Genomic DNA, 112,222 nt, shown 5'->3' on the forward strand with positions numbered 1-112,222 from the left:
GGCCCTCCCCCGAGGAGGGCCCGCGCCGCGGCGACCCCGGGCGCACACCGCCTTCCGCGGCCGCTTCCGCGGCTACGCCACCTCCACCGGGACGCCCATCACCTCCCGGGCGTGGCGGTTCGGCACCATGCCCAGATCCCAGGCCTGCCAGCCGGCGTCCAGCTGGACGCCCCGCTCCAGGACGAGGGCGTACGCCTCCGCGCAGTCCTCGACCTTGCCGTCCCGCGTCGGATGGCGGTCCCGGCGCAGCAGCGCCAGCTCCTCCTGCGCCACCGCCGTACCCACCTCCACGCCGCCCGGTGAGGCGTACGGGAGCAGCGTGCAGCGCAGGAAGCGGGCCCAGTCGGCGCCCCTGCGGTCGCCGTACGACAGGAAGAGCCGTTCCGACTCCCCGCACAGCTCCAGGGCCTGCGCCGCCTTGCCGTTCCCCGCGTCCACGATCGCCAGCTCCAGGCAGGTCCAGGCCTCGCCGTGAGCCACGCCGACGCGGTGGAAGTCCGCCCGGGCGTCCACCAGGAGCTGCCGGGCGAAGCCGGAGTTGCGCAGGTTGCCGGTCTGCGCCGCCCGCTGGTCGCGGGTGACCCGCCCCGAGTGGTGCCGGGCGCAGGCGAGCCCGTACACGTCCCGCATCCGGGAGAACATCGTGCGGGCCCGCTCCAGCTCCCGCACCGCCTTGTCCAGGTCCCCTCGCTCCTCGAGCGCGTGCCCCAGGTAGTACAGCGTCCAGGCCTCGCCCCGCGCGTCCTCCTGGTCGCGGTGGCGGGCGAGCGCCTGCCGCAGGCCCTCGACCGCCGGCGCCACCTCGCCCTCGACGAGCCGGGCGCGGGCCAGCTGGGTCAGCGCCCACGCCTCGCCGCGCCCGTCGCGGGTCCGCCCGTACAGGTCGAGCGCGCGCAGCAGCTCGGCGTCGGCCCGCTCCACGTCGCCCATGCGCAGGCACACCTGGCCCAGCTGGAAGTGCGCCCAGGCCTCGCCGTGCACCGACTCGTGCTCCCGGTGCAGCTCCAGGGCCCCGTGCAGCAGGGTCAGCGCCTCGGCCAGGTTCGCCCGGTCCCGCTCGACCGCCGCGAGGGCGTGCAGGGTCCAGCCCCGGTCGGCCGCGAGCGACTCCGGCTCCTGGAGCGCCAGGGCCTCCCGCAGCTTCGCCGACGCCTCCGTCAGATTGCCCTGGTGGTGCAGCGTGATCCCGAGCGAGCAGAGCGCGAGCGCGGCCCCGGCGTCCTGGTGCGCCTCCTGGTAGAGGGAGACCACCGAGGTCAGCGTGGTGCGCGCCTTGTCGAGCTCGCCGAGCTGCCGGGCCGCGATACCGGTCCGCCACTGCACCGACCGGGACAGCAGCCCCTGCCCGACGGCGTCGGTCAGCTCGTTGATCTCCCCGAGCCGGTAGAGGTCGCCGCGCAGCAGGCAGTAGTCGCAGAGCGCGCCGAGCAGGTTCAGCACGGCCTGCTGGTCGACGCCCTCCGCGAGCCGCAGGGCCGCCGTGATGAAGCTCGACTCGTCGTCCAGCCAGCGCAGCGCGGCCTCCAGCGAGCTGAAGCCGTGCCCGTCGAACCGGTCCGCGCGCGTCGACATCTTGCCGTCGACCATGCGGATCACCGCGTCCGCGAGCTCCGCGTAGTTCTGGATCAGCCGCTCCTGCGCCGCCGCGATCGACGCCGCGTCCTCCTCGTCCGTGAGCCGGGCCGCCGCGAAACCGCGCACCGCGTCGTGCAGCCGGTACCGCTCTCCCCGGACATGGTCCAGAAGACCGGCCCGGGCCAGTTCCGCGAGGAGCCGGGCCCCGTCCTGCCCGCTGCCGCCGAACAGCGCCCCCGCCGCGGCCGCGCCCAGCGAGGCCCTCCCGGCCAGTGCGAGCCGCCGCAGCAGCCGCCGTCCGTCCTCGTCGAGATCGGTGAAGTACCGCACGGAAAGCGCCCGTTCGAGCGGTTCCGGGCCCCATCCGGGGCGGGCGAGCAGGTGCGCCAGATCGCTCATCGAGCGGCGGCCCAGCGAGGAACCGGCGACCCGCAGCGCCAGCGGCAGCCCGCCGCACAGCTCCCGGATCTCCTCGAACGCCTCGGAGTCGTACGGCCCCGGGTCCGGCGCCCAGGCCGCCTCCCGCAGCAGCTCCTCCGCCCCCGCCGCGTCCAGCGCCGCCACCGGCAGCGCGTGCACCGACGCCGGAACGTCCCCGCCCAGGTCCAGCGGTTCCCGGCAGGTCACCAGGACCAGGCTGTCCGAGCGCTCGGGCAGCAGCGTGCGGACCTGCTCCGCCTCCACCGCGTCGTCCAGTATCACCGTCACCGCGAGCCCGGTCAGATGCTGGTGGTACAACTCGGCCAGCCTGCGCACCTGTTGCTCCGCCGAGGAGCGCTCACGGAACAGCAGCTGCTCGCGCGGCGCGCCCAGCCGGTTCAGCAGGTGCAGCAGCGCCTCCCGGGTCGTCAGCGGCTTCTCGCCGCGTGTCCCGCCCCGCAGGTCCACCACGCACGCCCCGCGGAACTGGTCCCGCAGCGCGTGCGCCGCCCGTAAGGCGAGCGTCGTCCGGCCCGCTCCCTGCTCCCCGTGGAGCATCACCACCGTCGGCCGGGTGATGGTCGACGCCCGCCCGGCCTGCACCCACTGGGTGATCTGGGCCAGCTCGGTCCGCCGGCCCGCGAACGGCCCTCCCGGGTCGGGCAGATGGCCGAAGGACTGCTCCAGAACGGTCCGCCGGCGGGCCGCCGCGCTGCGGTCGGCGCCGCGCAGCTGGGACACGACCTTCTGCGCGGGCGGCTGCGTGGTGGCGATCAGCACGCGCTGCTGATCGATGAACGGCCGTACGCCCCGGACGTCGAGCGCCGTCAGCCACTGCAGCCGCAGCTGCTCGGGGCCGCCCGGCTGGCCCAGGGCGCCCACCCGGCGGTGCGCGGCGGGCCAGTGCCCCGCCGTCACCTTCAGAACGGTCGCCGCCGCGCCCGTCACCGCCACCACGGCCCCGGCGGCCAGCGCCGTCCCGGCCGCCGTGCCGAGCGCCAGGTCCGCGCCGAAGGCGGCGACCGCCGCGACGGCGGTGACCAGCGAGGGCGTTCCCACCGCGGCTCTGCTGAATCGATCCCCCAGCGACCGGTGGGCCGCCTCCGTCTCCTCCAGGGCCCGCAGATAGGCCGTGTACTCCTCGCCCGCACTCGCCGCCATGGTGTCCAGCGCGGTCCGGCCGCGTGCCAGCAGAGCCGTGGCGTCGAGGCGGCCGCCGGAGCGCCGCACCTCCTCCTCCACGGCGCGTGCCAACAGCCGTTCGGCTTCGGCCCGGTGGCTGTCCCGCATGTACGTCCCCCTCCGAGAGCTTCCGCTTCCGGCCCCAAGTGTCCTGCGGGACGCGCGTCGGCGCGAGGGAGCGGGGATGATCGGCGTCCCGAACGCCTGCCCCTCGACACGGCGTCCGATGGCGTTCATCTGCCGAATACCGCGTCCGGGTGACGCCCCGGAACCAATCCTCCGGAGGGCAGTTGATCAGCGTGCTTCGGCTAACGGAGCATTTCAGGGCCCTCGAGCTCAAGAAGGAAGACTCGTGATCAAGAAGGTTCTTGCTACGGCGGCGGTTGCGGCTTCGGTCGTCGGTGTGACGGCGACCGCTGCGTCGGCGGCCGGCAACGACGGCGGCAGCGCCAACATCATCGGCAACACGTCGAAGCAGTCGATCGGCAGCAACTCCACCGGTGGCTACATGAGCCCGAACTTCGGTCTCGTCAACGGTGGCGTCCTGCACTGCTTCGACATCCAGAAGATCCAGGCGCAGGTCCCGGTCGGCGTCATCGCCGTCCCGGTCGCCGTCCAGGACGTCCTCGGCAACCCGATGTCGAACCAGACCTGCACCCAGAACTCCGTGCAGCAGAAGGGCGACGACGCCCTGTCGCACATCCTGGGCGAGGTTCTGTCCCAGAACGGGAACGTCGGCGGCTGAGTCCGACCGCACCGCTGAAAACGGCCCCGTTCCCCGCATTCGACCTGCGGGGAACGGGGCCGCTTTCCGTATCACTATCACTGCCCCGTTCGCGCGCCGCCACCCGTGGCGTACGACCGGGGTCTTGTCGTGTGCGCGAGGATGGAGACATGCCGAACAGACTGGCCCATGAAACGTCCCCCTATCTCCTGCAGCACGCCGACAACCCGGTCGACTGGTGGCCGTGGTCGGCCGAGGCGTTCGAGGAGGCGCGGCGCCGTGACGTTCCCGTGCTGCTCAGCGTCGGCTACAGCAGTTGTCACTGGTGCCATGTGATGGCCCACGAGTCCTTCGAGGACGAGGCCACCGCCGCCCAGGTCAACGAGCACTTCGTCGCCGTCAAGGTCGACCGCGAGGAGCGCCCCGACGTCGACGCGGTCTACATGGAGGCCGTGCAGGCGGCCACCGGCCAGGGCGGCTGGCCGATGACCGTCTTCCTCACGCCCGACGCGGAGCCCTTCTACTTCGGTACGTACTTCCCGCCCGAGTCCCGGCACGGCATGCCCTCCTTCGGTGACGTCCTCGACGGCGTCACCCGCGCCTGGACCGACCGCCGCGAGGAGGTCGGCGAGGTCGCGGCGAAGATCGTCGAGGACCTGTCCGCCCGCTCGCTCGCCTTCGGCGGCGACGGTGTGCCGGGCGAGCAGGAGCTCTCGCAGGCGCTGCTCGGCCTGACGCGTGAGTACGACAGCCGCAGCGGCGGTTTCGGCGGGGCGCCGAAGTTCCCGCCGTCGATGGCGCTGGAGTTCCTGCTGCGCCACCACGCCCGTACGGGAGCCGAGGGCGCCCTGCAGATGGCCGCCGACACCTGCGAGGCGATGGCGCGGGGCGGGATCTACGACCAGCTCGGCGGCGGCTTCGCCCGCTACTCCGTGGACCGCGAGTGGGTCGTCCCGCACTTCGAGAAGATGCTCTACGACAACGCCCTGCTGTGCCGGGTGTACGCGCATCTGTGGCGGACCACCGGCAGCGACCTGGCCCGCCGGGTCGCCCTGGAGACCGCCGACTTCCTGGTCCGCGAACTGCGCACCCCCGAGGGCGGTTTCGCCTCCGCGCTCGACGCGGACAGCGCCGACGCCACGGGCAGGCACGTCGAGGGCGCCTACTACGTGTGGACCCCGGCCCAGCTCGCCGAGGTGCTCGGCGAGGAGGACGCCGACTTCGCCGCGCGGTACTTCGGCGTCACCGACGAGGGCACCTTCGAGGAGGGCGCCTCCGTCCTGCAGCTTCCCCAGGACGCCGGTGTCGCCGACGCGGACCGCGTCTCCTCCGTCCGGGAGCGGCTGCTCGCCGCCCGTGACCTGCGCGAACGTCCCGGCCGCGACGACAAGATCGTCGCCGCCTGGAACGGCCTCGCGATCGCGGCCCTCGCCGAGACCGGCGCCTTCTTCGACCGGCCCGATCTGGTCGAGCGTGCCACGGACGCCGCCGACCTGCTCGTACGGCTCCACATGAGCGAGGGCGCGCGGCTCTTCCGTACCTCCAAGGACGGCAAGGCCGGCGCCAACGCCGGGGTCCTGGAGGACTACGCCGATGTCGCCGAGGGCTTCCTCGCGCTCGCCGGGGTGACCGGCGAGGGCGTCTGGCTGGAGTTCGCGGGCTTCCTGCTCGACATCGTCCTCGACCAGTTCGTCGCCGAGGGCGGGGCGATGTACGACACGGCCCACGACGCCGAGGCGCTGATCCGCCGACCCCAGGACCCCACCGACAACGCGACGCCCTCCGGCTGGACGGCCGCCGCCGGCGCGCTCCTCTCGTACGCCGCCCACACCGGCTCCGAGGCGCACCGTTCCGCCGCCGAGCGCGCGCTCGGCGTGGTCAAGGCGCTGGGCCCGCGCGCGCCGCGGTTCATCGGCTGGGGCCTGGCCACGGCGGAGGCCCTGCTCGACGGCCCCCGCGAGATCGCGGTGGTCGGCCCCGACGGCGACGACGCCCTGACCCGGGCCCTGCACCGCACCGCGCTGCTGGGTTCGGCGCCGGGAGCCGTGGTCGCCGTCGGAGCCCCGGACAGTGAGGAGTTCCCCCTGCTCAAGGACCGTCCGCTGGTGGTCGGCGGAGCCGCCGCGTACGTCTGCCGCCACTTCACCTGCGACGCGCCGACGACGGACCCCGCCGACCTGGCCCACGCGCTCTCCCGCTGAGGACAGCCGTCACGGACAGACGAGGGAGGCGCCTCCGGCCGGCCGGTAGTCGCCCAGACCCCGCGGGATCTCGCTCGTGGAGTCGGGGCGGGCCTTCGGCAGCGGCCGGTCGGAGCGCAGCGCCTCGAACACCTCCTCGGCGTGCTCCTCGTCCACCGCGACGGAGGACCCGACGCCCGCGATGAGGGGGTTGAAGCGGCGGATCGGCACCATCGCGAACTCCATACGGTCCGGGGTGAGGTTCCGCAGCCGCGATCCGAGGACGAGCATCTCGGTGACGGTCAGGGAGCGTTCGACCGGAGCCGTGCCCCGCAGGGTGGCGGCGAGCAGCCGCAGCCGGGTGGGGGCGGCCAGGTCCGCCCGGATCGTCTTCAGCGTGTTGGCGACGAACCTCTGCTGCTTCTGGATCCGGCCGAAGTCCATCTTCCCGTCGGCGCGCCGCGACCGCACGTACTGGAGCGCCTCGCCGCCGCCGACGCGACGGGTGGTGCCCGCCGCCAGGTCGAGCCCTGTGACGTGGTCCTTGAGCGGTGTGTCGGTGCAGATCGGCACCCCGCCCTCGACGCGGTTCACACCGTCGACGAAGCGCCGGAAGTCGATCTCCAGATAGCGGTGGACGGGCGTGCCCGTCATTCGCTCGACGGCCTCGATCGTGAACGCGGGCCCGCCCTCCGTATGGGCCGCGTTGATCTTCGCCGGGTGTGGCTTGTGCGTCTTGCCCGTCCGCCGGTCGACGTGGTCCCGGGCGAACTCGGTGAGCGAGTCGCGGGGCAGACTCACCACGCTCACCCGGTCGTTCGCGGCCGAGATGTGCACCAGCATCATCACGTCGGTGCAGTCGCAGCCCTTGCCACCGGCGTGATAGCGCTTCAGCTCCGCGGCCGTGAGGCCCTCCCGGCTGTCCACCCCGGCCACCAGGACGGTGAGCCCGTGCCGGGGGGCCGGCAGGGTCGGCAGGGTCGGCAGGGCCGGGGCGCCGGCGATCGCCCCCGACGCGAGGGTGACGAGCGCCGCGGAGGCGAACACGAGCCGGCCGGGGCGGCGGAATTTCCTGACGGTCACGGGGGCACACCACCTGACTCCGAGAAATGAGATGAGCGCACGATAGGCCTATATGCCTCGCACACAGGTTCCCGACGCGACATGGTGCGGACGGAATCACTCGGCTGCGGGCGGTGTGTAATGATGCGAGAACCGCAGTGGATGGGAGGGAAGATGGCACCCGATCCCGGGAAATGGGAACGGATGGCCTTCATTCCGAAGAGCCGTTATGTGGCGGACCCGCCACCCGCCGACAGGGGACCCTTCCCCGTCTATTCCTCGCTGGTCCAGCAGTGGGCCCTGGCCGGCCGCACGGTACCGGGGATGCCCGACCGCGAATGGGAACGGCTGGTCTCGACGCCGGTCTGGCCGCGATGACGCGCCCGCGAGAGGCCTCGGCTCAATGGAGTGAATACCGGCCGGTCAGCGATAAGCCGGTTTCCTTTTCGGGGCATGGTCGTTGTGATGTGTGCGGCGGAGGCCGGGAGACTTCTTGGTCCACCGGCGATTCGCGAAATCCGTGAGAAATTCCGTCCGCCGCGGAAGGGACGTAAGAGAAATGAAGTGCAAGAAGGCCGCGGTCGTCGTCGCCGGACTGTTCATGGCCCTGGGTGCCGCCGCCCCCGCGATGGCGGACGCCGACGCGTACGGCGCGGCCATCGGTTCGCCGGGCGTTCTGTCCGGGAACGTCGTCCAGGTTCCGATCCACGCTCCCGTCAACGTCTGCGGCAACTCCGTGAACGTGATCGGGGTCCTGAACCCGGCCGCCTTCAACACCTGCATCAACGCCTGACGCACGCTCAGGGCCGGTCCCCGGAGAGTCTTTCGACACCCGGGGACCGGCCCTTCGTCATGTCCGCGGCCGGCGTCCGCGCCGGGAACGACACGGCTTTCCTTCCTTTGCGTGCCCCAACCGGGCGATGAAATACACCAATGGACTACTGATCAGGTCGGTGCCGCGTTCACGGTCGGCTCATTAGGAATACTTTCCGAGTATCGGACTGACGGTGCATCAAGCGGCGCGGATCGTGAAGGAGTGGCCATGACCAACAGGAAGCGGAAAGCATCGAGAATGTGGCTGGGGGTGTTCACCGCAGGTCTCCTCGCCTCAGGTTCCGTCGTGCTGTCCTCTCCCGTCCACGCCGCCGAATCCGTAACGACACGGGACCCCGAACCGACTGTGTCCACCGCACTGGGCGCGTTCCTCGAATCGGGGCCGCCCGGCGTCGGCCGGATCGGCCAGCTCGAGCGATGGCTCGGCGGGCGGGAACTCCGCGTCGGCCACACCTACCTCCCGGGCGACCTCTGGTCGAACATCGAGAGCCCGCCCGGCTTCCTGGACGCCTGGGCGGACTGGCGCAACGAGCGGGCCGACCGGATGTTCGTCCTGAACGTCCCGATGCTGGAGCGGAACGAGGCCGGGGTCTCCGACCACGAGGTCCGCCGCCAGCTCCAGCTCGGCGCGGCGGGCTACTACGACCACCACTTCAAGAAGCTGGCCGAGCGGCTCGTCGGCCTGAAGGCCAAGGACACCGTCATCGTCCTCGGCTGGGAGATGAACGGCACGACGTACACCCACCGGTGTGCGCCCGATCCCACGTCGTGGAAGAAGTACTGGACGCGGATCGTCACCGCCATGCGGTCCGTTCCCGGCCAGGAGTTCCGCTTCGACTTCAACCCGAGCCGGGGTACGGACGCCATTCCGTGGACGGAGTGCTATCCGGGTGACGACGTGGTCGACATCATCGGCATGGATTCGTACGACCAGCCGGCCGGATCGGACTTCGACCGGCACATCGACGAGCCGTACGGGCTGCAGAAGCAGGTGGATTTCGCGGCCGAGCACGGCAAGGAGATCTCCTATCCGGAATGGGGTCTCTTCCGGAACGGCGACAATCCCGAGTACATGCGGCGGATGCTCGAATGGATCGACGAGCACCAGCCGCTGTACCACACGATCACGGACTACTGCCCGCACGGCGTCTGGCAGTGCGCCAACAACCCGAAGTCCTCGCAGGTGTTCCGGCAGATGCTGATGGGCACCGAGCCGGAGGTCCCGGAGGTGCCGGAGGTCCCGACGGAGCCCGAGGTTCCCGAGGTACCTGAGGTTCCCGAGGTGCCGGAGATCCCGGCCGAGCCCGAGCTGCCGGAGCTTCCGGCCGAACCGGGGTACCCGGAGATCCCGGAGGTCCCGGAGTATCCGGAGATCCCCGAACTCCCGGAGATCCCGGCCGAGCCCGAACTCCCGGAGATCCCGGCCGAGCCCGAGATCCCGGAGCTGCCGGCGCAGCCCGGGGAGCCGACGGTCCCCGAGCCGAAGCCGCAGGTCCCGCCGAAGCCCGAGCCGAAGCCGGAACCGAAGCCGGAACCGAAGCCCGAGCCGAAGCCCGAGCCCAAGCCGGAACCGAAGCCGGAACCGAAGCCCGAGCCGAAGCCCGAGCCCAAGCCCGAGCCGAAGCCCGAGCCCAAGCCGGAACCCAAGCCGGAACCGAAGCCCGAGCCCAAGCCGGAGCCCAAGCCCGAGCCGAAGCCGGAACCGAAGCCGGAGCCAAAGCCCGAGCCGACGCCGGGCTGCTGGAACGTGGGGCTCGGGTCGTGGGTCGAGAACTGGCTCGGCGGGCCCGTCTGCGTCCCCGAGGAGAGCTGGAAGGACGAGGGCGCCCTGGGCCTCGGCGACAGCGACGACTGGGAGGGACTACTCAACGGCGTCTGGCCCTTCTGACGCCGTCCCGCGCGGCGGCGGGGGAGATCATCCTCCGCCGCCGCGCGGCCGTCCCGGCAGCCGTTCGACCGCCCGCCGCACCCAGGCCCGTTCCCGGGCCTGCCGTGCCGCCCAGCGCCTGCCGTCCGCCGCGCCCGCGCGCAGCCACAGCAGCGGAGCCGTACCCCGGCCGGTCAGCATCAGCCGCTGGTTGGGTACGGTCTCCGGCCGCCAGTGGCGCTTGTACGGTTCGTTCCCCCGCAGCAGGCTCAGCACCGCCCGCCCGCTCTCACCGGCCTCCCGGGCCCCGTGCCGCAGCAGCATCGTCGCCACGTCGACCTTCCGGGCGCGCAGCTCGGGATCGGCACCGTAGAGGTAGCCGCCCGCGAGGCGGGGCGACATCAGGGTCAGGTCGGCCGCGACGACGTCTCCGCCCAGCCGGAACTCCGTCACCCGCGCGTCCCCGCCCTCGACCATCGGCCGCACGGCCCGCGCGAGATGCTGCGCGAACCGGTCGCTGGTGTGCTCGGCGGTCACGTTCCGCCCCTGCCACTGAAGCCGGTGCAGCCGCAGCAGCCGGTCGAGCGCGGCCGGCACCTCGTCCCCGGGCACGATCCGCTCGTCGATCCCGAGCGCGTCCAGCTTGCGCAGCTTCGCCCGCACCCGCTGCTGGGCCTTGCCCGTGGGGATCCGTGCGAGGAGGGCGTCCATCGGCTGGGCGGGGAGCTCCAGACAGAGCGAGTCCCGGAGCCGTCGGCGCGGCCCCCGCCAGCGCGCGAACACCTGCTCGGCCGACGCCCCGGGGCGGACCTCGCGCAGATCGATCACCGCGCCGCGCGCCACCCCGGCCAGCGCATCGGCCAGCGCGGCAGCGGCCCCGGGGCACGCGTCGTCGAGCAGGACGTCCGTGAAGTCGGTGATCGCGCCGCCCAGCTGGGTGAGGACCGGGAGCGGGCCCCGGGCGCGCATCAGGGGCGCCGCCGCTACCAGTTCGCCGTCCTCCCGCCGTACGAGCACGACCCGCAGGGCGCCCGGCCTGCCGTACGACACCCACCAGGAGTGCAGCCAGGAGTGGGACTGGAAGGGAGTGGCCGTGGAGCAGCGGGCGTACAGCGACGCCCACCGCTCGCCGAGCCGGCCGAACTCCGCGCCGTCCCGGCAGACCTCGGTTCTCCAGCCGTCCCCCGACCCGCCGTCCCCCTGCACACGATCCCCCGTCACACCGTCTCCGACGCCGGTTCGGGCTGGGTCCTGCCCGCCGCCGGGCCGGGAACGGAGGCCGCGGCCGGCCGGGAGTGCCGGGCTTCCGCGCGTGCCGCGCGCCGGGGGCGTACGAGCAGCGCCAGACCGCCGAGCAGTCCGCCCCCGCAGCCGCCGACGAGCGCCGAGAGGGAGGCGGACGGCGAGACGGGCGCCACCGGCTTGGTCGCCCGGGCGAACTGCACGACCTTCACGCCCGTGCTCCCCGAGACCTGCGTGCTGTCGAGGATCAGGGCGCGAGCGACGCCGTCCGCCATGGCGACGGCCTTGCCCGGGGTGGTGGACCGCGCCGTGAGGGAGATCATCGGCGCGTCGGGGGAGGTCTCGGCCTGCACGCTCTCGCGCAGGGTCGCGGCGGAGACCCCCGACCACACCTGGGCGTCGCCGGTCACCGCGATGTCGGTGGCGACCCTGCCGTACGCCTGGGCGAAGCCGAGCGCGGCGGCCGGGTCGGACTTCTCGCCGGGGACCACGATGACGTAGCTCGTGGCCGCGTACTGCGGGGTCTTCACGGCCCCGTAGCCGCCGCCGAGCACCGCGCCGATCAGCACGGTCGAGGGCAGCACCCACCAGCGGGGGGTGCGCAGGGCCGTCGAGAGACGGGAGCGTTGGGGACTCAGGGAGCTCATCGGTGACTCACTTCGCAAGGAGAGGGGTGCCGTGGACGGCCTGTTCGTAGAGGGACATCAACTGCCGGGCGCTGTGCGCGATGTCGTAGCGGCGGGCCGCGGCGGGCTGCGGCAGCCGGGCGAGCCGGGCCTCGCGGATGCCGCGCAGCGCCGAGATCAGCTCGGGTACGGACTCGCCGACCCGCCGGGCCCCGGGGGCCTCGTCCGGCGGCAGGTCGTCGATCGCCGGGCAGGCCACGTACAGCGCCGGCAGCCCCGCGGCCAGCGCCTCGACGACCGCGAGCCCGAAGGCCTCGTCGGGCGAGGTGGAGACGAAGACGTCCATCGCCGCGAGCAGCGACGGAAGACCGGGGCCGGGCGAGAACGCGGACGGCGGGTCCTCGCAGGCGCCCGGCAGGAGCATCCGGTCGGCGGCCCCGCACTCACGGGCGACGGCGAGGAGCCGTGCGCGCTCCTCCCCCTCGCCGACGAGCAGCAGCCGCGCCTCGGGCACCGATGCCACCGCCCGTACGAGCCGGTCGAAGCGCTTGCCCGGGGCGAGCCGTCCCACGCCGCCGACGACGAACGCGTCCTCCGGCAGGTCGAGCAGCTTCCTGGCCGTCCGGCGCGCGTCCTCGTCGTAGCCGAAGCGGGCCCGCTCGATGCCGTTGGGGACGACCTGGACGCGGGAGGGCGCCACCCCCCACGCCTCCAGACGGCGGGCGACGCTGGGCGAGACGGCGACCGTCGCCGAGCCCAGCCGCTCCGTGGCCCGGTAGAGCGCACGGGTGCCGGACGACAGCGGCCGGCCCTCGATCTGGGTCTCCCCGAGGGAGTGCTCGGTCGCGACGACGGCACGGACGCCGCCGAGGCGGGCGGCGATCCTGCCGTAGACGCACGCCCGGTAGAGATGGGTGTGGACGAGGTCGTACCCGCCCCGGCGGACCAGCCCCGTGAGGCGGGGGAGCGCGCGGAGGTCGCGGTTGCCGGTCATGCCGAGATGTGTGACCGGGACCCCGTCGGACTCCAGGCCGCGGGCGACCGGGCCCGGGTTGGTGAGCGTGACGACCTCGCTGCGGACCGGAAGGTGACGCAGCATCAGCCGGAGCTGCTGCTCGGCGCCACCGATCCCGAGGCCGGTGATGACGTGGAGGACCTTCATGACCCCTCCCGTACGGCGTCGCGACCGCCGTCGCGACCGGACGTCGCCGCGAGACCGGTGCCGAGGCCGTCGCCGTCGTCGAGGTCGCGGACGTGGCGGCGGCGCAGGGGGTGCAGGAGGCGCTTGGCGGCGAGGCGCAAGGGTGTGTCCTGCTCGTCGATGTGCACCCGGGGCAGCGCGTGCGCGCAGGTCAGCGGGCCGGGATCGACGGCGCAGCCGTACCGGTAACCCGCCTCGCGTACAGCCCGCACCGCGCGCGCGTCGATGTGCCCGTACGGGTAGCAGAAGCCGTGCACCGGGCCGCCCGTGATCTCCTCCAGGAGCTCGCGGCTGCGGCGGGTCTCCTCGGCGAGCGTCGCGGCGTCGACCGTGGGCAGCGAGACGTGCCGCATCCCGTGCGAGCCGATCTCCATGCCGGCCTCGGCGACGGCCACGATGCCGTCCTCCGTCAGCAGCGGTTTGCGCGGGCCGTTGTCGTCCCAGGCGTTCTCGCCGCCGATCCGGCCGGGCAGGACGTAGACGGTGGCGGTGAAGCCGTGGCGGCGCAGGAGCGGCAGGGCCGAGTCGGCGAAGTCGGCGTACCCGTCGTCGAAGGTGAGGCCGACGAGTCCCTTCGCGCGGCCCGCCGCCCTCGCGTCGAGCAGCTCGCGCACGGAGACACCGCGCAGCCCCCGGTCGCTGAGCCAGTGCAGCTGCCGGGCGAAGCGCACGGGGGAGACGGTCACCCGGTACGGGTCATCCGTGGTGTCGGCGATCGAGTGGTACATCACCACCCACGGAGGTGGTTGTGGCAGCAGTCGACGGATCGCGGCGGCGCGTGGCGCCGTGGCATCGGGCATGGGCGAGCCTTCGGGACGCGGTGCGGGTGAGGGGAGGGATGTCCGGCGCATGCGCGGAGCAGGCGAGGAGGAGCAGGAAGACGGCGGCGCAGACCGCGCCCGCGACGGCGAGGGAGAGGAGCGCGGGCTCGATCAGGACCGAGCAGAGCCAGCCGGCGGCGGTGGCCCAGGCGGCGGCGGTGGCGAGCCGCAGGAGTCCCGCGCCCAGGTAGCGGATCCGGACCGGGATGGCCTGGCGGCGGGCGCCGAGCAGCATCATCGCGGCGGTGAGCGTGATCCCGAGGGCGTTGGCGGCGGCGATGCCGACGGCGCCCCAGAGGCCGGCGCCGACGACACCGGCGACGGCGGTCGTGGCGAGACCGGCGGCCATGGCGGCGGCCGGGTACCAGAGCGGGCGGGAGGCGGAGAAGTAGCAGCGGACGAGCGTGCCGACCGTCGTCTGACCCAGCAGCCCGAGGGCGTAGACGCGCATCACGGCCGCGGTCGCGGCCGTGTCGGAATGGTCGAACGCGCCGCGCTGGAAGAGGAGTTCGACGATCTGGGGGGCTGCTGCGATGACGGTCGAGGCGCCCATGAGGACGACCACCGCGGCGAGCAGCAGGTCCCGCTCGACACGGCGGCGCGCGCCGTCCGTGTCGCCCGCCGCCATGGCGCGGGCGACGACGGGGAAGCTGACCGTGCACAGCATCAGCGAGAGGATCATCGGCATCTGCGCGACCTTCTGCGCGTAGTTCAGATGCGAGATCGCGCCGGAGGGCAGGGGTGAGGCGAGGAAGCGCTCGATGAGGATCTGGGACTGGCGGGAGACCGTGAAGGCGATGACGGGGGCGATGAGCCCGAGGACGAGCAGCCGTCCGTCGGTGGCCTGCGCGCCGCGCGGCACCTGCCGCCTGCGCCGCAACTCCCGTACGAGGTACGGCGCCTGGACCGCCACCATCAGTACGCCGCCGACGGCGACCCCCGCGGCCGCCGCCCGGACGCCGAAGGGCTCGCGCAGCGCCACGATCGTGCCGATGATGCCGACGTTGTACGCGACGTAGATGGCGGCCGGCGGGAGGAAGGAGCCGTGCGCGCGGAGCGCGGCCGAGCAGTAGCCGGCGAGCGCGAACGTCAGGACGCAGGTCGCGGTCAGCCGGGTGCAGTCGACGGCGAGCCGCGGGTCGGGGAGGCCGGGCGCGAGGGCGGCGACGAGGAGCGGCGCGGCGAGGACGAGGAGGCCGGCGAGGGCGGACATGACGAGCGCGAGCCGGGGCAGCGTGGAGCGTACGAGCGCGCGGACCGCGCCGCGGCGGGTCAGGGCGCGGCTGAACGCGGGCACGAGGATGAGGGCCATCGCGTCCTCGATGAGCAGTGTCGACGCGAACTCGGGAACGGTCCAGGCGACGAGGAACGCGTCGGTCTCCGCCCCGGCACCGAAGTAGCGCGCGAGGCTCTGGTCCCGTACGAGACCGAGTACGGCCCCCGCCGCGGTGAGACCGGCCGTCACGGCCGCGGCCCGCGCGAGGAACCCGCGGGAGCGGGCGGGCTTCGGCGCCCTGTGCCGGGCGCGTCCCCGTGCCGGAGCGCCCGCGTCGCGCGGAGGGCGGGGCCGCCAGTCGCCGGGGTACTCCACGGCCCGGTCCGTGCGGTGGACGAGCGGCTGGACCGCGGTCGCAGCGACACCGGCCCGGGCGCCCGCCGGGCCTGCGCCCGCACCGGGGCGCCGGCCCGGACGCACCGGCGCCGGGCCCGCGGCCTCGGACCACGGGCCGGCCTGCGGCCCGGCCCCGGCGGCTACCCGACCGGGGCCCGGCCGGCCCGTCGCAACCCCCGGGCGCGGACCCGGACCCGGACCCGGACGCGGACCCGGACCCGGACCGGGACGAGGACCCGGACCCCTGCCCTGGCCCACCGAGCCCTGGCCCGCCGGGACTTCGGGGTGCCGGACCGGCTGGGAATCCGGGACCGGGGAGGCCGTACCCGCCCAGCGACGGCCGCCCACCGGGAGATCGGGCATGGGCCACGGGTCCGCCCAGACGGGCGGACCAGCGGCCCCCGGTCCCTCCGGAGCGGGCACCCGGTCCGTGGACTCGGGCTCCCCGCCCCATGGGTCACGCACGCTTCACCTCCGCCAGCGACCACCAGGCCGCGAGCCCGAGGACCACCGACATCAGGACCGTCGAAGGCCCCCCGATGTCCGCGTAGAAGAAGTCGATGAACTGCCACGACAGCACGCCGATGGCGACGAGCCCTGCCCGCCGCACCGCCCCCACCAGCAGCGCGGCCCAGCTGCCCACGAGGGCGAGCAGTCCCAGCAGCCCCTGCTCGCTGAGCACCAGCAGGTACATGTTGTGCGGGGAGAGCAGCGGCTGACGGTGGAACGCGGCGCCCGCGCCCGCCGTGTCGCTGCCCGACGACAGCGCCAGCGAGGCGTGCGAGTCGCGGTACGCGGGGAAGCCCTTGAGCCCCACCCCGGTCAGCGGATCCGACCGCCACATCTCCCCGGCCGCCGCCCACATCGTGTACCGGTCGGTCACCGACTGGTCCGGCGCGCCCGCCACCTGCGTGATGCTGGCGACCCGCTCCTTCACCATGGCCGAACCGACCCCGAACCCGCCCACCAGGACCACCGCCAGCGCACCCGCCGCGAGCGCCACCCGCGCCGCCCGCCGCAGCCCCGACAGCACCAGCTGGATCGCGACCGTCAGCACCGTCGCGATCCACGCGCCCCGGCTGAAGGAGAGCACCAGGGGGACGAACAGCAGCCCGGCGCAGACCAGCGCCGCGGTCCGGGCCCGGCCCCGTCCGCTCCCCAGCGCGATCCCGGTGACGATGACCAGGCCGTACGAGACGACCGTCGCCATCCCCATCACATCCGTCGGGCCGAACGTCCCGACCGCCCGGATGTCCTCGCCCTGGTACGACGCGCCCGTCCCGGTCAGGTACTGCGTGACCCCGACCGCGCCCTGGAGCAGCGCCAGTCCGACCAGTGCCCACGCGACCACCGCGAAGTCCCGCCGGTCGCGGATCATCAGCAGGACGGCGGCCGGGACGAGGACGAAGACCTGCACGTACCGGGCGACCCCCGGCAGGCTCGCCGCCGGGTCGTTCGAGGTGATCGCCGCCAGGCAGATGCCAAGCACCGGCAGCCCGATCACGACCGCGGCCGCGCGGCTCAACGGCCGCGCCCCGCTGCGGACCACCCGCACCAGACAGATCAGCACGAGCAGCCCCGAGGCCGCGTCCGCGATCGTCCCCGTACCGCCGGTGCCGCCCTCCGCGCCGCCACCGGCCGGGACGAGCAGCAGCGCGATCACCGCCAGGACCGGTGACAGCGCCCAGGCCCGGCGCGCCCAGTCCCGTACGCCGGTCCCGGCCGCCCCGGCCGCCCCAGCCGCCCCGGGCAGCGCCCAGGCCCCCGTCGCCATCATCAGCTCCCCGCCGGCCGGACCAGGCCCGCCGCGGTGCGCAGCAGGATCCGGACGTCCTGCCAGAGCGACCAGTGGTCGATGTAGTGGTTGTCGAAGCGGCAGCGGTCCTCGATCGACGTGTCGCCGCGCAGCCCGTTCACCTGAGCCAGGCCCGTCAGCCCGACGGGCATCCGGTGCCGGTCCGCGTAACCGGTGTGCAGACGGCTGAACTGCGTGACGAAGTACGGACGTTCGGGGCGCGGACCGACCAGGCTCATGTCCCCGCGCAGCACGTTCCACAGCTGCGGCAGCTCGTCGAGCGAGGACTTCCGCAGGAAGCCGCCGACCGCGCTCATCCGCCGGTCCGCGGCGACGCTCCACCGGGTCGCCGACTCGGTCTCGTCGGCCGGCCGGATCGTACGGAACTTCAGCAGCGTGAACAGCCGCCCGTGCTGCCCCACCCGCTCCTGCCGGAAGAGCACCCCGGGCCCGTCGGAGAGCCGTACCGCCACCGCGCACAGGAGTAGTACGGGCAGGGCCAGCACGAGCGCGGGACCGGCCAGGACCACGTCCAGCGCGCGCTTCGCACCCTGCCCGGGCCGCTCGTCCAGCGGGACCAGACGACGGCAGGCGTATCCCCACAGGTGGTCGCCCATCGGCCCGTCGTGGTCCCGGCCGCCCACCCGCCAGGTGGTGCAGCCGTAGTGCTGGAAGAGTGTCACCAGGCTGCTGTCGTCGGTCAGGAAGACGGCGTCGCGGACCGTGTTCTGGATGACCGCCCGGTGGATCTCCTCGGACGACGTGAGCACCGGAAGCCCGGGCTCCCCGTCCGGGCGCGACCCGACGATCCCGACCGGCCTGATGCCGTACTCCGGGTGCTGGGCGAGCGCGGCCGCGAGCCTGCGCGCGGCGGCGGGACTGCCGACGACCAGCGCGGAGCGCGGATTCGTCCGGGCCCTGCGCCGGCCGGCGGCGTGCACCGCGGCACGGGCCAGGGCGACGGCAGCGAGCTGTGTCGCGTACGCGGAGCACAGTGCGCCCGGACCGATGGCCAGGGCAGGGGCGAACGCGGCGACGGCCGCCGCGGCCACGCACCAGGCCACACCGGCGCGCGCGGCGAGCGCGGGCAGTTCGTCCAGTACGGAGGCGGTGGCGCCGGACGGCCGGTGCAGGCCCGCGTGGGCGTTGACGGCGAGCACGCACACGGCGACCAGCAGGAACAGCCGGAGCCCGCGCTGCGGTTCGGGCAGCAGCGCGGCCGCGATCAGCACGGCGAGACCGTCGGCCGCGACCAGCGGTACGGCGGTCAGCCGTGGCGGCGCGGGCCGGCGCGGCGGCAGCGGGAGCCGGTCCGGCCTGCCGCGCTGCGGTGCGAGGGAGGCGCGTCCGGGGCCGGGGCCCCGGCCCGCCGAGGGCCAGGGGCCCGGTGAAGGAGGAACGCTGGTGCTTTCCGTAGTCACGGCGAAATCGGCTCTCTGTGCTCGGTGCACCGCACTCCGGCCAGCTCGCGGTACACGTCCGCGACGGCCGCGCCGGTGCGCCGCACATCGAATCTGCTGAGTACGTGTTCGTGGGCCTCGCGGCCCAGGGTCCGTCGCTGCTCCGGCCCGCCGAGCAGGCGGCCGACGGCGGCGGCGAGGGCGGCCGGGTCCTCGGGCGGGACCAGGCACAGGGGTTCGTGGCCGGGCGGCAGGCTCTCGCGCGCCCCGTCCACGTCACTGACCACGACCGGGCGTCCGCTCGCCATCGCCTCCAGGGGTGCGAGCGCCATGCCCTCCCAACGGGACGGCAGCACGACGAGATCGGCCGCCCGGTACCAGGGCGCGGTGTCGTCGACGTTGCCGGTGAACCGCACCGACGGCGGAGCCGCGGCCCTCAGCCGCTCCGCGTCGGGCCCGTCGCCGACCAGGACGAGCCGGGCCGTGGGCACCTGCTCCAGGACGGCGGGCCAGGCGGCGAGCAGGACGTCCTGCCCCTTCTGCCGGCAGAGCCGCCCGACGCAGACGACGGTGAGCCCGTCGTCGGAGCCGTCGGAGCGGATGTCCGCCGCGGTGGCCCCGGACGTTCCGAACCGCTCGACGTCCACACCGTTGTGGATGACCGACCAGGGGGCGCGGACGCCGGCGGCCTCGCCGGTACGGCGTTCCGCCTCGCTGACGCAGACGATCCGGTGCGTCCAGCGCGCCGCCCATCCCTCCCAGCGGCGGGCCACCGCGGCGACGGCGCCGTCGACCGCCTCGAAGGACCAGGCGTGCGGCTGGTACACCGTCGGGACACGGCCGCGCACGACCAGCCGGGCGCAGAGCCCGGCCTTGGCACTGTGCGCGTGGACCAGGGCGGGACGGACCGTACGGATCACCCGCGCGAGCTCGCGGGTCTCGCCGACCAGACGAGGACCCGGGTCGCGCCCGGCCCGCCAGTCGTACGGCTCCGCGCCCTCGGCGCGGACGGCCGAGGCCAGCGCGGTGCCGGGCGGGCACGCGACGGACACCCGCAGCCCCGCCCGGAGCTGGGCGCGCACAAGGTCGACGACGACCCGCGCGACCCCGCCGTCACCGGGCTGGACCGCGTGGAGAACGGAGAAGGAACGCATGTCAGCGCCCGACGTCCGCCTGGAGGAAGAGCGCTCCGGGCCGGACGGCGTCCTGCCCGGCGACGAAGCGGACGTGGAATCGGTCGGCTCCATGGCGCGGCGCACCCCCCAGATCGAAGACGTTCATCACCGCGTCCGTGGAATTGGCGGAATCAGAGAACAGGGGGCTCTCCGATCCGCTCGTCTCCACCGCCGGGTAATCCCCCTTCGGTGGGAGCGCGGTGGCGGAGGCGGCCGGCAGCGCGGCGGACAGGGCCGCACACGACAGACCGCGGCGCACAGCACGAACCGCTGAATTCCGCATAGAAGTTCTCCGCTTTGATGAGAGAAGCAAGGGAACACCCGTGTAGACCGGGGGAGAAGAAGATGTCGACCGCGCGAAAATGATGTTCGCGCGGCTGGACCGCAGGCGACGCTCGGGAACGTTATAGACCCGACGTCGGGCGATAGTAAGCATTAGATGCTCGCCAACGCTAACTCCCGCATCTGCTCGGCAGTTTCCTCGTTGTGCGTGTTGCGCCATTCTTCGGTCAGTAGCTCGAACGACCCTCTTATGGCCCAAAGATCGGTTGAACGTCACCCGTTCGGGAGAGCAACCGATGAATTGCGGAAGCGTTGTTGAAGGAGTCGGGCGGAACCGTCCGTGCCGTATCGCCAGTTCGTCAACAATCGAGGAGCGCTTCTCCATGTCCCGTATCGCGAAGGCTGTAGTCCTGTCCGTGGGTGTCGCCGCGTCCGTCGCGGGGGCCACCGGTGTCGCCGCTGCCGACTCCCTGGCCGAGGGCGCGGCCGTGAAGTCCCCGGGCGTCCTGTCCGGCAACCTCGTCCAGGTCCCGGTGCACGTGCCGGTCAACCTCTGCGGCAACACGGTCAGCGTCATCGGCGCCCTGAACCCGACCTTCGGCAACTCCTGCGCCAACCTCTGATCTCGCACGCCGGATCGTGGTCCTTCCGAGGCCGGCGCGCCGCCCCGTACCGGGGTGGCGCGCCGGCCTTCTGCATCATTCGGACGCACCCTCGTGCGCCGCCCGGTGCAACGGCGCACGCCCCTCGGAGGAGCAGGTCAGACCGGCGGATTCACCCGAACGGAGGGGGTGGCGCTCCGTAGTTCTCCTGTTGCGGAGCGCTATATGTGCAGCGCACGGTGGCCGAGATGTTGTCCGACGCATAAGGAAAAGGAACACATATGCGTCCCCTCGCTTGCAGCCGCCTCACCGTCCTGGCGATAACCGCCACCCTCACCCTCGGCGCGGCCGGAACCGCCGTCGCCGCCGACGAACACCACCCGTCCCGCGTCCCGGCCATGACAGCCGAGGCGCCCCACTCCGAGATCGAGGCGCTCAAGGCGAAGGTCACGACGGCGGTCGACGCCGCCAAGGGCATCACGCCGGCCTCGCGCCCCGGTACCCCGGTCGCCTTCGACGGGGCGACGTCCGCGAAAGCGGCGGCCGCCGACCCCGTCTCCGACGCCCTCGCGGCCGTCCAGAAGGTGATCGCCGATCTCCTCGCAACGGTCACCGGCGGTGTCAGCGGTCTCGTGCCCCAGGTCACCGCGACCGTCACCTCGCTGATCAACTCGGTTCTCTCCGGGGTGCTCGGCGGACTGCCGGCGCTGCCGGAGCTCCCCGTCGAGGTACCCACGCTTCCGGTCGAGCTGCCGGCGGTGGAGGTGCCGGCGGTGGAGCTTCCCGCGACGGAGCTTCCCGAGGTCGAACCGCCCGAGCTGGACCTGCCCGAGCTGGACCTGCCGGTCCGCTGGTAGTTCCGCCTCGCCACCCGACGCCGTGCCGCCCGGTCTCCCCGGACGGCACGGCGTCCGGGTATCCGATGCGCAAATAGCACCGGGTCCAGTCATTCGAGTGCAGTGGAGAGAAATCCCTCCTCTCGGAGTTTCCGTGGAGCGCACCTCTCGTTACAGAAGGCAGAACGACGTACAGGAATCGTCCAAGAGGCCTGTACAGCAAGCGACTTGCTTGCACAGTGACGCCAAGAGGAAGGATTCGATTCATGAAGCCCACCAAGGTTGCCGCGGTCGTCGCCGGTTCTGTGATGGCTCTGGGTGCCGCCGCGCCCGCCATGGCCGCCGAGGCGATGATGCCCACCAGCCTGAACGGTGGTCTCGGGACGCTCGCCAGCGAGGGTCTGAAGACGGACGCGCTGAGCAGCACCACCGACGGCTCCGTCGTGAAGACCGTGGGGGACACCGCCAACCAGCTCAACAAGACGACCCAGAGCGCCCCGCTGCTCGGTGGCCTCCCGGTCGGCGGCTGACCGTCCCTCCCCGCAGGACCGCCTGACCCGCGCCGCCTCCCGGCGCGGCGGACCGCGCACGCGGTCCCGACCCTCCTGGATCGACCCCTCGCTCCGCCTGGCCCCCGGGCGGACGCTTTCGCCGAGCGTATGCCGCCACCCACTGTGATCGGCTGATCGAATGATTTTCAGATCGGCTGCCGTGTGGTCGCGGCTCCCGCGGTGTGCCGCTCCCTAGGCTCTCGCCGACCCCTCACGGAAGGTCGGCCCATGGAGAGACCGAGGGCGGCAGCGCTCGACATCGCGCCGCTGTCCGCGGCGCCGCTGCCCGGTGTCCCTGAGCCTGACGTTCCGTAACCAATGCGTCAGTCGACCGACGCATTGAGTGCGCGGACAGGCCGGCCGGAGCGAGGGGGGTCCCGCCGGTCTCTCCCTTCTCCAGAGGAAGATCGGTATGCGATCCAACATCAGCCGGAAGCTGATCACCGCTGCGGCGACGACGGGCATCCTGTCGCTGACGGGTGGTCTCGCCCTGGCGGCGAACTCCCTGGGCGACGACGGTCGTTCGCCCGACCCCGACGCGGGTCACCACGTCCAGGTCCCCGTCCCCCCGGATCTCTGTGGCGACCACGCGCCGTTCGCCCATGTCCCGCCCTCCGTGGTCGCCGAACTCTGCGGCCCGTCGGGCGAGGAAGAGCCCGGGGGCTACGGGGACGACGAGACCACGCCCCCGACGAAGCCTCCGACGAAGCCGCCGACGACTCCGCCCACGAAGCCGCCGACCAAGCCTCCGACGAAGCCTCCGACGAAGCCGCCGACGAAGCCGCCCACGAAGCCGCCCACGAAGCCTCCGACGAAGCCGCCGACGAAGCCTCCGACGAAGCCTCCGACGACTCCGCCCACGAAGCCTCCGACGAAGCCTCCGACGAAGCCGCCCACGAAGCCTCCGACGAAGCCTCCGACCAAGCCTCCGACGAAGCCTCCGACGAAGCCGCCGACGAAGCCGCCCACGAAGCCGCCGACGTCGTCGCCGAGTCACCCCGGCGGGCCCGGTGGGCCGGGGGAGTCGCACGGTCCCGGCAAGCCCCACCTCCCCGAGACGGGCAGTGACTCGGTGACGATGGGCGCGGCAGCGGTCAGCGCGGCCCTGATCATCGGCGGTACCGTCGTCTACCTCCGTGCCGGGCGCATCGTCGGTGCCGGACGGCGTGAGCGCCGACACTGACGTTCCGCACTGACGGCGCGTCAACGAAGACCCCCACCGTCACCGGTGGGGGTCTTTCACGTTGCTGCAGACAGGGGAATTTCGCGACGTTCCCTCCGACGGGCTCGTTCTCAGGGCGCAGTACCTCAGTAACGTCGACACTTGCTCTGAAGGGCCTACGCAGTCATGAATCTGCGCTCTCACGCCGGCATGGGAATCCTCATGACCGCTCTCGCCTCGGCGGCCATGGCCTCCCCCGCCGTCGCCGCCGACGCGCCGGTCGTCGTTCCGCTCCAGGGACTGGAGCCGGTGATCCCGATGGATGCCCCCACGGTCGCCAGCGGGGTCCCGCTTCCCGTGCCGGGAGGCCCCACCGGCTTCCAGGAGGGGCAGGCCGGCCTGCTTCCGGACGTGGCCCTGCCTCGGGTGCCGTTCACGAGCACGCTGCCGGAGACCGTCCTCGCCGCACAGCTCCCCGAGGTCATCGAGGGCAGCGAGCCGGGCAAGGCCCTCTTCACCACCCCGAGCTCGGAGATGGCGGCCGCCACCCCCGGTGCCACGGTCGGCAACCCGGTCGTCGCACCGCGCGGCGACCGGCTCGGGCTGCCGGATGTCGCGGTGCCGGAGGTCGGTGTCGTCGCTCCGATGCTGCGCGGAGCGCTGGACTCCCAGCTGGGTCTGGCGCAGCCGACGGCCTGACGGCGTTCGTTTGTACGACCAATGGCCCGGCGGGTGAAGGCACGATTCTTCCCCGCCACCCGAGGGGTCGTTGCTCGTTACAACGGAAGGCTGGTCGCATGGCCGTGGCCCGCAGATCCCGGGCCCGTTCCGTCGTATCCGACGGCGGGCGGACCCACCGGTTCTGCGGGCCTTCCCTCGCATTCGGTCCCGTCCGGCGTAATGCCCGTGACCCATGTGCCATTTCGGCGTTGAACGGGAATGTCGGCCGTGGTACTCGCGGTCGCCTTTCCACGTCCAAGGAGTTCTTGATGTCTCGCATCGCGAAGGCTGCCGCTGTTCTCGCCGGCACGGGTGCCGTTGCCCTCAGCGGAGCCGGCATGGCCGTCGCCGACTCGGGTGCCCACGGTGTCGCCGCCCACTCGCCCGGCGTCGGCTCGGGCAACGCCATCCAGGTCCCGGTCCACGTGCCGGTCAACCTGTGCGGCAACACCGTCACGGTCATCGGGCTGATCAACCCGGCGTTCGGCAACCAGTGCGCGAACGTCGACGGGAACGGCGACGGCGGCTACGGCGGCTGACGCTCCGCCCTCGTCATCGACGTCCCCCCGGCCGGTCGGCCGGGGGGACGTTCTGTCATGCGTACCGGTAGATCGCGCTGTGGTCGAGCATCGCGCCCGGGGTGACCCCCCAGGGGCCCATCTTCTCGTCGCGGGCCGCGATCCGCCGGTACTGGGACTCGCCCAGTTGCGGCGGGTGCGTCGGGAGGTACCCCGCCCGTGGGTTGCGCTGCTGCCAGCGGGACCACAGGAGGTCCACGAAGGAGTGGTGGAGCCAGAAGACCGGGTCGTTGACGGAGGCGCCGCCGAGCATCAGGCCGCCGACCCAGCGGTGCACACGGTTGTGGATGCGGAACCGTTCGTTGCCCCGGCCCGGGGCCCAGCCCTCCAGGGTGTTCCGGAACCCCGAGCGGCTCGTGGAGTTCCACGGCTCGACGTCGTACACGGTCTCCCGCATCACCGCGTCCAGCTGTGCCTTCGTGGGCAGCGTGACCGGGTCCTGGGGGCGGCCGAAGTCCCTGGTCAGGAAGCGGCCTTCGGTCATGCCGTGCTTCACCGCCCACCGTCCGCCCGCGTAGGCGAAGGGGCCGGTCATCACCTGGAGATCCGCGCGGCGCCCGTTGCCGCCCATGAAGTCCTCGCTCCAGAGCGAGGCGGCCGGGGTGTTGTCCCGGGTCCAGTCCCAGTACGGCACGGTGACGGTCGGGTCGATCCGGCGCAGCGCCCGCTCGAACTCCAGCAGGAACTTGCGGTGCCAGGGCAGGAAGCTGGGGGTCATGTGGGCCACGCGGAGGCGGTTGTCCCCGTCGGCGACGTAGTAGTCGATGTGCGTACGGACGAAGTCGTCGTACTTTCCGGACCGCTTCAGCTCCAGGACGGCGGCGACGAACTTCTTCCGCTCGGCGCTCGTCAGATCGCGCTGGTTCTTACGTGTGTAGGCCACGCGGGCTCCCTCCCTGGTGGACGCCGTGGGCGGCGGCGTAGCGGGTCAGCGGGGCGGATCCCAGCTCGTCCACGGCCGCGCGGGTGGCCGCCAGCGGAGTCGCATGGGACTCGTAGTGGTCGATGGGGGTGAGATAGCCGCCGTCGGCGCGGCGCATCAGATGGAGCGGCCGGCCGTCGACGAGGACCAGGGGCTCGCCCGGGGGGCCCGCCAGGCTCCGGATGCGGCGCCCGCGGTACATCTCGTCGAAGACTTCCCCGCGCTCCCCGGTCGGCTTCCCGGCGGTGTCGCCCGAGGCGCGGGGCGAGCCCTCGCGTGGTGTGGCGGCGATGCGGGCCAGGGCGCCGCCGGTGAAGGCGGCGACGGCCAGGGTGAAGAGGGACCGCAGAGCGACGCGGCGCGAGACGATCATGAGTGATCTCCAAACGGTCGGAGAATGCCCTCAGGGCACAACGATGGAAACCCGACTTCGTTGCGAGGGAAATGCCAGCGGGTGGAATGTCGGCCGATCGAGTGAATTCAGCGCGGGAAGGCGGCCGTTCGACCACTAGCATCCGGGTCCATGACTTCTCCCTCCGCCGTTTCCGCGGCGCGCAGTGACAATCCGCTGGGCACGCTCACCGTCGTTCCGTGGACCATCGGTCCGACCGACGACACCCCCGTCACTCCTTTCCTGATGGTGTATTCCCTCGGGGACGGCCGTGACGGTCCCGAGGCCGGCGAGGAGGCCATGCGGGCCGCCCTCGAAGGCATGGGCCTGCCGCTGGGGGACCGCGTCGTCGACGCCTCGGTGGAGCGTGCGACCGGCGCCCATCTGCTCGTCGAGGCCCAGCGGGCGGTGCTCACGCTGCCGTTCATGAAGGCGCAGTGCCCGGTGCCCGCCGAGTGGGAGGCGGCCGCCAAGGAGAACGGGCACGTCTACCTCATCTGTTCGGTGCGTCCCTGGCCCGACGCGGTGCCCGGCGAGGCGGTCACCGAGGAGCGGCTGAAGGGCTTCGTCACCGACGACCAGGTGGTCGCCGCCGCCGGACACCTCCTGCTGCCGGTCCGGCGCCTGCAGGGCTGAGCGGAGAGCGGCGGAGAGGGGGTGGCGGCATGGCGACGGTGAACGTACGCGGCGGGGTCCCGGGACAGCGGCAGGAGGAGTCCCCGACGGAGAGCGCCGGGACGATCGGCGCGAGCCGGGCCCTCGGGCTGCTGCTTGTGATCACCGGGGCGGCCGGGGTGCTGGCCGGCTGGGTCATCACGATCGACAAGTTCAAGCTCCTGGAGGACCCGAACTTCCAGCCGGGCTGCAGCCTCAACCCGGTCGTGTCCTGCGGCAACATCATGAAGAGCGAGCAGGCGGCGGTGTTCGGCTTCCCGAACCCGATGCTCGGTCTCGTGACGTACGGGATGGTCGTCGCGATCGGCGCCGGTCTGCTCGCCGGGGCCCGCTACCGGGGCTGGTTCTGGCTCGGCCTGAACGCCGGGATGCTGTTCGGCGTCGGGTTCTGCACCTGGCTGATGCAGCAGTCGCTGTACGAGATCAACGCGCTCTGCCTGTGGTGCTGCCTGGCCTGGACCGCGACGCTCGTCATGTTCTGGTACGTGACCTCGCACAACGTCCGTACGGGCGTGCTGCCGGCGCCCGCCGCCGTGAAGGGCTTCTTCGAGGAGTTCACCTTCGCTCTGCCGGTGCTGCACATCGGAATCATCGGGATGCTGATCCTGACCCGGTGGTGGGACTTCTGGACCAGCTGACGTGACCCTCCCCTCCTGGCCGCGGGCCGCACTGACCGTGCTGCTCGCGGCCGTTCTCGCGTTCGTCCTGCTGCCGGCCGGCCGGCTCGCGCCGGGGGTCCGCGTGCCCGCTCCCGTACCGGGGCGGCCGGACGTGCCGTCCGGGTTCTTCACCGGCTCCGACGCGACCGGGGTGCGGCGGATCGCCGAGGTGCAGCGCTGGCTCGGCGGCGCGGACCTGACCGTCGGGCACACCTACCTGCCGGGCGACCGCTGGTCCAACATCGAGGGGCACCCCGCGCTCTTCGAGCCCTGGGCGCGCTGGAAGGAGGAGGGGCCGGGCCGGCTCTTCGTCCTGAACGTGCCGCTGCTCGACCGCAGCGAGGAGGGGCTGCCGGACGGGGAGGTCCGTCAGGGACTGCGCAGCGGGGCGGCGGGCGCGTACGACGGGCACTTCCGGACCCTGGGGGAGCGGCTGGTGGCGCACCGGCTCTCCGACGCCGTCCTCGTCCTCGGCTGGGAGATGAACGGCACCACCTACAGCCATCGCTGCGGGCCGGACCCCGAGGCCTGGAAGGCCTACTGGAAGCGGGTGGTGGGCGTGCTGCGGGACGTGCCGGGGCAGCGGTTCCGCTTCGACTTCACCGCGAGCCGGGGGCGGGACGCCGTCGAGTGGCCGCGGTGCTACCCGGGCGACGCGTACGTCGACATCATCGGGCTCGACGCGTACGACCAGCCCGAGGGGGTCGGCTTCGAGGAGCAGGTGACCGAGGAGTTCGGCCTCGCGCACCATGTGCGGTTCGCGGCGGCGCACGGCAAGCCCGTCTCGTACCCGGAGTGGGGGCTCTTCCGCAACGGGGACAATCCGGTCTACGTGCGGGGGATGCTCGACTGGTTCGCGCGGTACCGGCCCGTCTACCAGACCTTCACGGACTACTGCCCGCACGGGGTGTACGGGTGCGCGGACAATCCGGCGTCGGGCGAGGTGGTCAGGGGCGCGCTGGGCGCGCCCTGAGGTTCACGCGTTGTAGGCGACCAGGGAGATGCCGACGTAGTGGACGATGAAGGCCGCGAGGGTGAAGGAGTGGAAGACCTCGTGGAAGCCGAACCAGCGCGGGGACGGGTTCGGGCGCTTCATGCCGTAGACGACCCCGCCCGCGCTGTAGAGCACGCCGCCGACGATCACCAGGACGAGGACGGCGATGCCGCCGGTCCGCATGAAGTCGGGCAGGAAGAAGACGGCGGCCCAGCCCATCGCGATGTAGCAGGGCGTGTACAGCCAGCGAGGGGCGCCGACCCAGAAGACCCGGAAGGCGATGCCCGCGACGGCGGCGACCCAGACCGCCCACATGAGCGGCCGGCCGGTGGAGTCGGGGAGCAGGAGCAGGGTCAGCGGGGTGTAGGTGCCCGCGATGATCAGGAAGATGTTGGCGTGGTCCAGGCGCCGCAGGACGGCCTCGCCGCGCGGACCCCAGTTGCCTCGGTGGTAGAGCGCGCTGATGCCGAAGAGCAGGCAGGCGGTGAGGACGTAGATCCCGCAGGCGATCCGCGCGCGCGGCGAGTCGGAGAACGCGACGAGGGTGAGGCCCGCGATGACGACCGCGGGGAACATGCCCGCGTGCAGCCAGCCCCTGAGCCGTGGCTTCAGTGCGTGCGACAGGTGGGACGAGGTGGGCTCTGTCCGGGTCACGTCCGGCACGGCAGAAGTCATGAGCCGAATGCTACCTACGCACCCGTAGGTCCCGGAAAGGAGTGGCGATGCTCACGTGTGCGGCCCTCTGGACATATGGGCGCATGCATCGGATGATCAAATGAGTGTGGTCGGCACCGGATGAGCAGCTACGACGCATCCGGGTCGCAGCCCCCACGGGGCAGACATCTTCAAAACCCCTCATCAAGGAGCAATCGTGGCGCGCGACAACGCGGCTCCCACCACCGCCGTCCCCACCCAGCACCAGGAACTGGTCGCCTGGGTGAACGAGATCGCCGAGATCACGCAGCCGGACAGCATCGTCTGGTGCGACGGATCCGAGGCCGAGTACGAGCGCCTGTGCGAGGAGCTCGTCGCCAAGGGCACGTTCAAGAAGCTCGACCCCACGCTGCGCCCGAACTCCTACTACGCCGCCTCCGACCCGTCCGACGTCGCGCGTGTCGAGGACCGGACCTTCATCTGCTCCGAGAAGGAGGAGGACGCGGGCCCGACCAACCACTGGAAGGCCCCGGCGGAGATGAAGGAGATCTTCGCGGGCGAGAAGGGGATCTTCCGCGGCTCGATGAAGGGCCGCACCCTGTACGTCGTGCCCTTCTGCATGGGCCCGGTCGGCTCCCCGCTCTCCGCCATCGGCGTCGAGATCACCGACTCCGCGTACGTCGCCGCCTCCATGCGCACCATGACCCGCATGGGGCAGGCCGTCCTCGACGAGCTCGGCACCGACGGCTTCTTCGTCAAGGCCGTCCACACCCTCGGCGCCCCGCTCGCGGAGGGCGAGGAGGACGTGCCGTGGCCGTGCAACTCCACCAAGTACATCTCGCACTTCCCCGAGACCCGTGAGATCTGGTCGTACGGCTCCGGCTACGGCGGCAACGCCCTCCTCGGCAAGAAGTGCTACGCGCTGCGTATCGCCTCCGTCATGGCGCGTGACGAGGGCTGGCTGGCCGAGCACATGCTCGTCCTGAAGCTCACCCCGCCGCAGGGCGAGTCGAAGTACGTCGCCGCCGCGTTCCCGTCCGCCTGCGGCAAGACCAACCTCGCCATGCTGGAGCCCACGATCTCCGGCTGGACGGTCGAGACCATCGGCGACGACATCGCCTGGATGCGCTTCGGCGAGGACGGCCGCCTCTACGCGATCAACCCCGAGGCCGGCTTCTTCGGCGTCGCGCCCGGCACCGGCGAGCACACCAACGCCAACGCCATGAAGACCCTGTGGGGCAACTCCGTCTTCACCAACGTCGCGCTCACCGACGACGGCGACGTCTGGTGGGAGGGCATGACCGAGAAGGCGCCCGCCCACCTCACCGACTGGAAGGGCAACGACTGGACGCCGGAGTCCGAGACCCCGGCCGCCCACCCGAACGCCCGCTTCACCGTCCCCGCCGGGCAGTGCCCGACCATCGCCCCGGAGTGGGAGGACCCGAAGGGCGTGCCGATCTCGGCGATCCTCTTCGGTGGCCGCCGCGCCTCCGCCGTCCCGCTGGTCACCGAGTCCTTCACCTGGCAGCACGGTGTCTTCCTCGGCGCGAACGTCGCCTCCGAGAAGACCGCCGCCGCCGAGGGCAAGGTCGGCGAGCTGCGCCGCGACCCGTTCGCCATGCTGCCGTTCTGCGGCTACAACATGGGCGACTACATGGCGCACTGGATCAAGGTCGGCGCGAACGCGGACCAGTCCAAGCTGCCGAAGATCTACTACGTGAACTGGTTCCGCAAGAACGAGGCCGGCAAGTTCGTCTGGCCCGGCTTCGGCGAGAACAGCCGCGTCCTGAAGTGGATCGTGGAGCGTCTGGAGGGCAGGGCCGAGGGCGTCGAGACCCCGATCGGCATCCTCCCGACCGCCGACGCGCTCGACACCGAGGGCCTGGACCTGCCCGCGGAGGACCTGGAGTTCCTGCTCAAGGTCGACCGCGACGTGTGGCGCGAGGAGGCCTCCCTGGTCCCCGAGCACCTCAACACCTTCGGCGACCACACGCCGAAGGAGCTGTGGGACGAGTACCGCGCGCTGGTCGAGCGCCTGGGCTGATCCCCGTACCCCCGAGGTACCACCGAAAGACTCGTGGCGAGTCGCCCCGAACACCGCCCTGACCAGTGGGGTCACGAACGGCTCGCTGCGACGCACACCGGCCCCCGGAGCCCCCTCACGGCTCCGGGGGCCGGTGCATTCCCGCCTCGGCGCAGCGGCCGGCCGGACCGGCCCGCCGCGGAGACGTGCCGGGTCAGGACTTTCCGCGCTCCTCCAGATAGCGCGTGTGCGTCTGCTGCCGGATCGCCTCCGCGTCCTGGAGGGCCGCCGCGATCGCCGCCGCCTCCTCGTGGAGCGCGGCCAGCTGGCGTTCGAGATGGCGCTCGGGCGGCTCGGAGCCCGGCACGACCCGGTCCCACCACCGGGTCCGTACGAAGGTGTCCACGGCCTCCGGGATGTCCTGGCGCACCGCCCTGGCCAGTACGTGCAGCTGCTCGGGGTCGCTGACCCAGCCCGGCGCGAGGAGCGCTTCGACCAGCTCGTCCAGCTCGGTGAGGCGGCCTGCCGCCGCGGGAGGCACCTCCACCTCGCTCAGGTACTCCCGCAGCCTCGCGAAGTCCGTCCGCAGGGCGTCGAGCTGTTCGGCCGCGTTCGGGAACGCCGGTGCGGGCGGCCGCTCGGGCGGCGCGATCAGCGCGCCGGCGGCGTACAGGCCCACGACGACCAGCGGCCACAGCGAGCCGGCCGCGCCGGTGAACGCGAGGGCGAGTCCCACGATGCCGCAGGCGCTGCCGGTGAGGTTCTTGCGGGACTCCAGGAACCGCAGGACCGGATTACTGGTAGCCACGGATCTCCTCGAAGGCTCCGTCCAGCGAGCCCTTCGTCGCGTCGAAGAGCCGGCCGCCGGTGAGGGTCGCGATGTGGTCGAGCTCGGCGCGGTCGGAGTCCCCGAAGGCGATCGGGAAGACCGGCGTCCGCTGCCGGGCGGGCGACTGGTTCCGGTAGAAGGCGTCGAACGCGCCGGCCGGGTCGCCGTCGGTGTTCTCGCCGTCCGTCATCAGCACGATCGATGTGAAGGCGTCGCCGTCGGCGGAGCTGCCGAGCCGTGAGTACGCCTCCTCCAGGCTGGAGTAGACCGCCGTGCCGCCCGAGGCGGTGAGCCCGTTCGCCTGCGCGCGCATGGCCTCGATGGCCCGGTCCGGGGAGGCCGGGTCGACCGTGTACGTACGGACCTCGTTCTGCTTCACCGACGAGCCGAAGGGCATCAGGGTGACCGTCTCGCGGTCCCGGAAGTCCCCGGTCAGTTCGGCCAGCGCCGACCTCAGGCGGGTGAGCCGGTCGCCCGCCATCGATCCGGAGGTGTCGAGGACGTAGACCGTGCGGGAAGGACGGCGGAGCTTGTTCTCGTACGCGTCGAGCAGCCCGTCGGCGACGGCGCGGCTGCCGGGGAAGGGCAGCTCGCGCCGCTGGTCGGAGGTGAGCGGCCCGGCGAGCTCCACCCCGGGGACGACCGGGCGGCGCAGGGTCCGGTCGGTGATCATCCGCTGGGCGGCCGGGGTGCGCAGATGTGCGGTCAGGCTCGCGGCCGCCTGCTTCGCGTCGGCGCTCGCGGAGGTGAGGAGGGTGAAGGGGTAGTCGGCGGTGACGACCCCGTCGGCGGGCCGGACGACCGTCAGTTTCTCGGGCGAATTGAGCAGCACCGACTCGTAGTTGATCAGCGCGTCGACGTCCGTGCGGCGGGACCAGGCGGTCGCCAGCCAGCCGGAGGAGCCCGAGGTCAGCTTCTGGCCGCCGAAGAACTCCTTCAGCTTCGGCGTGGCCGCGGCCACGTCCTTCCCGGTGAGTGCGGACTGGGCGCCGGAGAGACCGGAGGCGATGGAGATCAGGGCGGAGAAGCCCGAGTTGGACCGGGCCGGGTCCGTCATGCCGTAACCGAGCTTCTTGTCGGCGACGGCCTGGTGGATCTGCGACCAGGTCACCGCGGCGGGGTCCCAGCCGAGGCGGCTCACGGCGGCCGGACGGATGCCGAGCGCGACCGGAGAGGTCATGATCGGCGTCTCGCCGGTGATCTTCTTCGCGGTGTCCGGGCGTAGCCGCAGGTAGTCGTTGGAGGAGAGCCAGACCGCGTCGTACGACTTCTCCGCGTCACCGGACGCGATCCGCTCGACGGCGTCGAGCGTGCCCGCGTACGTGGGCCTGACCGTCACTCCGGTCGCCTTCCGGGCCTCTTCGAGGACCGGCTCCATGTCGGCCAGCTCGGAGGAGGCGAGGACGCGCAGCGTACGGGGAGAGGCGGCGCCGTCGTCCCCCGTACCGCCCGCGTCCGTGCCGTCGGCGGTGCAGGCGGCCACGGTCAGGGTGGCCAGAAGAGCGAGGGCGGCCGAGGCGCGGCGGCGTAGGGATCTCATTCGAGGCCGCCTTCCAGGGCGCTCGTGCGGCGGGTACGGGCCAGATGGGAACCGGCCGACTGCAGTTCGGCGGTCAGGGACTCGACCGTCGCCGCCATCGACTCGGTCGCCTGCACCTTGTACGTGTCGATCGCGTCGAGCGTCCGGTAGATCTGCTGGAACGCCGAGCGCAGCGTCTCCGCGCCCACCGCCGGGTCCGCCGCGATGCGCTGGATCTCGCCGCTCTGGGTGGACAGCATCTCCGCGTTCCCGCGGATCAGGTCCTCGGTCGTCGAGCGGAGCACATCGACCTGCTCGGCCACCTTGCGCTGGTTCTCCAGCGCGGAGGAGAGCATCACCGCGATCCGCAGCGCCGAGACCGTGGTCGTCGCCGCCCGCTCGACGCCCTTGATCAGCTCGTCGTTGTTCCGCCGGACCACGTCCATCGCCAGGTACCCCTGGGCGCAGACGGCGAGCTGGGTCAGCAGGTCCTGGTGCTTCTGGCGGACGGGGAAGAGCACGTCCGAGCGGAGGGCGTCCGCCGCGGCCGGGTCCGGGGTCAGGGCGATCCGCTCCTCGACGGCCCCGTCGAGGGCCTCGGTGAGCACCGCGTACTCCTGGAGCTTGCCCATGGTCTCCCAGAGCCGCGCCCGTTCGGTCTGCAACGCCGCGTTGTCGCGGCGCAGCTCGTCCTGGCCGCCGCGCAGCGCGCCCACGATCCTGGTCAACGTCCCCTGCGAGGAGGCGTACCGGGCGACGTGGTCGCGCAGCCTGTTGCCGCCCGGCAGCTTGGAGAGGAACCGGCGCGCCCCCTTGCCGGGCGTGTCACGCGGGTCGAGGTCCTCCACCGTGCGGCGCAGCTCGACGAGCGAGGTGCCGACCCGGGCCTGGGCGTCGCCGCCGCCCTCACCGAGCGACCGGACCGTCCGGTCGAGCATCCGGTTCGACTGGGCGGCCGCGCTGCGCATCTCGCCCGCACCGAGCGCGGCGATCTCCCCGATACGGCCCGCGAACTCGGGCGAGCGGGCGTCGAGCCCGGCGAGCGAGTCGACGTACTCGACCGCGCGCCGGCTCATCTCCGTGCGGACGGACTCGTCCAGCGGGACCAGGCCCGAGGCCTGCTCGGTACGGACCGGGGGCACCGGCTCCGGCGGGGTGAGGATCAGTTGCGCGGTGGCAGGGTCGTTGGGCGTGGTCATGCGGAGTCCCCCTGGTTGCGGGCCCGCCGCGCCATCTCGTGCAGCACCTCGCTGGTGGGCACGGGCGCCTGGCGGACCCCGGTCAGTGTCTGGTTGAGGCGGTCCCCGAGGCCGGCCGTGGCGGCCGTGAACTCGGCGGCGGCGCCCTGCGGGCGGAAGCCGTGACGTACGGCGAGCTTGCGCAACTCCGGATCGGAGGTGAGGAGTTCACCGAGCGCCCGGCCGTTCTCGGAGAGCGGTACGACCGTGTGGTCGCTGATCACCGTGGTGTCCGGGTAGAGCACCACGAGATCGCCCATCTGCTGCTTCGCCATGAGCGGGGCGGCCACCTGGGACTCGTACACGAGCACCAGCGGGTTGCCGACGCCGCTGACGAAGTCCCGGAAGGGCGCGTCGGAGCTCGACTGCTGGGCGCCCTGGACACCGATCAGCTTCCGCAGCAGCGGTGCCGTACGGTCCACGGCCGCCTTGTCGCCGGCGACCTTGCCCCCGTCGGCGACGTAGCCGGCCGCGGCGAGGTAGAGGGCGCCGGAGCTGGAGGCGACGGGGTCGGTCGAGGTGACGAAGACCGTGCCGCTCAGCTCCGGGTGCGCGCTCGCGCCCTTGAGCTGCTGCCAGGTCCTGTCCGCCTGCGCGGCCTTCAGATAGGGGTCCATGAGCAGGGTGCCCGTCTGGCCCCCGGAGCCCAGCTGTGCCAGACCGTTGTCGGCGAGGACCTCGGCGGCGGCGCGATGGGCGACGACGACCAGCGGCGAGTAGAAGGGCCGCAGTGCGGCACCCTTCACGCCCGCCTTGGAACGCAGCTCGTCGGCGGGCGCCTTGGAGGACGGGAACGCGAAGTCGTAGCCCGTGAGGGGCAGCTCCTCCATGTCCCAGGACCCCGAGGTCTCCGTACGTACCGTGAAGCCCTTGTCGGCCAGGGCCTTCACGACCTCGGAGTCGGCGAAGAACTCCGCCTTCTCCGACCCGATCACTCCTCGCACGGTCTTCGTTGCCGTGCCCTTGTCCTTGTCGCCGCCCGCCACGAGGACGACGGCCACGCCGCCCAGGAGCAGGACGGCCAGGACGATTCCCAGGATGCGTCTCACGAGGGCAGGCTGCTCACGGAAGCCCACATTCCAGGGGGAGTTGGGTGGACGGGGGGTGAAGTGGTGATCCCGGTACAGAACCGGAGCACGAGGACCCGCCGTGTACGGTGATCGCCTCCGGGGAGGGGGTGGCGGCATGCCGCGATGGGTGATCGTGCTGCTGGTGGTCGTGGGGGCGTCGGTCGTGCTGGCGCCGGTCGGTCTGCTGGTCGGGTTCATGTACGTCTACGGGGAGAACCACGCGGACATGCGGGACCCCGTGGAAGACGTGTCGGTGGCGCGGTGCGCGGTGGACCCGGTGACGCGGCGGCCGGTCGCCGAGCTGACGGTCACCAGCCAGGCGGCCCGCGCGGGCACGTACCACCTGATGATCGACTTCCAGGATCGGGACGGCCGGTTCGTCGAGACGGTCAGGCCGGCCGTCGAGGATCTGGCGCCGGGGGCGACGGGGCGGGCCGCCGCCGTGGGCAGATGGCCGTACGGGGGCGGCGAGCTGCGGTGCGTGGTGATGGAGGCGCGGTTCGCGTCGACAGAGCCCGTGGGGACCGCCTCGCCGTAGCGGGCCCTGTCAGGGGGTGTGTGGCACCCGGGCCGTGCGCCTCCCCGGCACGCGGCCCGGGGCCGTCAGGGGGTGCTGACCAGCTCGGACGCGGTCAGCGCCGCGGTGTGCGCGTCCATGCGCTCGGCGGCGAGGATCGCGGCGGCCGTGTCGGCCCTGGAGGCGGCGACGACGAGGGCACGGCCGGCGAGGGCGTGGGCGCGCCGGTGCAGCGACGGGGCGTCCGAACCGCTCAGTCCCGCGTGCCGGGCCGGCGGCGCGCCGCGCAGCCGCGCCACCTGCCGGGCGATGAGGTCACCGGCCGCCGTGTCGCCCAGCTCGTCCGTGACGGCGAGGAGGGCGGCGAGGTGACCGGCGAGCTGGATGTCCAGCTCCTCCTCGCGGGAGCGGTGCGGGTACGCGTCCTGGTCGTCGTCGGCCATCCGGTGGACCGACTTCGTGCGGATCGGTTCGTACATGGGACGGCCTCCTGAGGTATCTCTGGATCCATCCTAGCTTGGATTCAATCTAAAGTTGAGCGTGGTCCGGGTTCAGTGCTGGCTGTAGCCGTCCAGGAAGGTGCCGATCCGGGTCACCGCGTCCGCCAGGTCCTTGGCGTTCGGCAGCGTCACGATCCGGAAGTGGTCCGGCTCGTGCCAGTTGAAGCCCGTCCCGTGGACCACCATGATCTTCTCGGCCCGCAGCAGGTCGAGGACCATCCGCCGGTCGTCCTTGACCTTGTAGACGCTCGGGTCGAGCCGCGGGAAGAGGTACAGGGCGCCCTTCGGCTTCACACAGGTCACGCCCGGGATCTGCGTCAGCAGGTCGTACGCCACGTCGCGCTGCTCCAGGAGCCGCCCGCCCGGCAGCACCAGGTCCTCGATCGACTGCCGGCCCTGCAGGGCGGCGGCCACCGCGTGCTGCGCCGGCATGTTGGCGCACAGCCGCATGTTGGCGAGGATCGTGAGGCCCTCGATGTACGAGGTGGCATGGGCCTTGGGGCCGCAGACCGCGAGCCAGCCGGACCGGAAACCGGCCACCCGGTAGTTCTTGCTCATCCCGTTGAACGTCAGGACGAGGAGGTCCGGGGCGATGGCGGCGGTCGGGGTGTGCGTGGTGCCGTCGTAGAGGATCTTGTCGTAGATCTCGTCCGAACAGACGACCAGGTTGTGGCGCCGGGCGATCTCCGTGAGCGAGCGGAGCATCTCGTCGTCGTAGACGGCGCCCGTCGGGTTGTTCGGGTTGATGATCACGATCGCCTTGGTGCGGTCGGTGATCTTCCGCTCGATGTCGGCGAGGTCCGGCATCCAGTCCGACTGCTCGTCGCACCGGTAGTGCACGGCCGTACCGCCGGCCAGCGACACCGAGGCGGTCCACAGCGGATAGTCCGGGGCGGGGACGAGGACCTCGTCGCCGTCGTCGAGCAGCGCCTGCATCGACATCTGGATCAGCTCGGAGACGCCGTTGCCGAGATAGATGTCCTCGACGGAGAGCGGGATGCCCTTGGTCTCGTAGTGGCTCATCACCGCGCGGCGGGCGGCGAGCAGGCCCTTGGCGTCGCCGTAGCCGTGCGCGTCGGCGAGGTTGCGCAGCACGTCCTCGAGGATCGCCGGCGGGCACTCGAAGCCGAAGGCGGCCGGGTTTCCGGTGTTGAGCTTGAGGATGCGATGACCCGCGGCCTCAAGCCGCATCGCCTCTTCGAGCACCGGACCCCGGATTTCGTAACAGACGTTGGCGAGCTTCGTGGACTGGATCACCTGCATGTCGAGAGCTTACGGGGGTGTGGCGCGGGACGCCTCGTGTTTTGGGACACGTCGGGCAGAACGGAGCACGGCCCGCGGGCGGGGAGGCGCGCTTTGGGGCCGTGCTCCCCGGCGGTGTCAGGGCGGGTGTCCGGGCGGTTGCGCGGGCGGGTGTCCGGGCGGGTGCCCGGGAGGCGACCTGGGGCCGTTCCGCCCGCTGCGCGCTCCGTAGAATGCGCGCCCATGAGCCACCAGCGCGACCGAGCCGCAGATGCCCCAGGCCGACGCCGTCATGCCACGAAGCGGCGGACCCCCGGCCCGCGCCGACTGCTGGCGGGCGCCGGTGTCGTCGGCGTCGGGCTGCTGGTCGCGGTCGTCTCCGGGGCGTTCCGGTCGGGCCAGCAGACCGGCGGTGCGCCCACGGGCGACGACGGCCGGCCGGGGATGCCGTCGCTGATCCAGGCCGATCCGTCCGGCGACGGCGAGGCGGACGGGACCGGTACGCAGGCGCCGTCCTCGTCCGATGCGCCCCGGTCCGCGTCCGCGTCCGCGTCACCGTCGGCGTCCTCGACGGCGGCGGCTTCGGCGTCCGTGCGGGCGAGCACCTCCGCCACGGCGGCGGCTTCGCCCACCGCGACCGGGGGTTCCGGGAGCGACGGTCCCGGGAAGTCGGGCTCGGCCCCCGGGCAGACGAAGCGCCCCAGGTGAGGCCGGCGGCCGTGGCGTGGTGGAGCCGCGCCGGGAGCCGTGGGACGAGCGGTCCGTGGAGCCGTGGGTCGAGCGGTCCGTGGAGCCGTCTGTGGAGCGCCGCCGGGTGCCGGTGGCTGGGGGCGCTCGGCGCGCTGGCCGTCACCGTGGGCGGCTACGCCGCAGGGACGCTCCCGGCACGTGAGCCGTGGGGGGTGTGGGCCCCGCGGGGGTCCGCGCCGACCCTGGCCGGCGCCCTCCTCGCGTACCTCGGCCTGACCCTGCTCGTCGTGGCGTGGTGGCGGTACGGGGTACTCCTGGCCCGTGGCGTACGGGACGCGCGGGAGCGGGTCCTCGGCACGCTCGCGTGGTGGACCGCGCCGCTGGTGCTCGCGCCTCCGCTGTACAGCGCCGACGTCTACAGCTACATCGCGCAGGGCGCCATGGTCCTGGAGGGATACGACGTGTACGGGGCGGGGCCGTCGGTCCTCGGCCCCGGCGACCTCGGGGCGGACGCGGCGGCGAGCGTCGGCGGGCACTGGACGGACACCCCGGCCCCGTACGGCCCGGTCTTCCTCGTCCTGGCCCAGGCGGTCGTCAAGCTGACCGGCGGCGAGATCGTGCCGGCCGTGATCGGCATGCGACTGATCGCGCTCGGCGCGCTCCTGCTCGTCGTCCGGGCCGTCCGGGGGCTGGGCGGTGACGGTGGGGCGCTGTGGCTGGCCGCGCTCAACCCGCTGCTCCTCATCCACGTCGTCGGCGGGATGCACAACGACGGGCTGATGATCGGACTCATGCTCGGCGGAGCCCTGCTGGCGGTACGCGGCCGGTGGGTGCTCGGCTGTGTGCTCGTCGGACTCGCGATGATGATCAAGTCGCCGGCGGCGGTCGCACTGCTCTTCATCGGCGTGACGATCGCGCGGCGGGACGGCGGCGCCCGGGGCGTGGCGAAGGGACTCGTCCTGCCGGGGCTCGTGGCGGGCGCGGTCGCCGTGGGTGCGACGGTGGCGGCCGGGACCGGGTTCGGCTGGCTGCGCACCCAGAGCGTCGCCGGGGCGATCCACACCGCGCTGTCGCTGACCAGCGACGTGGGGCTCGGGCTCGGACTGCTCCTCGCGGACGACCCGGACCCGGTGAAGGGCGTGGTCCAGAAGCTCGGGCTGCTGGCGGCGGTGGCGGTCATCCTGACGCTCGCGTGGCGGGCGTGGCGGGGGCGGATCGACCCGGTCCTGGGTCTCGGACTCTCGCTCGTGGCGCTGGTCGCGCTCTCGCCGATGGTGCAGCCGTGGTACCTGCTGTGGGGAGTGTGCGTGGTGGCGGCGACACCGGCCCGGCGCACCCGGGCCGGACAGCTGCTCGCCGTCCTGTCGGCGGCGCTCGTGTACGAGACGGCACCGTCGGGCTCCACGCCCTGGTACGGGTTCGTGGCGGCCGGGACGGTGCTGGTGCTGGGGCTCCTGTGGATGCGGCGCGCTCCGTGGACCCGGCCCGCCCCGGCCGCGGACAGGGCCGCGGCCGGGCCCACGGGAGTCATCCCACCGGCGTCCGTCTGATCGCCCGGCCTGCGACGACGTCCGTGCGCCTGCCGTCCTCCATCACGAACCGGCCGTCGATCAGGACGTGCGGGATGCCCACCGGGAGGGTGCGGGGAACGTCGTACGTCGAGCCCGCCGCGACCGTCTGCGGGTCGAAGAGGACCAGGTCCGCGACGTAACCCTCGCGGACCAGGCCCCGGTCGGGGAGGCGGAGGCGGGCCGCGGGGCGGGACGTCAGGTGGGCCACGCACTCCTCCAGCGAGAGGACGCCCTCGTCCCGTGCGTACTTCCCCAGGTACTCCGGGAACGTCCCGTACGCCCGCGGGTGCGGCTTGGAGCCCTGGAGGATGCCGTCCGAGCCGCCGGTGTGGACCCGGTGGCGCATGATCGCCCGGACGTTCTCCTCGTGGCCGACGTGCTGGAGGATCGTCGAACCGAGCCGGTCCTCGACGAGCAGGCGCCGGGCCGTGGTCCACGGGGCCTCGCCGCGCGCCTCGGCGGACTCCAGGACCGTCCTGCCGACGTAGGACGACAGCGCGGGGTCGCCCACCCCGGAGATCTCGATCGTGTCCCACTCGATCGGCACCCCGTGGCAGCCGTCCGAGCCCAGCTCCTCCAGGTGGTGGCGGACGCGCTCCGAGGTCTCCGCGTCCCGGAGCCGCGCCAGCGTCGCCTCCGGGCCGCCCTCGCCCGCCCAGCTCGGCAGCATCGCCACGAGGGTCGTGCAGCCCGGCGTGTACGGGTAGGTGTCCAGCGAGATGTCGGAGCCGCCCGCGAGCGCCTCGTCCAGCAGGGCCAGCAGATCGGGCGCCCTGCCCTTGTTCACGCCGAAGTTCATCGTCGCGTGCGCCAGGTGCAGCGCGCAGCCCGCGTCCCGGGTGAGGGCGACCATCTCCTCGTACGCCTGGAGCGCACCGGCGCCGTACGAGCGGTGGTGGGGGCAGTAGTAGCCGCCGTACTCCGCCACGACCTTGCAGAGCTCGGTGAGCTCGGCGTCCTTCGCGTACATCCCCGGGGTGTAGGTCAGGCCGGAGGACAGGCCCACCGCGCCCTGCTCCAGGCCCTCCGCGACGAGCTGCCGCATCCGGTTCAGCTCGGCCTCGGTCGCCGGGCGGTCGTCCCAGCCGACGGCGTACATCCGGACCGTGCCCTGCGGGATCAGGTAGGCGGCGTTCACCGCGATGCCCCGGTCCAGGCGGTCCAGGTACTCGCCGACCGTGCGCCAGTCGAAGTCGACGGACGTGTCCCCGGGCGCGCCGCCGTTCCACCCCGCGATCGAGCGGCGGACCTCCGCCAGCGTGCGGTCGTCGACCGGCGCGTACGACAGCCCGTCCTGTCCCAGGACTTCGAGGGTGACGCCCTGCGCGGCCTTCGCGGTGTGCTCGGGGTCGCGCAGCAGCGCGAGGTCGCTGTGGGCGTGCATGTCGATGAAGCCGGGGGACAGGGCGAGGCCCTCGGCGTCCAGGACGCGCCGGGCGGTCGGGCGCTGGCAGCCGGCCGCCGCGGCCTCCTTGACGACGGCGGCGATCCGGCCGTTCTCGACGGCGACGTCGGCGCGGTACGAGTCCCCGCCCGAGCCGTCGATGACGTCCACGTCGCGGATGACGAGGTCCATGGTGACCGGCTCCTCTAGAAGAAGGTGCGGATGTAGTCGACGACCGTGCCGTCCGCCTCGACCAGCGGGATCAGCTGCCACTTGTCGAAGGACGTACAGGGGTGGGAGAGGCCCATGCCCAGCCAGTCGCCCACCTCGATCTCGGCGCCCGGCTCCGTCCGTACCCAGCCGTGCTGGTCGGAGAGGCCGGTGACCGCGATGCCGTCGGCGGGGCGGACCGCGCCCGTGCGGGCGTCGCGGACGACCTGCGCCTCGGGGAGGTGCAGGTCGTACGCGGCGTCGCGCTTCCCGGCGTTGGTGAACGCCTGCTCGGGCGTCGGGCGGGAGACGACCTGCGCCCAGAGCCGGAACGCGGGCTGCAGCTCCCCCTCCTCGGGGACCCGGTTGAAGGGGGTGAGCGTGCGGTAGTGGCCGGAGTCGTGCGAGACGTACGCCCCCGAGCGGAGCAGCTTCAGTACGGGGAGGGAGAGTCCGGGGATCTCGGCGAAGACGTCGGCGACCGCGTCGAACCAGGCGCTGCCTCCCGCGCTGACCACGATCTCCTCGATCTCCGGGGAGAAGCGGCCCGCCTTGTCGAACTCCGCGGCGAGGGCGGTCAGCCGGCGCAGCCAGGCGTGGACGCGGTCGGCGTCCGCCCGCGGGACCTCGCCCTCGTACCCGGCGACACCGACCAGGCGCAGGGTCGTGGTGGTGGCGACGGCGTCGGCGACGGCGGTGCAGTCGGCCTCCGTACGGGCTCCGGTACGGGCTCCCTCGCCGGCGCCGAGCTCGACGACGACGTCCACGGGGCGGCGGGCACCGGCCTCGGTGAGTGCCGCGTCCATGAGCTCGACCCCGCGGACGGAGTCGACGTAACAGACGAAGCGGAAGCCGGGGTCCTCGTCGAGTTCGGAGGCCAGCCAGCGCAGGGCGGGCGCGTCGACGAGCTCGTTGGCGAGGAAGATCCGGGCGATGCCGTGCGCGCGGTAGACGCGGGCCTGGTGCGGGACGGCGGCAGTGATGCCCCAGGCGCCGTGCTCCAGCTGGCGGTCGAAGAGCTGCGGCGCCATCGAGGTCTTGCCGTGCGGGGCGAAGGCGAGACCGTGGCGCTCGGAGTACGTCTCCAGGAGGCGCAGGTTGTGCTCGACGGACTCGGCGGAGAGGGCGAGGACGGGCGTGGTGAAACCGCCTGTGAAGAGGTTGCGGCGCTGGGCGGCCAGCTCGCCGACGGTCAGGCCCTCGGCGTCCGGGGGCAGGGCCTTGAAGCGGTGGTCGACACGCTCGTTGGCCAGCTGAGGGGTGGGCCGGTCGGCGGGCATGAGTTCCTCCTCGTCGAGGTGTTGCATCATATGCAACGGTCATTGCGCATATCGCTTACGGCTGTCTAACATCCGGGCCAACGCCGGGTCAATGGACCCGTATGACCGACGAGGAGTCCGCACGTGACCGGAGCCCCGCCCGTGGACGCGCCGCCCGTGGACGTCGTCTGCCTCGGCGAGTCCATGGTCACCTTTCTGCCCTCCCGGCCGGGCCGCCTCGCCGACGCCCCCTCGTTCGCCCGCACCATAGGCGGCGCCGAGTCCAACGTGGCCTGCGCGCTGGCCGCGGCGGGCCACCGGGCGAAGTGGGTGAGCCGGGTCGGCGCGGACGGCTTCGGCGACCACCTGGTCGAGGCGATCGGGGCCTACGGGGTCGACGTGTCGGCGGTGGGCCGGGACGCCGTACGGCCGACCGGGATCTACTTCCGTACGGCCACGGACCGGGCGACCGCAGGACACGAGGTCGCGTACTACCGGACCGGGTCGGCGGCGTCCGCGATGTCGCCCGCGACGGTCCCGTACGACTCCGTCGGCGACGGGCGGGTGCTCCATCTCTCGGGCATCACGGCCGCGCTGTCCCCGGACTGCCTGGAACTGATGCGCGAGCTGACCACGGCGCGGGCCGGGCGGCCGCTGGTGTCGTTCGACGTCAACTTCCGCACCGGCCTGTGGCGCGACGCCGCGACCGGTGGCCGGGTGCTCCTCGAACTCGCGCGAGGCGCGGATCTGGTGTTCGTGGGGGAGGACGAGGCGGAGGAGGCCTGGGGGGTGAGCGGTCCGGAAGCGATCCGTGAGGCGTTGCCGGAGCCCGGGGTGCTGGTCGTGAAGCGGGGTGCGGCGGGCGCGGTGGTCTTCGAGCGCGCCGCGCGTTCCCCGCACGGCGGCCCCCACGCGCCCGCCTCCGAGACCGCCGTCCCCGCCCCCGGCGTCGACACCGTCCCCGCTCCCGGCGTCGACATCGTCACCGCCGTCCCCGCCCCCCGCGTCGACGTCGTCGCCCCCGTCGGCGCCGGCGACGCCTTCGCCGCGGGGTTCCTCTCCGGGACCCTCCGCGGCCTCGACGCCACGGCCCGGATCAGGCACGGCCACCTCATGGCGGCCGCCGCGCTCACCGTCCCCGGAGACCTCGGCGAGCCCGCCCGTACCGAAGACGCCGACCGTCTCGTCGCACTCGACGACGAGAGCTGGGGGAGACTGCACCTCGCCCCCGGCTGGACCGGGGAGGACCAGGAGGTACGTACGCCATGAGCCAGACCGTCGACCGCGCGCTCAGCATCCTGCCGCTGCTCGCCCAGGGTCCCGCCGACCTCGGGCAGGTCGCCGACCGGCTCGGGGTGCACAAGTCCACCGCGCTCCGGCTGCTGCGCACCCTGCACGAACACGGACTGGTCTACCGCCAGCAGGACCAGCGCTACCGCCTCGGCGCCCGCCTCTTCGCCCTCGCGCAGGAGGCCGTCGAGAACCTCGACATCCGGGAGATCGCGCACCCCCACCTCACCGCACTCAACGAGCAGATCGGACACACCGTCCACCTCGCCGTGTACGAGGAGAGCGAGGTCCTCTACATCGACAAGGTCGAGAGCCGCTACCCCGTCCGGATGTACTCCCGCATCGGCAAGCCCGTCGCGATCACCGTCGCCGCCGTCGCCAAACTGCTGCTCGCCGACCTCCCCGAGACCGAGCGGCGCACCGTCGCCGCCAAGCTCGACTACCCCATGTACACGCCCCGTTCGACCCCCAACGCCGCCGCGTTCCTCAAGGAGCTGGCGACCGTACGCGAACAGGGCTGGGCCACCGACCTCGGCGGCCACGAGGAGTCCATCAACTGCGTCGGCGCCCCCATCCGCGGCGCCGACGGCCGTGTCGCCGCCGCCATGTCGGTCTCGGCACCCAATGTGGTCGTGACGGCCGAGGAACTCCTCACCCTGCTCCCGCTGGTGCGCCGCACCGCCGACGCCATCAGCCGGGACTACTCAGGCAACACCCCTACCAAGGACCGGACATGACCGAGAAGACCGCGCTCACCCCCGCCACCCACACGGCCCCGCCCGCGAAGTTCTCGCACGGCGTCAAGAAGGGCAACATCCTCCAGGTCGCCGGCCAGGTCGGCTTCCTGCCCGCCGAGGAGGGCAAGCCGCCCACGCCCGCCGGGCCGACGCTGCGCGAGCAGACCCTCCAGACCTTCGCCAACGTCAAGGCGATCCTGGAGGAGGGCGGCGCGAGCTGGGACGACGTGATGATGATGCGCGTCTACCTCACCGACGTCGACCACTTCGCCGAGATGAACGAGATCTACAACGCGTACTTCGAGGAGCAGGGCCTCAAGGCGCCCGCCTCGGCGCGTACGACGGTCTACGTCGGCCTCCCCAAGGGCCTCCTCATCGAGATCGACGCCCTCGCGGTCCTCGGCTGACCGGACTGATCTTCCTGAAACCGCCGCTCCACGGCACGGCGTCCGCCCCGGGACGCCGTGCCGCGCTCCCCCCTACCCAAAAACGAGGTCCCCCTTGCTGCTCGCCGCCGCGCCCCCCGCCGCCGAGACCCCGCCCCACACCGGCGGCCTTCTGCTGCTGATACCGGGCACCGCCGGACTGCTCACCGTCGCCGCCCTCGGCATCGCCCTCCTCCTCTTCCTGATCATCAAGGTCAGGCTGCAGCCGTTCGTCGCGCTGCTCGCCGTCTCCATCAGCGTCGGTCTCGCCGCGGGCCTCTCCGTCACCGAACTCTTCGGCACCGTCCAGAAGTCCGCCGCGACCTCCGTCATCGAGACCGGCATGGGCGGCATCCTCGGCCACGTCGCGATCATCATCGGCCTCGGCACCATGCTGGGCGCGATCCTCGAGGTCTCCGGCGGCGCCGAGGTGCTCTCCTCCCGCCTGCTCGGCCTCTTCGGCGAGAAGCGCGCACCGCTCGCGATGGGCCTCACCGGACTGATCTTCGGCATCCCGGTCTTCTTCGACGTCGGCATCTTCGTCCTCGCGCCGATCGTCTACGCGGCCGCCAAGCGGTCCGGAAAATCGATCCTGCTCTACTGCATGCCGCTCCTCGCGGGTCTCTCCATGACCCACGCCTTCCTGCCGCCGCACCCCGGCCCCGTCGCCGCCGCGGGCATGCTCCACGTCTCGCTCGGCTGGGTCATCCTCATGGGCGTCGTCGTCGGCGTCCCCGCCGTCCTCGCCGCCTGGGCCTACGCCGCCTGGATCGGCAGGCGCATCTTCGTCGAGGTCCCGCAGGACATGGTCGAGGCCGCGGAGGACGCCAAGGCCCAGGTCGCCGCCGAGCGCAAAACCGGCGCCTCCGAGGCGCCCGTCTCCCTCGCCACCGTGCTCCTCATCATCGGCACGCCCCTGGTCCTCATCCTCGCCGCGACGTTCTCCTCCATCGCCCTGGACGAGTCGACGGCCCGCTCCGTGATCGAGTTCTTCGGCAACCCCTTCGTCGCCCTGACGATCGCGCTCCTCCTCGCGTACTACCTGCTGGGCATCCGGCGCGGCTGGTCCCGCAAGTCCCTGGAGCAGGTGTCCACCTCCTCGCTGAAGCCGGTGGGCAACATCCTGCTGGTGGTCGGCGCCGGCGGTGTCTTCGGCGCGGTCCTGAAGGCGAGCGGTGTCGCGCAGGCGCTCTCCGACACCTTCAACGACGTCGGCCTGCCGGTGATCGTCCTCGCCTACCTGATCTCGCTCGTCCTGCGGGTCGCGCAGGGTTCGGCGACCGTCGCCATCGTGACCACGGCAGGCATCGTCCTGCCGCTGGTCGAGGGCGGCGACCACTCGCAGGCGTTCCTCGCCCTGGTCATCATGGCCATCTCGGCGGGCTCGATCTTCGCCTCGCACGTCAACGACGGCGGCTTCTGGATCGTGAGCAAGTACTTCGGCATCTCCGAGCGCGACACCCTGAAGTCGTGGACCGTCCTGGAGTCGGTCCTCTCCCTGGCGGGCTTCGCCGTCGCCGCCGCCCTGAGCCTGGCGGTCTAGCCGGGTCCCGGCACGGCGAGGGGCGCCCCGGAGGCCCGGGGCGCCCCTGTCCGTGCGTCAGGTCAGGCGGTGCAGTACTGCGAGGCCTTGCCGATCGAGCGGTACATGCAGTCCGCGTTCTCCAGGAGCTGGAGGACGGCGTCCCTGTTACGGCTCGTCTCGCGTTCGATCACCTCGTCGGGCGGGTAGAAGCCGCCGTTCCAGGACGAGGCCGGGTACATCTCGAAGGTGTAGCCGAAGATCTTGTGCGAGCCCCAGAGGTAGTCGTCGATCGACCCGTCCGTGATGTAGAGGTCGCTGGACTGCTCGGGGGTGTAGCCGTTGCTGGCCGCCATCTTCTGGCCGACGGTCGCGAACGCGTCGCGGTCGTCCTGGGTCATGCCCGGCGCGGTGTTCGCGGTGGTCCAGCCGAAGGGCCAGAGCACCAGTTCGCTGTACGTGTGGAAGTCGATCGCCGCCCTGATCTGCTGCTTGCCGCCCACCACGCGCGAGCGGACGAAGTCGGCGACGACCTTCACCTCGGGGGCCGACTCGGGGGCCGCGCCCCGGTAGGTCTCGGAGCTCTTGGAGCCGGAGGAGCCGCCGCAGCAGCCCCACTTGTAGTCCCAGTTCCGGTTCATGTCCGTACCGACGTAGGACGAGCCGGAGTTGGGCTGCCGGTTCTTGCGCCAGCTGCGGTAGGAGCCGGAGGCGATGTCGTACTCGCCGCCGTCCGGGTTGAGGTCCGGCACGATCCAGATCTCGCGGCTGTTCACCAGATTGGTGACGCGGGTGTCGGAGCCGTAGCCCGCGCCCAGCTCGCGCAGCAGGTAGAGCGCCATCTCGACGGTCAGGTGCTCGCGGGCGTGCTGGTGGTGGGTGAAGAGGACCTCGGGCTCGGCCTCGTCCGTGCCGACGTTGTCGCTGATCTTGACGGCGACGATGTCCCGGCCCTGGTACGTCTTCCCGATGACCCGCTTGTTCATGATGTTCGGGTACTGGGCGAGGCGCTGGTCGATCTCCGCGTTCATCTCGGCGAAGTTGTGGTACTTCGCGTCGGCGGAGGGGAAGTCGAAGGGCTTGGCGGCCAGCCCCTTGACCGACCGGTCCGGCGGCGCGGGCAGCGCCTCGGGGCGGTGGCCGAGCGCCCGGAGCTTGCGCAGCTGGGCGGTGTTGGCGCTGACGACGACGCTGTGGTCGTCGGCCTCGTCGATCGAGACGCCGGTCGCGGCGAGCGCGGTGCGTTCGGCGACCGTGGACGGGCCGTGGATCTCGTACTGGCGGATGACCTCCTCGGCGGCGGGGGTCGGCTCCGAGTCGGCTCCGGCCTGGTACGCGCCGGCGGAGAGCGGCGCCGCCAGGGCGAGCGCCAGAAGGGCCGCGAGGGTCGCGGACCTTCTTCCGCGGGTTCGAAGTCGCATGCTGTCTCCTGGGTGGGGAGTGTGGGGGTGTGCGACAGGCTGTGCGGGTGTCCGGGCACATCGTCCGGCGATGACATGGACGGGTCAAGAGGGAGTTCGGCCATGCCCTCTTGTGCCGTCGCGTCGCACCCGCTCGGTGACCTGAGCCAACCAGCAGATCACACAGGACGGGTGAAAGGCGGTCGGACATGGCGGAGATCGCCCGGGAGGAGGGCGCCGGGGAGGAGGGCGCCGCGAACGCGGACAGCGCCGGGAACGCGGGCAGCGCCGGGAACGCGGACAGCGCCGCCGGGGGAAGCGGCGGCGCTGCTCGCGTGCGCGGGGGTTGGGGGTTAAGGGTTACGGGAGGTTGTGGACGTGCGGCCCGACCGCGTTGGACCAGGCGTTGCCCGCCGTCGCGTCCCAGTTGGTCGACCAGGTCATCGCACCGCGCAGATTCGGCCACGTCTGCGAGGGCTTGAAGGAGCCGCAGCCGGTGCCGCGGGTCAGGCAGTCGAGGGCGTTCTTCACGATCGACGGGTCGACGTAGCCGCTGCCCGCGCCGCGGGTCGAGGCCGGCACGCCGAGCCCGACCTGGGAGGCGTCCAGGCCGCCCTGGAGCTGGATGCAGGCGAGCGCGGTGAGGAAGTCCACCGACCCCTGGCTGTACACCTTGCCGTCGCAGCCGAGCATCGAACCGCTGTTGTAGTACTGCATGTTGACGACCGTCAGGATGTCCTTCACGGCCAGCGCGGTCTTGAAGTACTCGGTGCCCGTGTTCTGCATGTCGATGGTCTGCGGGGCCATCGTGAGCACCATCGACGAACCGGCCTTGGCGGAGAGCTGGCGCAGCGCCTTCGTCAGGTACGTGGAGTTGATGCCGTGCTCCAGGTCGATGTCGACCCCGTTGAAGCCGTACTCCTGCATCAGGGCGTACGCGCTGTCCGCGAAGGCGGTGGCGGAGGCGTCACTGTTGATCGTGACGTTCCCCTTCTCGCCGCCGACCGAGATGACGACCGACTTGCCGGCCGCCTTCTTGGCGGCGACGTCGGCCTTGAAGTCGGCGACGGAGGCGTAGCCGACGGCCGGGTCGAGGTTGAAGACGATCTGGCCGGGTGTGGCCGTCGAGTCGGCGAAGGAGACGGCGATGATGTCGTACTGCGCCTGCACGTCCCGCAGCTTCTGGACGGTGGCCCCGTTGTTGAAGTTCTGCCAGTAGCCGGTCAGGGCGTGCTTGGGCACGGACGGGCCGGGGCCCGGGTTGGTGCCGGTCCGCGCCGAGACGGCGGTGGACCTGGCCGACTCGCCCGCCGCGTTCGTCGCGGAGACCTGGAACTGGTACGAGGTGTTGGCGGCGAGACCGGACACGGTGGCCGAGGTGCCGGAGACGGTCTGCGCGAGGGCGCCGTCGCGGTAGACCTTGTAGCCGGTGGCGCCCGAGACGGCGTTCCAGCTCAGCGCGACCGAGGACGAGGTGACCGTGCCCGCGGCGAGGCCCGCCGGGGTCGACGGGACGACCGGGTCGGGATCGGTGGTGCCGCCGCCGTCGGGGCCGAAGACGGAGACGTCGTCCACGTGGTAGGCGGCCTGGCCGTACCAGCCGTGGGTGTAGACGGTCACCGAGGTGGTGTTCGCGCCGGTGGTGAAGGTGGTGGTCAGCTGCTTCCAGGAGGCGCTGTCGGGGGTCCAGGTGGAGACGTCCGTGGTGCCGGTCCCGGTCGCGCCGAGGTAGGTGTACCCGCCCTGGACCCAGGCGCTCAGCGTGTACGTCGAGTTGGGCTTGACGGTGACGACCTGGCTGCAGCGGGCGTTGTCCTGGCCGGCCGGGGTCGCCCTGAGGGCGCCCGCCCCGGTCCGTACGGGCGAGGAGACGGCGGCGCCGCTGCCCGCCGTACAGGTCCAGTTGGCGGTGCCGGACTCGAAGCCCGCGTTCTTGGCCACGTTGACGTCCGCGGCCTGGGCGGTGCCCGCGCCGCCGACGAGTACGAGCCCGGAGCCGACGGCGAGCGCGAGGGCGCTGCCGATCCATCTGCGCGAGCGTGTGGTGGTGCGGTCCACTTGCTGCCTCCGGTGGGGGAGTGGGGGAGGGGTCGGGAACGGTGGCCACCGCTTGGGGGAACAAGCTGGTCCAGACCAATCGACTTGTCAAGACCTCTGGCGCTGAAGGGGAGTTGACGCGGTGGGCCCCAGGGCCCATGAGCGGGCCCACGGCTGGACCCACGGGTGGACCTACGAGGGGACCCACGGGTGGGCCCACAGGGGGACCCAGGGGCGGACGCCGCGATGGGCCCGGGCGGAGCCCGGTGCCGGGGCCCCGCACGACCCGCCCGGGCCCAGATTTCTCGTTGTGCTTGGCGGATTGTGTGTTCACCACCCCGCGGGACGTGGATAAAGTGCAGAAGCACCGCCGTGCAGTGACGCGGTGAACGCAGTGAGTCATGGGGACATGGGGACGGGGAGCCCGACGTGCCGACAGCGATCGCGGTCACCAGCGCCGATCTGGTGCTGCCACCGACCGACCAGCAGACACCCACCGCCGCCGTCCTGCCCGCACTCGACACCCGGCCGCTCGCCTCCGCCGTCGCCGACCTCCAGCTCCTCCTCGACCGCTACGGCCATGTGATCGTGGTCTGCCCCACCTCCCTGCCGAAGGTGGCCGAACAGCGGCTCCACGCCGGCCGCGCCCTCCTGGAGAGCGACCGGATCGCCCTGGTCAAGACGGACCTGCCGCCCCTCGGCGTCGCCGTCCTCGCCCGGCAGCTGCGCCAGCTGTCCGTCTGCGACTTCAGCCCCGGCGTCGTCGCCTCGGCGGCCCGGCTGCTCGCGCACTACGTCTACGCAGGCGCCGTCCTCGGCTCGGTCGCCAAGCTCGACCGCGTACCCGTCGGCCTGAAGTCGCACCTCAAGGGCTGGCTGCCCGGCTCCCAGTTCGCCGTACTGGCCGGACCCGTCCCGCAGCTCGTCCGCGTCGGGCCGGGGGCCGAACCGCCCACGGGACCCGAGTTCGCCACCCAGCTCCTCCTGGCCAGAGGACACCTGCAGACCGACTGGCCCACCGGCACCCTCGCGCCCCGCTGGCAGGTCCAGGCGGTGCAGGAGGCACCGCTGCCCGCCGAGTCGCCCGGGTGGTGGGGGACGGGGCGGCTGGTCGAGTTCGCCGCGTACCTGTCGGACATCGCCGTCCTCCACCAACTGGTCTCCTCCGTACGGCGGGAGACCTGCCACTGGTGCGGAATGGAACTCATCGGCGACCGCTGCGCCTTCTGCTGCGCCCCGCTGGCCGACGCCGCGACCGCCGGATCCCACGCCACCGGGTCCCGGACCGGCGGATCCCACGCCGCCGGACCGCCCTCCGACAGGTCGCAGCCGCGGGCGCTCCGGTCGTCCCGAGCGCCCCGGGCGCTCACGTCCCCCGTCCGCTGAGCCACACGTACCCCCGATCGAGGTTGTCCGGCAATGAACTCCCGCCAGCGTCGTGGCGTCATCCTGCTGCTGCTGTCCGTCCTGTGCGCCCTCGCTGCCTTCGCCGGTGTCCTCTCGGTGATCGACGACGTGAACTCCAAGGTCGGACCCGAGGTGACGGCGTACCGGATCAAGGACAGGGTGGCGCCCTACACCCCGCTGAAGGCCGGACAGTTCGAGAAGATCTCGATGCCGGAGCGATGGCTCCCGGCCACCGCCGTCACCGACCTCGACCAGATCAACGGCAAGATCGCCGTCACCACGCTCGCCTCCGGCTCGCTCCTCCAATCGGACATGATCGTCGCGCGCCCGGCCCTCCAGCCCGGCCAGCAGGAGATCGCCATCATGATCGACGCGGCCACGGGAGTCGCCGGCAAGATCACCCCTGGCGCCACCGTCAACATCTACGCCACGTTCGCCGGCGAGAAGGGCGGCCAGGCCGCCCAGTCCAAGGTCATCGTGAGCAACGCCCGGGTCCTCGACGTCGGCGAACTCACCCCCATCTCCCAGCGCAACGACCGGACCAGCCGGCCCACCGAAGCCGTCCCGATCACCTTCGCGCTCTCCACCATCGACACCCAGCGCGTCGCCTACGCCGAGTCCTTCGCCGAACACGTCCGGCTCGCCCTCGTCGCGCCCGGCGGCGAGCCCACCCTCGCCCCCGGCGACCGCACCTACACGCTCGACAAGGACAAGTGAGGCCGGTATGACCACCAGGATCCTGCCTGCCGTCGCCGACCCCGACGCGGCCCGCGCCGTCACCAGCCTGCTCAGCCAGCTCCCCGACGCCGAACCCGCCCCGCCCGTCGCCGACTCCACCCAGCTCGTCGACACCCTCGCCCGGCTCGCCGCCGAGTCCGTCGCCGAACTCCCCGAAGTCGTCCTCGTCCACGAGCGGATCGGCCCCGTCCCCGCCCTCGAACTGGTCCGCGAGGTCGCCCTCCGCTTCCCCGCCGTCGGCGTCGTCCTCATCACCGCCGACGCGAGCCCGGTGCTCTTCTCCGCCGCCATGGACTCCGGCGCCCGAGGCCTCGTCACCCTCCCGCTCGGATACGAGGAACTGGCCAGCCGCGTCCAGGCCGCCGCCCAGTGGTCCGTCGGCGTCCGCCGCCACCTCGGCACCGGCGCCGACGTCCTCACCGGCCCCGGCGGCACGGTGGTCACCGTCAGCGGCGCCAAGGGCGGCGTCGGCACCACCGTCACCGCCGTCCAGCTCGCCCTCGCCTCCCGGGCCTCCGGCCGCAACGTGGCCCTCGTCGACATGGACCTCCAGGGCGGCGACATCGCCTCCTACCTCGACGTCCAGTTCCGGCGCTCCGTCGCCGACCTCGCGGCCGTCGACGACATCTCGCCCCGCGTCCTCCAGGACGCCCTGTACGTCCACGAGACCGGCATCGCCCTCCTCCTCGCCCCGGCGGAGGGCGAACGCGCCGAGGACGTCGCCGACCGCTCCGCCCGCCAGATCGTCAGCGCCCTGCGCTCCCGCTACGACGTCGTGGTCGTCGACTGCGGCACGTACCTCAACGGCGCCAACGCGGCCGCCGTCGAGATGGCCGACGCGGCGGTCCTGGTCACCACGCCCGACGTCGTCACCGTGCGGGCGGCGAAGCGGACGGTACGGATGTGGGACCGGCTCCAGATCCGCAAGGCGGAGGAGAGCACCCTCCTGGTCAACCGGTACACCCGGACCACCGAGATCCAGCCCGCACTCATCCAGAAGATCACCGGGACCCGGATGGCGGGCGTCGTGGTCCCCGCCAACTTCAAGGAGCTCCAGGGCGTCGTCGACGCGGGCCGCATGCACGAACTGGACGCCCGCTCCAGCGTGAAGCAGGCCCTCTGGTCCCTCGCGGGCGAACTGGGCCTGGTCGGCACGCCCGGCCAGGACGGGCGCGACGGTCGCGACGGGCATCCCGGGCGGGGCGGCCGCGCCGGCCGGGGCGGGCAGGGCGGGCGCGGCGGGCAGGGCGCGGGCGCGGTCGGGTCGGGAAAGCAGCTCGCCCGGCTGACCCGCGGCAAGGGCGGGCGCTGAGCCATGCCGGCTTCCGGACGTACACCGCGGGACGACAGGGGGCAGGTGGCCGTCGAGTTCCTCGGCATGGTGCCGCTCATCCTGCTCACGCTCGTCCTGCTCTGGCAGTGCGTCCTGGTCGGCTACACCTTCACGCTCGCGGGGAACGCGGCGGACGAGGCGGCCCGGGTCTGCGCGGTGGACGGCGACTACGGCGAGGCGGGGAGGCGGCACGTGGGCGACTCGTGGTCGGCGGACGTGGACTGTGACGCGTCGGGCGACCTCGCCCACGCGAGGGTGAAGCTGAAGGTCCCCGTGCTCTTCCCGGGCGCGATCGACTTCCCCTTCTCGGTGACGAGCGAGGCCGGAGCCGTACGGGAGAAGGGGGCCGGAGGATGACACCGCAGAACACGGCCGCCGGACGGCACGCCGAGGGGGCGGGGCCCCGGGGCGCGACGGGCGAGGCGAGTGCGACGGGTGGTCCGGTCGCGGGCGGGACGACTCACTCGTCCGTGCGCGGTCGCGGGCGCCGCGACCGGGGTCAGGTCGCCGTCGAGTACCTCGGCTTCCTGCCGATCCTGCTGCTCGTCGGCCTCGCCGGCATCCAGCTCGGCATCGCCGCGTACGCCGCCCAGCAGGCCGGCACCGGCGCGCGCGCCGCCGCGCGGGCCGCCACCCACGACGAGGCGACCCTCGGCCCGCAACAGGCCGGCCGCGCCGCGATGAGCGACTGGATCGCCGAACGGAGCGTCGTCACCCCCTCGGAAGGGGACGGCGAGTTCACCGCGACGGTGCGCGTACGGATCCCGTCCGTCGTCCCCTTCTGGGACGGCTTCGGGTCCGTGACGAGGAGCGCCACCCTGCCGCAGCCCGAGGAGGACGAGCAGCCATGAGTCTGCGGGCCCGTATCCACACCCCCGAGGAAGGCGGAGCCGGAACCAGGGAGGACGGCCACCTGGTCGCCTCCTTCCGCGCCAAGCTCCTCGAGGAGATCGACCTCACCGAGATGTCGGCGCTCGCCGCCGCCGAGCGGCGCGCACGGCTCGAACGCGTCCTCGGCCACATCATCAGCCGCGAAGGCCCCGTCCTCTCCACCGCCGAACGGGCGCAGCTGATCCGCCGCGTCGTCGACGAGGCGCTCGGCCTCGGCGTCCTCGAACCCCTCCTCGAAGACGCCTCCATCACCGAGATCATGGTCAACGGCCCCGACCAGATCTACATCGAGCGCGCGGGCCGGGTCGAACTCCTCCCGCTCCGCTTCGCCTCCCACGAGCAGCTGATGCAGACCATCGAGCGGATCGTCTCCACCGTCAACCGGCGGGTGGACGAGTCCAACCCGATGGTGGACGCCCGGCTGCCGTCCGGCGAGCGCGTCAACGTGATCATCCCGCCCCTCTCCCTCACCGGGGCGACCCTGACGATCCGCCGCTTCCCCCGCGCGTACACACTGCGCGAGATGGTCGGCCTCGGCTCGCTCGACGAACAGATGGTCCTGCTGCTCGCCGGACTCGTCCAGGCCAAGTTCAACGTGATCGTCTCCGGCGCCACCGGCACCGGCAAGACCACCCTCCTCAACGCGCTCTCCGAGCTGATCCCGGAGGGCGAACGGGTCATCACCATCGAGGACTCGGCCGAACTCCAGCTCCAGCAGTCCCACGTCATCCGCCTGGAGAGCCGCCCCCCGAACATCGAAGGCCGCGGCCAGGTCACCATCCGCGACCTCGTCCGCAACTCCCTGCGCATGCGCCCCGACCGCATCATCGTCGGCGAGGTTCGCGGCGGCGAGACCCTCGACATGCTCCAGGCCATGTCCACCGGGCACGACGGCTCGCTCGCCACCGTCCACGCCAACTCGGCCGAGGACGCCCTGATGCGGCTCCAGACCCTCGCGTCGATGTCCGAGGTCAAGGTCCCCTTCGAGGCGCTCAGGGACCAGATCAACAGCGCCGTCGACGTCCTCGTCCAGCTCACCCGGCACGCCGACGGCACCCGCCGCGTCACCGAGATCGCCGTCCTGGCGTCGAAGGGACGCGAGCGCTTCACCCTCGCCACCGTCTGCGCCTTCCACGCCCGGCCGCTCGCGGCCGACGGACGGGTCCACGGCGTGTACGCGTACCACCCGCTGCCCCGCCGGGTCGCCGACCGGTTCTACCTGGCCGGCCAGCCGATCCCGCAGGCCTTCGGCGTCGCCGCCTCCGACGACCAGCTCGCCACCCGGGAAGCGAAATGACAGAGGCAGAGGGACGGAGATGAGGCGGAGATGAACCCACTCACCTGGACGGTGACCGGCGTCGCGCTGCTCTGCTGCGTCCTCGGCGTGCTCGGCGTCCACCTGTACGCGCGCGGGGCCGCCGACCGGGCCGCGCTCGTCGCCCGGCTGACCCAGAGCGGCGACCCGGACGGCACCGGCCGCCGCAGACGACGCTTCCGCGGCATCGACCGGCGTCTGCGGCGTACCACGTTCGGACGGAAGCTGGAACTGCGGATCTCCGCCACCGGCCTGGACGTGACACCCGGCGAGTTCGTCGTCGCGATGGCGGTGCTCGTGATCGCGCTGTGGATCGCCGGACAGGCGGCACTCTCCCCGTTCTTCGGCCCGATCTGCGGACTCCTCGGCCTCTGGGTGGCCATGGGCTTCCTCAACTGGCAGCGCCAGAAACGCATCGAGAAGTTCATCAACCAGCTGCCCGAGCTGTCGCGGATCCTCGCCAACGCCACCCAGGCCGGCCTCGCCCTGCGCATGGCGCTCAGCATGGCCGCCGACGAGATGGAGGCACCGGCGGGCGACGAGCTGGAGAAGGTCGCCCAGCAACTCGCCGTCGGCACCTCCATCGACGACGCACTGGGCGAACTCGCCGAACGCCTGCCCTCCCGCGAACTCGTCGTCCTCGTCACCACGCTCGTCCTCGCCAACAAGGCGGGCGGCACCGTCGTCTCCTCGCTGCGCAACCTCACGGAGACGCTGGAGGAGCGCAAGGAGACGCGCAGAGAGGTCCGTACCCAGCTGTCCCAGGTGAGCATGACGGCGTACGCGGTCCCGGTCATCGGCATCGGCTCGCTGCTCCTCATCGACAACATGCAGCCGGGCGCCCTGGACCGGATGACCGGCTCGGGCCTCGGCCAGTTCGCCGTCGTCACCGCCTTCGCGCTGTACGTCGTCGGCTTCGTCATCATCCGCCGCTTCTCGAAGATCGACGTGTGAGGGGCCGGACATGGAACTACTCCTCGCCCTGGCCGCCGGCATCTCGGTCGCCGGCATCTTCTACGGCATCCGCCTCTACCGGGCCGACGCCAAGCTCCCCGACGACCTGCAACTCGCCCTGGAGGTCGGCTCCACCCGTACCGGCGCCGTCTACTCCGTCGTGGACCGGCTCGGCATGCGCTACTCCGCCGCCGTCCTGCGCGCGATGGGACCCAAACGCGTCAACGCCGTCCGCCGCCGCATCGACCTGGCGGGCAACCCCGGCGGGCTGACCATAGACCGGTACGGAGCCCGGCGCGCCGTCTACGGCTTCCTCGGCGGCCTCGGCGGCCTGGTCATGCTCTCCAACGGCGACATCCTCGTCGCGCTGCTGCTCTTCGCCTTCGCCGCGCTCTGGACCGAGGTCGGCATCTGGTCGGCGATCCGCATCCGCAAGGACCAGATCGAGCGGACGCTGCCGGACTTCCTCGACGTCCTGGCGGTCGTGGTGTCGGCGGGACTCGGCTTCCGCCAGGCACTCGAACGGGTGGCGGACCAGTACGAAGGTCCCTGGTCCGACGAACTCCGCATCACACTGCGCCAGATGGACATGGGCGTCAGCAGACGGCAGGCCTTCGACGAACTGCGCCGGCGCAACGACAGCGAGCAGGTGGCCCAGTTCGTCACGGCGCTCCAGCAGGGCGAGGAGCTGGGCGCGCCGATCGTGGAGACGCTGATCCAGATCGCCAACGACATGCGACGGACCGACGCGCAGAACGCCCGCCGCAAGGCGGCGAAGGCGGTCCCGAAGGCCACGATGGTGATCACGACGCTGATGGTCCCGGCGACGATGATCCTGCTGGGCGCGGGTCTGTTCCTGGGCACGGGGACGAACCTCGGCTCGATCACGGGGGAGTGACGCGGTGACGAAGACCCTGCGCGGGGCCGAGGGGGTGGACGCACGATGACGCTGACGGTGGTCGTCGCCGATGACAACCCTGTCGTACGGGCGGGTGTTAGGGCCCTGCTCGACGCCGCCGGCACGGGCATCCGCGTCGTCGCGGAGGCCCCCGACGGCCGCACGGCGATGGACGAGACGCGCCGCCACCGCCCGGACGTGGTCCTCCTCGACGTCCGCATGCCGATCGTGGACGGCCTCACGGCCCTGCCGCACCTGGTGCGGGTGGCGCCGGTGCTGATGCTGACGTACAGCGGCGAGAGCGAGGTGGTCCAGGAGGCGCTGCGACTCGGCGCGGGGGGCTACCTGGTCCACGGCGAGTTCACGGCGGAGGAACTGGTGACGGCGGTCTGCGACGTACGGGCGGGCCGGGCACGCTTCACACCGACGGCGGCGAACGCGTTGGTGGGAGTGGTGCGGGGTGCGACTGCACACGATTGTGGAAGGCCAATCGTCTCGAATCCATTGCGATTTGGCAGAACGACTTCGCAGGTGCAACCGAATGTGGCACGGTTTGGGCTGAGCGTGAGGGAGGGGGAGGTGATGGACTTGATCGCGTCGGGCCTGAACAACCGCCAGATCGCCGGTACATGCTTCATCAGCGAGAAGACGGTCAAGAACCACATCAACCGCATCTTCGCCAAACTCCACGCCACCTCCCGCAGCGAAGCCATAGCAGCCTGGCTGGGCACGCGGGCGGCGTCATGACAGTCACGACCGTCACGACGGCCATGGCAGCCATGGCGAGGTGGGCCCGTGTTTGGGCCTACGGGCCCTGTGGGGAGGAGGGCACGGGGGCGTACGGTGCACGTGCCTACACATCCGGAGGGGACCACCATGAGCGACGAGCTGCTGAAGGCTGTGACGAGGGCGAAGGTCCACTTCGGCGGATGGATGCGCGCAAGGGCGGCGAACGACCGGGACCGGGGCCAGACGGCGGTCGAGTACCTGGGGATCATCGTGGTGGTCGTGGCGATCGTGGTGGCGATCAGCGGGACGAGCATCGGCCAGACGATCAAGACAGCGATCTCGAACAAGATCGCAGACCTCATCGACTAGCACGGGTCGGCGGAGGCAGGGAGGACACCGGGCAGGCTTTCCCGATCTACATCACTGTGATGGCGGGCCTGCTCTTTCTCGCGTTCGCGTACTTCGCCGTCGGCCAGGCCGCGGCGAACCGGAACGGCGCTCAGACCGCGGCAGACGCGGCGGCACTGGCCGCGGCCCAGGACGCTCGTGACCAGCTGCGGGACGGCTGGTTGACGGTCATCCTCGACCCGACGCAATGGAATGACTTCCTCTCGGGCGGCGAGTACGACGAGTACGCCGCGTGCCAGCGCGCGGCTTCGTTCGCCACCAAGAACGACGCGAGCCTCGCGGGCGAAGGGTGTGTCCCGCTCGCCTTCGGAGAGCACGGCTTCCGGGTGGAAGTGCGCAACAGCGACAGCGTCGGACGATCGGTGATCCCGGGTACGGAGAACCAGCACGCCACGGCGACGGCCACCGCCGTCATCGAGCCGCTGTGCTCCTTCGAGGCTCCCGAACCGACCGAGGAACCCGAACCGCCCACTGACCCCGAGCCGGAACCCGACCCGGACCCCGAGCCGGACCCGAGCCCCACGCCGACAGAACCCGCTCCAATCGTCGGTCTCACATGCGACGGTGTTCCATGGACGATCGACCCCGACCGGCCGGAGCTCCCCAGCGCAGCTGACCTCTTCACCGTTCGACTGGCCGACTGACAAGCGAAGGATTCCCGTTCATGAGTGTTCGGTACGCAACGACGGCCCTCAGGGGGTGGGCCGTGGCGGTCACCGCGGCCGGCCTGGTCCTCGGCGTAGCCGGCTGCGGCAGCGAGGACGAGCCTCCGAAGAGTCAGCCGCCCGCGAGTTCTTCGGCTCCCGGCAAGAGCGAAAGCAACGAGAAGCCCCAGTCGGAAGAGCCGGAGGAGACGCTGGCCCTGCTCAAGGGGCAGGACGGCTTCGAGCTGACCATCACCTCCGCCAAGCGTGACCTCGGCGGCTTCATCACCGTAAAGGGACGGCTGACGAACACGTCCGACAAGTCACAGGCTCTTCCCGGCGGAGTGGCGGGGAACGAGACCGAGGTGCTGAAGCACGGCGATTCCCTCGGAGGCGCGACCCTCGTGGACGCCGTCGCGAAGAAGCGCTACTACGTCCTCCGCGACACCGACGGCAGGCCGCTGACCACGACGGGCCTCAACATCTTCCGCGCCGAGACCTCCGCCGAGGTCTTCATGCAGTTCCCCGCCCCCGCAGAACAGACCACCGAGGTCACCTTCCAGCTCCCCACCTTCGAGCCCGGCACCATCAAACTCTCCTGACGGACGCCGCCATGACTCCCCACCGCCTCGTCACCCTCGCCGCCGCCTCCCTTCTCCTCGTCGCCGCGACGGCCACCCCCGTACTCGCCGACGATCCCCCCAACTCCACCTCCAGCGCCTCCCCGCCCCCCGAGATCGACGCCAACTCGCCCGAACTCATGCTTCCCGACGGAGCCACCCTCGCCGCGCCCAAGGTCCTCGACATCAAGCAGGTCGTCGAGGAGGAAGGCGGGGAACAGCGGCGGGAGGACACCAACGTCGACGTGACCTTCGCCCTTCAGGCCGAGGTTCTCTTCGGCAAGGACAGTGCCAAGCTCAGCCCCGCCGCCACCGCCCGCATCGCCGCCATCGCCGTGGAGATCAACAAGCAGAACTCCAGCCGCGTCCGCGTCTTCGGGTTCACCGACAACCTCGGAACGTACGAGCACGGCCTCAAGCTCTCCAAGCAGCGCGCCGACGCCGTGCAGCAGGAGCTGTCCAAGACGCTCGACCCGGGCAAGACCTTCGACATCCGCGGGTACAGCGAGGACTACCCGATCGCCGACAACGCCACCGAGGAAGGCCGCACCAAGAACCGCCGCGTCGAGATCTCCTTCCCCCGCACCACCTCCTAGAGGAACTGCCCAAGAGGCTGGTGTTCGCGGCGAGTTCGCCGACGATCGTCACGTACAGTGCGATGGCGCGGGAGTCTCGAGTCGGTCTTCACACGCCGACCGGCCATGGGGGCTCCCTCGCCTCATGTCGGCAGGCGTGTCTCGGGGTGGGCTCAATGTTGGCGACCGCACGGTTGTGGGCCGAAGGCTGGGCCGTGTCCCGAGGGGCACCCAAGCCGGTCGACGTGGACTGGGGACTCCGTATCGACGTCGGACAGCCCACTCAGGTCGTCCGGCACGTCCTCCTCGACGCCGACGCCGACGCCGGCGCCGACGGAACCGCCCGCCGGCTCATCGGCACGATCACCGAGCCCACCACGTGCATCAAGGCCTTCCTCCCCCAGGACGTCATGGATCCCTGGTTCTCGTCCGCCTGGGAACCTACCGACCCCTGCTACCTGATGGCCGTCGATCTGCGGCCCTCGCGCGTTCACGCGCCCGATGGGTACACCGCCACCGTCGACACCGCCAACGGCGTCATCTACGTGCGGATCCTGAGCGCCGACGGGGAACTTGCCGCGGGCGGCCAGACCGGTCTGACCGGTACCGCCTGCGTGTTCGACCAGATCGTCACCGAACCGGCCCACCAGCGCCGTGGCCTCGGGACGATGGTGATGGGCACACTCGCCAACGCGGCCATCGAGAACGGGGTGTCCACCGGCATTCTCGGCGCGACCGTCCAGGGCAAGGCCCTCTACGAAGCGCTCGGCTGGAAGGTCCTCTCACCCTTGAACGGATTCGTGTACCAACCCGTCGCCCCGTGAGTAGGGTGCCGAGGTGACCGCATTGCCGGAAGAGCAACCGCGCCGACCGATCAGTGAAGACGACCGCGACACGGCTGTACGGCGCCTGCAGGAGGCGTACGCCGACGGGCACGTGTCGCACGAGGATCTGGACGAGCGCCTTCACCAGGTGCTCACCGTCACGACGCACCGCGAGCTCGCGTCCGCTCTGGCCTCGCTCCCGGAGGAGCGGGCGGAGACGACGTCCACGATCGGCGCCGCGAGCGGGCGGATCAAACGGCGTGGTGCGTGGCGGGTTCCGCGGCGGCTGAAGGTCGAGTCCGCGTTCGGCCGGGTGCGTCTGGACCTGTCCCGGGCGGTCATCGAGCATGCGACGGTCGACATCGAACTCCAACTCGGCACCGGCAGAGCCAAGATCACGGTGCCGCGCGACGCGATCGTCGACGTCGAGGGGCTGCATACCGGGTGGAAGGACGTGCGCTACAAGCCCCGGAGCGGCTCCCTCTCCACCGGCCCCACGATCCGGATCTCCGGGGCCATGGGGTACGGGCGTCTGAAGATCCGCCATGCGAAGCGCTGAGCGCCCGTGACCACCTGCCTCATCCCGCCGCCCGCCCTGCTGAGCTCTGCTCAGGTGCCCAACTGCCCCAGCACCCCCACGATCGTCGCGATCACGGCCTCCGGGCGGAGGAACACGTCCCGCGCCGTGAAGCGCAGGACCCGGCGGACCTCCCGGCAGTCCGCGAGGTCGTTGTAGCGGCGGATGTCCCGGTCGTGTGCCTGACGGCTGCCGTGGAACGCGTAACCCTCGATCTCGACCGCCAGGCCGTGCGCGCGGAAGAGGAAGTCGGGGCGCAGGGAACGGCCCCCGCGGGTGTGGAGCAGCGGCTGGGACTCGGGGCGCAGGCCCGCGTCCCGCATACGGAGGCGGGCGACCGTCTCCGCCGGGGAGCCGCACGCCGGGTCGGCGAACGGCAGCCAGCGGCGGGCCCGGGTCGCGCCCGGCCGGGGCGCGGACAGCTCGGCCACCAGCTCCTCGCGGTGGACGAGCGGCTCGCGGCGGACGCCCCGGACCGTGCGGCGCGACAGGGCCGAGTCCGCGACCACGACCGCGTGCTCGCGGGTGCCGCAGCTCCGTATCAGGTCGCCGACCGTCCGCGCGGGGCTCGTCGCCCGCAGGCCCCCGCGCATGACGCAGTCGCCGGTGGCGAGGAACTCCGTGGAGTGGACGCGCACTCCCTCGGCGGTACGGGAGGACCGGCCCGGACGCGGCACGGTGAAGTCCAGCACCTCCGGGCCATCCAGCCCCACCGGGGGCCCCACCCCCACCCCCCTCCCCCCGATCCCCCCGAGCACCTCGATCCGGTGCAGTGCCGCCGCCGTGCCGTGGCTGCACACCAGCTCCGGTCGGAGCAGCTGGTGGGCTCTGGCGCGGACGCGCCAGTCGACCTCCTTGCCGGGGGCCGCCCAGGCTCCCTGGCAGATGCGCTGCCATCCGTCCGCGCGGAGCCGTCTCGTCGCCCGGCCCCGCGACCAGCCCGCTCCGTACGCCCACACCGTGAGGAGCACCCCGCCCCGGGCGACCCTCACCAGCTCCTCCGTCTCTCCTCTCATGCCCCAACGATCCACGGACGGGCGAACGTTCGCACCCCCTGTGGATAACTTGTGCCTCTATGCCGCATCCTGGTCGGAACGGGCGGAACGGGCGCCGGGACTGCTGCTGCGAAGTGGACTGCCGATGGAAACGACATCCCCCAGCGTGCGACTGGTCAGCGATCTTGTGACGCGGATCCCCGAGTTCCGGGACGCGTACGACGACCACGTCTTCAGCCAGGGTGGCGTGCTCCCGCACGTGTTCTTCTGGGACGTCGTCCAGAACACCGTGCGCTCGTTCCTCGGGGAGGACCCGGCGGCCGCCGACTGGCGACGCACGCTGGACTTCCTGGAGGAGCAGAGCGCCCGCGGGGAGTTCGGTGTCGACGAGGTCATCGTCACCTCGTTCCTCAACGACCTGCCGTACCCCCATGAGCCCGGACACGCCATCGTCCGGGAGCTCGGCCCGGTCATGGCCGCGCGCTTCGTCCGCATCCGCCCCGCGGGGTAGGCAGGCTCCGGACCGCCTCGGGCGGGTCACCGACCGATGCCGGCCGCCGGACATAATCGAGCGCATGTCCCCAGACCGGCCCCGTTCACCCGGCTCACCCAGCTCACCGGGCTCACCCAGCTCTCCCGCCACGCCCAGCACAACCAGCACAAGCAGCACAACCAGCTGGACCCGTTCACCCGATTCGCCCGCCGTCGCCCTCGGTGGCTACGCCGCCACCCGCCTCATCGGCCTCGCGATCCTCGCCCTCGCCGCCGTCGCGACCGGCAAGGACGGGCTGCACCGGCTTTCGGGCCGCTGGGACTCCGTCTGGTACGTCCGGATCGCCGAGAACGGTTACGGGTACGAGGTCACCCTCCCCAACGGCAGCGTCCACTCCGACCTGGCGTTCTTCCCCCTCTTCCCGGCGCTCGAACGGGCCCTGTCCACGGTCCTCCCCGTCGACGCCGCCACCGCAGGCCTCCTCGTCTCATGGACCGCCTCGCTCGCCGCCGCCTGGGGCATCTACGCGGTCGGCTCCCATGTCGCGGGCCGGCCGGCCGGTGTCGTGCTGGCCGTCCTCTGGGGCGTGTACCCGACCGCGTTCGTGCAGTCGATGGCGTACACCGAGACGCTCTTCACCGCCCTGGCCGCCTGGTCGGTCCTGGCCGTGCTGCGCGGCCGCTGGATCCTCGCCGGAGCGCTGTGCGCGTTGGCCGGGCTGACCCGGCCGACGGCCGCCGCGCTGATCGCCGCCCTCGGGATCACGGCCCTCGTCACCGTCGTACGCGAACGGAAGCTGTCCGCGCACATGGTGGCGGGCGTCCTCCTCGCGCCCCTGGGCTGGCTCGCGTACATCGTCTACGTCGGTGTGCGCGAGGGCAGCGCCACGGCGTACTTCGACGTCCAGGCGGCCTGGGGGAACTCCATCGACGGCGGTGTCGCCCTCGCCCGCTTCATCTGGGGCCTGCCGCCGCTCGCCGCGCTCGGCCTGTGCGCGGCGCTCGGCCTGCTCAGCTGGCTGGTCGTGCTGTGCGTACGGCAGAAGCAGCCGCTGCCGCTGCTCGTGTACACGATCGGGGTCGTCGTCGTCTCGCTCATCGGCGCCGCGTACTTCGGATCCCGGCCGCGTCTGATGATGCCCGCGTTCGGCCTTCTGCTGCCGGCCGCGGCGGCGCTCGTACGGCTCCGCGTGCGCAGCCGGGTCCTGGTGCTCACCGGCCTCGCGCTCGCGTCGGGCGCGTACGGCGCGTTCACGCTGCTGGGGTCGGGACCGCCGTGACCCGGGCGCCCTTGCGCAGGCCCCAGTCCGCCATGGCTCCGCCCTCGGCCTCCAGGACGTGCCGGGCGCGCGGGCGCACCATGCCGAGGCGTCCCGGTCTCATGGTCACCACGGCGAGGACCGTGAGGTCCCGGTCGAGGTAGGCCACGTCGATGGTGAAGCGCATCCCGAAGGTGTGGATGCTGTTGGTCGGGGTGATGAGCATCGCGCCCTCGATCCCGTCCCGGCCGAGCAGGCCTCTTCGGCGTGCCCGGTAGGTGGCCGCGATCTCCAGCCCGACCTGCCCCGTGGGTACGGTCAGCGTTCCCGTCCCGTCCTGCCATCTCCCCATGGGGGAGACGGTAGCGGTGCGGCTGGGTAGGGTGCGGCGGGTGTTCGTCACGCTGATCGCCGTCGCCGCGCTGTGGGGTGCCGCCACCGGGCTGTTGGTGCCGCGTGCCGCGTACCGGCTGTCGGTCGAGCCGGAGGAGTCGTGGCGGGACACCTGCGGGGCGGGTCACGCGTGGGTGGGGCCGGCGCGCGGCTGGCTCGGCGCTCCGGCGTGCGCGGCCTGTGCGGCCTGCGTGGCTCAACCCTCCGAGTCCGGACCGGTGGCACCCGCCTCCTCCCCGCGCCGCCGCACCCTCCGGCTCCGTACCTCCGTCACCGCCCCGCGTCGCGCCGTCACCGCCCCGCGTCGCTCCGCCGGCACCGCCCCACGTCGCACCGCGCTCACGGTCCCCCTCCGTACCGCCCTCACCGCGCCCGTCCTCACCGCCCTCGCCTGTGCCGCTCTCGCGGCCGTCACCGGGCCGCGCCCCGAGCTCGCCGTCTGGTTGCTCCTCGCGCCGTTCGGCGTGCTCCTCGCCACCGTGGACGTGCGCGTGCACCGGCTGCCCGACCCGCTCACGCTGCCGCTCGCGGCCGCCGTCCCGCTGCTCCTGTCGGGCGCCGAACTGCTGCCGTACGACGCCGGCTCCTGGGTTCACGCGCTGCTCGGTGGAGTCGCTCTGGGCGGCGGGTATCTCGTGCTGTTCCTGATCCGTCCGAGTGGCATGGGCCTGGGCGACGTCAAGCTCGCGCTCTGCGTCGGCGCGGCTCTGGGCTGGTACGGCTGGGGTGTTCTCTTCGTCGGTACGTTCGCGGCCTTCTTCGCGGGTTCGCTGTACGGGCTCGGTCTCGTCGTCCTCCGGCGGGGGAGCCGGAAGTCGGCCATCCCCTTCGGGCCGTTCATGATCGGCGGGGCCCTGGTCGGGCTGCTCCTCGGCGCGCTCTCCGCCTCGCCCTGAGGTCCGCGGCCTAGCATTCAGACACATGCGGACAATGAATGACAAACTGCCCGTGGTGTCGCAGCGGGAGGCCACTCCGCCTCCCGTCCCCTGGTACCGGAGGCCCGCCGTCCTCCCCTGGGCGTGGGCCGCGGGCCTGTGTCTCGTCTACGCGACCGTCGCCGTACGCCGCCACCAGCTCCTGCGGACCACCGGCTACGACCTGGGCATCTTCGAGCAGGCCGTCCGCGCCTACGCCGAACTCCGCGCACCCGTCGTCCCTTTGCGCGGCCCCGGCTTCCACCTGCTGGGCGACCACTTCCACCCTCTGCTCGCCGCCCTCGCGCCCTTCTACCGCCTCTGGCCGTCGCCCCTCTGTCTGCTCGTCGCCCAGTCGGCCCTGCTCGCCCTCGCCGTCGTCCCCCTCGCCCGCTGGGCGCGGCGCGCGCTCGGCACCCGGGCCGCGCACGTGGTGGCCGCCGGGTACGGGCTCAGCTGGGGCGTCGCCTCCGCGGCCGCCTTCGACTTCCACGAGGTCGCGCTGGCCGTGCCGCTTCTCGCATTCGCGCTCGAAGCGCTCGGGCGCCGGCGCTGGGGTGTCGCCGTGGCCTGGGCGGCGCCGCTGCTCCTCGTCAAGGAGGACCTCGGGCTGACGCTTGCCGCCGTCGGCTTCTACATCGCCGTGAAGGGGCCCCGGCGGCTCGGGGCCGCGACGGCGGCGGTCGGTCTGCTGGGCTCGCTGATCGAGGTCAAGCTGCTGCTGCCGGCGTTCAACCCGGGCGGCGCCTACGCGCACGGCGGGCACCTGGCCGACGGGCACGGCTCGCTGCTCTCCACCCTCGCCCACGCCCCGCTCGACGCCCTGCGCCCGGACATCAAGGCGATGACCCTGATCCTGGTCTTCGCCCCGTCCGCGCTGCTCGCCCTGCGCTCCCCGCTCTCGCTGATCGCCGTGCCCACGCTCGGCTGGCGGATGTTCTCGGAGAACACCTTCCACTGGGGCACGGCGTACCACTACAGCGCGATCCTCATGCCGGTCGTCTTCGCCGGCCTGATCGACGTCCTCGGCCGCGAACGGCAGACCGGGAAGCCGCCGTCCCCCGATGCGCCGCCCGCCGGAGCCACGTCTCCCGGCAGGGCCCCCGCCCCCGTCGTGTCCGCCGGTGCCACGGCGGACTCGGCGCCGCCCGCCACCTCCTTGCCGGACACGGTGTCCCTCACCGGTACCCGTACCGCGTCCGCCCGGAACGTACGTGCCTCGCTCGCCATCGTTCTCGCCGTGACCGTGGTGATGATCCCGTCCTTCCCCCTGGCCCAGCTCGCCCAGCGGCCCACCTGGCGGACCACCCCGCACATCGAGGCCGCACGGGCGCTGCTCGCCCGCATCCCGGACGGCGCCACCGTCGCTGCCTCCAACCGGCTGGCCCCGCAGCTCACTTCGCGCTGCGAGGTCGTGGTCTTCCCGACCTTCCCGGTCGACACCCGTCTCGACCTCCGGGAGACGGGTCCGCTGCCGGCCCCGACGGCCGAGTGGATCGTCTACGACGCCGTACCGCCGGAGGCCTGGCCCCAGCAGAGCGGCCCGTGGCCGTACCCGAAGGAGCAGCAGGAGAGGGAGCTGAGGGCGGCGCGGGAGTCGCACGGCTACGAGGTCGTGGCCGCCCGCGACGGCGTCACGCTCCTGCGCCGCGCCTCCTAGGTCGTGTCCGGAAAGTCTCGCCTGGCTCGCGGGGCGCCGGGGGCGCCCGCTCTTCGGGCGGACGGCGCTGCTCTCACGACACGCCCTAGGCGTGCGGACCCACCGTCACCGTGCCCACCACCAGTTCCGGCCGGCCCTCCAGGATCGTCGCCACGCGGTCGGCCTGGGCCTCCACGTCCCGGAGGCGGGCCGCGCTCAGCGGTTTCAGCGGCTCGACCGTCACCGTGATCCGCTTCCCCGAGCGCCGCTGGTGCCAGACCCCCGCGACGGTTCCGTCCACGAGGAGCACCGGGTAGTTCCCGGCCTGGCCGCCTGCCAGCGCCCGCCCGTGGGCGGCCCCCGGGAAGAGCCGTTCGCGCGGCTGCGAGGCGATGGTGAAGGCGTCGAAGTACGGCAGCAGCCGCACCCCGCGCGCGGGCCGCGCGTCCGGGAAGCCGGTGTCCCCGGCGACGACCCAGCCGGTCGCGCCGTCGAAGGACACCTCCTCGATCCGGTCGTCCGCGGCCAGCGTGGCGAAGAGCCCGGTCGCCCAGCCCGCCGGCGCTGCCAGCCACTTCGCGAAGTTCTGCGGGGACGCCGGGCCGTAGGCGTACAGATAGCGTTCCACCAGCTCGCGCAGGGCCGCCGTGCCCTCGGCCGGACGCACCCCCGGGTTGGTGTACGTGACCTTGCGGCCCCGGTCCCGGCCGAAGCACAGCACCCCGCGGTGTCCCGCCAGGTGGGTGACCTGCCGCCAGCGGGGCCACTTGTCCTGGAAGGCCTCCATCACGCGCTCGCCGGCCCAGGGCCCTGTGCGCGCCACGACGGCGTCGTTCAGTTCGTCGACGGTCAGCTCGGTGTCCGTCAGGGCGTCCGCGACGGCGGCCAGGACCTGGTCCGTCTGCTCGGCCGTCATCCGTACGTCCGGCGGCATCGGGCTCGCCCCGCCGGGGATCGCCGACAGGGCGCCGGTCCACATCGGCAGGTCGGCGGCGGGAAGCAGATGGACCGTTCCGCGCGGGCCGTACGTCTTGACCAGCGTGCCGGTCTCCCACAGGGCCGTCCGTACGTCCGCCCGGGTGGTGTCGGCGGTGCGCAGGGCGAGGGACAGCTCCGCCGCGGACAGGACCTGGGCGTGTGCGCCGAGCATCGCGGCGGCGACCGCCGCCGGCGGGGCGTCCGTCGGCTCGTCCAGGAACTGCCGGTGGATCCTGCGGGCGTCGGCCTGCGCCCAGGTGACCTGTGGTGGGGTGGAGGTCGTCATGCGTCGACCGTAGGCCCGGAATAGGTCAGGTCCTGTCCGCCTTGGCCGAGTAGGCGGAGAGTCGAAGGGCTGAAGGCCGGCGCGTCGACGCGTCGAAGAGCCGCGATGAGACGAGGAGTTGGGATGGCCAAGGGGAAGACGACGTACGGCTGCGGGATCGAGGTGGCCGTCGACGTGGTCGGGGGGAAGTGGAAGCCGCTGATCCTGTGGGCTCTGCACGCGCACGGCGCCATCCGCTTCGGGGAGCTGAGGCGGCAGATCACGGGCGTCAGCGAGAAGGTGCTGATCCAGCAGCTGCGGGAGCTGGAGGCGGACGGGGTCGTCCACCGGGAGGTCTACCCGGAGGTTCCGCCCCGGGTGGAGTACTCCCTCACGGGGCTGGGCGAGGCACTGAACACCGCGCTGATGCCGCTGGGGGAGTGGGGCGACCGCTTCATGGCCGACATCCTCGCCGCCAAGGAGGCCCAGAGGTCCGCGGAGGCCGCGTGACCGGGCGTGCCGTCAACCGGGGGCCCTTCGGTGCGGGTCCCTCTTGGGAGGTACGGAACCCGCCGCCACGCCGGGGCGCAAACCCGCCAGCGCGCCCCAAGGGCCTTGTCCCGACTGGGCTCCGCGTCATCCGGTCCAGGTCGTCGGCACCGCTTGGCACGCAGCAGGGCTTCTGAAGGGTTATGGTGGAAACCCCCCCTCGGGCCGGTCCGTATCCCCCCCACGGACCGGCCCGTTTTCTTTCCCCCGGGCCTGGTGCGGCGGCCTCCCGGCCCCGCTTTCCGGCCGGTGCCAGGTCTCCCGGCCGGTGCCAGGCCTCTCCCGGCGCCAGGTCTCCCGCCCGGCTGTGTCGCCCTCGCGGGCCGGCCCCGTCCGGCCCGGACGGGCTCAGCCCCGTCCGGCCCAGATGTTGGTGCCCTCGGTGTCCACGGCGAAGGAGTCGATCTCCTTCAGCTCCTCCTCCGTCAGCGGAGGCCCCGCCAGCGCGGCCACGTTCTCCTCCAGCTGCGCGACGCTGGACGCGCCGATCAGCGCGGAGGTCATCCGCTCGTCGCGCAGCACCCAGCGGAGCGCCAGCTGGGCCAGCGACTGTCCGCGCCGCTCGGCGATGTCGGCCAGGCCGTGCAGCCGCCGCAGCACCTCGTCGGAGAGCAGGTTCGGGTCGAGGGACTTGCCCTGCGTCGCCCGCGAGCCCTCCGGGATGCCCTTCAGGTACTTGTTGGTGAGCAGGCCCTGCGCCAGCGGCACGAAGGAGATGCAGCCCATGCCGGCCGCCTCCAGGGTGTCGAGGAGGGCGTCCTCCTCGGTCCAGCGGTTGATCATCGAGTACGACGGCTGGTGGATGAGCGCCGGGACGCCCATCTCCTTCAGGATCCGCGCGGCCTCGGCCGTCTGCTCGCTGTTGTAGGAGGAGACGCCGACGTACAGCGCCTTGCCCTGCTGGACGGCGGAGGCGAGCGCCCCCATCGTCTCCTCCAGCGGGGTGTGCGGGTCGAAGCGGTGCGAGTAGAAGATGTCGACGTAGTCGAGGCCCATCCGCTTCAGGGAGGCGTCGAGCGAGGACATCAGGTACTTGCGGGAGCCCCACTCGCCGTACGGGCCGGGGTGCATCTCGTAGCCGGCCTTGGTGGAGACGATCAGTTCGTCCCGGTACCGGGTGAAGTCCTGGGCGAAGATCTTGCCGAAGTTCAGCTCGGCGGAGCCCGGCGGCGGTCCGTAGTTGTTCGCCAGGTCGAAGTGGGTGACGCCGAGGTCGAAGGCGCGGCGCAGGATCGCGCGCTGCGCGTCGAGCGCACGGTCGTCGCCGAAGTTGTGCCAGAGGCCGAGGGAGACGGCGGGGAGCTTGAGTCCGCTGCGGCCCGTGCGGCGGTACTCCATGTGCTCGTAGCGCTCCGCGGAGGCGCGGTAGATCGGGGAATCAGTCACGTATCTCTGCTTATCACGGACTTGTGACAGTCCCGGGCTGGGAGCCTGTTACCCGTCCGCAGTAGTGTGTCGGCTTCGGGGGCCGCCGCAGCATGGAGGGGTTAAGAACAGTGAACCTGCGCGACCTGGTGTACGGGCTCTACGCACGCCGGGTGGAAGGCCGCCTCGATCACACCCAGGTGCCGAAGCACATCGGTGTCATCCTCGACGGCAACCGGCGCTGGGCCAAGGCCTCCGGTGGAACCCCCGAGCAGGGCCACAAGGCCGGCGCGGACAAGATCCAGGAGCTGCTCGGCTGGTGCGCCGAGACGGACGTCGAGGTCGTCACGCTCTGGATGCTCTCGACGGACAACCTCAACCGGCCCGAGGACCAGCTGGGCCCGCTGCTCTCGATCATCGAGGGCGCGGTGCGCTCCCTGGCCTCCGACGGCCGCTGGCGGGTGCACCACGTGGGCACGCTGGACCTGCTGCCGGCCCGTACCCAGTCCGTGCTGAAGGAGGCCGAGCAGGCCACGCACGACAACACGGGGATACTCGTGAACGTCGCCGTGGGCTACGGAGGCCGCCAGGAGATCGCGGACGCGGTCCGCTCGCTGCTCCTGGAGCACGCGGAGAAGGGGACGAGCTTCGAGGAGCTCGCCGAGATCGTCGACGTCGAGCACATCTCGGAGCACCTCTACACGCGGGGCCAGCCCGATCCGGACCTGGTGATCCGTACGAGCGGCGAGCAGCGTCTGTCGGGCTTCATGCTCTGGCAGAGCGCGCACTCCGAGTACTACTTCTGCGAGGTCCACTGGCCGGCCTTCCGCAAGGTCGACTTCCTGCGGGCACTGCGCGACTACGCCGCCCGTCACCGCCGCTACGGCACCTGAGCGAAGGCGGAAGCGACCGGGGAGACCCCGCGGAAGCGGACCGGAAGCGCCGCGGGGGCCCGTCCGAGCGGCCCGAAGCGGTGCGGCAGCCCGCCGGAAGCAGCACGGAAGCAGCAGGGAAGTAGCGCGGCAGCCCGCCGGACGCAGCACGGAAGCGGCACAGGAGCAGCACGGAAGCGGTGCGGCAGCCCGCCGGACGCAGTACGGAAGCGCGGACTCCGTCGCCGGACGATCACCGGACGTTCGACTCTGTTCACGAACACGTCGTCATATGCCATGGCATGGCTGAGTCTTTTCGAGGGAATACCCCTTCCAGAGTGAGCGGCACGGAGACCGCCACCCGGGAGGCCCGTTGCACCAGGACGACCGTGCAGGACATGTACGGACGGAGCGGAGGGCCGGAGCTCGGCCCGCGCATCGTGGCCAGAGCCCGGTCCCATCCCGCAGCGACACCGCTTCCGTCGCGCCCCGACCTCTCAGGGGTCGTCAAAGGGGGTCTGTCCTTCCGTGGTGACCAGCACTAAGCGCCGCTTGTCCGACAGGCGCACCTACGTACTCGACACCAGCGTCCTGCTGGCCGATCCCAACGCCGTGTCACGGTTCGACGAGCACGAGGTCGTGCTCCCGATCGTCGTGGTCACCGAGTTGGAGGCCAAGCGGCACCATCCCGAGCTCGGCTACTTCGCCCGGGCGGCCCTGCGCCTCCTGGACGACTTCCGGGTCCGGTACGGGCGCCTGGACGCCCCGCTCCCCATCGGGGAGCTGGGCGGCACCCTGCGTGTCGAGCTGAACCATTCCGACCCCGGAGTGCTCCCGGCCGGCTACCGGCTGGGGGACAACGACTCCCGGATCCTGGCCGTCGCGCGCAATCTGCAGGCCGAGGGGTACGACGTCACGGTCGTCTCCAAGGACCTGCCGCTGCGCATCAAGGCGTCCTCGGTCGGGCTCCTCGCGGAGGAGTACCGCGCGGAGCTGGCCATCACGGACTCCGGTTGGACCGGTATGTCCGAACTGGCACTCTCGGCCGACCAGGTGGACATCCTCTACGACCAGGAGACGCTGTACGTGCCGGAGGCCGCCGAGCTTCCGGTGCACACGGGTCTGGTCCTGCAGTCCGAGCGGGGCAAGGCGCTCGGCCGGATCACGGCGGAGGGCAACGTCCGGCTGGTGCGCGGCGACCGGGAGGCCTTCGGCATCCGGGGCCGCAGTGCCGAGCAGCGGATCGCGCTGGATCTGCTCCTCGACCCGGACGTCGGGATCATCTCGATGGGCGGGCGGGCCGGTACGGGCAAGTCGGCGCTCGCCCTGTGCGCGGGCCTGGAGGCGGTCCTGGAGCGCCGGCAGCACCAGAAGGTGATGGTGTTCCGTCCGCTGTACGCGGTCGGCGGCCAGGAGCTCGGCTATCTGCCGGGCAGCGAGGCCGAGAAGATGAGCCCCTGGGCGCAGGCGGTCTTCGACACGCTCTCGGCCGTGGCGGGCCGTGAGGTCATCGAGGAGGTGCTCGGGCGCGGGATGCTGGAGGTCCTGCCGCTCACCCACATCCGGGGCCGCTCGCTCCATGACGCGTTCGTCATCGTGGACGAGGCCCAGTCGCTGGAGCGGAACGTCCTGTTGACCGTTCTGTCCCGGATCGGGGCGAATTCGCGGGTGGTGCTGACGCATGACGTCGCCCAGCGCGACAACCTCCGGGTCGGCCGGTACGACGGAGTCGTCGCCGTGGTCGAGAAGCTGAAGGGGCATCCGCTCTTCGCGCACGTCACGCTGACCCGCTCGGAGCGGTCGCAGATCGCCGCCCTGGTGACCGAAATGCTGGAGGACGTTCAGATCTGACCCGTTTCGCACAGTCCCGTACGAGTACGGGAGTTGGCGCCGCCCGGCAGAGCGCAGGAGCTTAGCCGGGCGGCGTCGTGCTGTCCGGGAAATCGGCCAAAACTCGTGCGACTTACGAGGTGTGAGCTTTCACACGCAACTCAGAATTGCCTTGCGGTGTCGCCGTCCGGCAGAGTCTTGCTTCCGTCAGGCCCCGCATACGGCACACGTGCACCTCCAGAGGTGCTGCACCACACAACTCAACAATCGTTCGCCGTATGCCGCCCACAGCACCACGGGCCCGTGTCTTCTGTGACCCAGTACGTCGGAGACCAGCGCCAGGGGCACGATTTCGGCCACGTGGTCACCGCTGTGGACGATGCTGGAAGGAAACCGTGTGAGCCGGATCTCGGTCCGGGGATTCGCGGTGGCTTCGGCCACTGCGGTCACCACCGTCGGCGCCGTCGTGGGCGTTGCCTCGGGCAACACCCAGCCCTCTGACGACAACTTCGAGGCCACCGCGGCCGACACCACGCTGCTCGCGGACATTCCCGCGGGCGAGCAGGCCCAGGTACAGGTCTCCTCGCTCTCGGAGCAGGCCGACGTCCAGGCTGCTGCGGCCGACTCGGCCATGAAGAAGTCCGCGGAGGAGGCTGCCCGTATTCAGGCGGCCAAGGACGCCGAGGCGAAGAAGAAGGCTGCCGACAAGGCGGAGAAGGAGCGCAAGGAGGCCGCCGAGCGCGCCGAGCGTTCCTCCGTCCGGGACGCGTCCAGCTTCTCGGCCCAGGGCTCGTACTCCATCTCCGAGGTCAAGGCGATCGCTCGCCAGATGATCCCGGCCTCGCAGTTCCAGTGCTTCAGCAACATCGTGGACCACGAGTCCGGCTGGAACTACCGGGCGACCAACCCGTCCTCGGGCGCGTACGGTCTCGTCCAGGCCCTCCCGGGTTCGAAGATGTCGTCGGCCGGCGCCGACTGGCAGACGAACCCGGCCACCCAGATCAAGTGGGGCCTGAACTACATGAACAGCCGCTACGACAGCCCCTGCGGCGCGTGGAACTTCTGGCAGGCCAACCGCTGGTACTAGTACCGGCGCTCTCAACCCTGCTGAGCCCCTCACCGTCCTACGGTGGGGGGCTTCATGCGTGTAGGTTCGGGCCCACGTGCTCCCCGGGGGAGTGAGCGGGGGGAAGAGGAAGAAGAGATGTCGAGACTGCCAGGATGGCTGAGCCGGCTGGGCGACGAGCTGAGCCGCATGGGGGAGCGCCTGGACGAGCGCCGTGTCCGCGCCGAGCGTGCGCACGACCTGGGCGCCGACGACGCGTCCGGGTCCGCCGGCTCGGGCGCCGGGCCGGACCGTGGCGACGAACCGGCCACGAACCACGGCCCGGAGGGGACATCCGGACCGGTGTCCGGACCGGTGTCCGGACCGGTGTCCGGATCGGCGTCCGGCACTGACGGGTACGCCACGGGGGCGTCCTCGCCCGGACCGGCAGCCGCCCCCGATTCCGCAGCAGGCCACGGCTACGGCGCCGGCCCCGGCCGCGAAGGCGCACCCGAGGCGGGCCGCGACGCCGAGCGCTGGCCCGGGAAGCGACGTGCGCCGCAGCAGACCACCGTGGCCGTCTCCGTGCCCGCGCCGCCCGCCTACGCCCCCGCCGTCGCCGCCCGGCCGGATCCCGTCGCCGCGATCCCGTGGGGCATGCGGGTCGCCGCCGAGGCCGGATGGCGTCTGCTCGTGCTCGCCGGCACCCTCTGGGTCCTGATGAAGGTGATCAGCTCGGTGCAGCTGGTCGTTCTCGCCTTCGTCGCCGCCCTCCTCATCACCGCCCTGCTCCAGCCGACCGTCGCACGGCTGCGCGGGATGGGTCTGCCGCGCGGGGTCGCCACGGCGGTCACCGCCGTCTCCGGCTTCGTGATCATGGGGCTTGTCGGCTGGTTCGTGGTCTGGCAGGTCATGGACAACATCGACAACCTCTCGGACCGGGTCCGGGACGGTATCGAGGAGTTGAAGCGCTGGCTCCTCGACAGCCCGTTCCACGTGACCGAGAAGCAGATCAACGACATCGCCAAGAACCTCAGCGACACGATCGGCGCGAACACCGAGCAGATCACCTCCGCGGGGCTCCAGGGCGTGACCGTCGTCATCGAGGCGATCACCGGGATACTGCTCGCGATGTTCTCGACCCTCTTCCTCCTCTACGACGGGAAGAAGGTCTGGCAGTGGACGCTGAAGCTGGTGCCCGCGCAGGCCCGGCCGGGTGTCGCGGGCGCGGGGCCGCGGGCCTGGCGCACACTGACCGCGTATGTGCGGGGGACGGTGCTCGTCGCCCTGATCGACGCGGTCTTCATCGGCCTCGGGCTGTACTTCCTCGAGGTCCCGATGGCCGTCCCGCTCGCCGTCTTCATCTTCCTCTTCGCCTTCATCCCGCTCGTCGGCGCCGTCATCTCCGGAGCCCTCGCGGTCGTGGTCGCGCTGGTCACCAACGGGGTGTTCACCGCCCTGATGGTCCTGCTCGTGGTCCTGGCCGTGCAGCAGATCGAGGGCCATGTGCTCCAGCCGTTCATCCTCGGCCGGGCCGTCCGGGTCCATCCGCTCGCCGTCGTCCTCGCGGTCGCGGCCGGCGGGCTGACCGCCGGCATCGGCGGCGCGGTGGTCGCGGTGCCGCTGGTCGCCGTCACCAACACCGTGGTCGGCTATCTGCGCGCGTACAGCCATGAGCAGGCGCTGCTCAGTACGCCGGAACCGCGCGGCGCGACCGCGTTCGCCGTGGCGCCGGTCAAGGCGCCCGGCTCCAGGGACCGGAGCGACGCGTGATTTCCGAACCGGAGCTGATCGGAGGCGACGGCTTTCCGGCGGCGCAGGTGCTCGATCAGGAGTCCCGGGAGTCCCGGGCGCCGCGCGAGCCGAAGGCGCCCCGCCCCCGCCGTCCCTGGCTGTGGGCGCTCGGCGGCGCGGTGGTGGCCTCGGCGGTGTGGGCCGGCGGCCTGTACGCGTACGAGCGGAGCCGGGACGAGGCGCCGGACCTCAGGGGATACCGCACCGTCGACCAGCTCTGCGAGAAGGCCGAACTGAAGGCGTTGTCCGTGGTGCTCGGGGCGAAGTCCGTCGACCATGAGATCCCGACGGCGAAGCACCCCGCTCTCGACCGGGCCCTCTGCTTCGCCACGATGAGGTCGGGCGGGACGGCCTACAGCATCGAGGTCGCGTACGACCTGCACAAGGTGACCGACCCCGAGCCGGAGTTCCAGCCGCTCCTGGGCGTCTGGCAGGCGGACGCGGAGCCGTTCGAGGGGCTCGGTGAGCAGGCGTACGTCCATCGCGAGGCCGAGGACGGGAGCGCGTGGATGCGTGTCCTCGACGGTCAGGCCGAGCTGGAGATCTCGTTCCGCCCGCAGGAGGACTGGGAGCCGGGGAAGAAGGAGCCGACCGCCACCAGGAAGGTCGACCTCTCGGGTATCGAGACCGTCCTCGCCCAGGACATGACTGCTCTGATGGCCGCGCTGAAGAAGCCCTGACGGCCGCCCGCCCCGCGGGAGATGACGGGAAGGGCCCCGGGGAAACCCCGGGGCCCTTCGTGTCGGGCGCGCTCGCCTACTCGGCGATGAGCGCCTCCGCGTCCAGCGTCACGCCGACCGCCTGGATCACCGAGGCGATCTTGACGGCCTCCTGGATCGTCTCGCGGTCGACACCGGCCTGGCGCAGGACCTGCTCGTGCGAGTCCAGGCACTGGCCGCAGCCGTTGATCGCGGAGACGGCCAGCGACCACAGCTCGAAGTCGACCTTCTCGACGCCCGGGTTGCCGATGACGTTCATCCGCAGACCGGCGCGCATCGTCCCGTACTCCGGGTCCGACAGCAGGTGCCGGGTCCGGTAGAAGACGTTGTTCATCGCCATGATCGCGGCGGCGGACTTGGCCGCCGTGTACGCCTCGGGCTTGAGGTTGGCCTTGGCCTCCGGCTCCAGCTCCGCGAGGACCTTCGGCGAGCGCGAGGCGATCGCGCAGGCGAGGACCGTGCCCCAGAGCTGCTGCTGCGGGAGCTCGCTGTTGCCGATGACCGAACCGAGGTTCAGCTTCAGATCCTTGGCGAAGTCTGGTATGGCGGACTTGAGTTCGTCGAGAGCCATGTCAGATCACTCGCCCGAGAGGAGCGCGACCGGGTCGAGGGTGTTCTCGCCCTTGGTCCAGTTGCAGGGGCACAGCTCGTCGGTCTGCAGGGCGTCGAGGACCCGCAGGACCTCCTTGGGGTTACGGCCCACGGAGCCGGCGGTCACCATCGTGAACTGGATCTCGTTGTTCGGGTCGACGATGAAGACGGCGCGCTGGGCGAAGCCGTCCTCGCCCTCGACGCCGCAGTCGCGCATGAGCTCGTGCTTGGAGTCGGCGAGCATCGGGAAGGGCAGGTCACGCAGGTCGGCGTGGTCCTTGCGCCAGGCGTGGTGCACGAACTCGGAGTCGCCGGAGGCGCCGAGGATCTGGGCGTCGCGGTCCGCGAACTCGTCGTTCAGCTTGCCGAAGGCGGCGATCTCGGTCGGGCAGACGAAGGTGAAGTCCTTGGGCCAGAAGAACACCACGCGCCACTTGCCCTCGTAGGACTTGTGGTTGATCTGCTCGAACTCCTTGCCGCTCTCCAGCGACACGCAGGCGGTCAGGTCGTAGGTGGGGAACTGGTCACCGACAGTGAGCACGCGCTCTCCTTGCAGTGGGAAGGGTCCCTTTTGGGGTCTTCCGTGAGGGGTTGGACGTGCTTCATCCTGGCACGGAGTGCATTGATCAGTGAAATAGCTAGACTGCCTCGGGTTGATCGAAGGTGGTTATCAGTGATCCCGGCACGACGTGTGAAACAACCCAGCCTGTCCCAGCTCAGGGCCTTCGCGGCGGTCGCGGAGCATCTGCACTTCCGTGATGCGGCGGCGGCGATAGGCATGAGCCAGCCGGCGCTCTCGGGCGCGGTTTCGGCTCTCGAAGAGGCACTCGGTGTCCAGCTCCTCGAGCGTACGACGCGCAAGGTGCTGCTCTCGCCCGCGGGCGAGCGGCTCGCGGTGCGGGCGCGGGGCGTCCTGGACGCCGTGTCGGAGCTGATGGAGGAGGCGGAGGCGGCGCAGGCCCCGTTCACCGGGGTGCTGCGGCTCGGCGTGATCCCGACCGTCGCGCCGTATCTGCTGCCCACGGTGCTGAGCCTGGTCCACGAGCGCTATCCGGAGCTCGACCTCCAGGTCCATGAGGAGCAGACGTCCTCGCTCCTGGAGGGGCTCGCGGCCGGACGGCTGGACCTGCTGCTGCTCGCGGTGCCGCTCGGTGTGCCCGGTGTCACCGAACTCCCGCTGTTCGACGAGGACTTCGTGCTCGTCACTCCGCGTGGCCATGCGCTGGCCGGCCGGGAGGACATTCCGCGCGAGGCCCTGAAGGAGCTCAACCTGCTGCTCCTCGACGAGGGCCACTGTCTGCGTGACCAGGCCCTCGACATCTGCCGGGAGGCGGGGCGCACGGAGGGGGCGCCGGTCACGACGACCGCGGCAGGCCTCTCCACCCTGGTCCAGCTGGTGGCGGGCGGGCTCGGGGTGACGCTGCTCCCGCGTACGGCGGTGAAGGTCGAGACGGCGCGCAACGCGGCCCTGTTCACCGGCTGTTTCACCGATCCGGCGCCCTCGCGGCAGGTCGCCCTCGCCATGCGCACGGGCGCGGCCCGGCAGGCGGAGTTCGAGGAGCTGGCCGGGGCGCTGCGGGGCGCGATGAGGCGTCTTCCGGTACGGGTGGTGGGCGCCGGTTCCTGAGGCCCCCCGGCCCCGGGAACCGACGCCCACGCGTCGTACATGCTTTCGTCGGGTTACTACTCGGTCCTCAGTCCGTCCGCCCGCATCAGCCGCCAGAGCACCGGCAGGCTGAGCAGGGTCACGGCCGCGATCAGGGCGAGTCCGACGCCGGTGACGGGCAGGAAGACCCACCAGTCGAGGACCTGTTGGCCGGTCATCTTCAGCAGGACGACGCCGAGGCCGAGCCCGCCCGCCACGGCCAGGACGAGGCCGAGCACGATGGGCACCGCCGTCTGCCACAGCACCGACCAGCTCAGCGTGGTGCGCCGGGTGCCGAAGGCGACCAGCGAGGAGAGCAGCCGCTTGCGGTCCCTGAGCTGTTCGAGCGTGGTGACCAGGAGCGAGGCGGCCACCAGGAGCATCGTGAGGGTGGAGCCGACGAGGATGCCGGTGCGGACACTGGCGAACTGAGCGTTCCGCTCGGTGTTCTTGAGCGTGCGGACCCACGAGGTCCGGTCCAGGGCCGCGGCCGTGTTCCGCACGTACTCGGCGGCGTCCGGTACGGCCGGGTCGAGCCGGACCATGGCGAGCGCGGCGGGGTCGTCGAGCCGAGCCGCGTCGATCGACGACGGGGTGGCGAGGACCCCGAACTCGTACATGCCGGTCGGGTCGGGGCGGGAGTCCACGATCCGGGCGGTGGTGGGGATGCGCCACTTGGGGAGCGTGCCCTTGTGCTCCTCCGGGTCCCGCAGGGCCACCGTCCTGCCCGGCTTCGCCGTCTCCATGACCCAGCTGTCGGGCGCTCCTCCCTGGGCGCCGTGGGAGAGGGCGATGAAGACGTCACCGTCCGTGCAGGAGGGCAGTTCCGCGAACTCGCGGAGCGAGGCGCAGTCGCCGACCTTGACCGAGGTGATCGGGGCGAAGTCCTCGCCGTCCTTCAGGGCTCCGGGCCGCCACAGGGACGACGTGATCGTGCCGGAGACTCCGTCGACGCCCCGCGTCCGCGTGAACCGGGTGATCATCTCCCGGGCCGCGTCGCCGGTCTTCGCCTCGGTCTCGGCGACGAGCTGGGCCCGCGCGGGGTCCTCGCCCGTGGCCTGGGTGAAGGAGCTCTCCATCGCCTGGAAGAGCATCTGGAGCGCGATCGCGCCGGCAGCGGCGACGACGATGCCGCTGACGGCGCGGGCCGCCGTACCGCTGCTCAGCTGGAGCCTGCGCACGGCGAGCTGCCAGGAGACCGGCCCCCTGTGGAGCCGCTTCACCCCGGCCTCGACGAGCCACGGCAGCAGAGTGGTGAGGCCGGTCAGGCAGAGGGTGACGCCCGCTCCGATCCCGACGGTGTCGAGGGCGGTCTGGTCGATCTCCACCGTCCCGAACAGCGGGACGAGCAGGGCCGCGCCGGCCGCCACGAGCAGCAGCCGCCACCACAGCCGGCGACGGCGCGGCGTGGCGGAGCGGACGACGCCGAGCGGTTCGATCGCCACTCCGCGCAGTGCGAAGAGGGTGACGACGACGGAGGCGACGGGGACGACGACGAGGACGAGCGCGGCGAGGGCGGGCATCGGTACGACGTCGGACGGGAAGGCGTTGACGTCCCAGATGGTGACCGTGCCCGCGAACTGCCGTGCCGCCGCGAAGAGTCCGACGCCGACGGCGAGACCGACGAGTGCGCCGGCCAGGGACTCGCCGGCCGCGATCCGCCGCGTCGTCGCGGTGTCCGCGCCGACGAGCCGGAGCGCCGCGAGCCGCCGGTCGCGCTGTTCGCCGCCGAAGCGGACGGCGGTGGCGATGAAGACGAGCACCGGGAGCAGCAGGACGACGGAGGCGACGAGGACGAGGAGGATGAGGAACGCGTTGAACGGCTCCTCGGGCACCGACCAGCCGTAGCGCGATCCGCGTCCGTCGTAGTTGTCCGTGGTGAGGAAGTCGACGTGGGCGACGTAGCGCAGTTCGGCCGGGCCGATGAGTCCGGCGTCGCCGATCGTCCCGACGGCCTTGTAGGGGAGCCGCTCCTTGAGGAGGGCGCCTTCGGGGGAGTCGAGCAGCTCGCGCAGCGCGGGCGAGACCAGCATCTCGCCGCTCGCGGGCAGCTTCGCCGTACCGGGCGGGAGAGGGGTCTGCGTGCCCTCGGGGCGCAGCAGGAGCCCGGTGACGGCCCGGTCCCGGTAGAGCGTGGTCTGCCCGAGGTGGAGGAAGGTGTCGGGGCGGGGGCCGGTCTCCTGCTCGCTGCCGTCGACGGAGCGGGTCGCCTCGCGCACCTCTCGCTGGAAGAGCATGCCGGGCAGGGAGGCGGCGGCGAGCAGCAGGGCCACGCCGATGCCGACGCCGAGCGCGGTCAGGAGGGTGCGGAGCAGGCCCGAGCGGCCTCCGGTGACCGCGAACCGGGCGCCGAGCGTCAGGTCGCGGGACCAGGTACGGAGCTTCATGCCGCCCACTCCGTGGCGCGGACCGCGCCGTCGCGGACGACGACCTCGCGGTCGGAGTAGGCGGCGACGCGGGCCTCGTGGGTGACGAGGACGACGGCGGCGCCGGTGTCGCGGGCCGCGTCCGTGAGCAGCTCCATGACGCGTTCGCCGTTGAGGGAGTCGAGGGCGCCGGTGGGTTCGTCGGCGAAGAGCACCCGTGGGGCGGTGACCAGTGAGCGGGCGACCGCGACGCGCTGGCCCTGCCCGCCGGATATCTCGCCGGGCCGCTTGCCGGCGATGTCGCCGATCTCCAGGCGGTCCAGCCACTCCCGGGCGCGGGACTCGGCGTGCTTGCGCCGCTCGCCGTTGAGGCGGAGCGGGAGGGCGACGTTCTCGGCGCAGGTCAGCTCCGGCACGAGCTGTCCGAACTGGAAGACGAAGCCGAAGTCGGTGCGGCGCAGGGCGCTGCGCTCGCCGTCCGACATCGTGGTGAGGTCGCGCCCGTCGTAGGCGATGGTTCCGGCGTCGGGCCGGACGATGCCGGCGAGGCAGTGCAGGAGCGTGGACTTCCCGGAGCCCGAGGGGCCCATCACGGCGACGACCTCGCCGGCCCGGATGGCGAACTCGGCGCCGGAGAGCGCCGGGGTCGGTCCGTACGCCTTGTCGAGGCCGCTCGCCCGGAGCAGGGGGGTGGCGGTCATCGTCGGATCTCCTCGGCGAGGCGGTCGAGCCGGGCGGCGGTCAGCTCCAGCCAGCGCAGGTCGGCTTCGAGGTGGAAGAGGGCGTGGTCGCAGATCAGCTGGTCGGCGAGGTCGCCGCCCTTCTTGCGCCGGGTCAGCTCGCGCATCAGCCGGAGGTGCTCGGCGCGCTGGACGTCGAGCAGCTCGGCGGCGCCGCGTCCGGTCAGGAGCGCGAGGACGACCTTGGTGTAGAGCGTGGACTGGAGGTACGGCTCCGGCTTCTCGGGCCGGTTCAGCCACTGCTCGACGTCGGTGACGCCGGCCTCGGTGATGGCGTACCGCTTCCGCTCGGGCCCTTCGCCGGCCTCGATGCTGTCGACCTCGACCAGGCCGTTCTTCAGGAGCCGGGACATCGTCGAGTAGACCTGCCCGTAGTGCAGCGGACGGTCGTGGCCGAACTTCTCGTCGAAGGCGCGCTTGAGGTCGTAGCCGTGGCGCGGACCGGACTCCAGGAGCCCGAGAAGGGTGTGTCCGATTGACATGCCGTCACTCTACACCCTGTGTATACGCGCGATGTATAGCTGTGGTGACCAGGGGCGACACGGGATGTGACCCGCGACGCACAACCATCCGTGCCCCAGAAGCGTCGGTTTCACCGTAAGCAGGTGCTGATTCTCACGTCCGGAAAAGACCGGATCGAGTGCACTTTGTCGGCATCGGCGGTGTTAGCTTGCTGAGCTGATCCGGAGCGGACACCCGCCCGAACACCGACGTCGACACCACGGCGTCGACACCACGACGACGAGACCACGACGAGCGGAGCGACGCAGAACATGGGCCGATCGGACAAGGGCCAGGGGAAGAAGGGCGGGCGCATACGCCGTCTCTTCACCTGGAAGAAGATCCTGGGCACGTTCTTCGTCGGCTGCCTGCTCGTGATGGGCGCCTTCTACGCGATCTACCTGATGGTCCCGGTGCCGACCGCGAACGCGCAGGCGACCATGCAGAGCAACGTCTACAAGTACGGGAACGGCAAGATCCTCGCCCGTACCGGCGAGATCAACCGCGAGATCGTGGGCCTGGAGAAGATTCCGCTCGACGTGCAGCACGCCTTCGTCGCCGCCGAGAACAAGACCTTCTACAAGGACAACGGCATCGACATCAAGGGCACCGCGCGCGGTGCCCTGAACACGATCACCGGCAAGGGCAAGCAGGGTGGTTCGACCATCACCCAGCAGTACGTGAAGAACTACTACCTGGACCAGGACCAGACGGTCACCCGCAAGCTCCGTGAAATGGTGATCGCGCTCAAGGTCGACCAGCGCATGTCGAAGACCGACATCCTCGCCGGCTACATGAACACGAGCTTCTACGGCCGCAGCGCGTACGGCATCCAGGCCGCCTCGCAGTCGTACTACGGCGTCGACGCCTCGAAGCTGAACGTCGCCCAGGGCGCCTACCTCGCCTCGCTGCTGCAGGCCCCCAACCAGTACGACTGGACCGCCGCCACGCCCACCGGGCGCAAGCTGGTCGAGGAGCGCTGGAACTACACCCTCGACAACATGGTCGAGGAGGGCTGGCTCGACCCGGCCGAGCGCGCCACGCTGAAGTTCCCCGCCCCGCTCAAGGAGAAGGCCGCCCCCGGCATGGAGGGCCAGCGCGGCTACCTCGTCGAGGCCGCCAACCAGGAGCTGATCCGGCAGGGCATCAGCGCCGAGGACATCAAGGCCGGCGGCTGGACGATCACCCTCAACATCGACGAGCAGAAGCAGAAGGACCTGGTCAAGGCGGTCGAGCGGCAGCTGGAGAAGAAGCTCGACCGCAAGGGGGACAAGAAGGACGCCACCGTCCAGGCGGGCGCCACCTCCGTCGACCCGAAGACCGGCAAGGTCGTCGCGATGTACGGCGGCGTCGGCGCCACCGAGCACTGGACGTCGAACGCCACCCGGCGCGACTACCAGCCCGCCTCGACGTTCAAGCCGATCGTCCTCGCCTCCGCGCTCGACAACCGCGCGCTGACCCAGGACGGCCGGGAGATCGGCCTCGGCACGATCTACGACGGCACCAGCAAGCGCCCCGTGGTCGGCAGCTCCATCGCGTTCAAGCCGGAGAACGAGGACAACCGCAGCTACGGCCCGGTCACCGTCCAGAAGGCCACCAACAGCTCGATCAACTCCGTGTACGCGCAGATGATCGTGGACGTCGGCCCCGGCACCGCCAAGAAGACCGCGATCGACCTCGGCATGAAGGACGGGGCGGACTTCGGGGAGACCCCCGCGATGTCCCTCGGCACCATGGGCGCCTCCACCTGGGACATGGCCGGCGTCTACGCCACGCTCGACAACCACGGCGTCAAGGTCACCCCGACCATCGTGAAGTCCGCCGAGCACAAGGACCGCAAGGCCGAGCCGGTGAAGTCGATCGGCGGCCAGGTCGTCAGCCGCGAGGCCGCCGACACCGTCACCAAGGCGATGACCGGCGTCGTCAGCAGCGGCTCCGGCTTCCGGGCCGCGGGCGACTACGCGGCGGCCGGCAAGACCGGAACCTCGGAGAACAACCGCTCCGCCTGGTTCGTCGGCTACACCCCCGAACTGGTCACCGCCGTCGGCCTCTTCGGCGAGGACCCCAAGGGCAACCAGGTCACCCTGACCGACACGATCAATCCGGGCCGTGCGAACGGTGGCCGTACCCCGGCCGAGATCTGGGGCGACTACACCACCGCGGCACTCGACGGCGGCTCCGACGCCCGCTTCGACCTGGAGACCGACGGCTCCGGCGACGTCGTGGAACCGGACCCGACGACGACGCCGACCGGCGACGCCCCGACGTCGACCCCGCCGCCCGTCACCCAGTCCCCGGACCCGACGCCCCCGCCGACCTCGACGGCGACCACGCCGCCGCAGCCGACGGACACCGTCACGGTGCCGCCGCCGCCCACGCAGACGACGGAACCGGTGCCGCCGACGATCGAACCACCGGTCGACGGCGACATCGGCAACGAGAACCTCCGCCCCGAGCGGTGACACGACGAAGGCCGGACCCGAAGAGGGTCCGGCCTTCGTCGTGTCACGCTCAGATACGCGTCGGCAGCTCGAACCAGACCACCTTGCCGCCCGAGAGCCGGGTCGCCCCCCACCGCCTGGCCAGCCGGTTCACCAGGAACAGCCCGCGCCCGCCCTCGTCCGTGTCCCGCGCCCGCCGCTGCCGGGGCAGCTGCGGGGAGTCGTCGCCGACCTCGCAGCGCAGGACGTCCGTCTTGAGCAGACGCAGCGTCACCGGCCGCTCCGCGTACCGCACGGCGTTCGTCACGACCTCGCTGATCAGCAGCTCGACCGAGTCCGAGAGCTCCTCCAGGTCCCAGCGGGCCAGCGCCCGCCGGGCGAGCCGCCGCGCCCGTCCCGGCGCCGCGTCCTCCGGCTCCAGGAACCAGTACGCCACGTCACTCGGCGCGATCCCGTCGAAACGGGCCGCGAGCAGCGCGATGTCGTCGTCCCGGTCGCCCGGGCCGAGCATGTCGAGGACGTCGTCGCAGAGGGCCTCCAGCGGCGGCGAGTGGTCCGGGCCGGTCAGCTGGGCGGTCGCCGCAAGGCGCTCGCGGAGCTGCTCTATCCCGGTCCACACGTCCCGCAGCCGCGACTCGACCAGACCGTCCGTGTACAGCAGCAGCGTGGCGCCCGCCGGGGCGTCCAGCTCGACCGCCTCGAAGTCGACCCCGCCCACGCCGATCGGCGCGCCCGGCGGCACGCGCAGGACCTCGGCGCGGCCCCCGAGGTGGAGCAGTATCGGCGGCGGATGGCCCGCGTTGGCGATGGTGATCCGGTGCGAGACCGGGTCGTACACCGCGTACATGCAGGTCGCCATCCGGTCCTGGCCGAGCCGCTGGGCCTGCTCGTCCAGGTGGTGCAGGACCTCCTGGGGCGGCAGGTCGAGCCCGGCGAGGGTCTGGGCCGTGGTCCGCAGCTGGCCCATGATCGCCGCGGACGTCATGGAGTGGCCCATGACGTCGCCGACGACCAGCGCCACCCGGCTGCCGGGCAGCGGGATCGCGTCGTACCAGTCACCGCCCACCCGGGCCGTCTCGGCGGCCGGCAGATAGCGGGAGGCGAGCCGGACACCGGTCGGCTGCGGCAGCGAGTCCGGGAGCATCGTGCGCTGGAGTTCGTCGGCGATGTACGCCTCACGGCCGTAGAGCACGGCCTTGTCGATGCCGAGCGCGGTGTGCGTGGCGAGCTGGGCCGCGACGAGCAGGTCGTTCGGCTCGAACGCGGGCCGCTCGGGGCGGCGCAGGAAGACGGCGGCCCCGATGACCCTGCGCCGGCCCCGCAGCGGGGCCAGGATCGCCCGGTGGCCACCGGGCAGGACGTGATCCCGCCCGAGGAGTTCGGACAGGGCGGAGCGGGCGGCGGCGGAGTCGCCGAAGACCGGCCGCACGCCGCGCAGCACCTCCGCCAGGTTTCCGCCGGAGCGCACCTCGCAGAGTTCGGCCGCGGGGGTCGGGTCCGGGTCGGGGACGAGCGTCAGCTCCTCGCCCTCCACGTCCGTTAAACGGAGCCGGTCGGTGCGGCGCAGCCGCAGCACGAACGGCGCGACCGGCCGTTCGTCGCCGACCGGGAGCGGATCGCGCAGATAGACCAGGATCGCGTCGGAGAAGGTCGGCACGGTCGCCCGGCAGAGCCCGAGCACGATCTCGTCGAGGTCTATCCCGCGCGCGATCCGCCGGGTCGCCGCGCCCACGAACCGCAGCCGGTCGCCCTCGCGCCGGGCCGCGGCGCCGTCCTGCGGCTGGGGCGCGCCGGGGGAGCCCGAGGTGCCGGGGGTCGCGGGGGTGGCGTTCACGGCCATCGCGGCCGCCGGGGCGCCCGCCTGCGCGGGCGTGCCGCCGGGGGCGGCGGCCGCGGGGGGCGTCACCTGCCCGGGCACGGGACGGCCTCCGCCGTCGCCCGTGCCGTCGGGGGTGTGCTCACGGTCGGTGCCCGGCGAGTCGTCGGGGCGTCTGCCGGCGGCGGACCGGGGACCTGCCGAACCGGGCTGCGCCGGCACCGGCGCCTCGGCCGCTTGCTGCCGGGGGCGGGTGCGCTCGTGCGGCCGGGCAGCCAGCGGCTGCCGGCCTTCGTGGGAGGTGGGATGCTCCGTCACGCGTGGGATTCCGTCCGTCCGGGCCGGTGGTGCGATGCACTCGCTCTTCTCGCCGATGCCGCGCCTTCACGGGGGATAAACCCCTGGCGCGCGGTGGATCTGAATGCCCCGCGAGCAGCGGCTACGACAGGGGTCGGCACACCCGGGCAGACGTCCGGCACTGCTCTCCCCCTCAAGGATGACTTACGGTCAGGTCCTGCGCTGTGCTCTGTGGTTGACACCGTGTTCGGTGGATCATCGTCGTGCGGAGGACGATCCTACGTTTGCACCCCGGGGGCGCATCAAGGGTCTCACGGTGCCGTGTGCGCCGGGGTGCGATCCCAGTCCGACGGCAGTTCGGGAACGGTCCAGCCGGGATCGGGCCGCCAGTCCTCCCACCCGTCGCGGAACGGCGGACCCCAGGCCCGGATCAGGTCGACGGCGGCGCTGCCCGCCGCCCGGACGCGCGCGGCCTGCGCCGCGTCCATCAGACCGGACCGCTGGGCCTGCGCGAACTCGTCCTCGTCCCGCCAGAGCCAACTGCGGTCGGGGTAGACGGAGATGTCGAGGAAATGGTCCACGGAGTCCACACCGCCGGACCACCGGGTGCGCGGCTCCTCCAGGTTCACGTACCAGCTGCGGAAGAGCCAGCCCCGGTCCCAGAACAGCCAGACCGACCAGGGGTCGGCCGGCCGGGCCAGCTTCAGCACACCCGTCCCGAACCAGCGCGAGCGGACCGTGGTGCGCGGGGCGGTGTAGCGGGTGGCGAGCGGTTCCTGGTGGACGGGGCTGCCGTCCGCGAGCACCGGCTTGACGCACTCGGTGCCCGGCGCCATCCAGACGGCGAGCAGGTCGGGGGTGTCGCGCACGACCGTCACGGGACGGCAGATGTGCACGTCACCGGAGGCGTTGTCGAGGTAGCGCCAGAGGATGTGAGCCCCTGGCGCCCAGTGCTGAGAACCACCCGATCCTGTCATGCACAGATATTAGGGGTGCGCCTCCTCGGCCGCTGCGATGCAGGTCACGGATGAGTCATACGCAGCACGTCGAGCGCCTCGTCCAGCTGTTCGACGGTGAGGTCGCCCCGGTCGACGTATCCCCCCTCCAGGACCACCTGGCGGATCGTCTTCCGTTCGGCCAGGGACCTCTTGGCCACCTTCGCCGCCTCCTCGTAGCCGATGTACCTGTTCAGCGGGGTGACGACGGACGGCGAGGACTCGGCGTACTCCCGGGCCCGTTCGGCGTTGGCGGTGATGCCGTCGACGGTGCGGTCCGCCAGCAGGCGCGCGGCATTGGCCAGGAGGCGTACGGATTCCAGCAGGTTCTTGGCCATCACCGGGAGCATCACGTTGAGCTCGAAGTTGCCGGCCGCGCCCGCCACCGCCACCGTGGTGTCGTTTCCGGTCACCTGCGCGGCGACCATCAGGACGGCCTCGGGAATGACCGGATTCACCTTGCCCGGCATGATCGAGGAGCCGGGCTGGAGGTCGGGGAGGTTGATCTCCGCCAGGCCGGTGCGCGGGCCGCTCGCCATCCAGCGCAGATCGTTGGAGATCTTCGTCAGGCCGACGGCGATGGTCCTGAGCTGGCCCGACGTCTCCACCAGGCCGTCCCGGGCGCCCTGTGCCTCGAAGTGGTCGCGGGCCTCGGTGAGGGGCAGTCCCGTCGTGCCGGCGAGTTCGGCGATCACCGCGGCGGAGAAACCGGGTGGCGTGTTGATGCCGGTGCCCACCGCCGTACCGCCGAGGGGGAGTTCGGCGAGTCGGGGGAGGGAGGCGTGCAGCCGTTCGACGCCGTACCTGACCTGCGCCGCGTAGCCCCCGAACTCCTGGCCGAGGGTCACCGGCGTGGCGTCCATCAGATGGGTCCGGCCGGACTTCACCACCGTCGCGAATTCGGCCGATTTCCGCTCCAGGGAGTCGGCCAGACGGCCGAGGGCGGGGACGAGGTCGTGGGTCACCGCGGCGGTGGCGGCGATGTGGATCGAGGACGGGAAGACGTCGTTGGAGGACTGCGAGGCGTTCACGTGGTCGTTGGGGTGGACCTCGCGCCCCTCGGGGAGCCGCTCGGTGGCGAGCGTGGCGATGACCTCGTTGGTGTTCATGTTGGAGGAGGTGCCCGAGCCGGTCTGGAAGACGTCCACCGGGAAGTGCTCGTCCCAGCGGCCCTCGGCGACCTCGGCGGCGGCCTGCGCGATGGCGTCCGCACGGTCCTGGTCGATCACCCCGAGCGAGGCGTTGACCTTCGCCGCGGCGGCCTTGATCCGGGCCAGGGCCTCGATGTGGGCGCGCTCCAGGCGCTGCCCCGAGACGGGGAAGTTCTCCATCGCCCGCTGGGTCTGGGCTCGCCACTTGGCGTGCGCGGGAACCCGCACCTCGCCCATCGAGTCGTGCTCGATCCGGTACCCGCTCGTGTCGTCGTTCATGACGTCAACCTCCATACAAAGGTGAGCACTTGTCTTGTTCCGCCTATTCCCCTTGCGCTTACCAGCCAGTAAAAACCGTGGGTAACCCCACTTCCAGGAGGCGCAATGAGGCGCACCAGGTACAGACTCCGTTGGGCGATCGCGGCCTCGGCCGCGGCCGCCGCGGTCTTCGGAGCGACGGCGGCCGCCGCCCCCGCCGGCGCGGCCCCGAGCACACCCCGGACGGTCTCCGCCGTACCCCTGCCGCCCGAGCTCGAAGCCGTCCGGGCCGCCGAGGCGACCAGGATCTACGGCAGTCCCGAGGAACGCCCGCTCGCACAGCGCAAGAGCGGTCTGATCTCGCTCGGCGACAGCGAGATCTCCGGCGAGGGCGTCGGCACGTACGAACCGCCCACCAACGGACCGAGCAACTGGTGCCACCGCTCGCCCGACGCCGCCATCCACCGCACCGGGATCCCCGCGGACCTCACGTTCAACGTGTCCTGCTCCGGTGCCTACAGCGGCAACATCAGGATCGGCGGCTCCAAGCAGTACGCCGACGAACTGGTCCAGAGCGACAACCTGGCCGTCAAGGCCCGCAACACGCGGATCAAGATGGTCCTGCTCGTGGCCGGAGCCAACGACGACCTCCAGTTCGGGCCCGTCATGACCGACTGCGTCACCCGCTACCTCACGTTCCAGGGCGCGTGCGAGCCGAAGTACGCCCCCGGCTGGCAGGCCCGCGTCGACGCCCTCGTCCCCAAGGTCGAGCAGACGGTGCGCGACCTGAGGACCGTGATGCGCGACGCCGGCTACGCCGACGGCGACTACAAGCTCGTGGTCATGGGCTACCCGAGCCCCATCGGCCCCGACTTCCCGGACAACCCGAACTTCCCCGGCAAGCTCGCCTGCGGCGGTCTGGGCTACGACTCCGACACCGTCTGGGGCCGCAACACCGCCGTCCCCGCCTTCGAGCGCGGCATGCGCAGGGCGGCGGCGAACACCGGCGCGACCTACCTCGACAACTCGCGGCTCTTCCACGGCCACGAGGTCTGCATGGAGGACACCTGGGCCCGCGGTCTGTACATCGACCTCTCCAAGCCCGGCACCCCCGACGAGAACTCGGTCCGGCAGTCCTTCCACCCGAACGCGAGCGGCCACCGGGCCTTCGCGTCCTGCCTCACGCAGCTGTACAACTCCGGCCTTCGCGAGGCGAGCTGCGCGGACGTCAACTCCAGTGGGACGCCCACCCTCTTCCCGTACGCCTGGGACGACGTCTACCGGCCGCTGAAGAACCAGGCCACCGGCAACTGCGCGGACGTCGACGCGGCGACGTCCAGGAACGGCACCGCCGTGCTCGGCTGGGACTGCCACGGCGGCCGCAACCAGGGCTGGTGGTACGACTCCGCCCGGCAGACCGTCCACACGGAGCTGACCCAGGACCGCTGCCTGGACGTGCCGGGCGCCCGCTACCGCGCGGGCGAGGCGCTGATCGTCTGGAACTGCTCGGGCGCCGCGAACCAGAGGTTCGTACGCGACGGGGCCACGATCAAGCCCGCGGCATCGACCGGGCTCTGCCTGACGCAGGCGGCCGCGAAGCAGCCGCTGCGGCTGCAGAACTGCGACGGCTCGGCGAACCAGCGGTTCGCGTAGCGCCGGACCCCGCGACGCCGTGGCCCCCGTCCGGTGCGGGACGGGGGCCACGGTCACACCCAGGGGCGTGCGGAGTGCCCGGACATCGTGCGCTCAGAGGGTCTTGAGGCTGGTCCGGGCCAGCTCGTACGCCGGCAGCATCTCCCGGTGCTCCTCGGTGTCGAGCCCGCCGAGATGGACGATGACCGTCCCCTTCGGCGCGGCGACGGCGAAGGCACGCTCCTCCTTCGACTCCTCCATGAGCTTGTTGTAGACGGTGTACGTCACCTCCACGGCCGGCAGCGCACCGGCCTTCGTCTCCTTGTAGGAGACCTTCGAGGTGTTCTCCTCCGCCTTCACGAACCCTTCGAGCGCGGTACGGGCCGCGCCCCTGTCCGCCGTCCAGACCCGCAGGTAGCCGATGTTGCCGGCCGGCTTCGCGTCGATCTCGCAGGTCATCGTCGCCGGACCCTGCACGGCGAGCGCGGCGAACAGCTCGTCGTCGGTGGCCTCGACGGCCTTCGGCTTCCAGTCCGCGGCCAGACCGAAGGAGACCGGCAGTTCACAGGCGGAACCGGAGGCCCCGACGGCCGCCGAGGCCTCGGCCGCCTTCGCGCCCGTGCCGGCACCGGCCGCCGCGGAGGTGGGCGTCGTGACGGGCGGCGCGGTGCCGACGGGCTTCGCCGTGGTGCCACAGCCGGTCAGTGCGCCGACGGCCGTGAGAACGGCCAGCGCCGGCCCCAGGGCCCGTATCGGATGTCTCATGCGCGCAGGCTATCCGGGACGGCCCGGGCACCCCGCGCGGTTTTTCACCGGCCGCCCCGCAGCACGTCCAGGTAGTGCTGGTTCTGCATGACGCCCAGGACGTTCCCGAAGGGGTCGGTCACCGAGGCCGTGACGAAACCCGGGCCGCGGGGCGTGAGCGGCTCGTACTCCTTCGCCCCCAGGGACAGCAGCCGGTCGAGCGTCGCGCGCACGTCGTCCACGTGCCAGTACACGATCGCGCCGCCGGGCTCGCCGGCCGCCGAACCGGCCGGCGCGTAGGCGCGGTCGATCAGCCCGAGCTCGTGCCGGTAGTCGCCGATACGGAACTCTGCGTACCCGGGCCGCTCGAAGTACGGCTCCAGGCCGAGCAGTTGCGTGTACCAGGCCTTCGCGGCCGCCAGATCGTCGGCCCAGAAGCTGACGGTGGTGAGCCCTCGCAGCATGGTGTTCCCCTCTCCTCGTCCGGTGCCGTCACCGTAGGGGTCGAGTAGGACAGGTTCCGTCCTACTCGACCTCGGGGAGGGGAAACGCCGTGATGCGCCGCCGCGTCAGCCGAGACCCCGCGTCAGCCGAGACCCGGCCCGCGGACCGGGATGTGGGTGAACGTCGGCTCCGGGGCCGGGTTCTGGAAGAAGTCGTTGCCCTTGTCGTCCACGACGATGAACGCCGGGAAGTCCTCGACCTCGATCTTCCAGACCGCCTCCATGCCGAGCTCCTCGTACTCGACGACCTCGACCTTCTTGATGCAGTCCTGCGCGAGGCGCGCCGCCGGGCCGCCGATGGAGCCCAGGTAGAAGCCGCCGTGGCCGCCGCACGCGTCCGTGACCTGCTTCGAGCGGTTGCCCTTGGCCAGCATGACCTTGGAGCCGCCCGCCGCCTGGAACTGCTCGACGTACGAGTCCATCCGGCCGGCCGTGGTCGGGCCGAAGGAGCCCGAGGCGTAGCCCTCGGGGGTCTTCGCCGGGCCCGCGTAGTAGACCGGGTGGTCCTTCAGGTACTGCGGCATCTCCTCGCCCGCGTCGAGCCGCTCCTTGATCTTGGCGTGCGCGATGTCGCGGGCCACGACCAGCGGGCCGGTGAGCGAGAGCCGGGTCTTGACCGGGTACTTCGTCAGCTCGGCGAGGATCTCGTCCATCGGCTGGTTCAGGTCGATCTTCACGACGTCGGAGGACTCGTCGAGGTGCTCGTCCGTCGTCTCCGGCAGGAAGCGCGCCGGGTCGGTCTCCAGCTGCTCCAGGAAGACGCCCTCGGCGGTGATCTTCGCGACGGCCTGGCGGTCCGCCGAGCAGGACACGGCGATCGCGACGGGCAGCGAGGCGCCGTGGCGCGGCAGCCGGACGACGCGGACGTCGTGGCAGAAGTACTTGCCGCCGAACTGCGCGCCGATGCCGATCTTCTGCGTGAGCTCGAAGACCTTCTCCTCCAGCTCCTTGTCCCGGAAGCCGTGGCCGGTCTCGGCCGAGCCCTCGGTGGGCAGCTCGTCCAGGTAGTGCGCGGAGGCGTACTTCGCGGTCTTCAGCGCGAACTCGGCGGAGGTGCCGCCGACGACGATCGCCAGGTGGTACGGCGGGCAGGCGGCCGTACCGAGCGAACGGATCTTCTCCTCGAGGAACTTCATCATGCTCGCCTCGTTGAGCACGGCCTTCGTCTCCTGGTAGAGGAAGGACTTGTTGGCCGAGCCGCCGCCCTTGGCCATGAAGAGGAACTTGTACGCACCGCCGTCGGTCGCGTACAGCTCGATCTGCGCGGGCAGGTTCGAGCCCGTGTTCTTCTCCTCCCACATGGTGACCGGGGCCATCTGCGAGTACCGCAGGTTGAGCTTGGTGTACGCGTCGTAGATGCCCTTGGACAGGGCCTCCTCGTCGAGGCCGGAGGTCAGCACGTTCTGGCCGCGCTTGCCCATGACGATCGCGGTGCCGGTGTCCTGGCACATCGGGAGGACGCCGGCGGCGGCGATGTTCGCGTTCTTGAGGAGGTCGAGCGCGACGAACTTGTCGTTGCTCGACGCCTCCGGGTCGTCGATGATCCGGCGCAGCTGGGCGAGGTGGGCCGGGCGCAGGTAGTGCTGGATGTCGTGGATCGCCTCGGCGGCGAGCGTGCGCAGCGCCTCCGGCTCGACCTTGAGGAACGTACGGCCGTCGGCCTCGAAGGTGGAGACACCTTCGGCGGTCACCAGGCGGTAGGGCGTGGTGTCCTCTCCCAGGGGGAGCAGATCGGAGTACGCGAACGCCGGGGCGGACGGACGGGGGGTGGACGACATGACGGCAGCCATTCCTCACTCGGCAGACAGCGGCACCACCTCCGTTGGCGGCGCCTCCTCCAGCGTAGAGCGCGGCCGGGGGACCGATCCTGTGAGGTAAGGCTCACTTGGGGGGGCGCGGGCCCCGGCGGGGTCGCCGGGGCCCGCGCACCGGGTGGTGCCTACGAGGCGACCGCCGCCCGCAGGCGGAACGGGTTCGCCCACAGGGGGGAGGTGCGGCGGGACTCGACGACCAGCTCCCAGACGCCGGCGGCGGGGGCTTCGTACGTCCGCGTCCGCGGGTCGCAGCCGTTTCCGTCGAGGTAGCCGTTGTAGCAGTACACGGTTCCGGCGGCGGACCTCTCACCCGAGACCCCGGTCGGGCGGAACGCCCACCAGCGGGTCTGGCTGCCGTCGTCCAGGCCGTCCATCGACACGGTCAGGTTCTTCGCCCCCGCCGGCACGGCGACCGTGTAGTGCACGGTCCCGTTGCGGTGCACCGTGCCGGTGATCGCGAGCGGCTGTCCCGGCACCAGCGGCGTGGCGGCCTCGACCGCCAGCATCGTGGCGTGGTCCGCGGCCCGGGTGGTCTCGTCGTCGAAGGTCAGGACGGCGCTGTGGATGCCCTGGGTGCCGGGCTTCGCCGTCACCTTCAAGGCGGTCGGCACGCCCTTCGCCAGGGTCACCGAACCGGGCACGGTGAAGGTGTCGTCGTCCCCCTTGAGGCCCAGCTCGTACCGGACGGGCCCTTCGGCGCCGTCCGTGCGCGTCACGGTCAGCTCGTACGTCCGCGCCTCGCCGACGGCCTGGCCGCCCGCGTCCGGGGCGCAGCTGTTGAAGAGGCCGGGGCCGGAGTGCGGGGTGGCGAGCATGCCCGAGAGCGGGGTGCACACGGGCGCGGAGACGGCGAGGGCGGGCGCGGTGGCCCTGCCCTTCGCCAGGACCGACCAGGCCCGGGGGACGTCGACCTGGCCCCGGCCCTGTGCGACGGCCTCGGCCTTCCCGTTCCAGCGGGCGCCGGTGTAGATCGCGGTCCGCAGCTCGGCGGGAGTGGCGCTCACCCCGGCCTGGCGGGCGGCGGAGAGCAGCAGGGCGCCGGCTCCGGCGGCCTGCGGGGACGACATCGAGGTGCCGTTCAGCATCGAGTAGCCGGGCGCCAGCCGGTACCCGGTCTCCGGGACGTAGCTCGGCGCGATCCAGTGAGGGGTGGTGGAGACGGCCGCGCCCGGGGCGGTGATGTCGGGCTTGAAGCCGCCGTCCTCGCGGGGGCCGCGCGAGGAGAACGGGAAGATGCCCTGTTCGTCCTTGACCTGGGAGCCGTAGTTCGCCCACCACGTCCCGGCGGAGACGGCGGCGCCGACGCTGACCGCCTTGTCGGCCCCTGTCGGGTCGCCGACCGTGTTGGTCCCCGCGCCGGAGTTCCCGGCCGAGAGGAAGATCTGGACACCGGTCTGGTCGATCAGACGGTTGTAGACGAGCGCGCGGGCGCTCTGGCCGTCGTTGAACTCGGGGCTCGCGCCGATCGACATGTTGATCACGTCGACGCCGTACTTCGTGGCGAGGTCGATCATGCCGTCGGTGAGGGCGGCCGAGGAGCAGCCGGCCGCGTGGCAGGCCTTCATGGAGACGAGCCCGGCGCCGGGGGCCTGGCCGTCCATGGCTCCGCCGAACATGCCGTGAGCTGCAGTGATGCCGGCGACGTGGGTGCCGTGGGCCTCGGTGATGATGTTGACGTTCACCCCGACGACGGTCGAGCTGATCACCTTCGTCTGGATGGTGAAGGGGATCCGCTCGTTGATCTCCGTGGCAGGGTCGTCGGTGCCCAGGTACCCGACCTGGCGGCCGGTGCCGAACCGACGGAGCAGCTCCTCGTCGGTGAAGTCGAAGTCGCCGTCGGTGTCGACCCAGACCGCGTCGTCGGAGGCGCGGTGCAGCACACCCAGCTGCTTCTGCTTGCCACCGGGCAGGACGGCGGCCTTGTAGGCGACGGCAAGGCCGGGGCTGTCCGGGGTGGTCCAGCGGTTGCCGCGGTTGTCGGTGACCGCGGGGCCGGTGTGCCGGTTGCCCATGAGGAACCAGCTGGAGTCGAAGAGCAGGTCGATGAAGTCGCGCGGGTCCGTGCCGGTGACGGTCTCGACCAGCTTGTCCTCGCCGGTGGTGGTCTTCGCGAGAGCGGGGTGCGTCGGGTCGACGCCGGTGTCCATCACGCCGATAGTGACGCCGCGCCCGTCGTACGTGGGGTGGTCCCCCTTGAACTGCACGGAGCCGGTCTCGCGGGTCGGCATGTACGGGTTGTCGTCCGGGGTGGCGGCGGACGGGGCCTCGGGGAGCCCGGCGGCCGGGGGCCGGGGCGAGGTCTGCCCGGTCAGGTCACCGTCGGCGCGGGCGTCCTCGACCTCCAGGAGTTCGTCGAGGTCGACGGCGACGACCTCGTCGAGGGCCGCGACGCGCTCGACGAGAGCGAAGGGGACGTTCGCCTTGAGGTAGCCGACGGAGGCCTCGCTGCGGACCGTCTCGACGCCGAGCCCGGCCAGGGCCCGCTCGGCGGCGGCGGTCCGGCCGTCGGCGACGGCGATCAGCAGGGTCGCGTAGTCGGGTGTGACACTTCGTGCGCGCGAGTGCCGGTGCTCGTACTGGGCGAGCAGCGCCCGGTCGTGCGACCCGAGCCGGTCGGCGGGGGCGGGGCCGGCCTGAGCGGCAGGCGCCGCACCGAGTGCGAGGGAGGCCGCGGCCAGCGCCATGGATACGGCGGTGGATATCGCGGTGGATCTGCGACGGGACATGCGTGTCCTTCCGGTGGTCCGGGAGAGCGAACGCCGGAAACGGTGCCATGCGTTCCGGTCGCCAACCCCGCTTCCCCGCTGGCGGTTTGACGACGTGTCGTAAAGGTGACAGAGGGGGGAGCGGCGTCCGTCGCGAAGGGCGCGCGGGCTCAGATCCAGTGGTGCTGGGCGGCGTGCCAGCCGAGCTGCAGCCTGCTCTGCGCTCCGGCCAGGGCGAGCAGTCGCCGGACCCGGCGCTGCACCGTGCGCATGCTCACGCCCAGCTGGGAGCCGATCGCCTGGTCCGTGTAGCCGTTCAGAAGGAGCGTCAGGAGCTGCTTGTCGTCGGTCGTCAGAGGGCCGTCGACGGCGGAGGCGAGGGCGGCGGGGACCGGGAGTGCGGACTCCCAGACCCGGTCGAAGATCCAGCCGAGGGCCGTCAGCAGGGCTGGTGAGTCGAGCACGAGGGCCCGCGGCGGGACGCCGTCGGACGGGGCCGGGACGACGAGAGCCCTGGCGCGGTCGGCCATGACGAGCTTCATCGGGACGTCGAAGGCGACCCGCATCTCCTCGCCGAGGGCGGACCACTCGTGCAGCAGGAGCGGGGTGTCGGTGCGGTCGAGGTCCAGGGCGTCCCGCTCGTACACGACCCGGTAGCGCACCCCGGCCCGCATCGCCTCCCGCTGGCCGTTGTTGGCGCCGGCGGGTACGGCCACCACGGGGCCTGCGGCGAGGGCGAGGATCTCCCGGTGGGCCGAGCGCTGGATCGCGGTGTAGCGGGCGGCGATGGTGGCGGCTCCCTCGGCCACCTCCACGCCCTCCGTGCCCTTCGCGCCCTCCGCGCCCTCCGTGCCCTTCGCGCCCTCGACGGGCGGGGCCGGTGCGGACCGGGCGGCGAGCTGGGCGTCGCGGATCTCGTCGAGTCTGCGCAGCACGAGCGACTGGAACGCGGCCTGCCCGGCCGCGTCGGGCCCTTCCTCCACGCTCCGATCACCCCACCCCATGAGCCGCGCTCACACGCGGTGCCCACACCCTGGCAGAAGGAGGCACCCGTCGATCGGGCGCGGCGCGGCGGCTTTCCGCCGTGGCTTCAAGCCGCCAGGGCCGTGCCGGAGGTGCGAGGTCAGGGCAGCGGGGTGCGGTGGAGGGAGATCAACAGCCGCCAGGTGCGGCCGGCGATCTGTTCGGGGGAGGCGTCGATCAGGCCGTGCACCCAGTCCGCGAGCAGCCCGCCGAAGGCGGCCGCGACCGCGGAGGCGACGAGGCCGGGCTCGGGGGCCCCGGCCAGTTCCCGCTCGCGCCGGCTGTAGGCGCGCAGCTCACGGTGGAGCAGCTCGCCGAGCGGCCCGCCGCCGCCCGGTCGCAGCAGGCCGCGGTAGAGCGGGGCCCGGGGCGCGACGTCGGCGAAGAAGGCGGCGAGGGCGGGCGGCGGGGCGGCCGGGTCGGGCGTGCCGCGCCAGGCGTGGAGCGCCTCGACCGCGTCCCGTACGACATCGGCGCAGGCGTCGACGGCGAGGGCCTGGAGGTCGGGGTAGTGCAGGTAGAACGTGGCCCGGCCGACGCCCGCCCGGCGGACGAGCGCGGCGACGCCGACCTCGTCGAGGGGGCGTTCGGCACACTCCTCCCAGAGTGCGGCGCGGAGCCTGGCGCGGGTGCGGGCGGCACGCGGGTCGGCGGTACCGGGACCGGTGGCGCCGGGGTCGGCGGGGGAGGCGGCTGAGGCGGTCATCCCGCCCACAGTACGGCGGCGAGGGCGAGGGCCCCGGGCAGCGCCTGGGCGAGGAGGATGCGGCGGTTCGCGGTGAGGCCGCCGTACACCCCGGCGATCACCACGCAGGAGAGGAAGAAGACCTGGACCTGGTGTCCGGTGGGGTCGGCGGCGATCAGGCCCCAGACCAGGCCGGCCGCGAGGAAGCCGTTGTACAGACCCTGGTTGGCGGCGAGGGGCGCGGTCGCGCGGGCCATGGGGGCGTCGAAACCGGAGAGCTCGCGGCCCGGGCGGCGCTCCCAGAGGAACATCTCTAGGACGAGGATGTAGGCGTGCAGGGCGGCGACAAGGCCGACGGCGACGTTCGCGATGATGGACATGTGTCCAGAATAGCTGGACAGGTGTCCAGTGCTGTGGGTGACATGGTCGGGGTGTCCTGTTCCAGGCGTCCGGTCGTGCCCACTAGTCGCGATCTATCGCGTTTCGCTAGGCTGGGGTCGTGGACCTCGAAAAGCAGCCTCAGAAGCCGGTCGCCCCCGCCGAGCCCGCCCCCGCCCCGGCCGTTCCCGCCGCCGCTCCGGGGGACTCCCTGCGCGCCTCGGACGCCGACCGGGACCGGATCGCGGACATCCTCAGGGACGCGCTGGCCGAGGGACGGCTCGACGCCGAGGAGCACTCCGAGCGGATCGACGCCGTCTACCGCGCCAAGACCGTGGGCGAGCTGGAGCCGATCGTCCGCGACCTCCCCGCGGGGAACCACGCCCGTAGGGAGCCCGACCCGGCGTACGAGTACGGCCCCGACGACACGACGGGCCCCGCCGACAACCTGATCGCCGTCTTCTCCAGCACCACCCGCAAGGGGCGGTGGCGGGTGGGCCGCAGGACGAACGCCTTCGCGCTCTTCGGCAACATCGAGATCGACCTGACCGAGGCGCTCTTCGCCCAGCGGCTGACCACCGTCAACGCCACCTCGATTTTCGGCAACGTCGAGGTGCGGGTCCCGGAGAACATCAGCCTCCGCGGCAACGGCACCGGGATCTTCGGCAACTTCGAGGTCGTGACCCTGGAGGCCGCCGACCCGCAGGCTCCCGTGGTCGTGATCAACGGCTACTCGCTCTTCGGCAACGTCGAGGCCAAGCCCAAGCGCGGCAAGTGGATCACGGACCTCCAGAACCACGTCCAGGACAAGCTGCGCAAGCACCTCGGCCACTGATCGCCGGGCCTGTTCCACCTCTCCTGGTGTGCCGGGTGGATTCCCCCGCCTGACCAGGGGTGACGGAGTGACCGGATTCCGCCCATGGGATTCCGCACTCCGGAACTCGGCGGCACGCAGTGCATAGGCGCGCGTACAGCGGGTAGGGCTGCTGCATCGTCTCTCGCTCGCGAAGCCGTCGTCAGGAGTAGACCGTGCTGCAACTGCCGCATCAGCCCCTCCAGGTCGCCGCCGCCCCGCCCCAGCGTGCCCCCGCTCGGGAGGACGAGGCCGGTCCCTGGCACACGGAGGCGGTGTGCCGCCGGGACGAAGCCGGACTGTTCTTCGCCCCGTCCAAGGAGCCGACCGCCTCGCGGCTCTCCCGCGAGGAGGCCGCCAAGCGGGTCTGTGCCCGCTGCCCCGTCATGGTCGAGTGCCGGGAGCACGCGCTGCTCCAGCCCGAGCCGTACGGAGTGTGGGGCGGGCTCACCGCGGCCGAGCGCCGCGTCGTGCTCGCCCGGCGCAGGCGGCGCGAGGTGGAGCTCAAGAAGGCGGCGTCGGCCGACCCGATCGCCGCGGCCGGCTGACGGCCCGAGCGCTCGTCGACGTCGGCCGTACGTACGGCAAGGGGCGCCCCCACCGCACATGGGGGCGCCCCTTGCCGTACTGCCGCACCTGCCGCGCGTGGCCCGTCACGTGGCCCGGGTCGCGCGGGTCACGCGGTCCGGGTCGCGCGGGTCACGCGGTCCGGGGCACTCGGCCCCGGGCGGTCACTTGGCCCGGTCGAAGTCGATCTTGCTGTACGCGCGGAGCTTCGAGAGCCGGTGCGTGGAGTCGATCTGGCGGATCGTGCCGGACTTCGAGCGCATCACCAGCGACGACGTGGTCGCGGTCTCCGAGCGGTAGCGGACGCCGCGCAGCAGCTCGCCGTCGGTGATGCCGGTGGCGACGAAGAACACGTTCTCGCCGCTGACCAGGTCGTTGGTGGAGAGCACGCGGTCCAGGTCGTGGCCCGCGTCGATCGCCTTCTGGCGCTCGGCCTCGTCCTTGGGCCACAGCTTGCCCTGGATGACACCGCCCAGGCACTTTATGGCGCAGGCGGAGATGATGCCCTCGGGCGTGCCGCCGATGCCGAGGAGCAGGTCCACGCCGGTGCCCTCGCGGACGGCCATGATCGAGCCGGCGACGTCGCCGTCGGTGATGAACTTGATCCGGGCGCCGGTCTCGCGGATCTCCTTGACGATGCCCTCGTGGCGGGGGCGGTCCAGGATGACGACGGTGACGTCCTCCGGGGCCATGTTCTTGGCCTTGGCGACGCGGCGGATGTTGACCGAGACGGGTGCGTTGATGTCGACGAAGTCGGCGGCCTCGGGGCCCGTGACCAGCTTGTCCATGTAGAAGACCGCGGACGGGTCGAACATGGTGCCGCGGTCGGCGGCGGCCAGGACGGCGATCGCGTTCGGCATGCCCTTGGCATTGAGCGTGGTGCCGTCGATCGGGTCCACGGCGATGTCCACCTCGGCGCCGGTGCCGTCGCCGACCCGCTCGCCGTTGAACAGCATGGGGGCTTCGTCCTTCTCGCCCTCGCCGATGACGACGACGCCGTTCATCGAGACGGTGGAGATCAGCGTCCGCATCGCGTTCACCGCGGCGCCGTCCGCACCGATCTTGTCGCCGCGGCCGACCCAGCGGCCGGCGGCCATGGCGGCGGCCTCCGTGACGCGGACCAGCTCCAGGGCGAGGTTGCGGTCGGGGGCCTCGGGAGAGACCTCCAGCTCGGACGGCAGGGAGTGCTCGGTCATCGGAGCGCACCTTTCTGTACGGCGACGGCCGGAAAAAAGAGGGTGCTGCGACTCTATCGGTACGTCGACAAATTGAGCAGAGGGGCCCACGTATGAGCACAACACCATGATGCGACCATGGTGGGCGTGGCAGGTATGCGAGGCAGGCAGACGGTACGCGGGATGTTCCAGTCCCTGGCGGTGATCATGGCCGCCGCGGGCGTGATGTATCTCTTCATCCCGCACGACGAGGACGCGAACCCGGTCAAGGCGAAGGACTACCGGGTCGAGCTGGTGACGGCGCAGCGGGCGGCGCCGTACGCGGTGCTGGCCCCCGAGGGCCTCGGGGAGGGGTGGAAGGCGACCGTGGTCTCGTACAAGCGCGAGCAGCACGACGCCTGGCAGCTCGGCTTCCTCGACCCGGACACGCAGTACGTGGCGATCCACCAGTCGACGGAGGAGCCTGACAAGTACGTTCCCGACGTCACCCAGAGGGCCAAGGACTCCGGCAGGACCCAGACGGTCGCCGGTCAGGTCTGGCAGCGCTGGGAGGGCCCGAAGTACGACGCGCTGGTCCGTACGGACGGCGGCGCGACGACGGTCGTCACCGGTACGGCCTCGTTCGAGCGGCTGGCCGAGATGGCGGGCGCGCTGCAGTCGAAGAAGGCGTAGGCGCGACAGGCGTGCCTGGCGGAAAGCCCCCGGACTCGTGGAGTCCGGGGGCTTTCTCCTTGTCCGAGGTGATCGGACAAGGGTGATCAGACGGTGGTGATCAGACGGTGGTGACGACCTCGTCGAAGGAGAGGCGCGGGGAGCGCGGGAACCAGGCGTCCTCGCCCGGCTTGCCGATGTTGACGACCATCAACGGGGTGTGGTCGTCGTCCAGGAAGTCCTTCTGGAGGCCCGCGAGGTCGAGACCGGTCATCGGGCCGGCGGCCAGGCCGGCGGCGCGGACGCCGACGATGAAGTACGCGGCCTGCAGGGCGGCGTTCAGCAGGGCCGAGCCCTCGCGGGCCGGGCGCTCGGCGAAGAACATGTCCTTGGCCTGCGGGAAGTGCGGCAGCAGGTTCGGCAGCTCGTGGTGGAACTCGTTGTCGGCGGAGAGGATCGCGACCAGCGGGGCGGTGCGGGTCTTCGCCTGGTTGCCCTCGGCCATGTGCTTCACCAGGCGCTCGCGGGCCTCGGGGGAGCGGACCAGCGTGATGCGCAGCGGGGTCTGGTTGAAGGCGGTCGGGCCGTACTTGACCAGGTCGTAGATCGCCTGGACCTGCTCGTCGGTCACCGGCTCGTCGGTGAAGGTGTTGGCGGTGCGGGCCTCACGGAAAAGGAGGTCCTGGGCGGCGGGGTCAAGGGCGAGGGACATGCTGGGTACCTTCCGGGCAAAGGGGTTCGAGCGATGCCCTCACCGTACGACGGAGATTGGTTAACTTTCAACCAAATAACCGGATAGTGATCCGGTTCACATCGTGGGGCCGCGGCGGGCCCCTACTCGGAGCGGTCCGCGGCCTCGGTCTCGTCGCCGTCGTCCGGTGCGGACATCGCGGCGTCGAGGCGGGCACGTGCGCCTTCGAGCCAACGCCGGCACACCTTCGCCAATTCCTCGCCACGCTCCCAGAGCGCGAGCGACTCCTCCAGCGTCGTTCCGCCCGTCTCCAGACGGCGGACGACCTCGATCAACTCGTCGCGTGCCTGCTCGTATCCGAGCGCCTCTTCCGTGGTGGCTGCCATGACGACCACCCTATGCGTCGGGTCCGACAGCACGCCGCACCGTGAACTCGCCCGCCACGACCCGCGCCCGCAGCTCCTCGTCCACCGCGACCTCCTCCGGAGACCGCACGACCGTCCCGTCCGCCTTCTGCAGCACGGCGTACCCGCGCTCCATCGTCGCGGCGGGCGACAGCGCGCGGACGCGGGCCCGGGTGTGCGAGAGCTCGGAGTCGGCCCGGTCGAGCAGGTGCCCGAGCGTCCGGCGGCTGCGGGCGAGCAGCGCGTCGAGCTCGTCCTCGCGCTGCTCCACCATCCGCTGCGGATGTTCCATGACCGGCCGCGCGAGCGCGTGCGCGAGGCCGCGCTCCTCCCGGTCGAGGAGCCCCCGCACGGTCCGCAGGGCCCGGTCCCGCAGGCCCTGCACCCGGTCGAGCTCCTCGCCGACGTCCGGTACGACCTTCTTGGCGGCGTCGGTCGGCGTCGAGGCGCGCAGGTCGGCGACGAGGTCGAGGAGGGGCGAGTCCGGTTCGTGGCCGATCGCCGAGACCACGGGGGTGCGGCAGTCGGCGACGGTACGGATCAGCTGCTCGTCCGAGAAGGGCAGCAGGTCCTCGACGCTGCCGCCGCCCCGGGCCACGATGATCACGTCCACGCCCGCGTGCGCGTCCAGCTCCTTCACGGCCTGGACGACCTGGGGCACGGCCTTCACGCCCTGCACCGCCACGTTCCGCACCTCGAACCGGACGGCGGGCCAGCGGCGGCGCGCGTTCTCCAGGACGTCCCGCTCGGCGGCGGAGGCACGGCCGACGACCAGGCCGACGAGCTGGGGGAGGAAGGGCAGCGGCTTCTTGCGGTCGAGCGCGAAGAGGCCCTCGGCGCCCAGGCTCCGCTTGAGCTGCTCCAGGCGGGCGAGGAGCTCCCCGATCCCGACGGGCTTGATCTCCACCGCCCGCAGCGACAGCTGCCCGCGCGGCGCGTACCACTCGGGCTTGGCGTGCACGACGACACGGGCGCCCTCGGAGACGATGTCGGCGACGGCGTCGAAGACCTGGCGGTAGCAGGTCACGCCGATGGAGATGTCGTACGACGGATCGCGCAGCGTCAGGAACACGACCCCGGCACCGGGCCTCCGCGACAACTGCGTGATCTGCCCCTCGACCCATACGGCCCCGAGCCGGTCGATCCACCCCCCGATCAGCCGGGAGACCTCTCCGACGGGCAGCGGCGCTTCGGCGGACGTGTTGAGACCCATGCGCCGAGCGTAGTGGCGCCCACGGACATCCCGGAGCCGAGTGACGACGCAGCGCGGGGGCGCGGGGGCGTAGGGCCGTGGGGCGCAGGGCCACGTGGGGCGCAGGGGTGCAGGGCCACGTGGGGCGCGGGGGCAGGGGCGCGGGCGCAGGGCCGCGGGCCGCGGGGCCGCCGGGGCGAAGGGCCACGTGGGCCGCACGGGCGCGGGGCGCAGGGGTGCAGGGGCGCGGCGGCGGGCCGGGCGGGCGCGGCGGCGGTCTCGGCCCTCCGGCCCGCGGCGGGCCCGTCGGCGGTCTCGGCCCTTCTGCGGTCTCGGCTCTCCGGCCCTTCGGCTCTCCGGCCCTTCGGCGGCCTCGGCCCTGCGGCTCTCCGGCTCTCCGGCCCTGCGGCCCTTCGGCTCTCCGGCTCTCCGGCCCTCCGGCCCTGAGCGTCGGCGGCCTCGGCTCTCCGGCCCTCCGGCGGCCTCGGCCCTGCGGCCCGGCTGGCGGATCAGGCGTTCCGGGTCGCGCCCTGGACCGCCAGGACCGCAAGGCCCACGCACAGCCAGATCGCTCCGACCACCTGGGCCGTCGCCGACGCCTCGACGATCACCGCGATCAGGATCGCCGCCCCCACCACCGGCATCGCCACATGCCGCAGCCAGTGCGGCGGCCCCTCCATCCGCCGTACCGCGAACCACCCCACCACGCTCGCGTGCAGCAGGACGAAGGCCGTCAGCGCCCCGATGTCGACCACCGACACCAGGTGGTCGAGACCGTCGTCCCGGTCGGCCGCCCAGACCGCCGCCGCCATCGTCACCGCCGCCGCCACCAGCAGCGCCACCCGCGGCACGCCCCCGTCCGTACGGGCGAGCAGCCGCGGCAGCCGCCGCTCACGGCCCATGGCGAAGAGCAGCCGCCCCGCCGCAGCCTGCCCCGCCAGCGCCGCGAACGCGGCGCCGATCGCCTTCGACGCCGCGACCAGGTCGTGCAGCCACGTCCCCACGGACACGTCCACCGCGTCGTAGAAGGCCGACCCCTGCTTCGCCGGATCCGACGCGAGCTCCGCCGACGAGACCGGTTCCAGGAGCGCCACCAGATACGTCTGGCCCACGAACAGCACACCCGCCAGAACAAGACAGAACAGCACCGCCCGCGCCACCTTCTCCGAGCCCCCGGTGACCTCTTCGGCGAACGAGGCGATCGCGTCGAAACCCAGGTACGAGAGGACGGCCACCGACACCGCGCCCACCACCGCCGCCGGCGAGAACGTCGCGTCCCCGGCCAGCGGGGACCACCAGTCGCGCCGCGCCCCGTCCCGTACGAGTACGACCACCGCCGACACCACGAAGACCAGCAGGACCACGATCTCCATCACCAGCACCGCGAAGCCGGCCCGTGCCGCCGCCCGCACCCCCCACAGGTTCAGCAGCGTCGTCACGACCACCGCGATCGCCGTCCACACCCACCGGTCCACCTCCGGGACCAGCGCCTCCATCGCGATGCCGGCGAAGAGGTACGCCACCGCCGGGATCAGCAGGTAGTCGAGCATCGCCATCCATCCGGCGATGAACCCCGGCCCCTCACCCAGGCCCTTGCGGGCGTACGTGAAGACGGAGCCCGCGAGCGGGGCGACCCGCACCATCTGCGCGTAGCTGAAAGCGGTGAACGCCATGGCGACCGTGGCGACGATGTACACCAGCGCCACCGCGCCACCGGACTTCGCGTCCAGCGTGCCGAACACGCCGACGGGCGCCATGGGGGCGATGAAGAGCAGTCCGTAGACGACAAGGTCGCGGAACCCCAGGCTCCGCCGCAGTCCGGTGTGCGCTGCCACCTGAGCTTCCTCGGCCATGCGCCCCAGTCTCGGCCACGTTCTCGATCACCCGCCGCACCGACATGGCCGCAGCCGGCCGCCGTACCACGCGGCCTTACGATGGGACGCATGACTGCTACGCCCGCGTCGACGCCCGAGAACGCGACCACGACGAACCGCCCGAAGCGTGTCCTGCTCGCCGCTCCCCGCGGCTACTGCGCGGGTGTGGACCGTGCCGTGATCGCCGTGGAGAAGGCGCTGGAGCAGTACGGCGCGCCGATCTACGTGCGCCACGAGATCGTGCACAACAAGTACGTCGTACAGACCCTGGAGCGGAAGGGCGCGATCTTCGTCGACCAGGCGACCGAGGTGCCGGCCGGCAACATCGTGATGTTCTCCGCCCACGGCGTCGCCCCGACCGTGCACGAGGAGGCCCGCGAGGGCCGCCTGAAGACCATCGACGCCACCTGCCCGCTGGTCACGAAGGTGCACAAGGAGGCCGTGCGGTTCGCCAAGGAGGACTTCGACATCCTCCTGATCGGCCACGAGGGCCACGAGGAGGTCATCGGCACCTCCGGCGAGGCCCCCGACCACATCCAGCTCGTCGACGGCCCGGCGGACGTGGCCAAGGTCGAGGTCCGCGACCCGGACCGGGTCGTCTGGCTCTCGCAGACCACGCTCTCGGTGGACGAGACGATGGAGACGGTCGACGCGCTGAAGGAGAAGTTCCCGAACCTGATCTCCCCGCCGTCCGACGACATCTGCTACGCCACGCAGAACCGCCAGCTGGCCATCAAGGAGCTCGCGGGCCAGGCGGAGCTGGTGATCGTCGTCGGCTCGAAGAACTCCTCGAACTCGATCCGTATGGTCGAGGTCGCCAAGCAGGCCGGCGTGCCGGCCGCGTACCTGGTCGACTTCGCGAGCGAGATCGACGAGGCCTGGCTGGAAGGCGTCACCTCGGTCGGCCTGTCGTCCGGCGCCTCGGTCCCGGACGTCCTGGTCCAGGAGGTCCTGGAGTGGCTCTCCGAGCGCGGCTACGCGGACGTGGAGATCGTCAAGACGGCCGACGAGTCGCTGACCTTCTCGCTGCCGAAGGAGCTCCGCAACAAGGACCTGCGGGCCGAGGCGGCGAAGCTCGTCAAGGAGTAGCGACACCCCTCCGGGGAAGGGCGTCGAAGGAGTAACTCCCGGCCGCAGCCCTTACGGTGGGGTTCATGAACGTCTTCGGAGTGGACATCGGCGGCTCGGGCATCAAGGGCGCTCCCGTCGACCTGGAGCGCGGAGAGCTGGCCGAGCCCCGCCACAAGGTACTGACCCCGCATCCCGCCACACCCGACGGTGTGGCGGGATGCGTCGTCGAGGTCGTGGAGAACTTCGGCTGGACGGGCCCGGTGGGGGTCACCTTCCCGGGCGTGGTCACCGGCTCGACGATCCGCACGGCCGCCAACGTCGACAAGCGCTGGGTCGGCGTCGACGCGGGCACACTGCTGAGCGACCGGCTCGGCGGGCAGCAGGTGACGGTCCTGAACGACGCGGACGCGGCCGGGGTCGCCGAGATGACCTTCGGCGCGGGCCGGGGCCGTACGGGCACGGTGATCCTGCTGACGCTCGGTACGGGCATCGGCTCGGCGCTCTTCGTCGACGGCCGGCTCGTGCCGAACACGGAGCTGGGTCATCTGGAGCTCAAGGGCCACGACGCGGAGAAGCGGGCGTCGACGAAGGCCAAGGAGGACGAGGACCTCAGCTGGGAGCACTGGGCGCGGCGCGTGCAGAAGTACCTGGCGCATGTGGAGATGCTCTTCTCGCCGGAGCTGTTCATCATCGGCGGCGGAGTGAGCCGGAAGGCGGACAAGTTCCTGCCGCTGATCGAGGACATCAGGGCGGAGATCGTGCCGGCGGAGCTGCAGAACAACGCGGGGATCGTGGGCGCGGCGATGGCGGCGCGGGGGTAGGAGCGCGTACCGGGTCGCGGGTGGAGGCCGGCGGTGGCGGCGCGCGATGGCGACCGGCGGTGGCGGCGGGGCGGTTGCTGTCCCGGTGGCCGTCCGGCGTTGGCTGGTCGAGCGGTTGCTGTCCGCGGTGGCGGCCAGCGGCGGCGGCGCGCGTTCGGCGACCGGCGGTGGCGGCCGACGGAGCGCCGCGCCGCGCAGTCCCGCTCCGCCCGGGCCGCTGCGGCCCGGTGGTCAGGGAGCGGGCCGCCTCTGCGGGGCGGCCGGCCTCGGGGTGGCGCGCTGGCGGCGCCCCATGTCGCGTACCTTCCGGACGCTGGTGATCAGTCCGGCGACGAGCGTGCCGCCGTACAGCCACCCGGCCTGCACGGCGAGCGCCGTGACGACGGCCATCGCCTGGCCGCCGAAGCCGCCGGTGCCGCCCGAGATGGGCACGACCCCGACGGCGAAGGCGATGGGCACGCTGATCGGCGCGGTGACCAGGTCGGCGGTACGGACCCAGAGCGCGGTCAGGGCGCTGACCGGCAGGAACAGCAGGCCGTAGGCGAGCGGGGAGCCGTCGAGGATCAGCCAGTCGAGGAAGCCGAGCACCAGCATGGTGGCGGAGGCGAAGAGCCCTGCGCCGAGGCCGGTCAGCCGCGGGTTGGGCAGCCGGCGCAGGGCGAGGACGACGGGTGCCACGGGCGGTGCGGGCCGTCGTACGGGGGCGGGGGCGGTGGCCCGCTCGACGCGGCCCCGGCCCGGGCGCCCAGGGCGGGCGGCGACGCGATAGACGGCGGCGCCCTCCACGAGCGCGCCGGGCGGCGTGAGAGGGGTTTGCGGCCGTCGGCGGCCTTGCGGCTGACTTGTCCTTTGCTGCTCCACTACACCAACGTAGGTCGGGAAGGCCCGGGGGAGCGGCACAGGACACGCCCTTTGGGTGACGTTGCCGTAGAGAACGGCCGAAGGTCGGCGTCGCAGGCCGGTTCGGACCGCCCGTAAACTGGGGGATCGGCCCAACCACCGCACCCCCTTCGCACCCCCATCCGTACTCCAGGAAGTCGCCACCGTGTCGCTCACGATCGGAATCGTCGGTCTGCCGAATGTCGGCAAGTCGACCCTGTTCAACGCCCTGACCAAGAACGACGTCCTGGCGGCCAACTACCCGTTCGCCACGATCGAGCCGAACGTCGGCGTCGTCGGTGTCCCCGACGCCCGTCTGACGAAGCTGGCGGAGATCTTCGCCTCGCAGCGGATCCTCCCGGCGACGGTCGACTTCGTGGACATCGCGGGCATCGTCCGCGGTGCGAGCGAGGGTGAGGGCCTGGGCAACAAGTTCCTGGCGAACATCCGTGAGTCGGATGCGATCTGCCAGGTCATCCGTGCCTTCAAGGACGAGAACGTCGTGCACGTCGACGGCAAGGTCTCGCCGAAGGACGACATCGAGACGATCAACACCGAGCTGATCCTCGCGGACCTGCAGACGATCGAGAAGGTCCTGCCGCGTCTGGCGAAGGAGGCCCGGATCAAGAAGGACGTGGCCCCCAAGGTCGCGGCGGTCGAGGCGGCGAAGGAGATCCTGGAGCGCGGCGACACGCTCTTCTCGCAGGGCATCCTCCAGGGCTCGGAGAAGGCGGAGCTCCTGCACGACCTGCACCTCCTGACGACCAAGCCCTTCCTCTACGTCTTCAACGTGGACGAGGACGAGCTGACGGACGACGCCTTCAAGGCGGAGCAGCGCGCGCTGGTCGCCCCGGCCGAGGCGATCTTCCTCAACGCCAAGCTGGAGCAGGACCTCGCCGAGCTGGACGAGGAGGACGCCATGGAGCTCCTCCAGTCCGTCGGCGCCGAGGAGCCGGGCCTGGCGATCCTGGCCCGCGTCGGCTTCGACACCCTGGGCCTCCAGACCTACCTGACGGCCGGCCCGAAGGAATCCCGCGCCTGGACGATCAAGAAGGGCGCGACGGCCCCCGAGGCGGCCGGCGTGATCCACACGGACTTCCAGAAGGGCTTCATCAAGGCGGAGGTCATCTCCTTCGCCGACCTGGTGGAGACCGGCTCGGTCGCCGACGCCCGCTCGGCCGGCAAGGCCCGCATGGAGGGCAAGGAGTACGTGATGCAGGACGGCGACGTGGTGGAGTTCCGCTTCAACGTCTAGTCATGTGCGTACTGTGCGTTAGGCGTTGAGTCAAACATGCACGTCAGAAGGGGTCGGGCTCTGTCGAGCCCGACCCCTTCGGCGTCACCGTGCTGGATGGGTGCTGGATATTCTGACGTGTGGTCAGCGTCAATCGGGTGTCGTAAACGGTGGACCGGTGTCCCACGTGAACGACCCAGATCACAAGTTCTCCGTTGTCGAGTGTGTAGACGACGCGGTAGTCGCCGACGCGCAGGCGGCGTCGTTCGGGCTGGGACACGAGGGCGGTGGTGTTGAAGCCGAGAGGGTCGGTCTCCAACTCGGTCAGCTTGGCCAGGATGCGCAGCGCCGTGTCGCGGGGGATCTTCCGAAGCTCGGCCTGCGCCTCGGGGCGGAAGACGGTTCGGTACTCACTCACCGCGCGCCAGCGTCTCCCTCATGATGTCCTCGATCGGGATGCCGGGAGCCGGATTGGCCATGCGCTCGTCGATGATCCGATTGATCTCGCGCTCTTCCCATTCCTGGTACTTGCGCAGCACCTCGATGGAGACGACGGCGGCGACTTCCTTGCCTCGGCGCGTGATCACTGTGGGTACGTCGTCGCGATCGGCGCGCTCCACGACCTCGGCGAGGTGGGCGCGCACATCGCGGATGGACTCTATGGGCAGCGGCTGCGTCATGCGCCCAAGGGTACCGAGTGTCCTATGTGTACACAACGGCTGGACTCCTTGGTGGCGCCCGGCGCGTGCTGGACGAAGTCTTACCGTGCTGGATCGGTGCTGGATGAGAGCGCCGGCAACCGCGTTCTCGCAGGTGGGAGCGCTGCGCTGACCGTTCCGCTTCAACGTGTAGTCGAACGTGCACGTCGGAAGGGGTCGGGCTCCTTGGGGTCCGACCCCTTCCGACGTCACCGTGCAGACGGTCGCCCCCCCACATGCTCGGCCGCTGCGGCTACGGCCGGGTCCAGCTGTTGGCGAAGTCGCAGTGGAGGTCCGTCCAGTGGCGAACCTCGTCGGGGGTGTGGCTGGGGTGGCCGAGGTGGTCCACGCCTTTGACCCAGTGGTCCCAGGGACCGTCGGGCTCGGTGAAGCGGTCGGCGTGGTGGCTGCCGAGGTGGGCATCGAGGCGGAGGAGGGCTCCGAGGGCGGCGGCCTGGTTGTAGTCGAGGTCGGTGCGGGGGAGGTAGCGGTCGAGGTAGGCGGTGAGGATCTCGGCGTCCGCGTGTGTGCCGAAGCGGGCCAGCGCGAAGCAGTAGGCGTTGCCGGAGTAGCAGACCTCGCTGGCCAGGAGCAGGTCGC

The 112,222-nt window shown here is 71.9% G+C and carries 105 protein-coding genes and 3 pseudogenes (1 of these 108 cut by a window edge); 54 read left to right on the plus strand and 54 right to left on the minus strand.

Going from position 1 to position 112,222, the window contains the following annotated elements:
* Positions 1-72 precede the first annotated feature (72 nt).
* Entirely contained in the window at positions 73-3,285 is a 3,213-nt protein-coding gene (locus ACFVGW_RS26905; RefSeq protein ID WP_385853745.1) for a tetratricopeptide repeat protein, read from the minus strand.
* 244 nt (positions 3,286-3,529) lie between these two features.
* On the opposite strand from ACFVGW_RS26905, the gene ACFVGW_RS26910 reads away from it, so the two are divergent.
* Both ACFVGW_RS26910 and ACFVGW_RS26915 read left to right on the plus strand, forming a co-directional pair.
* Entirely contained in the window at positions 3,530-3,922 is a 393-nt protein-coding gene (locus ACFVGW_RS26910) for a rodlin (protein WP_352190113.1), read from the plus strand.
* A gap of 149 nt (positions 3,923-4,071) precedes the next feature.
* Complete coding sequence (locus ACFVGW_RS26915; RefSeq protein WP_385853746.1) at positions 4,072-6,102, plus strand: thioredoxin domain-containing protein; 2,031 nt, start codon at positions 4,072-4,074, stop codon at positions 6,100-6,102.
* Between the two features lie 9 nt (positions 6,103-6,111).
* Here ACFVGW_RS26915 and ACFVGW_RS26920 read toward each other — a convergent pair whose 3' ends face one another.
* Complete coding sequence (locus ACFVGW_RS26920) at positions 6,112-7,164, minus strand: LCP family protein (protein WP_385853747.1); 1,053 nt, start codon at positions 7,162-7,164, stop codon at positions 6,112-6,114.
* Positions 7,165-7,317: 153 nt separating this feature from the next.
* On the opposite strand from ACFVGW_RS26920, the gene ACFVGW_RS26925 reads away from it, so the two are divergent.
* From ACFVGW_RS26925 to ACFVGW_RS26935, 3 genes and pseudogenes are all read left to right on the plus strand, one after another.
* On the plus strand, positions 7,318-7,521 hold the full coding sequence (locus ACFVGW_RS26925) for a hypothetical protein (protein ID WP_383778796.1): 204 nt from the start codon (positions 7,318-7,320) through the stop codon (positions 7,519-7,521).
* A gap of 181 nt (positions 7,522-7,702) precedes the next feature.
* Positions 7,703-7,936, plus strand: coding sequence for a chaplin (locus ACFVGW_RS26930; RefSeq protein ID WP_385853748.1), 234 nt, complete (start codon positions 7,703-7,705; stop codon positions 7,934-7,936).
* A 279-nt stretch (positions 7,937-8,215) separates the two neighbouring features.
* A pseudogene (locus ACFVGW_RS26935) lies at positions 8,216-9,191 on the plus strand (glycoside hydrolase family 26 protein); the annotation flags it as partial.
* Between the two features lie 701 nt (positions 9,192-9,892).
* On the opposite strand, the gene ACFVGW_RS26940 reads toward ACFVGW_RS26935, so the two are convergent.
* The 9 genes from ACFVGW_RS26940 to ACFVGW_RS26980 all read right to left on the minus strand — a co-directional run bounded on the left by ACFVGW_RS26940 (position 9,893) and on the right by ACFVGW_RS26980 (position 19,822).
* Positions 9,893-11,065: a GNAT family N-acetyltransferase gene (locus ACFVGW_RS26940; protein WP_385853749.1), complete on the minus strand. Its 1,173-nt coding sequence runs from the start codon at positions 11,063-11,065 to the stop codon at positions 9,893-9,895.
* On the minus strand, positions 11,062-11,733 hold the full coding sequence (locus tag ACFVGW_RS26945) for a lipopolysaccharide biosynthesis protein (protein ID WP_385853750.1): 672 nt from the start codon (positions 11,731-11,733) through the stop codon (positions 11,062-11,064). Before ACFVGW_RS26945 ends, ACFVGW_RS26940 begins: the two co-directional genes overlap by 4 nt.
* 7 nt (positions 11,734-11,740) lie before the next feature.
* Positions 11,741-12,874, minus strand: a complete 1,134-nt coding sequence (locus tag ACFVGW_RS26950; RefSeq protein WP_383312412.1) for a glycosyltransferase — start codon at positions 12,872-12,874, stop codon at positions 11,741-11,743.
* A complete protein-coding gene (locus tag ACFVGW_RS26955; RefSeq protein WP_385853751.1) occupies positions 12,871-13,641 on the minus strand; it encodes a polysaccharide deacetylase family protein in 771 nt (256 codons plus the stop codon). Before ACFVGW_RS26955 ends, ACFVGW_RS26950 begins: the two co-directional genes overlap by 4 nt.
* Positions 13,610-15,325 (minus strand): lipid II flippase MurJ, encoded by a 1,716-nt coding sequence (locus ACFVGW_RS26960; protein WP_385853752.1) that lies wholly within the window; start codon positions 15,323-15,325, stop codon positions 13,610-13,612. The genes ACFVGW_RS26955 and ACFVGW_RS26960 overlap by 32 nt, the downstream gene beginning before the upstream one ends.
* A 478-nt stretch (positions 15,326-15,803) precedes the next feature.
* Positions 15,804-17,120 (minus strand): O-antigen ligase family protein, encoded by a 1,317-nt coding sequence (locus ACFVGW_RS26965; protein ID WP_385853838.1) that lies wholly within the window; start codon positions 17,118-17,120, stop codon positions 15,804-15,806.
* A gap of 2 nt (positions 17,121-17,122) precedes the next feature.
* A complete protein-coding gene (locus ACFVGW_RS26970; protein ID WP_385853753.1) occupies positions 17,123-18,562 on the minus strand; it encodes a sugar transferase in 1,440 nt (479 codons plus the stop codon).
* Entirely contained in the window at positions 18,559-19,695 is a 1,137-nt protein-coding gene (locus tag ACFVGW_RS26975) for a glycosyltransferase (RefSeq protein ID WP_385853754.1), read from the minus strand. Before ACFVGW_RS26975 ends, ACFVGW_RS26970 begins: the two co-directional genes overlap by 4 nt.
* A gap of 1 nt (position 19,696) precedes the next feature.
* Positions 19,697-19,822, minus strand: a complete 126-nt coding sequence (locus tag ACFVGW_RS26980; protein ID WP_385853755.1) for a hypothetical protein — start codon at positions 19,820-19,822, stop codon at positions 19,697-19,699.
* A 559-nt stretch (positions 19,823-20,381) separates the two neighbouring features.
* Between ACFVGW_RS26980 and ACFVGW_RS26985 the strand changes: the two genes are divergently transcribed.
* The 3 genes from ACFVGW_RS26985 (at position 20,382) to ACFVGW_RS26995 (ending at position 21,966) form a co-directional block, all read left to right on the plus strand.
* The gene (locus ACFVGW_RS26985) at positions 20,382-20,621 is read left to right on the plus strand and encodes a chaplin (RefSeq protein WP_385853756.1); all 240 of its coding nucleotides are present in this window, start codon (positions 20,382-20,384) and stop codon (positions 20,619-20,621) included.
* Positions 20,622-20,881: 260 nt separating this feature from the next.
* Positions 20,882-21,457, plus strand: a complete 576-nt coding sequence (locus ACFVGW_RS26990) for a hypothetical protein (RefSeq protein WP_385853757.1) — start codon at positions 20,882-20,884, stop codon at positions 21,455-21,457.
* Between the two features lie 245 nt (positions 21,458-21,702).
* Positions 21,703-21,966: a hypothetical protein gene (locus tag ACFVGW_RS26995; RefSeq protein WP_383225242.1), complete on the plus strand. Its 264-nt coding sequence runs from the start codon at positions 21,703-21,705 to the stop codon at positions 21,964-21,966.
* Between the two features lie 684 nt (positions 21,967-22,650).
* On the opposite strand, the gene ACFVGW_RS27000 is transcribed toward ACFVGW_RS26995, so the two are convergent.
* Positions 22,651-22,956, minus strand: a complete 306-nt coding sequence (locus ACFVGW_RS27000; RefSeq protein WP_385853758.1) for a hypothetical protein — start codon at positions 22,954-22,956, stop codon at positions 22,651-22,653.
* Between the two features lie 415 nt (positions 22,957-23,371).
* Here ACFVGW_RS27000 and ACFVGW_RS27005 point away from each other — a divergent pair, with 415 nt between their 5' ends.
* Together ACFVGW_RS27005 and ACFVGW_RS27010 are read left to right on the plus strand one after the other, a co-directional pair.
* Complete coding sequence (locus tag ACFVGW_RS27005; protein ID WP_385853759.1) at positions 23,372-23,848, plus strand: hypothetical protein; 477 nt, start codon at positions 23,372-23,374, stop codon at positions 23,846-23,848.
* Positions 23,849-24,138: 290 nt separating this feature from the next.
* Positions 24,139-24,408, plus strand: coding sequence for a chaplin (locus ACFVGW_RS27010; protein WP_352191591.1), 270 nt, complete (start codon positions 24,139-24,141; stop codon positions 24,406-24,408).
* A 55-nt stretch (positions 24,409-24,463) separates the two neighbouring features.
* On the opposite strand, the gene ACFVGW_RS27015 is transcribed toward ACFVGW_RS27010, so the two are convergent.
* Complete coding sequence (locus tag ACFVGW_RS27015; RefSeq protein WP_385853760.1) at positions 24,464-25,330, minus strand: tyrosinase family protein; 867 nt, start codon at positions 25,328-25,330, stop codon at positions 24,464-24,466.
* Positions 25,314-25,742, minus strand: a complete 429-nt coding sequence (locus ACFVGW_RS27020; protein WP_385853761.1) for a tyrosinase family oxidase copper chaperone — start codon at positions 25,740-25,742, stop codon at positions 25,314-25,316. The genes ACFVGW_RS27015 and ACFVGW_RS27020 overlap by 17 nt, the downstream gene beginning before the upstream one ends.
* 150 nt (positions 25,743-25,892) lie before the next feature.
* On the opposite strand from ACFVGW_RS27020, the gene ACFVGW_RS27025 reads away from it, so the two are divergent.
* From ACFVGW_RS27025 to ACFVGW_RS27035, 3 genes are read left to right on the plus strand one after another with little or no spacing between them, the layout of a single operon-like run.
* Complete coding sequence (locus ACFVGW_RS27025; RefSeq protein WP_352191588.1) at positions 25,893-26,396, plus strand: DUF5949 family protein; 504 nt, start codon at positions 25,893-25,895, stop codon at positions 26,394-26,396.
* Between the two features lie 29 nt (positions 26,397-26,425).
* Complete coding sequence (locus ACFVGW_RS27030) at positions 26,426-27,073, plus strand: vitamin K epoxide reductase family protein (RefSeq protein ID WP_385853762.1); 648 nt, start codon at positions 26,426-26,428, stop codon at positions 27,071-27,073.
* A gap of 1 nt (position 27,074) precedes the next feature.
* Positions 27,075-28,067, plus strand: a complete 993-nt coding sequence (locus ACFVGW_RS27035; protein WP_383225250.1) for a glycoside hydrolase family 26 protein — start codon at positions 27,075-27,077, stop codon at positions 28,065-28,067.
* 3 nt (positions 28,068-28,070) lie between these two features.
* On the opposite strand, the gene ACFVGW_RS27040 is transcribed toward ACFVGW_RS27035, so the two are convergent.
* On the minus strand, positions 28,071-28,763 hold the full coding sequence (locus tag ACFVGW_RS27040) for a hemolysin III family protein (RefSeq protein WP_385853763.1): 693 nt from the start codon (positions 28,761-28,763) through the stop codon (positions 28,071-28,073).
* Between the two features lie 196 nt (positions 28,764-28,959).
* On the opposite strand from ACFVGW_RS27040, the gene ACFVGW_RS27045 reads away from it, so the two are divergent.
* Positions 28,960-30,786, plus strand: a complete 1,827-nt coding sequence (locus tag ACFVGW_RS27045) for a phosphoenolpyruvate carboxykinase (GTP) (protein ID WP_352191584.1) — start codon at positions 28,960-28,962, stop codon at positions 30,784-30,786.
* Positions 30,787-30,979: 193 nt separating this feature from the next.
* On the opposite strand, the gene ACFVGW_RS27050 is transcribed toward ACFVGW_RS27045, so the two are convergent.
* Genes ACFVGW_RS27050 through ACFVGW_RS27065 form a run of 4 tightly spaced genes read right to left on the minus strand, consistent with a single transcriptional unit; the run spans position 30,980 to position 35,427 of the window.
* Entirely contained in the window at positions 30,980-31,573 is a 594-nt protein-coding gene (locus ACFVGW_RS27050; RefSeq protein ID WP_385853764.1) for a hypothetical protein, read from the minus strand.
* On the minus strand, positions 31,560-33,134 hold the full coding sequence (locus ACFVGW_RS27055; protein WP_385853765.1) for a substrate-binding domain-containing protein: 1,575 nt from the start codon (positions 33,132-33,134) through the stop codon (positions 31,560-31,562). Before ACFVGW_RS27055 ends, ACFVGW_RS27050 begins: the two co-directional genes overlap by 14 nt.
* Entirely contained in the window at positions 33,131-34,312 is a 1,182-nt protein-coding gene (locus tag ACFVGW_RS27060) for a toxic anion resistance protein (protein WP_385853766.1), read from the minus strand. The genes ACFVGW_RS27055 and ACFVGW_RS27060 overlap by 4 nt, the downstream gene beginning before the upstream one ends.
* Complete coding sequence (locus tag ACFVGW_RS27065) at positions 34,309-35,427, minus strand: hypothetical protein (RefSeq protein ID WP_385853767.1); 1,119 nt, start codon at positions 35,425-35,427, stop codon at positions 34,309-34,311. Before ACFVGW_RS27065 ends, ACFVGW_RS27060 begins: the two co-directional genes overlap by 4 nt.
* A gap of 109 nt (positions 35,428-35,536) precedes the next feature.
* On the opposite strand from ACFVGW_RS27065, the gene ACFVGW_RS27070 reads away from it, so the two are divergent.
* A complete protein-coding gene (locus ACFVGW_RS27070) occupies positions 35,537-35,959 on the plus strand; it encodes a hypothetical protein (protein WP_385853768.1) in 423 nt (140 codons plus the stop codon).
* 65 nt (positions 35,960-36,024) lie between these two features.
* Here the strand turns inward: ACFVGW_RS27070 and ACFVGW_RS27075 are convergent, their stop codons facing one another.
* The 3 genes from ACFVGW_RS27075 to ACFVGW_RS27085 form a co-directional block, all read right to left on the minus strand.
* Positions 36,025-36,417 (minus strand): hypothetical protein, encoded by a 393-nt coding sequence (locus ACFVGW_RS27075; protein WP_385853769.1) that lies wholly within the window; start codon positions 36,415-36,417, stop codon positions 36,025-36,027.
* 72 nt (positions 36,418-36,489) lie between these two features.
* Complete coding sequence (locus ACFVGW_RS27080) at positions 36,490-37,701, minus strand: pyridoxal phosphate-dependent aminotransferase (RefSeq protein WP_352191581.1); 1,212 nt, start codon at positions 37,699-37,701, stop codon at positions 36,490-36,492.
* Positions 37,702-37,970: 269 nt separating this feature from the next.
* Positions 37,971-38,312: a hypothetical protein gene (locus tag ACFVGW_RS27085; protein WP_385853770.1), complete on the minus strand. Its 342-nt coding sequence runs from the start codon at positions 38,310-38,312 to the stop codon at positions 37,971-37,973.
* A 165-nt stretch (positions 38,313-38,477) separates the two neighbouring features.
* On the opposite strand from ACFVGW_RS27085, the gene mptB reads away from it, so the two are divergent.
* Positions 38,478-39,920, plus strand: a complete 1,443-nt coding sequence (gene mptB / locus ACFVGW_RS27090) for a polyprenol phosphomannose-dependent alpha 1,6 mannosyltransferase MptB (protein WP_385853839.1) — start codon at positions 38,478-38,480, stop codon at positions 39,918-39,920.
* Here mptB and ACFVGW_RS27095 read toward each other — a convergent pair.
* Together ACFVGW_RS27095 and ACFVGW_RS27100 are read right to left on the minus strand one after the other, a co-directional pair.
* Entirely contained in the window at positions 39,898-41,517 is a 1,620-nt protein-coding gene (locus tag ACFVGW_RS27095) for an amidohydrolase family protein (protein WP_385853771.1), read from the minus strand. The two genes, mptB and ACFVGW_RS27095, sit on opposite strands and share 23 nt — an antisense overlap.
* Before the next feature lie 14 nt (positions 41,518-41,531).
* Entirely contained in the window at positions 41,532-42,815 is a 1,284-nt protein-coding gene (locus ACFVGW_RS27100; protein ID WP_383291722.1) for an amino acid deaminase, read from the minus strand.
* A gap of 183 nt (positions 42,816-42,998) precedes the next feature.
* On the opposite strand from ACFVGW_RS27100, the gene ACFVGW_RS27105 reads away from it, so the two are divergent.
* From ACFVGW_RS27105 to ACFVGW_RS27120, 4 genes are all read left to right on the plus strand, one after another.
* Positions 42,999-44,063: a sugar kinase gene (locus ACFVGW_RS27105; RefSeq protein WP_385853840.1), complete on the plus strand. Its 1,065-nt coding sequence runs from the start codon at positions 42,999-43,001 to the stop codon at positions 44,061-44,063.
* Positions 44,060-44,821: an IclR family transcriptional regulator gene (locus ACFVGW_RS27110; protein WP_352191577.1), complete on the plus strand. Its 762-nt coding sequence runs from the start codon at positions 44,060-44,062 to the stop codon at positions 44,819-44,821. The genes ACFVGW_RS27105 and ACFVGW_RS27110 overlap by 4 nt, the downstream gene beginning before the upstream one ends.
* Positions 44,818-45,228, plus strand: a complete 411-nt coding sequence (locus ACFVGW_RS27115) for a RidA family protein (RefSeq protein WP_352191576.1) — start codon at positions 44,818-44,820, stop codon at positions 45,226-45,228. Before ACFVGW_RS27110 ends, ACFVGW_RS27115 begins: the two co-directional genes overlap by 4 nt.
* 94 nt (positions 45,229-45,322) lie before the next feature.
* Positions 45,323-46,789: a GntP family permease gene (locus ACFVGW_RS27120; RefSeq protein WP_385853772.1), complete on the plus strand. Its 1,467-nt coding sequence runs from the start codon at positions 45,323-45,325 to the stop codon at positions 46,787-46,789.
* 62 nt (positions 46,790-46,851) lie between these two features.
* Here ACFVGW_RS27120 and ACFVGW_RS27125 read toward each other — a convergent pair whose 3' ends face one another.
* Complete coding sequence (locus ACFVGW_RS27125) at positions 46,852-48,189, minus strand: M14 family metallopeptidase (protein ID WP_383225281.1); 1,338 nt, start codon at positions 48,187-48,189, stop codon at positions 46,852-46,854.
* 339 nt (positions 48,190-48,528) lie between these two features.
* A complete protein-coding gene (locus ACFVGW_RS27130) occupies positions 48,529-50,226 on the minus strand; it encodes a chitinase (protein WP_385853773.1) in 1,698 nt (565 codons plus the stop codon).
* Between the two features lie 408 nt (positions 50,227-50,634).
* Here ACFVGW_RS27130 and ACFVGW_RS27135 point away from each other — a divergent pair, with 408 nt between their 5' ends.
* The 15 genes and pseudogenes from ACFVGW_RS27135 (at position 50,635) to ACFVGW_RS27205 (ending at position 62,100) form a co-directional block, all read left to right on the plus strand.
* The gene (locus ACFVGW_RS27135) at positions 50,635-51,591 is read left to right on the plus strand and encodes a hypothetical protein (protein WP_385853774.1); all 957 of its coding nucleotides are present in this window, start codon (positions 50,635-50,637) and stop codon (positions 51,589-51,591) included.
* 33 nt (positions 51,592-51,624) lie between these two features.
* Positions 51,625-52,329, plus strand: a complete 705-nt coding sequence (gene cpaB, locus ACFVGW_RS27140) for a Flp pilus assembly protein CpaB (protein ID WP_383225286.1) — start codon at positions 51,625-51,627, stop codon at positions 52,327-52,329.
* A 7-nt stretch (positions 52,330-52,336) separates the two neighbouring features.
* Positions 52,337-53,662: a CpaE family protein gene (locus ACFVGW_RS27145; protein ID WP_385853775.1), complete on the plus strand. Its 1,326-nt coding sequence runs from the start codon at positions 52,337-52,339 to the stop codon at positions 53,660-53,662.
* A gap of 3 nt (positions 53,663-53,665) precedes the next feature.
* Positions 53,666-54,040, plus strand: a complete 375-nt coding sequence (locus ACFVGW_RS27150; protein ID WP_352191569.1) for a TadE/TadG family type IV pilus assembly protein — start codon at positions 53,666-53,668, stop codon at positions 54,038-54,040.
* Positions 54,037-54,534, plus strand: coding sequence for a TadE/TadG family type IV pilus assembly protein (locus ACFVGW_RS27155; RefSeq protein WP_385853776.1), 498 nt, complete (start codon positions 54,037-54,039; stop codon positions 54,532-54,534). The genes ACFVGW_RS27150 and ACFVGW_RS27155 overlap by 4 nt, the downstream gene beginning before the upstream one ends.
* On the plus strand, positions 54,531-55,871 hold the full coding sequence (locus ACFVGW_RS27160) for a CpaF family protein (RefSeq protein ID WP_385853777.1): 1,341 nt from the start codon (positions 54,531-54,533) through the stop codon (positions 55,869-55,871). Before ACFVGW_RS27155 ends, ACFVGW_RS27160 begins: the two co-directional genes overlap by 4 nt.
* Positions 55,872-55,901: 30 nt before the next feature.
* Positions 55,902-56,843, plus strand: a complete 942-nt coding sequence (locus ACFVGW_RS27165) for a type II secretion system F family protein (protein WP_385853778.1) — start codon at positions 55,902-55,904, stop codon at positions 56,841-56,843.
* Positions 56,844-56,853: 10 nt separating this feature from the next.
* Entirely contained in the window at positions 56,854-57,741 is an 888-nt protein-coding gene (locus ACFVGW_RS27170) for a DUF5936 domain-containing protein (RefSeq protein ID WP_383225298.1), read from the plus strand.
* A 45-nt stretch (positions 57,742-57,786) separates the two neighbouring features.
* Entirely contained in the window at positions 57,787-58,488 is a 702-nt protein-coding gene (locus ACFVGW_RS27175) for a response regulator (protein ID WP_383310304.1), read from the plus strand.
* A 129-nt stretch (positions 58,489-58,617) separates the two neighbouring features.
* On the plus strand, positions 58,618-58,839 hold the full coding sequence (locus tag ACFVGW_RS27180) for a Flp family type IVb pilin (RefSeq protein WP_383225303.1): 222 nt from the start codon (positions 58,618-58,620) through the stop codon (positions 58,837-58,839).
* A 41-nt stretch (positions 58,840-58,880) separates the two neighbouring features.
* Positions 58,881-59,522, plus strand: a pseudogene (locus ACFVGW_RS27185) (pilus assembly protein TadG-related protein); the annotation flags it as partial.
* Positions 59,523-59,542: 20 nt separating this feature from the next.
* Positions 59,543-60,124, plus strand: a complete 582-nt coding sequence (locus ACFVGW_RS27190) for a hypothetical protein (protein ID WP_385853779.1) — start codon at positions 59,543-59,545, stop codon at positions 60,122-60,124.
* 11 nt (positions 60,125-60,135) lie between these two features.
* Entirely contained in the window at positions 60,136-60,738 is a 603-nt protein-coding gene (locus ACFVGW_RS27195; protein WP_385853780.1) for an OmpA family protein, read from the plus strand.
* A 194-nt stretch (positions 60,739-60,932) separates the two neighbouring features.
* Complete coding sequence (locus ACFVGW_RS27200) at positions 60,933-61,541, plus strand: GNAT family N-acetyltransferase (protein ID WP_385853781.1); 609 nt, start codon at positions 60,933-60,935, stop codon at positions 61,539-61,541.
* Between the two features lie 13 nt (positions 61,542-61,554).
* Positions 61,555-62,100 carry a DUF1707 domain-containing protein gene (locus ACFVGW_RS27205; protein WP_385853782.1) on the plus strand — a complete coding sequence of 182 codons (546 nt, stop codon included), beginning with the start codon at positions 61,555-61,557 and terminating at the stop codon, positions 62,098-62,100.
* 50 nt (positions 62,101-62,150) lie between these two features.
* Here the strand turns inward: ACFVGW_RS27205 and ACFVGW_RS27210 are convergent, their stop codons facing one another.
* Complete coding sequence (locus ACFVGW_RS27210) at positions 62,151-63,134, minus strand: endonuclease domain-containing protein (protein WP_385853783.1); 984 nt, start codon at positions 63,132-63,134, stop codon at positions 62,151-62,153.
* A gap of 124 nt (positions 63,135-63,258) precedes the next feature.
* On the opposite strand from ACFVGW_RS27210, the gene ACFVGW_RS27215 reads away from it, so the two are divergent.
* Both ACFVGW_RS27215 and ACFVGW_RS27220 read left to right on the plus strand, forming a co-directional pair.
* Positions 63,259-63,624 (plus strand): hypothetical protein, encoded by a 366-nt coding sequence (locus ACFVGW_RS27215; protein ID WP_385853784.1) that lies wholly within the window; start codon positions 63,259-63,261, stop codon positions 63,622-63,624.
* A 64-nt stretch (positions 63,625-63,688) separates the two neighbouring features.
* Positions 63,689-64,885 (plus strand): mannosyltransferase family protein, encoded by a 1,197-nt coding sequence (locus ACFVGW_RS27220; RefSeq protein WP_385853785.1) that lies wholly within the window; start codon positions 63,689-63,691, stop codon positions 64,883-64,885.
* Here ACFVGW_RS27220 and ACFVGW_RS27225 read toward each other — a convergent pair.
* On the minus strand, positions 64,857-65,216 hold the full coding sequence (locus ACFVGW_RS27225; RefSeq protein ID WP_385853786.1) for a DUF192 domain-containing protein: 360 nt from the start codon (positions 65,214-65,216) through the stop codon (positions 64,857-64,859). The genes ACFVGW_RS27220 and ACFVGW_RS27225 overlap by 29 nt on opposite strands.
* Positions 65,217-65,256: 40 nt before the next feature.
* Between ACFVGW_RS27225 and ACFVGW_RS27230 the strand changes: the two genes are divergently transcribed.
* Both ACFVGW_RS27230 and ACFVGW_RS27235 read left to right on the plus strand, forming a co-directional pair.
* The gene (locus ACFVGW_RS27230; RefSeq protein WP_385853787.1) at positions 65,257-66,153 is read left to right on the plus strand and encodes a prepilin peptidase; all 897 of its coding nucleotides are present in this window, start codon (positions 65,257-65,259) and stop codon (positions 66,151-66,153) included.
* Between the two features lie 25 nt (positions 66,154-66,178).
* Positions 66,179-67,831: a DUF2079 domain-containing protein gene (locus ACFVGW_RS27235; RefSeq protein ID WP_385853788.1), complete on the plus strand. Its 1,653-nt coding sequence runs from the start codon at positions 66,179-66,181 to the stop codon at positions 67,829-67,831.
* 85 nt (positions 67,832-67,916) lie between these two features.
* On the opposite strand, the gene ACFVGW_RS27240 is transcribed toward ACFVGW_RS27235, so the two are convergent.
* Positions 67,917-69,074, minus strand: a complete 1,158-nt coding sequence (locus ACFVGW_RS27240) for a winged helix DNA-binding domain-containing protein (RefSeq protein WP_385853789.1) — start codon at positions 69,072-69,074, stop codon at positions 67,917-67,919.
* Positions 69,075-69,197: 123 nt separating this feature from the next.
* Between ACFVGW_RS27240 and ACFVGW_RS27245 the strand changes: the two genes are divergently transcribed.
* The gene (locus ACFVGW_RS27245) at positions 69,198-69,563 is read left to right on the plus strand and encodes a winged helix-turn-helix transcriptional regulator (RefSeq protein WP_383225328.1); all 366 of its coding nucleotides are present in this window, start codon (positions 69,198-69,200) and stop codon (positions 69,561-69,563) included.
* A 387-nt stretch (positions 69,564-69,950) separates the two neighbouring features.
* Here ACFVGW_RS27245 and mgrA read toward each other — a convergent pair whose 3' ends face one another.
* The gene (mgrA, locus tag ACFVGW_RS27250; protein WP_385853790.1) at positions 69,951-70,988 is read right to left on the minus strand and encodes an L-glyceraldehyde 3-phosphate reductase; all 1,038 of its coding nucleotides are present in this window, start codon (positions 70,986-70,988) and stop codon (positions 69,951-69,953) included.
* A 110-nt stretch (positions 70,989-71,098) separates the two neighbouring features.
* On the opposite strand from mgrA, the gene ACFVGW_RS27255 reads away from it, so the two are divergent.
* The 5 genes from ACFVGW_RS27255 to ACFVGW_RS27275 all read left to right on the plus strand — a co-directional run bounded on the left by ACFVGW_RS27255 (position 71,099) and on the right by ACFVGW_RS27275 (position 77,188).
* Positions 71,099-71,860: an isoprenyl transferase gene (locus ACFVGW_RS27255; RefSeq protein ID WP_383225331.1), complete on the plus strand. Its 762-nt coding sequence runs from the start codon at positions 71,099-71,101 to the stop codon at positions 71,858-71,860.
* Between the two features lie 507 nt (positions 71,861-72,367).
* Positions 72,368-73,690 carry a PhoH family protein gene (locus ACFVGW_RS27260; RefSeq protein ID WP_352190479.1) on the plus strand — a complete coding sequence of 441 codons (1,323 nt, stop codon included), beginning with the start codon at positions 72,368-72,370 and terminating at the stop codon, positions 73,688-73,690.
* A gap of 376 nt (positions 73,691-74,066) precedes the next feature.
* Positions 74,067-74,756 (plus strand): transglycosylase SLT domain-containing protein, encoded by a 690-nt coding sequence (locus ACFVGW_RS27265; RefSeq protein ID WP_352190478.1) that lies wholly within the window; start codon positions 74,067-74,069, stop codon positions 74,754-74,756.
* A 117-nt stretch (positions 74,757-74,873) separates the two neighbouring features.
* Complete coding sequence (locus tag ACFVGW_RS27270) at positions 74,874-76,487, plus strand: AI-2E family transporter (RefSeq protein WP_385853791.1); 1,614 nt, start codon at positions 74,874-74,876, stop codon at positions 76,485-76,487.
* Positions 76,484-77,188, plus strand: a complete 705-nt coding sequence (locus tag ACFVGW_RS27275) for a hypothetical protein (protein WP_385853792.1) — start codon at positions 76,484-76,486, stop codon at positions 77,186-77,188. Before ACFVGW_RS27270 ends, ACFVGW_RS27275 begins: the two co-directional genes overlap by 4 nt.
* A 76-nt stretch (positions 77,189-77,264) precedes the next feature.
* Here ACFVGW_RS27275 and ACFVGW_RS27280 read toward each other — a convergent pair whose 3' ends face one another.
* Both ACFVGW_RS27280 and ACFVGW_RS27285 read right to left on the minus strand, forming a co-directional pair.
* Positions 77,265-77,798 carry an alkyl hydroperoxide reductase gene (locus tag ACFVGW_RS27280; protein ID WP_383225340.1) on the minus strand — a complete coding sequence of 178 codons (534 nt, stop codon included), beginning with the start codon at positions 77,796-77,798 and terminating at the stop codon, positions 77,265-77,267.
* A 6-nt stretch (positions 77,799-77,804) separates the two neighbouring features.
* Positions 77,805-78,359: a peroxiredoxin gene (locus ACFVGW_RS27285; protein WP_260229113.1), complete on the minus strand. Its 555-nt coding sequence runs from the start codon at positions 78,357-78,359 to the stop codon at positions 77,805-77,807.
* Between the two features lie 150 nt (positions 78,360-78,509).
* On the opposite strand from ACFVGW_RS27285, the gene ACFVGW_RS27290 reads away from it, so the two are divergent.
* Positions 78,510-79,445 carry a LysR substrate-binding domain-containing protein gene (locus tag ACFVGW_RS27290; RefSeq protein ID WP_383291711.1) on the plus strand — a complete coding sequence of 312 codons (936 nt, stop codon included), beginning with the start codon at positions 78,510-78,512 and terminating at the stop codon, positions 79,443-79,445.
* A 56-nt stretch (positions 79,446-79,501) separates the two neighbouring features.
* Here the strand turns inward: ACFVGW_RS27290 and ACFVGW_RS27295 are convergent, their stop codons facing one another.
* The 3 genes from ACFVGW_RS27295 to ACFVGW_RS27305 are packed head-to-tail and all read right to left on the minus strand — an operon-like array spanning position 79,502 to position 83,051.
* Positions 79,502-81,850 (minus strand): ABC transporter permease, encoded by a 2,349-nt coding sequence (locus ACFVGW_RS27295; protein WP_385853793.1) that lies wholly within the window; start codon positions 81,848-81,850, stop codon positions 79,502-79,504.
* A complete protein-coding gene (locus ACFVGW_RS27300) occupies positions 81,847-82,530 on the minus strand; it encodes an ABC transporter ATP-binding protein (RefSeq protein WP_385853794.1) in 684 nt (227 codons plus the stop codon). Before ACFVGW_RS27300 ends, ACFVGW_RS27295 begins: the two co-directional genes overlap by 4 nt.
* On the minus strand, positions 82,527-83,051 hold the full coding sequence (locus ACFVGW_RS27305; RefSeq protein ID WP_385853795.1) for a PadR family transcriptional regulator: 525 nt from the start codon (positions 83,049-83,051) through the stop codon (positions 82,527-82,529). The genes ACFVGW_RS27300 and ACFVGW_RS27305 overlap by 4 nt, the downstream gene beginning before the upstream one ends.
* A 291-nt stretch (positions 83,052-83,342) precedes the next feature.
* Here ACFVGW_RS27305 and ACFVGW_RS27310 point away from each other — a divergent pair, with 291 nt between their 5' ends.
* Complete coding sequence (locus ACFVGW_RS27310; protein ID WP_385853796.1) at positions 83,343-85,532, plus strand: transglycosylase domain-containing protein; 2,190 nt, start codon at positions 83,343-83,345, stop codon at positions 85,530-85,532.
* Positions 85,533-85,581: 49 nt separating this feature from the next.
* Here the strand turns inward: ACFVGW_RS27310 and ACFVGW_RS27315 are convergent, their stop codons facing one another.
* From ACFVGW_RS27315 to ACFVGW_RS27325, 3 genes are all read right to left on the minus strand, one after another.
* Complete coding sequence (locus ACFVGW_RS27315) at positions 85,582-87,645, minus strand: SpoIIE family protein phosphatase (protein ID WP_385853797.1); 2,064 nt, start codon at positions 87,643-87,645, stop codon at positions 85,582-85,584.
* 290 nt (positions 87,646-87,935) lie between these two features.
* The gene (locus ACFVGW_RS27320) at positions 87,936-88,601 is read right to left on the minus strand and encodes a DUF402 domain-containing protein (RefSeq protein ID WP_385853798.1); all 666 of its coding nucleotides are present in this window, start codon (positions 88,599-88,601) and stop codon (positions 87,936-87,938) included.
* A 44-nt stretch (positions 88,602-88,645) separates the two neighbouring features.
* Entirely contained in the window at positions 88,646-90,049 is a 1,404-nt protein-coding gene (locus ACFVGW_RS27325; protein ID WP_385853799.1) for a class II fumarate hydratase, read from the minus strand.
* A 105-nt stretch (positions 90,050-90,154) separates the two neighbouring features.
* On the opposite strand from ACFVGW_RS27325, the gene ACFVGW_RS27330 reads away from it, so the two are divergent.
* The gene (locus tag ACFVGW_RS27330) at positions 90,155-91,681 is read left to right on the plus strand and encodes a ricin-type beta-trefoil lectin domain protein (RefSeq protein WP_385853800.1); all 1,527 of its coding nucleotides are present in this window, start codon (positions 90,155-90,157) and stop codon (positions 91,679-91,681) included.
* A gap of 93 nt (positions 91,682-91,774) precedes the next feature.
* Here ACFVGW_RS27330 and ACFVGW_RS27335 read toward each other — a convergent pair whose 3' ends face one another.
* The 7 genes from ACFVGW_RS27335 to ACFVGW_RS27365 all read right to left on the minus strand — a co-directional run bounded on the left by ACFVGW_RS27335 (position 91,775) and on the right by ACFVGW_RS27365 (position 99,514).
* Entirely contained in the window at positions 91,775-92,425 is a 651-nt protein-coding gene (locus tag ACFVGW_RS27335) for a lipoprotein (protein ID WP_385853801.1), read from the minus strand.
* Between the two features lie 44 nt (positions 92,426-92,469).
* Positions 92,470-92,868: a VOC family protein gene (locus ACFVGW_RS27340; RefSeq protein ID WP_385853802.1), complete on the minus strand. Its 399-nt coding sequence runs from the start codon at positions 92,866-92,868 to the stop codon at positions 92,470-92,472.
* Between the two features lie 122 nt (positions 92,869-92,990).
* A complete protein-coding gene (locus tag ACFVGW_RS27345; RefSeq protein ID WP_383291718.1) occupies positions 92,991-94,685 on the minus strand; it encodes a fumarate hydratase in 1,695 nt (564 codons plus the stop codon).
* Between the two features lie 161 nt (positions 94,686-94,846).
* Positions 94,847-97,447: a S8 family serine peptidase gene (locus ACFVGW_RS27350; protein ID WP_385853803.1), complete on the minus strand. Its 2,601-nt coding sequence runs from the start codon at positions 97,445-97,447 to the stop codon at positions 94,847-94,849.
* Positions 97,448-97,596: 149 nt separating this feature from the next.
* Positions 97,597-98,409 carry a LuxR family transcriptional regulator gene (locus tag ACFVGW_RS27355; protein WP_385853804.1) on the minus strand — a complete coding sequence of 271 codons (813 nt, stop codon included), beginning with the start codon at positions 98,407-98,409 and terminating at the stop codon, positions 97,597-97,599.
* 140 nt (positions 98,410-98,549) lie between these two features.
* Positions 98,550-99,155: a TetR/AcrR family transcriptional regulator gene (locus ACFVGW_RS27360; RefSeq protein ID WP_385853805.1), complete on the minus strand. Its 606-nt coding sequence runs from the start codon at positions 99,153-99,155 to the stop codon at positions 98,550-98,552.
* Complete coding sequence (locus ACFVGW_RS27365) at positions 99,152-99,514, minus strand: DUF1304 domain-containing protein (RefSeq protein ID WP_383225372.1); 363 nt, start codon at positions 99,512-99,514, stop codon at positions 99,152-99,154. The genes ACFVGW_RS27360 and ACFVGW_RS27365 overlap by 4 nt, the downstream gene beginning before the upstream one ends.
* Positions 99,515-99,633: 119 nt before the next feature.
* Between ACFVGW_RS27365 and ACFVGW_RS27370 the strand changes: the two genes are divergently transcribed.
* Together ACFVGW_RS27370 and ACFVGW_RS27375 are read left to right on the plus strand one after the other, a co-directional pair.
* Positions 99,634-100,347, plus strand: coding sequence for a DUF1707 domain-containing protein (locus ACFVGW_RS27370; RefSeq protein WP_385853806.1), 714 nt, complete (start codon positions 99,634-99,636; stop codon positions 100,345-100,347).
* A 194-nt stretch (positions 100,348-100,541) separates the two neighbouring features.
* Complete coding sequence (locus ACFVGW_RS27375) at positions 100,542-100,913, plus strand: WhiB family transcriptional regulator (protein WP_352190459.1); 372 nt, start codon at positions 100,542-100,544, stop codon at positions 100,911-100,913.
* A gap of 183 nt (positions 100,914-101,096) precedes the next feature.
* Here ACFVGW_RS27375 and glpX read toward each other — a convergent pair whose 3' ends face one another.
* Positions 101,097-102,128 carry a class II fructose-bisphosphatase gene (gene glpX / locus ACFVGW_RS27380; protein WP_352190458.1) on the minus strand — a complete coding sequence of 344 codons (1,032 nt, stop codon included), beginning with the start codon at positions 102,126-102,128 and terminating at the stop codon, positions 101,097-101,099.
* A 117-nt stretch (positions 102,129-102,245) separates the two neighbouring features.
* Here glpX and ACFVGW_RS27385 point away from each other — a divergent pair, with 117 nt between their 5' ends.
* Positions 102,246-102,779 (plus strand): DUF4245 domain-containing protein, encoded by a 534-nt coding sequence (locus ACFVGW_RS27385; protein ID WP_383225377.1) that lies wholly within the window; start codon positions 102,246-102,248, stop codon positions 102,777-102,779.
* Between the two features lie 100 nt (positions 102,780-102,879).
* Here the strand turns inward: ACFVGW_RS27385 and ACFVGW_RS27390 are convergent, their stop codons facing one another.
* The 4 genes from ACFVGW_RS27390 to ACFVGW_RS27405 all read right to left on the minus strand — a co-directional run bounded on the left by ACFVGW_RS27390 (position 102,880) and on the right by ACFVGW_RS27405 (position 106,898).
* The gene (locus ACFVGW_RS27390) at positions 102,880-103,470 is read right to left on the minus strand and encodes a malonic semialdehyde reductase (protein WP_383225380.1); all 591 of its coding nucleotides are present in this window, start codon (positions 103,468-103,470) and stop codon (positions 102,880-102,882) included.
* A 122-nt stretch (positions 103,471-103,592) separates the two neighbouring features.
* Positions 103,593-103,835 carry an exodeoxyribonuclease VII small subunit gene (locus ACFVGW_RS27395; protein ID WP_385853807.1) on the minus strand — a complete coding sequence of 81 codons (243 nt, stop codon included), beginning with the start codon at positions 103,833-103,835 and terminating at the stop codon, positions 103,593-103,595.
* Between the two features lie 10 nt (positions 103,836-103,845).
* Complete coding sequence (gene xseA / locus ACFVGW_RS27400; RefSeq protein ID WP_383225384.1) at positions 103,846-105,066, minus strand: exodeoxyribonuclease VII large subunit; 1,221 nt, start codon at positions 105,064-105,066, stop codon at positions 103,846-103,848.
* A 488-nt stretch (positions 105,067-105,554) separates the two neighbouring features.
* On the minus strand, positions 105,555-106,898 hold the full coding sequence (locus ACFVGW_RS27405) for an APC family permease (RefSeq protein WP_385853808.1): 1,344 nt from the start codon (positions 106,896-106,898) through the stop codon (positions 105,555-105,557).
* Positions 106,899-106,979: 81 nt separating this feature from the next.
* Between ACFVGW_RS27405 and ACFVGW_RS27410 the strand changes: the two genes are divergently transcribed.
* Positions 106,980-108,008: a 4-hydroxy-3-methylbut-2-enyl diphosphate reductase gene (locus ACFVGW_RS27410; protein ID WP_383225387.1), complete on the plus strand. Its 1,029-nt coding sequence runs from the start codon at positions 106,980-106,982 to the stop codon at positions 108,006-108,008.
* Between the two features lie 65 nt (positions 108,009-108,073).
* On the plus strand, positions 108,074-108,811 hold the full coding sequence (gene ppgK, locus ACFVGW_RS27415) for a polyphosphate--glucose phosphotransferase (RefSeq protein WP_385853809.1): 738 nt from the start codon (positions 108,074-108,076) through the stop codon (positions 108,809-108,811).
* 231 nt (positions 108,812-109,042) lie between these two features.
* On the opposite strand, the gene ACFVGW_RS27420 is transcribed toward ppgK, so the two are convergent.
* Complete coding sequence (locus ACFVGW_RS27420) at positions 109,043-109,672, minus strand: DUF6542 domain-containing protein (RefSeq protein ID WP_385853810.1); 630 nt, start codon at positions 109,670-109,672, stop codon at positions 109,043-109,045.
* A gap of 184 nt (positions 109,673-109,856) precedes the next feature.
* On the opposite strand from ACFVGW_RS27420, the gene ychF reads away from it, so the two are divergent.
* Positions 109,857-110,945 (plus strand): redox-regulated ATPase YchF, encoded by a 1,089-nt coding sequence (ychF, locus tag ACFVGW_RS27425; protein ID WP_352190450.1) that lies wholly within the window; start codon positions 109,857-109,859, stop codon positions 110,943-110,945.
* 136 nt (positions 110,946-111,081) lie between these two features.
* On the opposite strand, the pseudogene ACFVGW_RS27430 reads toward ychF, so the two are convergent.
* The 3 genes and pseudogenes from ACFVGW_RS27430 to ACFVGW_RS27440 all read right to left on the minus strand — a co-directional run.
* A pseudogene (locus ACFVGW_RS27430) lies at positions 111,082-111,342 on the minus strand (type II toxin-antitoxin system RelE/ParE family toxin); the annotation flags it as partial.
* Complete coding sequence (locus tag ACFVGW_RS27435; protein WP_019434848.1) at positions 111,335-111,604, minus strand: type II toxin-antitoxin system Phd/YefM family antitoxin; 270 nt, start codon at positions 111,602-111,604, stop codon at positions 111,335-111,337. The gene ACFVGW_RS27435 and the pseudogene ACFVGW_RS27430, both read right to left, overlap by 8 nt.
* Before the next feature lie 271 nt (positions 111,605-111,875).
* Positions 111,876-112,222, minus strand: the 3' portion of a protein-coding gene (locus ACFVGW_RS27440; RefSeq protein WP_385853811.1) for a DUF6000 family protein. 283 nt of this gene lie beyond the right edge of the window; 347 of the gene's 630 nt are visible here — the last part of the coding sequence; the start codon falls outside the window, past its right edge; its stop codon occupies positions 111,876-111,878.

This window comes from Streptomyces sp. NPDC127129 (assembly GCF_042671585.1).
Lineage (GTDB): Bacteria > Actinomycetota > Actinomycetes > Streptomycetales > Streptomycetaceae > Streptomyces.

Bases quoted from the DNA above. Each gene is read 5' to 3' on its own strand.
- ACFVGW_RS26905 (WP_385853745.1), bottom strand. From the start codon at position 3,285: ATGCGGGACAGCCACCGGGCCGAAGCCGAACGGCTGTTGGCACGCGCC.
- ACFVGW_RS26915 (WP_385853746.1), top strand. From the start codon at position 4,072: ATGCCGAACAGACTGGCCCATGAAACGTCCCCCTATCTCCTGCAGCAC.
- ACFVGW_RS26925 (WP_383778796.1), top strand. From the start codon at position 7,318: ATGGCACCCGATCCCGGGAAATGGGAACGGATGGCCTTCATTCCGAAG.
- ACFVGW_RS26930 (WP_385853748.1), top strand. From the start codon at position 7,703: ATGAAGTGCAAGAAGGCCGCGGTCGTCGTCGCCGGACTGTTCATGGCC.
- ACFVGW_RS26945 (WP_385853750.1), bottom strand. From the start codon at position 11,733: ATGAGCTCCCTGAGTCCCCAACGCTCCCGTCTCTCGACGGCCCTGCGC.
- ACFVGW_RS26950 (WP_383312412.1), bottom strand. From the start codon at position 12,874: ATGAAGGTCCTCCACGTCATCACCGGCCTCGGGATCGGTGGCGCCGAG.
- ACFVGW_RS26955 (WP_385853751.1), bottom strand. From the start codon at position 13,641: ATGTACCACTCGATCGCCGACACCACGGATGACCCGTACCGGGTGACC.
- ACFVGW_RS26965 (WP_385853838.1), bottom strand. From the start codon at position 17,120: ATGGCGACGGGGGCCTGGGCGCTGCCCGGGGCGGCTGGGGCGGCCGGG.
- ACFVGW_RS26975 (WP_385853754.1), bottom strand. From the start codon at position 19,695: ATGCGTTCCTTCTCCGTTCTCCACGCGGTCCAGCCCGGTGACGGCGGG.
- ACFVGW_RS26980 (WP_385853755.1), bottom strand. From the start codon at position 19,822: ATGAACGTCTTCGATCTGGGGGGTGCGCCGCGCCATGGAGCCGACCGA.
- ACFVGW_RS26985 (WP_385853756.1), top strand. From the start codon at position 20,382: ATGTCCCGTATCGCGAAGGCTGTAGTCCTGTCCGTGGGTGTCGCCGCG.
- ACFVGW_RS26990 (WP_385853757.1), top strand. From the start codon at position 20,882: ATGCGTCCCCTCGCTTGCAGCCGCCTCACCGTCCTGGCGATAACCGCC.
- ACFVGW_RS26995 (WP_383225242.1), top strand. From the start codon at position 21,703: ATGAAGCCCACCAAGGTTGCCGCGGTCGTCGCCGGTTCTGTGATGGCT.
- ACFVGW_RS27005 (WP_385853759.1), top strand. From the start codon at position 23,372: ATGACCGCTCTCGCCTCGGCGGCCATGGCCTCCCCCGCCGTCGCCGCC.
- ACFVGW_RS27010 (WP_352191591.1), top strand. From the start codon at position 24,139: ATGTCTCGCATCGCGAAGGCTGCCGCTGTTCTCGCCGGCACGGGTGCC.
- ACFVGW_RS27020 (WP_385853761.1), bottom strand. From the start codon at position 25,742: ATGATCGTCTCGCGCCGCGTCGCTCTGCGGTCCCTCTTCACCCTGGCC.
- ACFVGW_RS27025 (WP_352191588.1), top strand. From the start codon at position 25,893: ATGACTTCTCCCTCCGCCGTTTCCGCGGCGCGCAGTGACAATCCGCTG.
- ACFVGW_RS27030 (WP_385853762.1), top strand. From the start codon at position 26,426: ATGGCGACGGTGAACGTACGCGGCGGGGTCCCGGGACAGCGGCAGGAG.
- ACFVGW_RS27040 (WP_385853763.1), bottom strand. From the start codon at position 28,763: ATGACTTCTGCCGTGCCGGACGTGACCCGGACAGAGCCCACCTCGTCC.
- ACFVGW_RS27055 (WP_385853765.1), bottom strand. From the start codon at position 33,134: ATGAGATCCCTACGCCGCCGCGCCTCGGCCGCCCTCGCTCTTCTGGCC.
- ACFVGW_RS27060 (WP_385853766.1), bottom strand. From the start codon at position 34,312: ATGACCACGCCCAACGACCCTGCCACCGCGCAACTGATCCTCACCCCG.
- ACFVGW_RS27070 (WP_385853768.1), top strand. From the start codon at position 35,537: ATGCCGCGATGGGTGATCGTGCTGCTGGTGGTCGTGGGGGCGTCGGTC.
- ACFVGW_RS27075 (WP_385853769.1), bottom strand. From the start codon at position 36,417: ATGTACGAACCGATCCGCACGAAGTCGGTCCACCGGATGGCCGACGAC.
- ACFVGW_RS27080 (WP_352191581.1), bottom strand. From the start codon at position 37,701: ATGCAGGTGATCCAGTCCACGAAGCTCGCCAACGTCTGTTACGAAATC.
- ACFVGW_RS27095 (WP_385853771.1), bottom strand. From the start codon at position 41,517: ATGGACCTCGTCATCCGCGACGTGGACGTCATCGACGGCTCGGGCGGG.
- ACFVGW_RS27100 (WP_383291722.1), bottom strand. From the start codon at position 42,815: ATGCCCGCCGACCGGCCCACCCCTCAGCTGGCCAACGAGCGTGTCGAC.
- ACFVGW_RS27105 (WP_385853840.1), top strand. From the start codon at position 42,999: ATGGTCACCTTTCTGCCCTCCCGGCCGGGCCGCCTCGCCGACGCCCCC.
- ACFVGW_RS27110 (WP_352191577.1), top strand. From the start codon at position 44,060: ATGAGCCAGACCGTCGACCGCGCGCTCAGCATCCTGCCGCTGCTCGCC.
- ACFVGW_RS27115 (WP_352191576.1), top strand. From the start codon at position 44,818: ATGACCGAGAAGACCGCGCTCACCCCCGCCACCCACACGGCCCCGCCC.
- ACFVGW_RS27125 (WP_383225281.1), bottom strand. From the start codon at position 48,189: ATGCGACTTCGAACCCGCGGAAGAAGGTCCGCGACCCTCGCGGCCCTT.
- cpaB (WP_383225286.1), top strand. From the start codon at position 51,625: ATGAACTCCCGCCAGCGTCGTGGCGTCATCCTGCTGCTGCTGTCCGTC.
- ACFVGW_RS27145 (WP_385853775.1), top strand. From the start codon at position 52,337: ATGACCACCAGGATCCTGCCTGCCGTCGCCGACCCCGACGCGGCCCGC.
- ACFVGW_RS27150 (WP_352191569.1), top strand. From the start codon at position 53,666: ATGCCGGCTTCCGGACGTACACCGCGGGACGACAGGGGGCAGGTGGCC.
- ACFVGW_RS27155 (WP_385853776.1), top strand. From the start codon at position 54,037: ATGACACCGCAGAACACGGCCGCCGGACGGCACGCCGAGGGGGCGGGG.
- ACFVGW_RS27160 (WP_385853777.1), top strand. From the start codon at position 54,531: ATGAGTCTGCGGGCCCGTATCCACACCCCCGAGGAAGGCGGAGCCGGA.
- ACFVGW_RS27165 (WP_385853778.1), top strand. From the start codon at position 55,902: ATGAACCCACTCACCTGGACGGTGACCGGCGTCGCGCTGCTCTGCTGC.
- ACFVGW_RS27170 (WP_383225298.1), top strand. From the start codon at position 56,854: ATGGAACTACTCCTCGCCCTGGCCGCCGGCATCTCGGTCGCCGGCATC.
- ACFVGW_RS27175 (WP_383310304.1), top strand. From the start codon at position 57,787: ATGACGCTGACGGTGGTCGTCGCCGATGACAACCCTGTCGTACGGGCG.
- ACFVGW_RS27180 (WP_383225303.1), top strand. From the start codon at position 58,618: ATGAGCGACGAGCTGCTGAAGGCTGTGACGAGGGCGAAGGTCCACTTC.
- ACFVGW_RS27190 (WP_385853779.1), top strand. From the start codon at position 59,543: ATGAGTGTTCGGTACGCAACGACGGCCCTCAGGGGGTGGGCCGTGGCG.
- ACFVGW_RS27195 (WP_385853780.1), top strand. From the start codon at position 60,136: ATGACTCCCCACCGCCTCGTCACCCTCGCCGCCGCCTCCCTTCTCCTC.
- ACFVGW_RS27210 (WP_385853783.1), bottom strand. From the start codon at position 63,134: ATGAGAGGAGAGACGGAGGAGCTGGTGAGGGTCGCCCGGGGCGGGGTG.
- ACFVGW_RS27215 (WP_385853784.1), top strand. From the start codon at position 63,259: ATGGAAACGACATCCCCCAGCGTGCGACTGGTCAGCGATCTTGTGACG.
- ACFVGW_RS27220 (WP_385853785.1), top strand. From the start codon at position 63,689: ATGTCCCCAGACCGGCCCCGTTCACCCGGCTCACCCAGCTCACCGGGC.
- ACFVGW_RS27225 (WP_385853786.1), bottom strand. From the start codon at position 65,216: ATGGGGAGATGGCAGGACGGGACGGGAACGCTGACCGTACCCACGGGG.
- ACFVGW_RS27235 (WP_385853788.1), top strand. From the start codon at position 66,179: ATGCGGACAATGAATGACAAACTGCCCGTGGTGTCGCAGCGGGAGGCC.
- ACFVGW_RS27240 (WP_385853789.1), bottom strand. From the start codon at position 69,074: ATGACGACCTCCACCCCACCACAGGTCACCTGGGCGCAGGCCGACGCC.
- ACFVGW_RS27245 (WP_383225328.1), top strand. From the start codon at position 69,198: ATGGCCAAGGGGAAGACGACGTACGGCTGCGGGATCGAGGTGGCCGTC.
- ACFVGW_RS27270 (WP_385853791.1), top strand. From the start codon at position 74,874: ATGTCGAGACTGCCAGGATGGCTGAGCCGGCTGGGCGACGAGCTGAGC.
- ACFVGW_RS27280 (WP_383225340.1), bottom strand. From the start codon at position 77,798: ATGGCTCTCGACGAACTCAAGTCCGCCATACCAGACTTCGCCAAGGAT.
- ACFVGW_RS27295 (WP_385853793.1), bottom strand. From the start codon at position 81,850: ATGAAGCTCCGTACCTGGTCCCGCGACCTGACGCTCGGCGCCCGGTTC.
- ACFVGW_RS27300 (WP_385853794.1), bottom strand. From the start codon at position 82,530: ATGACCGCCACCCCCCTGCTCCGGGCGAGCGGCCTCGACAAGGCGTAC.
- ACFVGW_RS27305 (WP_385853795.1), bottom strand. From the start codon at position 83,051: ATGTCAATCGGACACACCCTTCTCGGGCTCCTGGAGTCCGGTCCGCGC.
- ACFVGW_RS27310 (WP_385853796.1), top strand. From the start codon at position 83,343: ATGGGCCGATCGGACAAGGGCCAGGGGAAGAAGGGCGGGCGCATACGC.
- ACFVGW_RS27320 (WP_385853798.1), bottom strand. From the start codon at position 88,601: ATGACAGGATCGGGTGGTTCTCAGCACTGGGCGCCAGGGGCTCACATC.
- ACFVGW_RS27325 (WP_385853799.1), bottom strand. From the start codon at position 90,049: ATGAACGACGACACGAGCGGGTACCGGATCGAGCACGACTCGATGGGC.
- ACFVGW_RS27330 (WP_385853800.1), top strand. From the start codon at position 90,155: ATGAGGCGCACCAGGTACAGACTCCGTTGGGCGATCGCGGCCTCGGCC.
- ACFVGW_RS27335 (WP_385853801.1), bottom strand. From the start codon at position 92,425: ATGAGACATCCGATACGGGCCCTGGGGCCGGCGCTGGCCGTTCTCACG.
- ACFVGW_RS27340 (WP_385853802.1), bottom strand. From the start codon at position 92,868: ATGCTGCGAGGGCTCACCACCGTCAGCTTCTGGGCCGACGATCTGGCG.
- ACFVGW_RS27345 (WP_383291718.1), bottom strand. From the start codon at position 94,685: ATGTCGTCCACCCCCCGTCCGTCCGCCCCGGCGTTCGCGTACTCCGAT.
- ACFVGW_RS27350 (WP_385853803.1), bottom strand. From the start codon at position 97,447: ATGTCCCGTCGCAGATCCACCGCGATATCCACCGCCGTATCCATGGCG.
- ACFVGW_RS27360 (WP_385853805.1), bottom strand. From the start codon at position 99,155: ATGACCGCCTCAGCCGCCTCCCCCGCCGACCCCGGCGCCACCGGTCCC.
- ACFVGW_RS27365 (WP_383225372.1), bottom strand. From the start codon at position 99,514: ATGTCCATCATCGCGAACGTCGCCGTCGGCCTTGTCGCCGCCCTGCAC.
- glpX (WP_352190458.1), bottom strand. From the start codon at position 102,128: ATGACCGAGCACTCCCTGCCGTCCGAGCTGGAGGTCTCTCCCGAGGCC.
- ACFVGW_RS27385 (WP_383225377.1), top strand. From the start codon at position 102,246: ATGGTGGGCGTGGCAGGTATGCGAGGCAGGCAGACGGTACGCGGGATG.
- ACFVGW_RS27390 (WP_383225380.1), bottom strand. From the start codon at position 103,470: ATGTCCCTCGCCCTTGACCCCGCCGCCCAGGACCTCCTTTTCCGTGAG.
- ACFVGW_RS27395 (WP_385853807.1), bottom strand. From the start codon at position 103,835: ATGGCAGCCACCACGGAAGAGGCGCTCGGATACGAGCAGGCACGCGAC.
- xseA (WP_383225384.1), bottom strand. From the start codon at position 105,066: ATGGGTCTCAACACGTCCGCCGAAGCGCCGCTGCCCGTCGGAGAGGTC.
- ACFVGW_RS27405 (WP_385853808.1), bottom strand. From the start codon at position 106,898: ATGGCCGAGGAAGCTCAGGTGGCAGCGCACACCGGACTGCGGCGGAGC.
- ACFVGW_RS27410 (WP_383225387.1), top strand. From the start codon at position 106,980: ATGGGACGCATGACTGCTACGCCCGCGTCGACGCCCGAGAACGCGACC.
- ppgK (WP_385853809.1), top strand. From the start codon at position 108,074: ATGAACGTCTTCGGAGTGGACATCGGCGGCTCGGGCATCAAGGGCGCT.
- ACFVGW_RS27435 (WP_019434848.1), bottom strand. From the start codon at position 111,604: ATGACGCAGCCGCTGCCCATAGAGTCCATCCGCGATGTGCGCGCCCAC.